The organism is Rhizobium sp. 01L419 (assembly GCF_056400025.1).
Genome location: NZ_JBFTSM010000002.1, coordinates 456,401 through 571,743, shown reverse-complemented (window position 1 = coordinate 571,743; position 115,343 = coordinate 456,401). Strand labels below are relative to the sequence as shown.

General features: G+C 60.6%; 100 protein-coding genes (2 of these 100 running past the window's edge). 48 read left to right on the top strand and 52 right to left on the bottom strand.

The genetic code is table 11. The annotated features are described in order from the left end of the window. Positions 1–2,093: the 5' portion of an FdhF/YdeP family oxidoreductase gene (locus tag AC1DUP_RS06430; protein WP_477832258.1), read on the bottom strand. 211 nt of this gene lie to the left of the window's left edge; only the first 2,093 of its 2,304 coding nucleotides appear in the window; it begins with the start codon at positions 2,091–2,093; its stop codon lies beyond the left edge, outside the window. Positions 2,094–2,342: 249 nt separating this feature from the next. Here AC1DUP_RS06430 and AC1DUP_RS06425 point away from each other — a divergent pair, with 249 nt between their 5' ends. The 8 genes from AC1DUP_RS06425 (at position 2,343) to AC1DUP_RS06390 (ending at position 16,322) form a co-directional block, all read left to right on the top strand. After that, entirely contained in the window at positions 2,343–2,930 is a 588-nt protein-coding gene (locus AC1DUP_RS06425) for an ANTAR domain-containing response regulator (RefSeq protein ID WP_007816832.1), read from the top strand. Between the two features lie 37 nt (positions 2,931–2,967). Continuing rightward, positions 2,968–4,251 (top strand): CmpA/NrtA family ABC transporter substrate-binding protein, encoded by a 1,284-nt coding sequence (locus AC1DUP_RS06420; protein ID WP_477832257.1) that lies wholly within the window; start codon positions 2,968–2,970, stop codon positions 4,249–4,251. Positions 4,252–4,704: 453 nt separating this feature from the next. Continuing rightward, entirely contained in the window at positions 4,705–5,946 is a 1,242-nt protein-coding gene (locus tag AC1DUP_RS06415; protein ID WP_113307499.1) for an MFS transporter, read from the top strand. A gap of 17 nt (positions 5,947–5,963) precedes the next feature. Then, positions 5,964–8,414, top strand: a complete 2,451-nt coding sequence (nirB, locus tag AC1DUP_RS06410) for a nitrite reductase large subunit NirB (RefSeq protein ID WP_113307498.1) — start codon at positions 5,964–5,966, stop codon at positions 8,412–8,414. Positions 8,415–8,425: 11 nt separating this feature from the next. Further along, positions 8,426–8,755 (top strand): nitrite reductase small subunit NirD, encoded by a 330-nt coding sequence (gene nirD, locus AC1DUP_RS06405; RefSeq protein ID WP_113307497.1) that lies wholly within the window; start codon positions 8,426–8,428, stop codon positions 8,753–8,755. Then, positions 8,755–11,412, top strand: a complete 2,658-nt coding sequence (locus AC1DUP_RS06400; RefSeq protein WP_113307496.1) for a nitrate reductase — start codon at positions 8,755–8,757, stop codon at positions 11,410–11,412. Before nirD ends, AC1DUP_RS06400 begins: the two co-directional genes overlap by 1 nt. Then, positions 11,384–12,859, top strand: a complete 1,476-nt coding sequence (gene cysG, locus AC1DUP_RS06395; protein ID WP_113307495.1) for a siroheme synthase CysG — start codon at positions 11,384–11,386, stop codon at positions 12,857–12,859. The genes AC1DUP_RS06400 and cysG overlap by 29 nt, the downstream gene beginning before the upstream one ends. 169 nt (positions 12,860–13,028) lie before the next feature. Next, positions 13,029–16,322: a GH36-type glycosyl hydrolase domain-containing protein gene (locus AC1DUP_RS06390; RefSeq protein ID WP_477832256.1), complete on the top strand. Its 3,294-nt coding sequence runs from the start codon at positions 13,029–13,031 to the stop codon at positions 16,320–16,322. 271 nt (positions 16,323–16,593) lie between these two features. On the opposite strand, the gene AC1DUP_RS06385 is transcribed toward AC1DUP_RS06390, so the two are convergent. The 15 genes from AC1DUP_RS06385 to AC1DUP_RS06315 all read right to left on the bottom strand — a co-directional run bounded on the left by AC1DUP_RS06385 (position 16,594) and on the right by AC1DUP_RS06315 (position 34,776). Continuing rightward, on the bottom strand, positions 16,594–17,190 hold the full coding sequence (locus AC1DUP_RS06385; protein ID WP_113307493.1) for a DsbA family protein: 597 nt from the start codon (positions 17,188–17,190) through the stop codon (positions 16,594–16,596). Between the two features lie 141 nt (positions 17,191–17,331). Continuing rightward, the gene (locus AC1DUP_RS06380) at positions 17,332–18,363 is read right to left on the bottom strand and encodes an LLM class flavin-dependent oxidoreductase (protein WP_113307492.1); all 1,032 of its coding nucleotides are present in this window, start codon (positions 18,361–18,363) and stop codon (positions 17,332–17,334) included. 11 nt (positions 18,364–18,374) lie between these two features. Continuing rightward, positions 18,375–19,313, bottom strand: coding sequence for an ABC transporter substrate-binding protein (locus AC1DUP_RS06375; protein ID WP_113307491.1), 939 nt, complete (start codon positions 19,311–19,313; stop codon positions 18,375–18,377). 75 nt (positions 19,314–19,388) lie between these two features. Then, positions 19,389–20,333 carry an ABC transporter substrate-binding protein gene (locus tag AC1DUP_RS06370; protein WP_113307490.1) on the bottom strand — a complete coding sequence of 315 codons (945 nt, stop codon included), beginning with the start codon at positions 20,331–20,333 and terminating at the stop codon, positions 19,389–19,391. 93 nt (positions 20,334–20,426) lie between these two features. Next, positions 20,427–22,208, bottom strand: a complete 1,782-nt coding sequence (locus AC1DUP_RS06365; RefSeq protein ID WP_113307489.1) for an amino acid ABC transporter permease/ATP-binding protein — start codon at positions 22,206–22,208, stop codon at positions 20,427–20,429. Between the two features lie 38 nt (positions 22,209–22,246). Next, positions 22,247–22,804, bottom strand: coding sequence for a GNAT family N-acetyltransferase (locus tag AC1DUP_RS06360; protein ID WP_113307488.1), 558 nt, complete (start codon positions 22,802–22,804; stop codon positions 22,247–22,249). Continuing rightward, positions 22,801–24,000 carry a M20 aminoacylase family protein gene (locus AC1DUP_RS06355; protein WP_113307487.1) on the bottom strand — a complete coding sequence of 400 codons (1,200 nt, stop codon included), beginning with the start codon at positions 23,998–24,000 and terminating at the stop codon, positions 22,801–22,803. The genes AC1DUP_RS06360 and AC1DUP_RS06355 overlap by 4 nt, the downstream gene beginning before the upstream one ends. 18 nt (positions 24,001–24,018) lie before the next feature. Next, the gene (locus AC1DUP_RS06350) at positions 24,019–25,368 is read right to left on the bottom strand and encodes an LLM class flavin-dependent oxidoreductase (protein ID WP_113307486.1); all 1,350 of its coding nucleotides are present in this window, start codon (positions 25,366–25,368) and stop codon (positions 24,019–24,021) included. 23 nt (positions 25,369–25,391) lie between these two features. After that, positions 25,392–26,384 (bottom strand): LLM class flavin-dependent oxidoreductase, encoded by a 993-nt coding sequence (locus tag AC1DUP_RS06345; RefSeq protein ID WP_113307485.1) that lies wholly within the window; start codon positions 26,382–26,384, stop codon positions 25,392–25,394. A 165-nt stretch (positions 26,385–26,549) separates the two neighbouring features. Then, on the bottom strand, positions 26,550–27,704 hold the full coding sequence (locus AC1DUP_RS06340; RefSeq protein ID WP_113307484.1) for a mandelate racemase/muconate lactonizing enzyme family protein: 1,155 nt from the start codon (positions 27,702–27,704) through the stop codon (positions 26,550–26,552). Positions 27,705–27,716: 12 nt separating this feature from the next. Beyond that, positions 27,717–28,925 (bottom strand): D-mannonate dehydratase ManD, encoded by a 1,209-nt coding sequence (gene manD, locus AC1DUP_RS06335; protein WP_113307483.1) that lies wholly within the window; start codon positions 28,923–28,925, stop codon positions 27,717–27,719. Positions 28,926–28,928: 3 nt separating this feature from the next. Beyond that, positions 28,929–30,629: an ABC transporter ATP-binding protein gene (locus tag AC1DUP_RS06330; protein ID WP_113307482.1), complete on the bottom strand. Its 1,701-nt coding sequence runs from the start codon at positions 30,627–30,629 to the stop codon at positions 28,929–28,931. Further along, complete coding sequence (locus tag AC1DUP_RS06325; protein ID WP_113307481.1) at positions 30,626–31,780, bottom strand: ABC transporter permease; 1,155 nt, start codon at positions 31,778–31,780, stop codon at positions 30,626–30,628. The genes AC1DUP_RS06330 and AC1DUP_RS06325 overlap by 4 nt, the downstream gene beginning before the upstream one ends. Beyond that, positions 31,777–32,763 (bottom strand): ABC transporter permease, encoded by a 987-nt coding sequence (locus tag AC1DUP_RS06320; protein WP_113307480.1) that lies wholly within the window; start codon positions 32,761–32,763, stop codon positions 31,777–31,779. Before AC1DUP_RS06320 ends, AC1DUP_RS06325 begins: the two co-directional genes overlap by 4 nt. 75 nt (positions 32,764–32,838) lie before the next feature. Then, positions 32,839–34,776, bottom strand: coding sequence for an ABC transporter substrate-binding protein (locus AC1DUP_RS06315; RefSeq protein ID WP_113307479.1), 1,938 nt, complete (start codon positions 34,774–34,776; stop codon positions 32,839–32,841). Between the two features lie 178 nt (positions 34,777–34,954). Here AC1DUP_RS06315 and AC1DUP_RS06310 point away from each other — a divergent pair, with 178 nt between their 5' ends. The 10 genes from AC1DUP_RS06310 to AC1DUP_RS06265 all read left to right on the top strand — a co-directional run bounded on the left by AC1DUP_RS06310 (position 34,955) and on the right by AC1DUP_RS06265 (position 45,728). Continuing rightward, positions 34,955–35,647 (top strand): GntR family transcriptional regulator, encoded by a 693-nt coding sequence (locus tag AC1DUP_RS06310; protein WP_113307478.1) that lies wholly within the window; start codon positions 34,955–34,957, stop codon positions 35,645–35,647. Positions 35,648–35,880: 233 nt separating this feature from the next. Further along, complete coding sequence (locus tag AC1DUP_RS06305) at positions 35,881–36,102, top strand: hypothetical protein (protein ID WP_477832280.1); 222 nt, start codon at positions 35,881–35,883, stop codon at positions 36,100–36,102. A gap of 239 nt (positions 36,103–36,341) precedes the next feature. Then, positions 36,342–37,475 (top strand): transporter substrate-binding protein, encoded by a 1,134-nt coding sequence (locus tag AC1DUP_RS06300; RefSeq protein ID WP_113307477.1) that lies wholly within the window; start codon positions 36,342–36,344, stop codon positions 37,473–37,475. Further along, positions 37,472–38,053, top strand: coding sequence for an ANTAR domain-containing protein (locus AC1DUP_RS06295; protein ID WP_113307476.1), 582 nt, complete (start codon positions 37,472–37,474; stop codon positions 38,051–38,053). The genes AC1DUP_RS06300 and AC1DUP_RS06295 overlap by 4 nt, the downstream gene beginning before the upstream one ends. Beyond that, on the top strand, positions 38,053–38,901 hold the full coding sequence (locus AC1DUP_RS06290) for an ABC transporter permease (protein ID WP_113307475.1): 849 nt from the start codon (positions 38,053–38,055) through the stop codon (positions 38,899–38,901). Before AC1DUP_RS06295 ends, AC1DUP_RS06290 begins: the two co-directional genes overlap by 1 nt. Then, a complete protein-coding gene (locus tag AC1DUP_RS06285; protein ID WP_113307474.1) occupies positions 38,901–39,821 on the top strand; it encodes an ABC transporter permease in 921 nt (306 codons plus the stop codon). The genes AC1DUP_RS06290 and AC1DUP_RS06285 overlap by 1 nt, the downstream gene beginning before the upstream one ends. 25 nt (positions 39,822–39,846) lie before the next feature. Continuing rightward, on the top strand, positions 39,847–41,466 hold the full coding sequence (locus AC1DUP_RS06280) for an ABC transporter substrate-binding protein (RefSeq protein ID WP_113307473.1): 1,620 nt from the start codon (positions 39,847–39,849) through the stop codon (positions 41,464–41,466). Between the two features lie 66 nt (positions 41,467–41,532). Beyond that, a complete protein-coding gene (locus AC1DUP_RS06275; RefSeq protein WP_113307472.1) occupies positions 41,533–42,477 on the top strand; it encodes an acetamidase/formamidase family protein in 945 nt (314 codons plus the stop codon). After that, positions 42,474–44,150 carry an ABC transporter ATP-binding protein gene (locus tag AC1DUP_RS06270; protein WP_113307471.1) on the top strand — a complete coding sequence of 559 codons (1,677 nt, stop codon included), beginning with the start codon at positions 42,474–42,476 and terminating at the stop codon, positions 44,148–44,150. The genes AC1DUP_RS06275 and AC1DUP_RS06270 overlap by 4 nt, the downstream gene beginning before the upstream one ends. A 510-nt stretch (positions 44,151–44,660) precedes the next feature. Next, positions 44,661–45,728, top strand: coding sequence for a porin (locus AC1DUP_RS06265; RefSeq protein WP_477832255.1), 1,068 nt, complete (start codon positions 44,661–44,663; stop codon positions 45,726–45,728). A gap of 269 nt (positions 45,729–45,997) precedes the next feature. Here the strand turns inward: AC1DUP_RS06265 and AC1DUP_RS06260 are convergent, their stop codons facing one another. The 5 genes from AC1DUP_RS06260 to AC1DUP_RS06240 form a co-directional block, all read right to left on the bottom strand. Continuing rightward, the gene (locus tag AC1DUP_RS06260; protein ID WP_113307469.1) at positions 45,998–46,372 is read right to left on the bottom strand and encodes a DoxX family protein; all 375 of its coding nucleotides are present in this window, start codon (positions 46,370–46,372) and stop codon (positions 45,998–46,000) included. Positions 46,373–46,910: 538 nt separating this feature from the next. Further along, positions 46,911–47,909 (bottom strand): TRAP transporter substrate-binding protein, encoded by a 999-nt coding sequence (locus AC1DUP_RS06255; RefSeq protein ID WP_113307468.1) that lies wholly within the window; start codon positions 47,907–47,909, stop codon positions 46,911–46,913. Between the two features lie 17 nt (positions 47,910–47,926). Beyond that, positions 47,927–49,756 carry a TRAP transporter large permease subunit gene (locus AC1DUP_RS06250; protein WP_113307467.1) on the bottom strand — a complete coding sequence of 610 codons (1,830 nt, stop codon included), beginning with the start codon at positions 49,754–49,756 and terminating at the stop codon, positions 47,927–47,929. A 24-nt stretch (positions 49,757–49,780) separates the two neighbouring features. Continuing rightward, the gene (locus AC1DUP_RS06245; RefSeq protein WP_113307466.1) at positions 49,781–50,911 is read right to left on the bottom strand and encodes an LLM class flavin-dependent oxidoreductase; all 1,131 of its coding nucleotides are present in this window, start codon (positions 50,909–50,911) and stop codon (positions 49,781–49,783) included. Between the two features lie 10 nt (positions 50,912–50,921). Next, the gene (locus AC1DUP_RS06240; protein WP_113307631.1) at positions 50,922–51,767 is read right to left on the bottom strand and encodes an ABC transporter substrate-binding protein; all 846 of its coding nucleotides are present in this window, start codon (positions 51,765–51,767) and stop codon (positions 50,922–50,924) included. A gap of 215 nt (positions 51,768–51,982) precedes the next feature. On the opposite strand from AC1DUP_RS06240, the gene AC1DUP_RS06235 reads away from it, so the two are divergent. After that, positions 51,983–52,348, top strand: coding sequence for a metalloregulator ArsR/SmtB family transcription factor (locus tag AC1DUP_RS06235; RefSeq protein ID WP_113307465.1), 366 nt, complete (start codon positions 51,983–51,985; stop codon positions 52,346–52,348). Positions 52,349–52,356: 8 nt separating this feature from the next. After that, positions 52,357–52,992 carry a glutathione S-transferase N-terminal domain-containing protein gene (locus AC1DUP_RS06230; protein ID WP_113307630.1) on the top strand — a complete coding sequence of 212 codons (636 nt, stop codon included), beginning with the start codon at positions 52,357–52,359 and terminating at the stop codon, positions 52,990–52,992. Between the two features lie 25 nt (positions 52,993–53,017). Here AC1DUP_RS06230 and AC1DUP_RS06225 read toward each other — a convergent pair whose 3' ends face one another. From AC1DUP_RS06225 to AC1DUP_RS06195, 7 genes are all read right to left on the bottom strand, one after another. Continuing rightward, positions 53,018–53,449 carry a hypothetical protein gene (locus AC1DUP_RS06225; RefSeq protein WP_113307464.1) on the bottom strand — a complete coding sequence of 144 codons (432 nt, stop codon included), beginning with the start codon at positions 53,447–53,449 and terminating at the stop codon, positions 53,018–53,020. Positions 53,450–53,572: 123 nt separating this feature from the next. Then, positions 53,573–55,138, bottom strand: coding sequence for a SpoVR family protein (locus AC1DUP_RS06220; RefSeq protein ID WP_113307463.1), 1,566 nt, complete (start codon positions 55,136–55,138; stop codon positions 53,573–53,575). Beyond that, entirely contained in the window at positions 55,135–56,412 is a 1,278-nt protein-coding gene (locus AC1DUP_RS06215) for a YeaH/YhbH family protein (protein WP_113307462.1), read from the bottom strand. The genes AC1DUP_RS06220 and AC1DUP_RS06215 overlap by 4 nt, the downstream gene beginning before the upstream one ends. Positions 56,413–56,449: 37 nt before the next feature. Next, the gene (locus tag AC1DUP_RS06210; protein ID WP_113307461.1) at positions 56,450–58,393 is read right to left on the bottom strand and encodes a PrkA family serine protein kinase; all 1,944 of its coding nucleotides are present in this window, start codon (positions 58,391–58,393) and stop codon (positions 56,450–56,452) included. 373 nt (positions 58,394–58,766) lie between these two features. Further along, positions 58,767–60,140, bottom strand: coding sequence for an FAD/NAD(P)-binding protein (locus AC1DUP_RS06205; protein WP_113307460.1), 1,374 nt, complete (start codon positions 60,138–60,140; stop codon positions 58,767–58,769). Between the two features lie 132 nt (positions 60,141–60,272). Further along, positions 60,273–61,640: a sigma-54-dependent transcriptional regulator gene (locus tag AC1DUP_RS06200; RefSeq protein WP_113307459.1), complete on the bottom strand. Its 1,368-nt coding sequence runs from the start codon at positions 61,638–61,640 to the stop codon at positions 60,273–60,275. After that, positions 61,637–63,514, bottom strand: coding sequence for a sensor histidine kinase (locus tag AC1DUP_RS06195; protein WP_113307458.1), 1,878 nt, complete (start codon positions 63,512–63,514; stop codon positions 61,637–61,639). Before AC1DUP_RS06195 ends, AC1DUP_RS06200 begins: the two co-directional genes overlap by 4 nt. A gap of 206 nt (positions 63,515–63,720) precedes the next feature. Here AC1DUP_RS06195 and AC1DUP_RS06190 point away from each other — a divergent pair, with 206 nt between their 5' ends. After that, on the top strand, positions 63,721–65,055 hold the full coding sequence (locus tag AC1DUP_RS06190; protein ID WP_113307457.1) for a dicarboxylate/amino acid:cation symporter: 1,335 nt from the start codon (positions 63,721–63,723) through the stop codon (positions 65,053–65,055). Positions 65,056–65,154: 99 nt separating this feature from the next. On the opposite strand, the gene AC1DUP_RS06185 is transcribed toward AC1DUP_RS06190, so the two are convergent. The 4 genes from AC1DUP_RS06185 to AC1DUP_RS06170 all read right to left on the bottom strand — a co-directional run bounded on the left by AC1DUP_RS06185 (position 65,155) and on the right by AC1DUP_RS06170 (position 69,417). After that, positions 65,155–66,228 (bottom strand): sn-glycerol-3-phosphate ABC transporter ATP-binding protein UgpC, encoded by a 1,074-nt coding sequence (locus AC1DUP_RS06185; protein ID WP_113307456.1) that lies wholly within the window; start codon positions 66,226–66,228, stop codon positions 65,155–65,157. Positions 66,229–66,251: 23 nt separating this feature from the next. Next, complete coding sequence (locus tag AC1DUP_RS06180; protein ID WP_113300341.1) at positions 66,252–67,100, bottom strand: carbohydrate ABC transporter permease; 849 nt, start codon at positions 67,098–67,100, stop codon at positions 66,252–66,254. Further along, positions 67,093–68,031, bottom strand: coding sequence for a carbohydrate ABC transporter permease (locus AC1DUP_RS06175; RefSeq protein WP_113300342.1), 939 nt, complete (start codon positions 68,029–68,031; stop codon positions 67,093–67,095). The genes AC1DUP_RS06180 and AC1DUP_RS06175 overlap by 8 nt, the downstream gene beginning before the upstream one ends. Before the next feature lie 81 nt (positions 68,032–68,112). Then, positions 68,113–69,417, bottom strand: a complete 1,305-nt coding sequence (locus tag AC1DUP_RS06170) for an extracellular solute-binding protein (RefSeq protein ID WP_113307455.1) — start codon at positions 69,415–69,417, stop codon at positions 68,113–68,115. Between the two features lie 203 nt (positions 69,418–69,620). On the opposite strand from AC1DUP_RS06170, the gene AC1DUP_RS06165 reads away from it, so the two are divergent. The 5 genes from AC1DUP_RS06165 to AC1DUP_RS06145 are packed head-to-tail and all read left to right on the top strand — an operon-like array spanning position 69,621 to position 73,245. Beyond that, positions 69,621–70,820, top strand: a complete 1,200-nt coding sequence (locus tag AC1DUP_RS06165) for an ROK family transcriptional regulator (RefSeq protein ID WP_113300422.1) — start codon at positions 69,621–69,623, stop codon at positions 70,818–70,820. A 31-nt stretch (positions 70,821–70,851) separates the two neighbouring features. Beyond that, a complete protein-coding gene (locus tag AC1DUP_RS06160; RefSeq protein WP_113300344.1) occupies positions 70,852–71,955 on the top strand; it encodes a Gfo/Idh/MocA family protein in 1,104 nt (367 codons plus the stop codon). Positions 71,956–71,971: 16 nt separating this feature from the next. After that, positions 71,972–72,613 (top strand): ThuA domain-containing protein, encoded by a 642-nt coding sequence (locus AC1DUP_RS06155; protein WP_113307454.1) that lies wholly within the window; start codon positions 71,972–71,974, stop codon positions 72,611–72,613. Positions 72,614–72,654: 41 nt separating this feature from the next. Beyond that, positions 72,655–72,897 carry a hypothetical protein gene (locus tag AC1DUP_RS06150; protein ID WP_113307453.1) on the top strand — a complete coding sequence of 81 codons (243 nt, stop codon included), beginning with the start codon at positions 72,655–72,657 and terminating at the stop codon, positions 72,895–72,897. A gap of 18 nt (positions 72,898–72,915) precedes the next feature. Then, the gene (locus AC1DUP_RS06145; RefSeq protein WP_113307452.1) at positions 72,916–73,245 is read left to right on the top strand and encodes a DUF6665 family protein; all 330 of its coding nucleotides are present in this window, start codon (positions 72,916–72,918) and stop codon (positions 73,243–73,245) included. On the opposite strand, the gene AC1DUP_RS06140 is transcribed toward AC1DUP_RS06145, so the two are convergent. After that, positions 73,235–74,149: a LysR family transcriptional regulator gene (locus AC1DUP_RS06140; protein WP_113307451.1), complete on the bottom strand. Its 915-nt coding sequence runs from the start codon at positions 74,147–74,149 to the stop codon at positions 73,235–73,237. The genes AC1DUP_RS06145 and AC1DUP_RS06140 overlap by 11 nt on opposite strands. 175 nt (positions 74,150–74,324) lie before the next feature. Between AC1DUP_RS06140 and AC1DUP_RS06135 the strand changes: the two genes are divergently transcribed. Then, positions 74,325–75,101, top strand: coding sequence for a class I SAM-dependent methyltransferase (locus AC1DUP_RS06135; RefSeq protein ID WP_113307450.1), 777 nt, complete (start codon positions 74,325–74,327; stop codon positions 75,099–75,101). Here the strand turns inward: AC1DUP_RS06135 and AC1DUP_RS06130 are convergent. Together AC1DUP_RS06130 and AC1DUP_RS06125 are read right to left on the bottom strand one after the other, a co-directional pair. Further along, complete coding sequence (locus tag AC1DUP_RS06130; RefSeq protein WP_113307449.1) at positions 75,098–76,435, bottom strand: LLM class flavin-dependent oxidoreductase; 1,338 nt, start codon at positions 76,433–76,435, stop codon at positions 75,098–75,100. The genes AC1DUP_RS06135 and AC1DUP_RS06130 overlap by 4 nt on opposite strands. Further along, on the bottom strand, positions 76,432–76,656 hold the full coding sequence (locus AC1DUP_RS06125; protein ID WP_162747224.1) for a hypothetical protein: 225 nt from the start codon (positions 76,654–76,656) through the stop codon (positions 76,432–76,434). The genes AC1DUP_RS06130 and AC1DUP_RS06125 overlap by 4 nt, the downstream gene beginning before the upstream one ends. 91 nt (positions 76,657–76,747) lie before the next feature. Here AC1DUP_RS06125 and AC1DUP_RS06120 point away from each other — a divergent pair, with 91 nt between their 5' ends. After that, positions 76,748–77,965 (top strand): SfnB family sulfur acquisition oxidoreductase, encoded by a 1,218-nt coding sequence (locus tag AC1DUP_RS06120; protein WP_113307448.1) that lies wholly within the window; start codon positions 76,748–76,750, stop codon positions 77,963–77,965. A gap of 74 nt (positions 77,966–78,039) precedes the next feature. Here AC1DUP_RS06120 and AC1DUP_RS06115 read toward each other — a convergent pair whose 3' ends face one another. Together AC1DUP_RS06115 and AC1DUP_RS06110 are read right to left on the bottom strand one after the other, a co-directional pair. Then, positions 78,040–79,248: an acyl-CoA dehydrogenase family protein gene (locus tag AC1DUP_RS06115; RefSeq protein ID WP_113307447.1), complete on the bottom strand. Its 1,209-nt coding sequence runs from the start codon at positions 79,246–79,248 to the stop codon at positions 78,040–78,042. A 76-nt stretch (positions 79,249–79,324) separates the two neighbouring features. Beyond that, positions 79,325–80,371: a substrate-binding domain-containing protein gene (locus AC1DUP_RS06110; protein WP_113307446.1), complete on the bottom strand. Its 1,047-nt coding sequence runs from the start codon at positions 80,369–80,371 to the stop codon at positions 79,325–79,327. Between the two features lie 235 nt (positions 80,372–80,606). Here AC1DUP_RS06110 and AC1DUP_RS06105 point away from each other — a divergent pair, with 235 nt between their 5' ends. From AC1DUP_RS06105 to AC1DUP_RS06045, 13 genes are all read left to right on the top strand, one after another. Next, positions 80,607–82,091 (top strand): sugar ABC transporter ATP-binding protein, encoded by a 1,485-nt coding sequence (locus AC1DUP_RS06105; protein ID WP_113307445.1) that lies wholly within the window; start codon positions 80,607–80,609, stop codon positions 82,089–82,091. Next, positions 82,088–83,146 (top strand): ABC transporter permease, encoded by a 1,059-nt coding sequence (locus tag AC1DUP_RS06100; protein WP_113307444.1) that lies wholly within the window; start codon positions 82,088–82,090, stop codon positions 83,144–83,146. The genes AC1DUP_RS06105 and AC1DUP_RS06100 overlap by 4 nt, the downstream gene beginning before the upstream one ends. Positions 83,147–83,261: 115 nt before the next feature. Next, a complete protein-coding gene (locus AC1DUP_RS06095; RefSeq protein ID WP_113307443.1) occupies positions 83,262–84,272 on the top strand; it encodes a sugar ABC transporter substrate-binding protein in 1,011 nt (336 codons plus the stop codon). Between the two features lie 58 nt (positions 84,273–84,330). After that, on the top strand, positions 84,331–85,881 hold the full coding sequence (locus AC1DUP_RS06090) for a sugar ABC transporter ATP-binding protein (protein WP_113307442.1): 1,551 nt from the start codon (positions 84,331–84,333) through the stop codon (positions 85,879–85,881). Beyond that, positions 85,871–86,890: an ABC transporter permease gene (locus AC1DUP_RS06085; protein ID WP_113307441.1), complete on the top strand. Its 1,020-nt coding sequence runs from the start codon at positions 85,871–85,873 to the stop codon at positions 86,888–86,890. The genes AC1DUP_RS06090 and AC1DUP_RS06085 overlap by 11 nt, the downstream gene beginning before the upstream one ends. Before the next feature lies 1 nt (position 86,891). Next, the gene (locus AC1DUP_RS06080) at positions 86,892–87,869 is read left to right on the top strand and encodes an ABC transporter permease (protein WP_113307440.1); all 978 of its coding nucleotides are present in this window, start codon (positions 86,892–86,894) and stop codon (positions 87,867–87,869) included. A gap of 32 nt (positions 87,870–87,901) precedes the next feature. After that, positions 87,902–89,302 (top strand): LLM class flavin-dependent oxidoreductase, encoded by a 1,401-nt coding sequence (locus AC1DUP_RS06075; RefSeq protein WP_113307439.1) that lies wholly within the window; start codon positions 87,902–87,904, stop codon positions 89,300–89,302. A 121-nt stretch (positions 89,303–89,423) separates the two neighbouring features. After that, positions 89,424–91,034, top strand: coding sequence for an ABC transporter substrate-binding protein (locus AC1DUP_RS06070; RefSeq protein ID WP_113307438.1), 1,611 nt, complete (start codon positions 89,424–89,426; stop codon positions 91,032–91,034). A gap of 40 nt (positions 91,035–91,074) precedes the next feature. Continuing rightward, positions 91,075–92,064, top strand: coding sequence for an ABC transporter permease (locus AC1DUP_RS06065; RefSeq protein WP_477832254.1), 990 nt, complete (start codon positions 91,075–91,077; stop codon positions 92,062–92,064). Further along, complete coding sequence (locus tag AC1DUP_RS06060; RefSeq protein WP_113310612.1) at positions 92,061–92,888, top strand: ABC transporter permease; 828 nt, start codon at positions 92,061–92,063, stop codon at positions 92,886–92,888. Before AC1DUP_RS06065 ends, AC1DUP_RS06060 begins: the two co-directional genes overlap by 4 nt. After that, on the top strand, positions 92,888–93,670 hold the full coding sequence (locus tag AC1DUP_RS06055) for an ABC transporter ATP-binding protein (RefSeq protein WP_113310611.1): 783 nt from the start codon (positions 92,888–92,890) through the stop codon (positions 93,668–93,670). Before AC1DUP_RS06060 ends, AC1DUP_RS06055 begins: the two co-directional genes overlap by 1 nt. Further along, entirely contained in the window at positions 93,667–94,446 is a 780-nt protein-coding gene (locus AC1DUP_RS06050) for an ABC transporter ATP-binding protein (protein WP_477832253.1), read from the top strand. The genes AC1DUP_RS06055 and AC1DUP_RS06050 overlap by 4 nt, the downstream gene beginning before the upstream one ends. Before the next feature lie 11 nt (positions 94,447–94,457). After that, complete coding sequence (locus tag AC1DUP_RS06045) at positions 94,458–95,549, top strand: pyridoxal-phosphate-dependent aminotransferase family protein (protein ID WP_477832252.1); 1,092 nt, start codon at positions 94,458–94,460, stop codon at positions 95,547–95,549. Between the two features lie 4 nt (positions 95,550–95,553). Here AC1DUP_RS06045 and AC1DUP_RS06040 read toward each other — a convergent pair whose 3' ends face one another. Then, entirely contained in the window at positions 95,554–95,721 is a 168-nt protein-coding gene (locus AC1DUP_RS06040; protein WP_162747225.1) for a hypothetical protein, read from the bottom strand. Positions 95,722–95,746: 25 nt separating this feature from the next. Here AC1DUP_RS06040 and AC1DUP_RS06035 point away from each other — a divergent pair, with 25 nt between their 5' ends. Both AC1DUP_RS06035 and AC1DUP_RS06030 read left to right on the top strand, forming a co-directional pair. Next, a complete protein-coding gene (locus AC1DUP_RS06035; RefSeq protein ID WP_162748568.1) occupies positions 95,747–95,905 on the top strand; it encodes a hypothetical protein in 159 nt (52 codons plus the stop codon). A 74-nt stretch (positions 95,906–95,979) separates the two neighbouring features. Next, a complete protein-coding gene (locus AC1DUP_RS06030; protein ID WP_477832251.1) occupies positions 95,980–96,834 on the top strand; it encodes a glycerophosphodiester phosphodiesterase in 855 nt (284 codons plus the stop codon). Here the strand turns inward: AC1DUP_RS06030 and AC1DUP_RS06025 are convergent, their stop codons facing one another. The 13 genes from AC1DUP_RS06025 to AC1DUP_RS05965 form a co-directional block, all read right to left on the bottom strand. Continuing rightward, complete coding sequence (locus AC1DUP_RS06025) at positions 96,835–97,650, bottom strand: inositol monophosphatase family protein (protein WP_113310607.1); 816 nt, start codon at positions 97,648–97,650, stop codon at positions 96,835–96,837. It abuts the gene before it with no gap. Further along, positions 97,650–98,657: a LacI family DNA-binding transcriptional regulator gene (locus AC1DUP_RS06020; protein ID WP_113310606.1), complete on the bottom strand. Its 1,008-nt coding sequence runs from the start codon at positions 98,655–98,657 to the stop codon at positions 97,650–97,652. The genes AC1DUP_RS06025 and AC1DUP_RS06020 overlap by 1 nt, the downstream gene beginning before the upstream one ends. Then, positions 98,641–99,414: a glycerophosphodiester phosphodiesterase gene (locus AC1DUP_RS06015; RefSeq protein WP_113310605.1), complete on the bottom strand. Its 774-nt coding sequence runs from the start codon at positions 99,412–99,414 to the stop codon at positions 98,641–98,643. The genes AC1DUP_RS06020 and AC1DUP_RS06015 overlap by 17 nt, the downstream gene beginning before the upstream one ends. Positions 99,415–99,417: 3 nt before the next feature. Next, the gene (locus AC1DUP_RS06010) at positions 99,418–100,467 is read right to left on the bottom strand and encodes an ABC transporter ATP-binding protein (protein ID WP_113310604.1); all 1,050 of its coding nucleotides are present in this window, start codon (positions 100,465–100,467) and stop codon (positions 99,418–99,420) included. Next, positions 100,467–101,309: a carbohydrate ABC transporter permease gene (locus AC1DUP_RS06005; protein ID WP_113300372.1), complete on the bottom strand. Its 843-nt coding sequence runs from the start codon at positions 101,307–101,309 to the stop codon at positions 100,467–100,469. Before AC1DUP_RS06005 ends, AC1DUP_RS06010 begins: the two co-directional genes overlap by 1 nt. 2 nt (positions 101,310–101,311) lie before the next feature. Next, positions 101,312–102,613 (bottom strand): carbohydrate ABC transporter permease, encoded by a 1,302-nt coding sequence (locus tag AC1DUP_RS06000; RefSeq protein ID WP_113310603.1) that lies wholly within the window; start codon positions 102,611–102,613, stop codon positions 101,312–101,314. 69 nt (positions 102,614–102,682) lie between these two features. Further along, entirely contained in the window at positions 102,683–104,029 is a 1,347-nt protein-coding gene (locus AC1DUP_RS05995) for an extracellular solute-binding protein (protein ID WP_477832250.1), read from the bottom strand. Between the two features lie 864 nt (positions 104,030–104,893). Then, the gene (locus AC1DUP_RS05990; RefSeq protein WP_477832249.1) at positions 104,894–105,724 is read right to left on the bottom strand and encodes a sugar phosphate isomerase/epimerase; all 831 of its coding nucleotides are present in this window, start codon (positions 105,722–105,724) and stop codon (positions 104,894–104,896) included. Next, positions 105,721–106,926, bottom strand: a complete 1,206-nt coding sequence (locus AC1DUP_RS05985) for an NAD(P)/FAD-dependent oxidoreductase (protein ID WP_477832248.1) — start codon at positions 106,924–106,926, stop codon at positions 105,721–105,723. Before AC1DUP_RS05985 ends, AC1DUP_RS05990 begins: the two co-directional genes overlap by 4 nt. A gap of 60 nt (positions 106,927–106,986) precedes the next feature. Then, positions 106,987–107,931 carry a substrate-binding domain-containing protein gene (locus AC1DUP_RS05980; RefSeq protein WP_113310600.1) on the bottom strand — a complete coding sequence of 315 codons (945 nt, stop codon included), beginning with the start codon at positions 107,929–107,931 and terminating at the stop codon, positions 106,987–106,989. 72 nt (positions 107,932–108,003) lie between these two features. Further along, entirely contained in the window at positions 108,004–108,315 is a 312-nt protein-coding gene (locus tag AC1DUP_RS05975) for a MocE family 2Fe-2S type ferredoxin (protein WP_113300378.1), read from the bottom strand. After that, a complete protein-coding gene (locus AC1DUP_RS05970; protein ID WP_113310599.1) occupies positions 108,312–109,346 on the bottom strand; it encodes a sterol desaturase family protein in 1,035 nt (344 codons plus the stop codon). The genes AC1DUP_RS05975 and AC1DUP_RS05970 overlap by 4 nt, the downstream gene beginning before the upstream one ends. Positions 109,347–109,518: 172 nt before the next feature. Beyond that, positions 109,519–110,520, bottom strand: a complete 1,002-nt coding sequence (locus AC1DUP_RS05965; protein ID WP_113310615.1) for a LacI family DNA-binding transcriptional regulator — start codon at positions 110,518–110,520, stop codon at positions 109,519–109,521. Between the two features lie 239 nt (positions 110,521–110,759). On the opposite strand from AC1DUP_RS05965, the gene AC1DUP_RS05960 reads away from it, so the two are divergent. Beyond that, positions 110,760–111,218, top strand: coding sequence for a YbaK/EbsC family protein (locus AC1DUP_RS05960; RefSeq protein ID WP_113310598.1), 459 nt, complete (start codon positions 110,760–110,762; stop codon positions 111,216–111,218). Between the two features lie 82 nt (positions 111,219–111,300). Next, positions 111,301–112,314, top strand: coding sequence for a Tim44 domain-containing protein (locus tag AC1DUP_RS05955; RefSeq protein ID WP_113310597.1), 1,014 nt, complete (start codon positions 111,301–111,303; stop codon positions 112,312–112,314). On the opposite strand, the gene AC1DUP_RS05950 is transcribed toward AC1DUP_RS05955, so the two are convergent. Next, a complete protein-coding gene (locus tag AC1DUP_RS05950) occupies positions 112,311–113,342 on the bottom strand; it encodes a hydroxyacid dehydrogenase (RefSeq protein WP_113310614.1) in 1,032 nt (343 codons plus the stop codon). The genes AC1DUP_RS05955 and AC1DUP_RS05950 overlap by 4 nt on opposite strands. A 341-nt stretch (positions 113,343–113,683) precedes the next feature. On the opposite strand from AC1DUP_RS05950, the gene AC1DUP_RS05945 reads away from it, so the two are divergent. From AC1DUP_RS05945 to cydD, 3 genes are all read left to right on the top strand, one after another. Then, positions 113,684–114,283 (top strand): HupE/UreJ family protein, encoded by a 600-nt coding sequence (locus AC1DUP_RS05945; protein WP_113310596.1) that lies wholly within the window; start codon positions 113,684–113,686, stop codon positions 114,281–114,283. A 250-nt stretch (positions 114,284–114,533) separates the two neighbouring features. Further along, positions 114,534–115,109, top strand: a complete 576-nt coding sequence (locus AC1DUP_RS05940) for a GbsR/MarR family transcriptional regulator (RefSeq protein ID WP_113300383.1) — start codon at positions 114,534–114,536, stop codon at positions 115,107–115,109. A 4-nt stretch (positions 115,110–115,113) separates the two neighbouring features. After that, on the top strand, positions 115,114–115,343 hold the start of the coding sequence (gene cydD, locus AC1DUP_RS05935) for a thiol reductant ABC exporter subunit CydD (RefSeq protein ID WP_113310595.1). 1,477 nt of this gene lie beyond the right edge of the window; only the first 230 of its 1,707 coding nucleotides appear in the window; the start codon lies at positions 115,114–115,116; the stop codon falls past the right edge of the window.

Sequence of the window (115,343 nt, the reverse complement as noted above, 5' to 3'; positions counted from 1 at the left end):
TCGATCCGGTCTCCGTCACGCAGGCCCCGTTCAGCAAGATCCTGACCGCTCATGAAGATGACATCACGGCGGCCGAAGATACCGCGATAGCGATCGTCGAGGCCATAGACCGTCGTGTTGTATTGGTCGTGGCTGCGCAGCGTCGTCAGCACCAGTGTCGTCGGGTCCTTCAGGCGAGGATCTTCTTCGAGACCGGGGGCGACGAGGAAGGTTGCCTTTCCGCTCGCCGTCTTCCAGACGCGGTAAGAAGCGGGAACATCGAGCCGGAAGCCGCCGCGAACGCGGACACGGCTATTGAATTCATGAAAATCCGGGAACACCAATTCTATCTTGTCGCGGATGCGGTCGTAATTGGAGATCAACCCGCTCCAATCGATGCTGTGTTTTGTGCCTAATGTGGCCATTGCAATGCCTGCGATGACGGCCGGCTCAGACTTCAATAACTCACCCGGCGGCTTCAGGAAGCCGCGCGAGGCATGCACCATCGACATGGAATCTTCGACCGTCACCGACTGCGGCCCTGATGCCTGCGTGTCAAGGTCGGTTCGTCCGAGGCAGGGAAGGATGATCGAGGTCTTTGCCGTCAAGAGATGCGAGCGGTTGAGCTTGGTCGCGATATGGACGGCAATATCGAGCTTGCGCATGGCCTTGAAGGTGACGTCAGGATCGGACATGGCGACAGCCAGATTGCCGCCGAGGCAGATCAGCGCCTTCGATTTGCCGGCAGCGATCGCCTCGATGGCCTCGACCGCATTATGGCCCTTCTCTGCAGGGGGACGGAAACCAAAGGCGCGTTCCATGCCGTCGAGCAGCGCTTTGTTCGGAATTTCGGTAATGCCGACAGTCCGGTCGCCCTGAACGTTGGAATGACCACGCAGAGGGCAGAGACCGGCGCCGGGGCGGCCGACATTGCCGCGCAGCATCAGGAAATTGGCAAGCTGCTGGACATTCGCCGTTCCGTTGGCGTGCTGGGTGATGCCCATGCCGTAACAGAGGATGACATTGCGGGCGCTGAGATAGACATCGACGGCGCTGTTCAGCGCTTCCATGGTGAGACCGGAGACACTGAGGATATCGGCCCATCGCGCGGCGGCGAGATCCTCTTTCAGGGCATCGATGCCGACAGTGTGTTCGGCGATAAAGGCCCTGTCCAGAACGCCCTCGCCACCAGCGACAAGATCGGCTTCATCGCGCTCGAAGATCAGCTTCATCAGACCCTTGAGGGCTGCGAGGTCGCCACCGGTGCGGAGCTGGTGATAGGCCGATGCGATGCGTGTCGAGGAAAAGGTCACCATCTCCACCGGATTTTGCGGCGCCGCGAAACGCTCGAGCGCCCGCTCTTTCAGCGGATTGAAGACGATGATGGGCACGCCGCGGCGCGATGCCTCATGCAAGGTCGTCATCATGCGCGGATGGTTCGTTCCGGGATTGTGGCCGAAGCTAAAGATGGCATCGGCATGATCGAAATCTTCAAGTGTCACCGTGCCCTTGCCGACACCAAGCGACAACGGCAGCCCGACGCTCGTTGCCTCATGGCACATGTTCGAACAGTCGGGGAAGTTGTTGGTGCCATAGGCGCGTACAAAAAGCTGGTAGAGGAATGCAGCTTCGTTCGAAGCACGGCCGGAAGTATAGAACTCAGCCTCGTCCGGGCTGGCGAGCTTGTTCAACTCTGCGCCGATCAAGTTGAAGGCATCATCCCATTCGATGGCTTCGTATTTATCCGTGGTACCGTTGTATTTCAGCGGGTGCGTCAGCCGACCCTGGTCTTCGAGCTTGTGATCGATCCATTCCCAAAGCTCCGAGACCGTATGTTCGGCAAAGAATTCCGGCGCGACACGGCGGGCAGTCGATTCCCATGTGATCGCCTTTGCACCGTTTTCGCAGAATTCGAAGGACGAAGTGTGCTTCGGATCAGGCCATGCGCAGCCAGGGCAGTCGAATCCGTCCGGCTGGTTTGCCTTGAGCAGGGTCGTGCTGCCCTGCGCGACGATCTGCTGATGCTTCAGCGTTTTCGCCACCGCTTTCAGAGCATCCCAGCCGCCTGCGGGATGCCCGTATTCCTCAACACCATCAGGACGTTTGTCGCTCATGTCAGCTCTCCGTCTTCGAGACAGCCGGACGATAACAGTGCGCGGCCGGGCGGTGCATTATACTCAGGCATAGGTAGCGCAGCCAACGGCAAGGCGCATGGATGCCGCGATCTCTTTCGAAGCCCCGGGGAAATCAGGCCGCTGCACATATATAAAGCAACAAGACCATTATTTAGTCATTTTTACAAAATGCCTAATAAATTGCCTTTTAAGCTTGTCCGCTTTGCTGCGTTGCGTCATAAATAGCGCATGAGCCGGCTCGACCTGACCATTCTTGTGATCGATGAAAACACCATTCGCGCTTCCATCATCGAAGAGGGGCTGCGGGAGGCCGGCCATGCGCGCGTAACGGTCATCCACGAGGTCCAAGGCGTGGCGAGAATCATCGATACGCTGCGGCCCGATGTCATCATCATTGATATCGAAAACCCCAATCGCGACATGATGGAGCATCTATTTCAGCTGACGCGCACCGTCGGCAGGCCGATCGCCATGTTTGTCGACCGTTCCGACACGGCCTCCATCGAAGCCGCGGTGGATGCAGGCGTCTCGGCTTACATCGTCGACGGGTTGAAGAAGGAGCGCGTCAAACCCATTCTTGATATGGCGGTCAGCCGCTTCAATGCCTTCAGCCGGCTACAGCGCGAACTTGCCGATGCCAAATCGGCTCTCGAAGAACGCAAAGTGGTGGAGCGCGCCAAGGGCATTTTGATGAAGATGCGCGGCCTGTCAGAGGAAGAGGCATTTGCACTGCTGCGCCAGACGGCGATGAACGAGAAAAAGAAGATGTCCGACATCGCCCAGAGCGTCGTCACCGCGGCGGGGCTTTTGATGTGATGGCGGCCTCGCGTGCTGATGTCCGGAGAAAGCCGGAGTGAATATGATGACGAAAAACCTTGATCCCGGCGCCGGTCAGCCGGCCCCTGCGCGTCTCAATGGCGAAGGCCAGAGAACACTGAGAGCCGGCTTCATTCCGCTTGTCGATGCCTCTGTGCTGATAGTTGCCGCAGAATTCGGTTTCGCGCAGCGTGAGGGCCTGACGCTCGACCTCGTCAAGGATGTCTCCTGGGCCAACGTTCGCGACCGTCTCGCCTTCCGGCAGTTCGATATCGCCCACATGCTCTCGCCGATGCCTGTCGCCTCCATGCTCGGCCTCGGCTCCAATCCATCGCCGACGATTACGCCCTTTTCTCTCGGGCGCGGCGGAAATGCGATCACGCTTTCGACCCGCCTGTTCGATAGAATGCGGGATGCCGCCGATCTTTCCGAGACCGCGAATGCACTAGAAAATGCCAGGGCGCTCGCAAAGGCGCTGGCAGAGATGAGAGCGCGCGGAGAGCCGTTGCCCACCTTCGGCGTCACCTATCCCTTTTCCTCGCATAATTACGAATTCCGCTACTGGCTCGCCGCCGGGGGCATAGATCCGGACAAGGACGTCAAACTCGTCGTCGTGCCGCCGCCGCTGACGTCCGATGCGCTGGCTGCCGGCGGTATCGACGGATTTTGCGTCGGCGCACCCTGGAACATGGTGGCGTCGGAGCGCGGTGTCGGGCGTATCGTCGCTGCCAAACAGGATATCTGGCCATCTGCACCGGAAAAGGTGATCGGCATGCGCCCGGAATGGGCGGACAGCCATCCGGAAACAGTCTCCCGGCTAATCGTTGCTCTCGACGCAGCGGCGCGCTGGTGCGACCGGCCGGAAAACCACGATGCGCTTGCCGAGGCCCTCGCGGATGCCCGCTACATCGCAGCCCCGGTTCACATCATCCGTCATGTGCTGGCCGGCGAGTTCAGCCTCGATGCAAAGGGGAACCGGCGCATCATCGATAATTACTTCATGTTCCATTCGGGCTTTGCCAATTATCCGCGCGCGAGCCAGGCACTCTGGATCTACAGTCAGATGATCCGCTGGGGTCAGGCCGAACTCGGTCTAAACCCCGCACGCGCAGCCGCCTCCGCCTATCGCCCGGACCTTTACCGCACAGCCCTTGGCGAGGGGAGCGCACCCATTGATGCCGACGTGCGTATCGAAGGCGCGGACGAAGACGACCGTTTCATGGACGGCCATATTTTCGATCCATCGAAACTGCCGGATTATATTGCGGGCTTTGCCGTGAAGAGCGCCTTGCCCTTCATTCCGCACGCTGATGAGACTTGAAAGAACTGCTGCATTGCATAAATCGCTTGCAGCAGTTCCGACCCGCGACTGAGCAATCGCACAAAAGTTTTGCAGAGCGATTTCGTGCTTCCAAAAGCAGCATCGGGTGTATGTCGAAGTAATTCCCTTTTATTTCAATGGCCTGCAGTAGCTTGAACAAACTGGCACGCTGCTTGCAAGACAAAAACTGCACTGGTCAAGGGCGATCGGGGCAGGATGTGCGCGATAGGCGCTCATCAGAGACACAGAGTTACCTCTTGAGCATCTGCATACGGATCGCTTGAGGCAGATGGGCCAGAAGGCCATGAATTCGGCGTCCAACGGCGGGCGCCACCAGCAAAGCCGCTGATCAGGATATTTCGCGCACCTCGTGCATGCGCGTCCTGACCAGCGGCTTTTTGTTTTAACCCCCAGCGATAGATCGGCACGACCTTGTCGGGCCACGGAGAAGCCATGTCTGTCATCGAGAAAGCGCAGCCCATGTCCGCCGGCGAACCAGCCAAAGCACTGTGGATCTCCACGGTCGCCTTCACTCTCTGTTTTGCCGTCTGGACGATCTTTGCGATCATCGGCATCCGCATCAAGCAGGAGCTCAACCTGAACGAAGCCGAGTTCGGATTGCTGGTCGGCACCCCAGTGCTGACCGGTTCGCTCGTGCGCATCGTCCTCGGCATCTGGACGGGACGCTACGGCGGCCGTCTTGTTTATACGCTGACGATGCTTGCCGCCGCATTGGCGACCTTTCTGCTTTCCTACGCCCACACCTACTCGCAGATGCTGATCGCCGGCCTCGGTGTCGGGCTTGCCGGCGGATCCTTCGCAGTTGGCGTCGCCTACGTCTCGCCCTTCTTCCCGGCGGAGAAGCAGGGAACGGCGCTTGGCATCTTCGGCGCGGGCAATGTCGGCGCGGCCGTGACCAAATTCGCGGCCCCGTTCGTTCTGCTCGCCTGGGGCTGGCAGGCGGTCGCAGAGATCTGGGCCGTCTGTCTGGCGTTGATGGCAATCGTCTTCTGGTTCACCACGACCGATGATCCGGCCTTCCGTCTTCGCCGCGAACGTGGCGTTGCTTCCAAGAGCCTTGCCCAGGAATTCGCGCCGCTGCAGAACGTTCAGGTCTGGCGCTTCTCGCTCTACTATTTCTTCGCCTTCGGCGGGTTCGTCGCCCTGTCCTTGTGGCTGCCGCGCTATCTGGTCGGCGTCTATGGCTTCAACCTGGAAACTGCAGGCATGGTCGCAGCCGCCTACTCCATCCCGGGCAGCATCTTCCGAGCCTTCGGCGGCGTGCTGTCGGACAAGAAGGGTGCGCGCAGCGTTATGTATGCGATGTTTGCCGTATCGGCCGTGGCCACCCTCGTTCTTTCGCTGCCGTCTGCTACCATCACGCCTGTCATTTTCATCGTCGTCATCTTCGTGCTCGGCTTCTTCATGAGCCTCGGCAAGGCTGCCGTCTACAAGCACATTCCGGCCTACTATCCCGAAAGCGTCGGAGCCGTCGGCGGCATCGTCGGGATGATGGGCGGGCTTGGCGGCTTCATCCTTCCGATCGCCTTTGGCCTCCTCAAGGACATGACCGGCCTTTGGTCGAGCTGCTTCCTGCTGCTTTTCGCGATCGTCGCGATCTCGCTGATCTGGATGCACCTGTCCGTAAAGCAATTGTCGCGCCAGGGGCACTCCGCGCCCGTGGCTGCAACCTGATCCAGGGACCTGTAAATATGACCGAAAAACTCGTCATCATCGGCAATGGCATGGCGCCCGGGCGCATGCTGGAGCACCTCTTGGAACAGGCGCCGGGCCGCTATGAAGTTACGATCTTCAACGCCGAGCCGCGCGTCAACTACGACCGCATCATGCTCTCGCCTGTCCTGTCAGGAGAAAAGGATTACGAACAGATCATCATTCACGGCGACGGCTGGTACATCAAGCACGGCATCACGCTGTACAAGGGCCACAAGATCGTCAACATCGATCGCGTCGCCAAGACCGTCACCTCCGACCACGGCGTCACCGAAAGCTACGACAAGCTGGTGATCGCAACCGGATCAGTGCCCTTCATTATCCCTGTTCCCGGCAAGGATCTGCCGGGCGTCATCACCTACCGCGATCTCGACGACGTGCAGGCCATGCTGCTGGCAGCCCAGTCGCGCGAAAAGGCAATCGTCATCGGCGGCGGTCTGCTCGGGCTCGAAGCAGCCGCCGGCCTTGCCCAGCGCGGCATGGATGTCACCGTATTGCACGTTATGCCAACGCTCATGGAGCGCCAGCTTGATCCCGCTGCCGGCTACCTGCTGCAGAAAGCCGTCGAGGAACGCGGCATCAAGGTGATCTGCAAGGCCAATACCAAGGCGATCATCGGCGACGGCAAAGTGGAGGGTATCGAACTCGACAACGGCACGATCATTCCCGCCACGCTTGTCGTCATGGCTGTCGGCATTCGACCGAATGTCAATCTTGCCAAGGACGCCGGACTTGCCGTCAACCGCGGCATCGTCGTCGATGCCGGCATGCAGACCTCGGATGGCGATATCTACGCGCTCGGAGAATGCGCCGAGGTGGGTGGCATGGTCTATGGCCTCGTCGCGCCGCTCTACGAGATGGCCCGCGTGGCCGCCGCCCATCTGTCCGACGACACGAAGCCGACCTTTAAACATTCCGACACGCCGACGAAGCTCAAGGTTACTGGCATCGAACTCTACTCGATCGGCGATTTCGCCGACGGCGACGACCGGCAGGAAATCGTACTGCGCGATGCGACTGCAGGAATCTACAAGCGCCTTGTTCTGAAGGACAACCGCATCATCGGCACGGTGCTTTATGGCGAAACCTCGGACGGCGCCTGGTTCAACGACCTCAAGAAAAAGGCCGTCGACATCTCCGAAATGCGCGACACATTGATCTTCGGCCAGGCCTATCAGGGAGGGTCCCCGCTGGACCCTATGGCGGCCGTTGCAGCCTTGCCGGATGATGCGGAAATCTGCGGCTGCAACGGCGTCTGTAAAGGCAAGATCACGTCCACGATCTCGGCCAAGGGACTGACATCGCTCGATGACGTGCGTGCTCACACGAAGGCCTCCGCCTCCTGCGGCTCCTGCACCGGCCTTGTCGAGCAGCTCATGTCCTTGACGCTGGGTGATGCCTATAATCCGCAGGCCGTGCAGCCGATGTGCAACTGCACTGAGCTCGGCCATGACGACGTGCGCCGCCTCATCAAGGCGAAGACGCTGAAGACCATTCCCGCCGTCATGCAGGAACTGGAATGGAAGACGTCGGGCGGCTGCGCCAAATGTCGCCCCGCGCTCAACTATTACCTCGTCTGTGACTGGCCGGACGAATATGCCGACGACTATCAGTCGCGCTTCATCAATGAACGCGTCCACGCCAACATCCAGAAGGATGGTACCTATTCCGTCGTGCCGCGCATGTGGGGCGGAGTAACCAATTCCGGCGAACTGCGCGCCATCGCCGACGTGGTCGACAAGTTCGCCATTCCGATGGTCAAGGTCACGGGCGGCCAGCGCATAGATCTGCTCGGCGTCGAGAAGGAAGACCTGCCCGCTGTCTGGGCAGATCTCGGCAAGGCCGGCTTCGTCTCCGGCCAAGCCTACGCCAAGGGCCTGCGCACGGTGAAGACCTGCGTCGGCTCCGACTGGTGCCGCTTCGGCACCCAGGATTCGACAGGGCTCGGCATCCGCATCGAGAAATTCATGTGGGGCTCCTGGACGCCGGCCAAGCTGAAGATGGCAGTCTCCGGATGTCCGCGAAACTGTGCGGAAGCGACCTGCAAGGATGTCGGCGTCATCTGCGTGGATTCCGGCTTCGAGATCCATTTTGCCGGCGCCGCAGGCCTGGACATCAAGGGCACCGAGATACTCGGCCTCGTCAAGACCGAGGACGAAGCGCTCGAACATATCGTGGCACTGACCCAGATGTACCGCGAGCAAGGGCGTTACCTTGAGCGCATCTACAAATGGGCCAAGCGTATCGGCCTTGACGAGATCCGCCGGCAGATCATGCAAGACCATGAAAAGCGCCAGGTCTATTACGAGCGCTTCGTCTTTTCCCAGAAATTCGCACAGGTCGATCCCTGGTCGGAGCGTGTCTCAGGCAAGGACAAGCACGAGTTCCGGCCGATGGCAACCATCGGCTTCAATCAGGCGGCCGAGTGAGGAGAACCATCATGAACTGGCACCCGATCGGCGACATTTCCGATATTCCGCTACGCGGCTCCCGCTGCGTGAAGACCCCGCAGATGAATATCGCCGTCTTTCGTACGAGCGAGCATGAGGTCTATGCGATCGAAAACCGCTGCCCGCACAAGGGCGGACCGCTTTCTGAAGGCATCGTGCACGGCAATGCCGTCACGTGCCCGCTGCACAACTGGGTGATTTCGCTGGATACCGGCAAGGCGCTCGGTGCCGATAACGGCACGGTGCGCACGATCCCGCTCAAGAACGAGGGCGGCACGCTCTATATCGCGCTCGAAAGCCTGATGATGGCGGCGGAATGATGGGAGCAGAGGTCAAGACCACCTGTCCTTATTGCGGCGTCGGCTGCGGCGTGATCGCCAAGGTGGACGATGCCGGCGCTATGACCGTGAAGGGCGACCCCGAGCATCCGGCCAATTTCGGCCGGCTCTGCTCCAAGGGTTCGGCGCTCGCCGAAACGATCGATCTGGATGGGCGTCTGCTCCATCCGGAAATCGACGGCAAGCAGGCGGAATGGGATGAGGCTCTCGATCTCGTAGCGCAGCGCTTTTCGGAAACTATCGCCGAACACGGGCCGGACTCCGTCGCCTTCTATGTGTCGGGCCAGTTGCTGACCGAGGATTATTACGTCGCCAACAAGCTGATGAAGGGTTTCATCGGCTCAGCCAATATCGATACCAATTCGCGCCTCTGCATGTCCTCGTCGGTCGCCGGCCATCGGCGCGCCTTTGGCTCGGATACCGTGCCGGGCCTCTACGAGGATCTGGAACTCGCCGATCTCGTCGTCCTGACCGGCTCGAACCTTGCCTGGTGCCATCCTGTCGTCTACCAGCGGCTGGCGGCTGCCAAGGCTGCCCGACCGGGCCTGAAGATCGTCGTCATCGATCCGCGCAGAACGATGACCTGCGATATCGCTGACCTGCATCTCGCCATCCGACCCGATGGCGATGTGGCGCTTTTCATGGGACTGCTCGCCCATCTCGCGGCAAGCCCGGCCATCGACCAGAACTACATCGGCGCTCATACGGAAGGTTTCGGCGCGACCTTTGCCGCTGCTTCCACATTGACAACTGACGATCTGCTCGATCGCACCGGCCTGCCGGCAATGCAGGTGAGAGAATTCTTCCGGTTGTTTGAAGCCACCGAAAGGGTGGTCACCTGCTACAGCCAGGGCGTCAACCAGTCGGCTTCCGGTACCGACAAGGTCAATGCCATCATCAATTGCCACCTGGCGACGGGTCGCATCGGTCGACCCGGCATGGGACCGTTTTCGCTGACCGGCCAGCCGAATGCCATGGGCGGGCGCGAAGTCGGCGGCCTCGCGAATATGCTGGCAGCCCATATGGCCATCGAAAACGCTGGGGATCACGACCGGGTGCAGCGTTTCTGGAATGCGCCTGATCTTGCCAGAAAACCCGGTCTGAAGGCCGTCGATCTGTTCCGAGCCGTCGAGGCGGGTCATGTCAAGGCGCTCTGGATCATGGCCACCAATCCCGTCGTTTCAATGCCCGATGCCGTCAGAGTCGAGGCGGCGATTGCCGCCTGCCCCTTCGTCGTCGTGTCGGACATGTTGCGCGAGACCGATACGACACGACACGCGCATGTGTTGCTCCCCTCCCTCGGCTGGGGTGAGAAGGAAGGGACTGTCACCAATTCGGAACGCCGCATATCCAGGCAGCGCCCCTTCCTGAGCGTGCCGGGGGAAGCACGCGCCGACTGGTGGCAGATGGCAGAAGTCAGCCGCAGGATGGGTTTTACCGAAGCTTTCGACTACGCATCGCCGGCCGCCATCTTCGCTGAGCATGCCGCTCTGTCCGCCTTCGAGAATGATGGCAGCCGCGACTTCGATATCGGCGCCTATGCCGAAATACAGCCGCCCACCTATGATGCGCTGAAGCCGTTCCAGTGGCCGCAACCTTCCGGAACGGAGAAAAAGGAAACGCGGTTCTTCGCCGAGGGCGGTTTCTTCCATCCCGATCGCAAGGCGCGCTTCATTGCCGTTGAAGCGCCGGCAACCAACAGGACAGATGCGGCCTATCCCTTCACGCTGAATACCGGCCGCATCCGCGACCAGTGGCACACGATGACGCGCACGGGAAAGAGCGCGCGGCTGTCATCCCATATCGCCGAGCCCTTCGCCGAGATCCACCCCCGCGACGCGATCGAGCTTGGCGTGGCTGGTGCCGCCCTCGTGCAGGTCGAAAGCGCCTACGGCAAGGCCATCATCCGCGCGCTTGTGACCGACCGGCAGGCACGCGGCAGCGTTTTCGTGCCCATGCACTGGAGCGATCAGAACTCCGCGGGGGGGCGGATCGGCGCTGTCGTCAAACCCGCGACGGATCCGGTTTCCGGCCAGCCCGCCTCGAAGAATGTCGCGGTTGCCGTCAGCCGCTATCGCGCTGCCACTTATGGTTTCGCTGTCAGCGTGACAAAGCCTGATGTGCTCGATGCGGACTATTGGGCACTTGCCAAGGCCGATGGCGGCTGGCGACTGGAGATCGCGTTCCGTGACAGCATCGCAGACTGGACGGCGTGGTGCCGAAAAAGCTTCGGTATTGCCGACCATATCGAGCCCTTGGGTTATGCCGACCAGCAATCGGGCGACCGGCGCATCGCCTTCTTCGACGGAGAAAGGCTGCTTGCCGCGCTCTTCCTTGCAAAGGAGCCGGTTGCTGTCGCACGCAACTGGGCAGTCTCGCAGCTGACTGCAGATCACAGCAATCTGCGCCGCCGGTTTGCGATCATTGCCGGCAGGCCGGGCGCTGACATGCCGGATCCAGGGGCCACCGTCTGTTCCTGCTTCAGCGTCGGCGTCAACCAGATCGTCGCCGCCGTCCGTTCCGGCTGCCGCAGTGTCGAGGCGATCGGCAGCGAACTGAAGGCCGGCACCAATTGCGGCTCCTGCCGCGCTGAAATCAGAGGGATCATCAATGCCTGTGTTGCAGACGCTGCCGAATGATGTTGCCGACCGGGCGCCGGCCCGCATGGCGCCGCTCGCCAAGCTGCCGGTCTTCTGGTCGCTTGCCGGCCAGCGGGTGATCGTCGCCGGCGGTTCGGATGCCTGCGCCTGGAAGGCGGAACTGCTGGCCGCCTGCGGGGCGAGAGTCGAGATCCATGCAGAGCAACTGAACGAGGTCTGTGCCACCCTCATTGAGCGCGGCTCCCCACATCCGGAAGGCGCGCTCATCCACCGTCCAATGGCATGGCACGAGGATGTTCTTGCAGGCGCGGCGCTTGCCATAGCGGACTGCGATGACGAGGCCGAAGCCCGGGAGTTCTTCGAGGCCGCGCGCCGAGCCGGCGTTCCCGTCAATGTGATCGACAAACCGGCTTTCTGCCAGTTCCAGTTCGGTTCCATCGTCAACCGCTCGCCCGTCGTGGTGTCGATCTCGACCGATGGCGCCGCCCCCATTCTCGCCCAGGCCATTCGCCGCCGCATCGAGACGCTGCTGCCGACATCCCTGAAATCCTGGGCGACCCTTGCCCAGTCATTGCGCGAAGAGATTGCCCTTCGTCTGAAGCCCGGCGCTGAGCGCCGCGCCTTCTGGGAGCGTTTTGTCGATCGCGCTTTCGGAGCTGAACCGACGCAGACAAGCGCCCGCGATCTGCTTGCGGAGATGAAAGGGCCGGCTCAGGCGCGCCCCGTCGGACGAGTGACGCTTGTCGGCGCCGGTCCGGGCGATGCGGAATATCTGACGCTGAAGGCCGTGCGGGCATTACAAGCCGCCGATGTCATCCTGTTCGATGATCTGGTGTCGGACGAAGTTCTGGAACTGGCGCGGCGTGAGGCCAAACGTCTATTGGTCGGCAAGCGCGGCGGGCGCACGAGCTGCAGGCAGGAAGACATCAACGAGATGATGTTGACTTTCGCCAAGGCCGGCAAGAACGTTGCCCGGCTGAAATCCGGCGATCCGATGATCTTCGGCCGCGCCGGCGAGGAGATCGCCTATCTGAAACAGCATGATATTCCGGTCGATGTCATCCCTGGCATCACGGCGGCAAGCGCTATGGCGTCACGGCTCGGCGTTTCCTTGACCCACCGCGATCATGCTCAGGCCGTCCAGTTCGTCACCGGGCATTCGCGCCATGGCGAGCTGCCTGAGACGATCGACTGGCACGCCCTTGCCGATCGGAAAAAGACGACGGTCTTCTACATGGGCGGAAGAACCGCCGGCGCCATACAGAACAGACTTATCGAAGCTGGCCTCGACACAAAGACGCCCGTTGTCATTGTCAGTTCGGTCGCCAGTGCCGACGAGCGGCGGTGGAGCGGCAATCTGGAAGATCTCGCTATCGCCATGGTCGATATGGGCTTCGACCGGCCAGTGCTGATCGGTGTCGGAGAGGTTTTTTCCGCTTGTTGTCTAGCAGCAGAAGACGATCTGCCAGCTGCGGCCAGGGCATAGCGGCGTAAGAGCCTTTTTAGCCCAAAAAAGGATGAAGAGCGGCAGTTCGGCAATCCGGACTGCGGTAAACAGTCTGCGCGACACGATCTCACCAGTGACAACAGATAATATTTCCCTCAATCATTTTGCGTCATTCTTCGATTCCCTTTTAGGCGACACGAGATCTCACATGCCCTCGAGACTGAATCGCAAATTGCAGATGCCCCGCCGCGACGACCTCGGCCTTCTGACAATCGCAAACGGCTCCGGCCTCTCCATATCCGCGCTACCGAACGGCACGCTCTTTTCCATCGATTATGCCGATAGTCTCGGATCTGTGCAGATCAACCAAATCCAGGGATCGCCGCTTTCCGGCGGCGTCGGACGTCTCTATCTGCGGCTCGGCGGCAAGGAGCCTGTCATCGCCGAGATCGTCGGACCGCGGGCAAAGAGCCGCTTCGGCCACGACCAAACGGGCTTTGCCTGGAGCGGTGAAGCCGGGGAAATCCGCTATCATGTCAGCCTCGTGCTCGCCCCGTCCGAGGCGACTTGGTTCTGGCATGTCACGCTCACCCATGCCGGCGAGGATAAGCTGCCGGCCGATCTTGTGCTGGTTCAGGATGTCGGCCTCGGCGATCGTGGTTTCCTGATGAACAGCGAGGCTTATGCCTCGCAATATGTGGATCATCACATCGCCGAGCATCCGGCTTTCGGACTGGTGGTGATGAACCGGCAGAACCTCAAGCAAGGTGGCGGACGCATTCCGTGGCTCGCACAGGGCTGCCTGGAAGGTGTGGCTGCCTATGCCACAGATGCAATCCAGCTGGTGCAATCAGCCGCCCGCAGTAACGATCTTCTCGTCGGCCCCTTCGGCAGCGACCTGCCAAGCCAGCGCCGGCAGCATGAGATGGCCTGCCCTGCCCTTCAGTCGAAGCCGCTTTCCGTTTCATCCGAGGGCGTGACGGCCAGCTTCTTCGGCCTGTTCCTCAACGATCACCAGGCAGCATCAAGCGATGCAGATCTTTCCCGCCTCGACCATCTGACCACCGCCGAGAAGAAGGCGACTGATCCGGCGGAGAAAACGCCTCCGCGCAGCATCCTGCAGAGTGCTGCGCTGTTGACGGTGGAAACGCTCGGCGACAAGGCGCTCGCCGGCCTCTATCCCGACCGCATCCTCGAAGAACGCGTCGACGGAAAGCTCCTCTCCTTCTTCGTGCCCGAGGGGGCTCTCAACCGACATATCGTGCTACGGGAGAAGGAGCTACAGGTCGCGCGGCGCCATGGAGCGATCATCCGCAGCGGCCAGAACATGCTGCTCGACGATATCACGCTGGCATCAACCTGCTGGATGCAGGGCATCTTTGCCGCGCAGCTGACGATCGGCAATACGTCCTTCCACAAGCTGTTTTCCGTCTCCCGCGACCCCTACAATTTGACGCGCACCACCGGGCTGCGCATCCTTGTCGATGTCGGCCAGGGCTGGCAGCTTCTCGCCGTACCCTCGATCTTCGAGATGGGGCTTAGCGACTGCCGCTGGATCTATCGCCTTGCCGACCGCACCATCACCGTGATGGCCACGGCCTCCGGCGAGAATCCTGCCATGCAGTGGGAGGTCTCCGTGGAAGGCAAGCCCTGCCGTTTCCTGGTTTTCGGTCACCTCGTCCTCGGCGAACGGGAATATGATACGAGCGGTCATGTCGAATTCGACGACGATGCCAAGCGCATGCTCTTTCGTCCGGACCCGCATTGGCTCTGGGGCGAACGTTTTCCCGATGCAAGCTATTGGCTGGTGAGCTCCACACCCGATGCCGTTGAGGCGATCGGCGGCGACGAGCTTCTCTATGAAGATGGCGTCGCCCGCAACGGCGCCTTCATTGCGGTGCGGTCCAAGGAAACACGATCGCTGTCCTTCACCGTCGTCGGCTCGATGACGGACAAGGCGGAGGCCAAACGTCTGGCAGATCGCTATGCAGGCGGCGTGACGCAAGAAGAGATGCTGGTACCGGCGTCACGTTTCTGGCGCGATACTATCCGCGGCCTGACGCTCGACAAGCCAAGAGCCGAAGCCGTGGCGCATGCGACGATCCTGCCCTGGCTGGCACATGATGCCATCGTGCATTTGAGTGTTCCGCACGGGCTTGAGCAATATACGGGCGCGGCCTGGGGTACACGAGATGCCTGCCAGGGGCCGATTGAATTCCTGCTCGCTTATGAGCATGATCGCGAAGCCAAAGAAGTCGTGAAGACGGTCTTCAGCGAGCAGTCCCTGGAGAAAGGCGATTGGCCGCAATGGTTCATGCTGGAGCCCTATTCCAACATCCGCTCCGGCGACAGCCACGGCGACATCGTCGTCTGGCCACTCAAGGCACTATGCGACTATATCGAAGCGACCGGCGATCTTGTCATCCTTGAGGAGAAAGTCGCCTGGCGCGACGACAAGACGATGGGCAAAGCGCCGGCTGATACGATCGCCATCCATGTCGAAAAGCTCCTCGATACGGTGCGCGAACGCTTCATCCCCGGCACGCATCTGATCCGTTATGGCGAAGGTGACTGGAACGATTCCCTGCAGCCAGCCGATCCCCATCTGCACGACTGGATGGTGAGCAGCTGGACAGTTTCCCTGCTCTACGAGCAGGTCGTGCGTTACTCCGCCATCCTGCGCCGCGTCGGCAAGGGGGATGGCGCAACAGCGCTGCGGAAGATCGCAACCGCCATGCGGCGCGACTTCAACAAGCATCTAATTCGCGACGGCGTGGTTGCCGGCTACGGCATCTTCGATCCCACCCATGACGGGGTCGAACTGCTGCTGCATCCCAACGACCAACGCACCGGGCTGCATTACTCGCTGATTTCGATGACACAGGCCATGCTCGGCAAGCTCTTCACGCCGGCGCAGCGGCAAGAGCATATGAAGCTGATCGAAAAACACCTGCTCTTCCCCGATGGCGTGCGCCTGATGGAGAAGCCTGCGACCTATGCAGGCGGCCCGGAAACGCTCTTCCGCCGCGCCGAATCCTCGTCCTTTTTCGGCCGCGAAATCGGTCTGATGTATGTGCATGCGCATCTACGCTACTGCGAAACGCTGGCCATCGCCGACGATGCAAAAGCCCTCTGGAGGGCGATCGGCCTCGTCAATCCGATCGCTGTCACGGATGCCCTGCCGCAAGCATCTCTGCGCCAGCGCAATACCTATTTCAGCAGCAGTGATGTCGCCTTCCCGGATCGCTATCAGGCCGCGAGCAACTGGCAGCAGGTCAAAAAGGGCGAGATCGCCGTCGACGGCGGCTGGCGCATCTATTCCAGCGGCCCCGGCCTCTACGCCCGCAGCTTTGTCGAAAACATACTTGGCTTCAAACGCCGCTTCGGACGGCGCAAGCGGCTGCCGCTTCTGCCATCTTCCGCTTCGGTCACGATCAAGACGGATCACGCACCGTGGCGCCGGCTGAACGCGCCGTCCAACACGCCGAAGCGCAAAGATTAAAGGACGGCTTTGCGCAGGCGACTGGAATCGGATCAGGGCTAGCGAAAAGCTGCAGCCAGGTGGAATGTGCGACGGGCTGGGCACGTCGCCTTCCAGCATGATGCGGCGGCGAATAGACTTCCGCTTGTCGCCGATCTCCACGATCCTGCGCTCGGAAAGAACGCTGCGTCCGGTGAGACGGTCAGCGGCGGCTTTAGAAGACACAATATCGATCTCACCGCCGGAGAGAGTTTCACCGGCGACGGAAGCGCGCTGTTCGAACGACGGCTTTTTACGGCCTGTCGCCGTGAAGATGGCGCTCGAGGAAGGGCAAGTTGTCCTGTCCCCAGTAGAGCTCGTCTTCATAGGCAAAGGTCGGAAAGCCGAAGACGCCTCTTTCGCGTGCGTGAATACGATCTGCCGCCCATTTCTGCTGAACATCGCCGTCGCCCTGCCGCCGCAGCAAGGCCGCTCCATCGAAACCGGCCGCATTGACGATCGCTTCGCGGATATGGGGCCTGCCGATATCCTTTGCCTCGCTCCAGAAGGCATGCTGCAAGGCACGTGTCACGCCGATCCAGTCCTGGCGGTCGAGATAGGCGGCGATGACGAAGAAGGAAGCCGGCGTTGGATCGCTGAGTTCCGGCCGGTTTTCGAGGATCAGGGTCTTGCCGCGGACACCCGCCCAACGCTTGAGATCCCGGACCCAGTAAGCTCGACGGATTTCCGGCCGGTTGCGAGAGAAAATCCCGCCGTTTTCTTCAACGACCGTCGTCAGATACGGCTTGATGCTCACATCGTTTTTTTCGGCAAGCTCGGCAAAGGCATCCAGCCCGATATACGACCAGGGTGAGCTTATGGAAATGAAATATTCGACTAATCTGGTCACGGAGAGATTCCTACAATTCCGATGTTTGTCGCACTGAGGCTGCGGTCGAATGCAGCACTCGATTCAAGGCCGATGGGGACATGTTATTGATGCACCTGCTCGTTCGGTTCTTTCAAGCGACTCGCATAGCAATATCACGCATCAGGCCACCCGAAGGACCTTTGTCTGCCAGCCGAGTTCAGGCGCGATATGCGTGACAAAGTCATGCAGGATCTGGCGATATTCGTCATGTTCGAATTCATAGGGCAATTCCAGCCGGAGCTCGCTGACATGCGGCAGGATGGGATCGGCATGGAGACGCTCGAGAATCTGCTCCGATGTGCCAACGAGATCGCTGGCAAAAAGGGTGCGCCGCTCACCTTGCGGGGAAAGCGTGCGCTCATGACGCCCGGCGGCATAATCGGCATATCGCCTGCGGGTGGCCGCATCGGCACTGTCGAAGGGCACGATGACACGGCCGAGCGCTACACGTCGATCGGCTCCGCCAGCGCCACGGTAGACGACCAGCTGACGGGACTGGGCGACAAAGAAATCGTCGGTCTCCTCGCCGGTCGTGACATTGCCGATCAGTAGGTTGAACCCGTTCTGCCCGGCCCAGGCGGCCGAGCGCAGCGAGCCGCCGCCATACCAGATGCGGTCAATCAGGCCTCTCGCATAGGGATGCAGCCTCGGGCGTTGCGGGCCGAACGGCGTCTTGATGAAGGTGTTCTCGTCGCCGAGATAGGTTCCCTTCAGATTGCCGGCGAAGCGCAGCACGCGTTCATGCGAGAAATCATGGTTCTGCCAGTCGCCGTCGAAGGCAAGCGGACCGATGAGGTCGGCATGCAGCGGACGTCCTGCGCTCAGTCCAACATTCAACCTTCCCTTTGATAGAACGTCGACCGTCGAAAGATCCTCTGCCAGCCGATACGGACTTTCGTAACCGATCGGAATGACAGCGGTGCCGAGTTCGATACGGCTGGTTCGCTGGGTGGCGGCCGCCAGAAAGGCGGTCGCCGAGGAGATTCCCGGCTCCAGATGCCGCTGGCGAGCCCAGGCACTTTCGAAACCCAGCTCTTCACCGAAACCAAGGAGCTGCAACGTCTTTTCGAGGCCGGGGAGCGGGTCGTCATCGGAATAGTTACCGGGTGTCAGAAAGCCGATATGGCTGATCGAAAGCGTATTGCCGCTCATCTTGTCCTCACTCAGAATTTCGGCAGGCCGGGCGGGTTCGTCTCGGAGGCCGGCAGCGCCTCTTCCGAGAGCTGCCAGTGCTCAAGGATTTTTGCATAGGTTCCATCCTTGATCAGGCCGTTTGTGGCGAGCGTCAGCGTATCGGCAATGCCGCTTCCCTTGCGGGTGGTGATCGCGACATCGGAGCGATCGGGCCAGCCAGCGCTCAGCGTTCCGACCCGCTTGAGGTTCTTGTCGCGGGCGGCGATGTAGACGAGCTGCGCATGCGGCTGGACGATGACGTCGGCGCGACCCGAGCGCAGCGCCAGCAGGCTTGCCGCCTCATCGTCATAATATTGCAGCTCGAGAGGCTTGAGACCGGCGGCGACATTCTCGTCGCTCCATTTCAGCAGGATGCGTTCCTGATTGGTGCCGGCACCGACGATGAAGCGCAGTCCCGCCGCATCCTTCGGCTCCTTGATCGAGCTCACCGGGCTGTCCGCCTTGACGAAGAAACCGTGAAGGCCTTTCCGGTAGGTGGAGAAATCGAACTTCTCCTTGCGCTGCTCGGTCACGCCGACATTGGAAATGACAGCATCATATTTGCCCGAGGTCAGGCCGAGCGGCCAGTCGATCCAGGCAACCGGGACGATCTCACGCTGCAGCCCGAAGCTTTCGGCGATGGCACTGGCATAATCGGGGTCTGCGCCGACGACCGTCCTGGCATCCGTCGCGTAGGTGGCGAGCGGCGGCCCGCCGGGGCTGACCGCAATCGTGAATTTGCCGGGCGATACGAACTTGAAATTCTTCGGAATGGACGCGATCGCCGCCTCGTTGCGTTGCGCGTGCACGCGGTTGGGCTGCTCGGGGCTCAGGTCGAACTCATCAGCCGTGGCAATGCCTGCATAGCAGGCTGCCAGCGAGGCAATGGTGGCAATCGATGTGATGCGCAGTCTGGAAAATATCGTCACAACAGAACTCTCCAAAATATATGAAAACGAGGACGGACCGGCGCGACCTCCAACGCCGGTCCGTCAGACCATCCTTTATGAGCCGCTCTTCGGCAGCCCCGGCGGGTTGGTCTTTGCTTCGTCGATGGCTTCTGCGTTCAGGCTCCAGTGCTTCAGCACTTCGCCGTACTTTCCGTTCTTGATGAGATCGTTGACGGCGACGGTGACGGCATCCGCAAGGCCGCCGCCCTTCTTCGTCGTGACGGCGATTTCAGCCGTCAGCGGCCAGCCGCCGGAGACGATGCCGACAAGCTTGGTGTGTCCCTTGATGGAAGAGCTGTAGGCCTGGGTCGCGTTCGGATTGAACTCGATATCGGCGCGACCGGACTGCAGCGCCAGGTCGGCTGCGGCGCGGTCGTCATAATACTGAACCTCGATCGGCTTCAGGCCGGCGGCAACATTCTGCCGATCCCATTCCAGGATGATCTTTTCCTGGTTGGTGCCAGCACCCGTAATCACCTTGAGACCGGCGACGTCCTTCGGTTCCTTGATCTCGGTGATCTTGCTGTCGGACTTCACATAAAAGCCGAGCACGTCCTTGCGATAGGTAGAGAAATCGAACTTCTCCTTGCGCTCTTCGGTGACCGTCACGTTGGAAATGACCGCATCATACTTGCCGGAGGAGACGCCGAGCGGCCAGTCAGCCCAGGCGACTGAAACGAGGTTCAGCTCAAGGCCGAAGGAATCGGCGAGCAGCTGCGCCAGATCCGGATCGGCGCCGACCACGGTCGCAGCATCCGATGCATAGGTGGCAATCGGCGGATCCCAGGCATTGACGGCAACGGTGAACTTGCCCGGTTCGACGAACTTGAAGTTCGGCGCGATGGCCTTGATGGCCGTCTCGTCCTTTTCAGCGCGTACGCGGTTGGACGTATCCGGGCTGAGATTGAACTTTTCGGCGGCCTGCGCCGTGCCGAGACCGAGTGTCGCCAAGGCGACGACACCGGCAAGCAGGTAATTGGCTCTATTTCTGAATGCCATTTTCCTTCTCCATTTCATCCTAGGGTTGTTGTTGTTTTCATGCCCTCCGGACGCCCGTCGCGGCCGGGATCTGCTGGCGCCCTGCCCTCTTATTCAGAAGACCTTGGCGAGGAATTCTCGGGTTCGGGGATGTTCCGCTTCGTTGAAGATGCGGGCCGGCGAACCGGCTTCGAGGATGTGGCCGCCGTTCATGAAGACGACGGTATCGGCCACCTCGCGGGCAAAACCGATTTCGTGGGTGACAATCACAAGCGTCGTGCCGGTACGCGCCAGCTCCTTGATGACGTCGAGGACTTCGCCCACGAGTTCCGGATCGAGCGCTGAGGTAGGCTCGTCGAACAGCAGCACCTTCGGGCGCAGTGCCAGCGCACGGGCGATGGCGACGCGCTGCTGCTGGCCACCGGAAAGCTGACGCGGATAGGCGTTGATCTTGTCGCTGAGGCCGACGCGGGCAAGCAGTTCCTGCGCAAGCTGGATGGCGTCCTCGCGGCTCAGGCCACGCACCTGGACGGGCGCTTCGATGAGGTTTTCGAGCACGGTCAGATGCGGGAAGAGATTGAAGCTCTGGAAGACCATGCCGATGTCGGCACGACGCTTCAGAATGTCTTTTTCCTTGAGTTCGTAGAGCACGTCACCCTTCTGCTCGTAGCCGACGAGATCGCCATCGACCGAGATGAAACCACTATCGACGCGCTCCAGGTGATTGATGGCGCGCAGCAGCGTGGATTTTCCGGAGCCGGAGGGGCCTAGGATGGCGGTGACGCTGCCTGCCGGCAGGGTTAGGTCGATGCCGTCGAGCACCTTTAGAGAGCCGAAGCTTTTGGAAATGCCGTGGATACGCACCGCACCGGCGGATCGCAGCACTGCCGCATCCCCGAAACCGGAGGTGCGGACTGGTACGCTCGAGGGCGTAATTGCAGGTAGCGGACGGCCGAAACGCTGGAAGAAAGCCTGGAAGGGCAATGGCTTCGGGTTGCGCAGCGCGCCTTTCGAGAAATAGCGCTCGATATAGTGCTGGGCGATCGACAGCACCGTCATGATGACGAGATACCAGACCGTCGCCACCATCAGCAGCGGAATGACCTCGAGATTCCGGCGGTAGATGACCTGTACCGTGTAGAACAGCTCCGGCAGGGCCAGCACATAGACCATCGAAGTGGCCTTGGTCAGCCCGATGATCTCGTTGAAACCAGTTGGCAGGATCGACCGCATGGCCTGCGGCAACACGATACGAAAGGCCTGTCGGCGACGAGGAAGACCGAGGGCCGAGGCGGCTTCAAGCTGCCCCTGATCGACGGACAGGATGCCACCACGGACGATCTCGGCGAAAAAAGCCGACTGATTGAGCGTGAGGCCGAGGAACGCCGCAGCAAAGGGCGTCAGCAACTGTGTCGTCGGATATTCGAAAAGGACAGTGCCGGTGAATGGTACGCCGAGGGTAATGGTCTCATAGAGATAGCCGAGATTGTTCAGCACCAGGAGCAGAACGATGACGGGGATCGACCGCAGCAGCCAGATATAACCCCATGAGAGTCCAGACAGCAGCGGCGATTTCGAGACGCGGGCAAGCGCCAGCGCGGTTCCGAGGATAGAGCCGGAAACTGTCGCAAGCAGCGTCAGAAGCAGCGTGCGCCCGAGACCGGCAAGAACCGGCGCTGCGAAAAACCATTCGGCAAAGACATCCCAGCCCCAGCGCGGATTGGTAAAGGTCGAATAGAGCACTGCGGCAATGACGACAGCGGCGAATACGCTGCCGGCAAGCCGGCCGGGATGCCGCGCCGGGACGATCCTCAATCGCGAGTAGTCCTGCTGCGCATGATCGTCTGCCCTGCTGCTGCCGGTGTCGATGCCGGCATAGTCGCTCGTCAGTGCCATCGTGTTTCCCCTTGTTGTGGAGTGTTTTTTGCTTGGACTCAGCGACCCGCTGCGGCCTGCAGCGGCGGTTGATCGGTATTGGCCGACAGCTGCGGTGCGAGGTGACGAATGTCCTTCTCGAAAGGCAGCGTCTTGTAGATTTCAGGGTCGACCTTGGGGTCGAAGAGTGCCGTGTAGCCGTAGTTAAGGTAGAGGCCGACGGCCTCCGGCTGGCGAAAGCCGGTCGTCAGGTAGACCCGCTGATAGCCTTGCCGGGCCGCCTGAACCTCCAGCTCCACAAGCACCTTGCGGGCAAGGCCTTGCCTGCGCAGATCGGAGTGCGTCCAGATGCGTTTGAATTCGGCCGTCTCCCGGTCGTAATATTTGAAAGCTCCACCACCGATCGTCTCGCCGTCGCGCACGAGCAGCAAGAAATTGCCGACAGGCGGGGCGAAAGCCTCGGGCGGATAGCGATTGAGTTCGGCCGCGGCACCCTCCTCGCTGAAATAGTTTCCGTAGCGGCTGTCATATTCGTGGATCAGTTCGTCGATCAGCGGCTTGGCGCGAGGGTCGAGAGGACTGGTGTAGAGAAACGTATCGCTCATGTCGTTCGTCACCCGTTATCGTCAGTGAGGAAGGTCTCGGCGAGCCGCACCCAATAGCGGGCGGCGGGCGCAATGATCGCATCGTTGAAATCGTAGTGGGCGCTGTGCAGCGGAGCGCTGTCGCCATTGCCGACGAAGAGGTAGCTGCCCGGCTTCTCCTGCAGCATGAAGGCGAAATCCTCGCTCGCCGTGCGCGGTCGGAACCCCGCTTCAACGCTTTCCGGCTCGAAAGAGGACAGCGCGACCTCGCGGGCAAAGGCCGTCTCGGCCCGGTGATTGATCAGCGCTGGAAAGCCGAGCCGATAGTCGACCTCGGCCGTTGCCCCGAAGCTCTCTGCCTGGGCTCGGGCAAGCGCCGGCACGCGTTCCTGGAGCTTGTCGCGCACCGCCTGGCTGAAGGCACGCATCGTCAGCTTCAGCTCGACGCTTTCCGGAATGACGTTCGACGCTGACCCGGCATGGATGGAGCCGACGGTGACAACGGCCATATCCTGCGGATCGACATTGCGCGAAACGATGCTCTGCAACGCCGTGATGAAGGAGGCCGAGGCGAGGATGGGATCAACGGCACGATGCGGCTCGGCGCCATGACCACCCTTGCCGACAATGCGGATGACTGCCTGATCGACGGATGCCATCGCGGCATCGGCGACGAAACCGAAGTGGCCTGCAGGCACGGCCGGCCAATTATGCAGACCGAAAACCGCATCAACCGGGAAGCGTTCGAACAGCCCTTCGGAAATCATCTTGCGGGCGCCAGCGCCGATCTCTTCCGCGGGCTGAAAGATCAGCCGCAAGGTGCCGCTGAAATTGCCGCTTTCCGCAAGGTAGCGTGCGGCCGCAAGCAGGATTGTCGTATGGCCATCATGACCGCAGGCGTGCATCACGCCGGGATTGCTGCTGGCATAGGAGAGGCTGGTCGCTTCTTCGATCGGCAACGCGTCCATATCGGCGCGGATGCCGATCGTCCGCTTGCCATTCCCGCGGACCAGGGTGGCGACGATGCCGGTACCGGCAATGCCCGTCGCCACCTCATAGCCCCAGGAGGAAAGATGCGAAGCCACGAGCTTGCTCGTGCGGCGTTCCTGAAAAGCAAGCTCCGGATATTGATGAAGGTCGTGGCGAAGCGCGATGAACTCGTCGAGATGAGCGGCAATTCCTACCTCGATCCGATCATGACTGCGCGAAGTCTTGGTGATGACATTCATGGAAACGTCCGCGGCGCGTTATGCGCCGACGGCCTTTCCATGTTCGATAGCCTCTTCGCCACCCGCATATCGGCTCTCGCGGAACGGCAGGCCGAGGTGGTCGCGCAATGTCTCTCCCTTCAGGACAGGGTCGAAGTAACCGCGCGCTTCGAGGATCGGCAGAACGTATTTCGCGAAATCGTCGAAGCCTTCGGCGATGACAGGGAAACCGAGGATGAAACCGTCGGCCGCCTCGCCATCAATCCAGCGGATGATCTCGTCGGCAATGTGCTCAGCTGTGCCGATGAAAGCGGTGCGCGGCGTTGCGCTGTCGAGCGCGACATCCCGGAGGGTCAGCCCCTTCTCGCGGGCCGTCTTCTTGATCCGGTCGGTCGTGGCGCGGAAATTGTTGCGGCCGATATCGCCGATGTCAGGGAACGGCTCATCGAGCGGATAAGCGCTGAAATCGTGATGGTCGAAGAAGCGGCCGAGATAGAGAAGCGCCTCTTCGATGGTGACGAGATTGCGGATCGCCTGATACTTGGCCTCCGCTTCCTCTGTCGTCGCCCCAACGATCGGGCCGATGCCAGGATAGATGCCGATCTCTGCGGCTCGGCGTCCCTGCGCGACCGCGCTCTGCTTGAGCTGCTTGTAGAAAACCTGCGCTTCCTCGATCGGCCCGCCATTGGTGAAGACCGCATCGGCATGTTTGCCGGCAAGCCGGATGCCGGAATCGGAGGCACCTGCCTGGAAGACGACCGGCTGACCCTGTTTCGACCGGCCGATATTGAGAGGCCCTTCAATGCGGAAGAAACGCCCCTTGTGGTTCAGCCGGTGCAGCTTGCTCTTGTCAGCATACACACCGCTCTCGCGATCACGCACGAAGGCATCGTCATCCCAGGAGTCCCATAGACCCTTGATGGCGTCGATATATTCCTCGGCGATCTCGTAACGCAGCTCGTGCTCGGGATGCTCGCGGCCGTAGTTGCGGCCCGACCCTTCGAGCGGCGAAGTCACGGCGTTCCAACCGGCGCGGCCGCCGCTGACGAGGTCGATGGAGGCAAACTGGCGGGCGATCGTGAAGGGATCGCTGTAGGACGTGGAAACCGTGCCAACCAGACCGATCTTAGAGGTCGAGGCCGCGAGCGCCGCAAGGATCGTCAGCGGCTCGAAACGGTTGAGGAAGTGCGGGATCGACTGTTCGTTGATGTAGAGACCATCGGCAACGAAGGCGAAGGCTATGCCGGCCTCTTCGGCCTTGCGCGCCGTTTTGACGAAAAACTCAAAATTGGTGCTGGCATCAGCCGGGCCGCTTGGATGTTTCCAGGCATTCATATGGCCGCCTGGGCCCTGCAGCATGATACCGAAAGTGATTTTCTTCTGGGCCATGGGTTCAATCCTCCTGGGGATGGTCAGGCTGCGAGGGAAAGCCGTTCCTTGGCGAGCAATTCGATTGAGGAAAGCCGCTCGGATGCAGCAAGGGCAGGCGTGTCGAGGACGAATTCCTTGACGCCGTAGCGGTGATGCAACTCGTCCAGTTCCTTGCGAATCTGGGTTGCCGTGCCATGCAGCACGCTCGGTACCTTTTCTTCGGTGCGATACTCCGTAACGCCGGCCTGGCGGGCGAATTCGGCCGCCTGTTCTTCGCTGCCGACATTCACGGTCTGGCCATTCGGCAGAAAAATCTTGACGATGCGCAGATTGCCGACGCGCTCGCGGGCCTGCTCCTCGCTATCTGCTGCGAAGGCAGCGAGCGCCAGGATCGGCTTCTTGCCACCGGAGGCGCGTTCATAGGCTTCGAAGGTCTTGCGCAGGTTTTCCGGATCGCCGTTGAGATGACCGGCGAATACCAGCTCCCAGCCCTTCTCGGCGGCCAACACTGCGCTCTCGACGCTTGCGCCAAGAAGGAAGCGCTCGGGTGCCGTCGGTGGAAAAGGTGTCGCCTGCGCGCCCTCGTAATTGGGATCGGCGGCGAGATAGGTGTTGATGTCGGAAAGCTGGACAGAGAAATCCGGCTTTCTTTCAGGATCGAAGGCTGCCTGCAGAGCCCGTGTCGACAGCGGAAAGCCGCCTGGGGCCTTGCCGACACCAAGATCGACGCGACCAGGCGCCAGCGAGGCGAGAAGATTGAAGCTCTCGGCCACCTTGTAGGCGCTATAATGCTGCAGCATCACCCCGCCCGAGCCGATGCGGATCTTCGATGTCCGCGCCAAGAGATAGGCGATCAAGGTTTCCGGCGCAGAGCTCGCCAGATTGGACATGTTGTGATGTTCGGCGACCCAGAACCTGTTATAGCCGAGTTCTTCGGCGCGGATCGCCAGCCGCACGCTCGCCTGCAAGGCTTCGGCGGCAGTTTTTCCCTGTTCAACCGGGCTCTTGTCGAGAAGGCTCAGAAGATAAGACATATGGTTTCATCCAGATCAGCTCCGCGGTTGCGTCGCATAATCTATAAAAACCATAGACAATATGAATTATAAGAAAGAGTGTTCTCTTTAAGCGTGTAGTTCAGGAAAATTCGTTGCGTGCGGACAGGTCAGGACATGCCTGCCGAAACCTGTCCGCGCGCTATATTACCAGTTCGTGACCGAGCCGTCGCGGCGTTTCAGATGCGGCGCTTCCCAATATTCGAAGCTCTGCCTGGCAATCAGTTCCTCGTTGACCTCGATGCCGAGGCCAGGAGCGTCCGAGACCGGATAAAACGCGCCTTCGAGCCGCGGCTGAACCGGGAAGAACTCGGAATTGTCGAAGCCGAGATGGGTTTCGGCCGGGCTTGCCCGGGTTTCCAGCCAGGAGAAATTGGCGACCGCCGCAGAAAAGTGGATGGTCGCGGCAGTGCAGACCGGCCCCAGCGGATTATGCGGCATCATGTCGACATAATGCGTCTCGCTCCAGCCTGCGACCTTCATCGATTCCGTCAGGCCGCCGACATTGCAAACATCGAGCCGATTGAACTGGTGAATGTCGCGCTCGATGTAGGGCAGGAACTGCCACTTCGAGGAGAACTCCTCGCCGATCGCGAAAGGAACATCGGTCATGCGCCTGAGCGCTTCATAGGCGCCCGGCGTCTCGTCGCGGATTGGTTCTTCCAGGAAGTCGAGCGTGCCCTTCGGCATCTTCTGGCAGAAGCTCGCGGCCTCAGCCACCGTCAGCCGGTGATGGTAGTCTATACCGAGCACGACGTCCTCACCGAGCTCCTCACGGGCCTTGATGCACCATTTCGCCGTCGTGGCGATGTGCTCGCGCGGCTCGTAGATATCCTTGTTCTCGTGGCCAGCGGGCGATAGGCGCATGGCCGTCCAGCCGTGCTCCACCAGCATCTTCGCCTGCTCGATCATCGCCGGTCCCGGCTCGGCGAAGGTCGTCGCAAAGGTCGGGATGCGGTCGCGCTGTTTGCCACCCAGGAGTTCATAGACAGGAACACCGAGCGCCTTGCCCTTGATGTCATGCAGCGCGATATCGATGGCGGAAATCGCCGCCTGCAGCACGCGGCCGCCCTCGAAATACTGGCTGCGATACATTTCCTGCCAGAGTGCGCCGATCTTGAACGGATCGCGGCCGCGCAGAAATTCCGCGTAATGTTCGAGAGCGCCGACCACAGCCTTTTCGCGGCCGGACAAACCGCTCTCGCCCCAGCCGAAAATGCCTTCGTCCGTTTCGACCTTCACCAGAAGCTGGTTGCGGATGCCGACCTTGACGGCATAGGTCTTTATCGCTGCAATCTTCATTTCTTTCTCCTCCTACCAATGCCACAGCGTGCCGTCTTCCAGACGGTTCACGGGCAGGTAGGCGCGCTGGTATGGATATTTCTCGGCAAGCTTCTCATCGATATCGACGCCGTGGCCGATAGCCTCACCAGGATGCAGATAGCCATCATTGAGGCTCCAGGCGCTCGGGAAGACTTCGAGGATTTCGGGCAGGTAGCCGGAATATTCCTGGATACCGAAGTTCGGAACCCAGAGATCGAGATGCAGGTTGGCGCCAAGGCAGATCGGCGACATGTCCATCGCGCCGTGGCAGGCAGTGCGGACATTATAGACGCTGGCGTAATCCATGATGCGGCGAAGTGCCGTGATGCCGCCGGCATGCACCGTCGTGGTGCGGATATAGTCGATCAGCTGCTCTTCGATCAGCAGGCGCGCATCCCAGATCGTGTTGAAGACTTCGCCAACGGCAAGCGGCGTCGTCGTGTGCTTGCGGATCAGGCGGAAACCTTCCTGGTGTTCTGCTGCAACCGTGTCCTCCAACCAGAAGAGACGGGCAAATTCCAGATCCTTGCCGAGGCGAGCCGCCTCGATCGGTGTCAGGCGATGATGGGTGTCGTGCAGCAGTTCGATATCGGGACCATGGGCTTCGCGAACGGCTTCGAACAGTTTGGGGATGTGGCGCAGATATTTCGAGGTCGACCAAACCTCTTCATGCGGCACAGCATCATCGTCTGCATTGTTGGTGACGGATTTCTTGCCCGTACCATAAACGTCAGGCAGTCCCGGAATGCCGACCTGTACGCGGATCGCCTTGTAGCCCTGCTCGATACGCTTGCCGACGGCCTCGACGGCTTCGGCAATATCGGTGCCCTGGGCATGCGTGTAGCATAGCACCTTCTCGCGGCTCGCGCCGCCAAACAGCTGGTAGAGCGGCATATTGGCGGCCTTGGCCTTGATATCCCAGAGGGCCGTATCGATACCGGCGATTGCCGCCATCGTCACTGGGCCGCGGCGCCAGTAGGCACCCTTGTAGAAATACTGCCAGATATCTTCGATGCGCGAGGGATCACGGCCGATCAGAAGCGGCGCCAGATGATCCTGCAGATAGGCGACGACGGCCTTTTCGCGGCCGTTCAACGTGGCGTCGCCGACGCCTGTCAGGCCTTCATCGGTGAAGATCTTGACGGTGACGAAGTTGCGGCCCGGCGAGCAGACAATAATTTTGACGTCGGTAATTTTCATGACTTATCCGTTGGCTGAAACTGTACGTGTGGGGTCGTAGCGGAACCGGTTGTGGATGCGCCGGTCACGCGGGTCGGGATGGGGAATGGCCGAGAGAAGCGCACGCGTGTAGTCATGCGCCGGATTGTTGACGACCTGATCGGTCTCACCGGCCTCGACGATCTTGCCGCGATACATGACCGCCACGCGGTCGCACATATAGCGGATGACCGACATGTCGTGAGAGATGAAGACATAGGAGAGGCCAAGCTCGTCCTGCAATTTCATCATCAGGTCCAGCATCTGCGAGCGCAAGGAAACGTCGAGCGCCGAGGTCGCCTCGTCGGCAATGATCAGACGTGGCTTGACGGCAATCGCCCGGGCAATACCGATGCGCTGACGCTGGCCGCCAGAAAAGGCGTGCGGATAACGCTCGCGCCAGGCGGGTTCGAGGCCGACCTGCTGCATAAGTTCGGAAACCCGGTCGTCGAGCGGCCTGCCCTTCATGCCGGCAAGCTTCAGCGGCTCGGCGATGATCTGACCGACCGTCTTGCGGGGGCTGAGCGAACCGACCGGATCCTGGAAGATCATGCGGATATCGCGCCGCACATCCTTCAGTGTTGCCTTGTCGGTGGTGCGCAGTTCCACAGTGCTGCCGTCCTTGCGGCGGTAATCCATGGCGCCGGATTGCGGATCGTAGATGCGCAGCATGCAGCGGCCCATCGTCGTCTTGCCGGAACCGGATTCGCCGACGATCCCAAGCGTTTCGCCCGGACGCACGATCAACGACACGTCATCGACAGCCTTCAGGCCGGAGGGGAAAGTCAGCGAAAGGTTCTTCACCTCCAGCAATGGTGGCGCTTCGGCCGGGATCGGCGGCCGTGACAGGCGCACTTCCGCCTTACGCTCCAGCTTGACGACGGAGCCGATCAGCCCGCGCGTGTAGTCGTCCTGCGGGGCGTGGAAGATCTGCTCGACCGGTCCCTTCTCCATCACCTTACCGCGATACATGACGAGCACCTCGTCGGCGATCTCAGCGACGACACCCATGTCATGGGTAATGAAGAGCACGGCCATGCCGTGGCTCTGCTGCAGCTTGCGGATCAGGTCGAGGATTTCGGCCTGCGTCGTCACGTCGAGCGCCGTGGTCGGCTCGTCGGCAATCAGGACCGAGGGATTACAGGCGAGCGCCATGGCGATCATCACGCGCTGGCGCATGCCGCCGGAGAATTCGAACGTGTAGCGGTCGATCGCCGTTTCCGGCCGAGGGATTTCCACCTGCCGCAGGAGTTCGAGCACACGCTCGCGCTGCTGCTGGCCGCGGATACCGAAATGGATACGCAGAGCCTCACCGATCTGCGTGCCGATGCGATGCACCGGCGAGAGCGAACTCATCGGCTCCTGGAAGATCATGGCGATCTCCTTGCCGCGCACGTTGCGGATGTCCTTGCCGCGCGGGTCGAGCTTGGCGAGATCGGTCGATGTGCCATCTTCCCGCGTCAGGACGATCGAACCGCTCTCGATCCGGCCCGGCCGGTCGACGATCTGCAGGATGGAACGCGCCGTCACCGATTTGCCGGAACCGGATTCGCCGACGACGCAGAGCGTCTTGCCGCGCTTCAGTTCGAAGGAAACACCGTCGACCGCCTTGAAGATGCCGGTACGGGTCGGGAAATAGGTCTTGAGGTCATCGACCTTGAGGATCGTATCGTCTGTCATGGTCATGAAACCGACTCGTAGGGATCTGCGGCATCGCGGAGACCGTCGCCGAGGAAGTTGAGGGAAAGCACCGAGATGACGATGGCGGCGGCAGGCGTGAACAACAGCCACGGGGCCTGCGCCACCGCACGGATGTTCTGCGCCTCCTGCAGGAGCACGCCCCAGGAAATGATCGGCGGCTGCAGGCCGATGCCGAGGAAGGAGAGCGCCGTCTCAGCAAGGATCATCGAGGGGATCGCCAGCGTCAGCGTCGCGATGATGTGACTCATGAAGGACGGCACCAGATGGTGGAAGATGATGCCGATCTCGCTCATGCCGTCGAGGCGCGCGGCGATGACGAAGTCCTCATTGCGCAGCGACAGGAACTTGCCACGCACTTCACGCGCCAGACTCGTCCAGCCTATCAGAGAAACAATCAGCGTAATGACGAAATAGGTACGCAGCGGCGGCCAGCCTACCGGAATGGCGGCGGCAAGCCCCATCCACAGCGGGATGGTCGGGATGGAGCGCAGCAGTTCGATCATGCGCTGAATGCCGAGGTCGATCCAGCCGCCGAAGAAGCCCGAGATACCGCCGATGGTGACGCCAAGAATAAGGCTCATGAAGACACCGACGAGGCCGATCGATAGCGAGATCTTGGCGCCATGCACGACACGCGAGAAGATATCGCGGCCGAGGCGATCGGCGCCAAAAATATAAAGACTGTCACCGGGCATCGGGTTCTTGAGACCAAAGAGCTTGGTCTGCATCGGGATGAAGCCGAGCAGATAATAGGGCTGCGGCGCCTTGACGAAGAAGCCGACATCAACAGGCTTTGTAGGATCGGGCGTGAATTCGCGCCGCATGGATTCCGTGTTCAGCGTCATTTTGAGCTGGCTGACATGCGGACGGAAAGAACCGTCGATGAGCAGCGAGAGCCCCTGAGGCGGCGCATAAGTGAAGCGCGCATTGGTGGCGTTCGGATCCAGCGGCGCGATGAAATCGGCGAAGGCCGCGACAAGATACATGAAGACGATGACGACGAGGCTCGCCAGTGCGATCTTGTGCTTCTTGAACTTCAGCCAGAAGAGCTGCCACTGGCCGGCAACGGCGATATCCTTGCCGCTGAGATTGATGGACGGGCCGGTATCCGGCGGGAGATGGGTGATATCTGTCATTGGAACCGGATCCGCGGGTCGGTGATGGCGAGCAGGATGTCGGAGATCAGCGTGCCGATGATCGTCAACACCGAAATCAAGAGGATGAGCGAGCCGGCGAGATACATGTCCTGGGCAAGCAGGGCGCGCAGCAGCAGCGGTCCCGTGGTCGGCAGGCTCATCACGACGGAGACGATGATCTCGCCCGAAATGACCGCCGGCAGGATCCAGCCGAGCGTCGAGATCAGCGGGTTGAGCGCAAGGCGCACCGGATAGCGGATCAGGAGTTCGAATTCGGACATGCCCTTGGCGCGGGCCGTCGTCACATAGGGCTTCGATAGTTCGTCGAGCAGGTTGGCGCGCATGATGCGGACAAGTGCCGCAAGCGAGCCGAGGCCGATGATGATGACCGGCAGCCAGACATGCTGGGCGAAATCGATGAGCCGGCCGAAGCTCCAGGGCGCATCGACATAGGCGGGCGAGAACAGGCCGCCCACGCTTTGGCCGAAATAGGCCGACATCAAATACATGGCCGAAAGCGCCATGAGGAAATCGGGCACGGCGAGAAAGAAGAAGGCAAGGAAGGTCGCCGAATAATCGGAGATCGAATATTGGCGAACCGCAGAGAGTATGCCGATCGGGATCGCCACTGCCCAGACGAAGCAGAGCGTCAGGAAGGAAAGCAGCAGCGAAAAGCCGAGACGACCCCAGATGAGCTCCGTGACCGGCTTGCCGAGCTCGAAGGAGATGCCGAAATCGCCATGCAGCAGGATGCCGGCAATCCATTTGTAATACTGGAAATACATCGGCTGATCGAGACCGTAACGCTCGCGCATGGCGGCGACGGTTCCCTCTTCCACGGCGCCACCCTGACTCGCCCAGTCGGCCATGAGGGTCGTCAGATAATCCCCCGGCGGTAGCTGGATGATGACGAAGGCGATGATGGATACGGCAAAAAGTGTCGGGATAGCGAACACCAGCCGCTTGGCGATATAACGGAGCATGATCTGTGACCGTTCGATAGGATCGAAGGGGTGGCCGGCGGAGGCATGATACCCCCACCGGCTCTGGGAGGAGCCTTAATTGGCCTTGTCGAAATACCACTGGGTCAGCGTCGGAGCCGGGTGCCAGAGGTTGCCGGTGATCGGGATACCGTTGACGACATTCTTCAGGTTCTTCGACACCATCATGTATTTCGGCATGGGGCGCGAGATACCGATGTTGAGGAAGTTGTCGGCCGAGAGATTCAGGAATTCCTTCATCTTGTTGCGACGATCATCATCGGTGACGGCGGCATTGACCTTGTCATAGGCAGCCATCAGCGCCTTGATCTGCTCCGGCGGCTCTTCGCCAGTCGCATGGTTGGAATACCACTCGCTCCAGCGCATCGCGAAGAAGATATCAGCCTTCTGGAAAGGCATGTAGCAGCGCGGATCGGTATAGACTTCCGAGAGACCGCCGACGCAGTTCCAGATATAGGCGTCCTGCTCGTTGGCAGACCACATCGTATTCAGGCGGGCACGGTCGGTGGTGCGCAGCTGAATATCGATGCCGACTTCCTTGGCATATTTCTGCACCATCTGCATGACGTCGGGGTAGGAAAGACCGAAGACGTCGGCGACCATGAAGTTGATGGTGAAGCGCTTGCCGCTCTCATCGAGGCGGAAACCTTCTGCATCCTTCTTCGGCATGATCTTGTCGAGCATCTCGTTCGAGAGCTTCGGATCGAACTCGGTGTATTGGCTCGCCTCGCGCTCGTTGAAGAGCTCGTGCTCCGGCTGCGTTGCGACCTGTGCCGGCGCGCCCTGGCCGACATAGACGAGATCGATGATCTCCTGACGGTTGATGGCGTGGCTGAGCGCGATGCGGAAGTCCTTGTTCTGGAAGAGCTTGCGCTTCACGTCATCGGTCGAGTTGAGGTTCAAGAGGATGACGGCATCATTGGCCGGCAGATCCTTGACATCGACGAAACGATAATTGCCGGTTTCCTGGCCGTCGAAAAGCACTGACTTGAAGGTCGAGTTGTTGATGTGGCGGAAGGAGAAATCGAACTCGCCCGAGGTCATCTTCAAGGCCATCAGCTGCGGATCGTCGAGCTTCGCCCAGGTGATGCCGTCGATATAGGGAAGCTGGTTACCGTCAGGATCGACCTTCCAGTAATAGGGATTGCGAGTCGCAACGACACGGTCGCTATCGGCATAGGGAACCGTCAGAACCCAGGGGTTCATGGTCGGCAATTCGAGGTTTTGCCAGAAAGGCGGCTGGAACGTCAGCGAAACCTTCGAATTGAAGAGCGCTACCCAGTCGCCGGCAGCCGGATTGGCCTTCATGAGCGCCGGGATGCCGTCCTTGTTATATTTCTCGTGGAACTGCTGCAGGTAATGCTTCGGGTAGATGACCGGCAGATGGCCCTGACCATAGGCGAGCTGCTGCAGGAAGAGGCCGTAAGGCGAATCGAATTTGAACTCGACCGTCAGGTCGTCGATCTTGCGCACTTTCACCGGCTTGCCGGCGACGGTGAATGTCGGGTTCTTGGCCGGCGAGAGCGCGTTGTTCATGAACACGTCTTCGTACCAGAACATGATGTCGTCAGCGGTAAACGGCTGGCCGTCGCTCCACTTCAGACCCTTGCGCAGCTTGAAAGTGTAGGTAGTTGCGTCTTCAGACGCGGTGAATTCTTCCGCCAGCGACGGGACGACCTTCTGCCAGGCCGGATCCCAGCGAACCAGCAGCTCGTTGGCGATGGTGCGGGTCAGATTGTACTGGTCGCCGTTGGCAAGGATCGTGGTGCGCAGCGTGCCACCATATTTGCCGACGCCATCGACCATGGTCTCGACGTAGGGATGTTCCGGAAGACGATCGGCGACGGCTGGCAGCTTGCCGCCCTTGACCTGCTCGTCGAGCATTGGCGCCTGTTTGAAATCGACCGCCCAAGCCGGGACCATCGATCCCAGGATGGCAGCACCTAACAGCCCCGTCGACACGACGAGGCCACGCAGCGTTTGCTGGTAACCCATATTTTCTCCTCCTGATAGCCGGCCCTCACCGCCGGTTTCCGTCCCTTGTTCACGACATCCGTTGCGGCCTCGTGTTGAACGATACCTTTCAGATCGTACATTCTTTGTCAATCTGAGTGTATGAACTTATTTATTTCGCTCTTGGCAAACACGGGGAAAGTGCATTAAAAGTAAACTCATGAGCACGATAACGAGCATGAGACAGCCGGCATCCGAGGGTGACGACCTCGTCGATGACAGCGGCGCTTCCATCTACGAGCGGTTGCGCGACGACATCATCCACGGCCGCCTGAAGGCCAACGAGCGCCTGAAGGTCGCCGAGCTGGCAAGCCGCATGGGGACCTCAACCAATCCGGTCCGCGAGGCGCTGCAGCAGCTGCGTGGCGAAGGCTTCGTCATCATGGAGCCAAACCGCGGGGCCCGGGTTCGCCCGATCGACGAGGAGTTTGTCCGCGACATCTGCGAGATCGAGGTTTTGATCGAGCCCGCCCTGACCCGCTGGTTCGTTGGCATCGCTACCATGAGCGACATTGACGATCTCGAGCGCGTGCAGGCGGAGATCGAGGCGCTGAACTACGCTGACGAGGAAAAACACTCTGATCTCGACCTGCAGTTCCACCGGCTGATGTACGACCGGCATTACAATCGGCATGCCGTCGATCTTTGGATTCGGCATCGCCAAATCCTGGGTGCAATCGGTCGTGGCTTTCCCACATCACTGAGCCGTCAGGCCAATGTGATCGGGGAACACCGGCAGTTGATTGCCTGCATCAAGGTGCAGGACGCCGAAGGCGCAGCGCGCGTCATCGGCCAGCATGTCGAGGGCTCCGGCCGGAGTATCATCGAGCGGCTACGGCTGAGGAAACGGTAGGCCTGATACCGTATGCCACCGGAAAATGTAGAGCGGTTTGGGGAAACGACACACAGAGGAGTTCGGTTGTGACATCTGTGAATCGAGGCCCTGATCGAGCCTGCCCTGACGTGCTGGTTCGTCGATATCGTCACCAAGGCGGACGTCGAGGAGCTGGCCCGTTCGCACTTGGAAATGCGATTCCACCGCCTGATGTATGACAAGCACCATACTGCCATGYCGTCGATCTCTGGATACGCCATCGCCAGATCCTGTGGGCAATCAGCCGACGCTTTCCGACGTCTCTCAGCCGGCAATCGAACGTGCTCGAAGAACATCGCGAGCTGATCGCCTGCATCAAGGCGCAGGCTGCGGAGGGCGCGGCCCAGACCATCGCCAAACATGTCGGCGGGTCCGGCCATCATATTATCGAGCGCATGCGCGTCTCCCGCCACGCTAAGCCCGCATCTGGCTAATACAAAGGCTGATTTACGGGGCGTGTAGTGTGCGGCTGACGATCTTGCCGCACAGCCGATAAATCACCTCAAGCGCGCTTGACAAAGCCGGAGTGCCTGTATTTTATTCATGCTTGCGGATTAGGCAGAGAGCATCTCCGCACTCTTACATGACTTCGATAGTCGCTGGGCAGTTTCGCCCCATGATGGCCCCATCGCGGATGGAACGCCCTCATGGGGTTTTTGGTTTTTGGCTACAGATGAACGATGCGTTGAAAATCGGCATTCTTTACTCCACCACCGGCCCTTACGGCTCGATGGGCCGCGACGCACGTGACGGCGCGGAATTCGCGATCGCCGAATTTGCGGCAACGAGCGGCCGGTCGGTCGAACCGGTCTTCTTCGACCCGCAGGCCGATCTTGCCGCCTATCTCGAAGGCGCGCGCAATCTGCTGCGCGCCGGCTGCCGCCATATCGTCGGCACCATTACCTCGGCTGCCCGCAAGGAGGTCATCCCGCTCATCGAAAAGCATGACGGGCTTCTCTGGTACATGTGCCCTTACGAAGGGTTCGAGGCGAACGAGAACGTCATCTATGTCGGCGGCTGCCCGAACCAGCATCTGCTGCCGCTCTTCGAACATTTGATCCCACGTTACGGCAACCGGCCCTATCTTGTCGGCGCCAACTATGTCTGGGGCTGGGAGATGAACCGGCTCGCCCGCGAACTCACCACCAATGCGGGCGGCGAGGTTCTGGGCGAGCGTTACCTGCCGCTCGAGGAAACCGCTGTCGAGCGCATCGTCGCCGATATCGAGCAGCGCTGCCCGAGCTTCATCCTCAACAATCTTATCGGCCCGTCGAGCTATGCCTTCCACGAGGCGATCCGCCGGCTTGCCGATCGCGACCCCGCCTTCCGGCCCGAGAATTGCCCTGTCGTCAGCTGCGACCTGATGGAATGTGAGCTGGACGATATTGCGCCGGGTGCGGCCATCGGCCAGCTCTGCGCCGCCTCCTATTTCGACAGTGTCGCTACTTCCGAAAATGGCGATTTCAAGCAGCGGATCGTTGCCCATTACGGCGAGCCTCGCCGCATCTCCAGCGTCTTTGCCAGTGCCTATACTGCCGTGCGTCTTTGTGTCGATGCGATCGTGGCTGCCGGCGGCGACGAGCCGGCGGCCGTGCGCCAGGAACTGTACGACAGAAGTTGGGCAACACCCTTCGGCGCGGTTTCCATCGACCGGGAGACGAACCACGCCGCGCTGCCCTTCCATCTCGGCCGCATCAATATCCACAACGGTTTCGATGTGATCGCCTCCCGTCCGCCGCTTGCGGCCGATCCCTATCTGACCGGCCGCAACAAATCGGCTTCGCCGAAACTGCGGGTGGTGTCATGAAGGAAACGCCCAATTTCACCGGCTGGCATGCCGTCGTCCTTCACCGCGAGGACGGCAACACCGAAAGGCTGATCCGCCAGCTCCGTCTGCTCGGCCTGTCCGCAACCCTGCAATGGGCGCCGCTTTCGGCCGCAAGCGTGCCAGATATGGTTATCGTCGATGCCGATCAGGGCTTTGACGATCTCCTGCCGTGGGCTGGCGCGATGCCGACATGCCCGGTCGTTGCTCTGCTCGGCTCGGAAGCACCCGGTCGCATAGCCTGGGCACTCGGCCAGGGCGCCGGTGCAATCATCGCCAAGCCGATCGCCGCCTCCGCCGTCTATCCGGCCCTCGTCATGGCCGTCTCCATTCATCAGGAGCGCAAAAATGTTGCGGAGCGGCTCCAATATCTCGAAGAGCGCGTACGCATGCGCCCGCTCGTCCATGCCGCTGTCGAAAAGCTGATGCAGGCGCATGGGGTCGATGAGGAACGCGCCTATTCGATCCTGCGCAACTGCGCCATGCGCCGCCGCCTGCCGACGGAACAGATCGCCGCCTTCATTCTCGGCGGCATAGAACCCCTGCCGGAGGCCGGTTGATGCGTGTGATCAAAGCCATGCTGCGCCAGCCGACTGCTCTCTTCGGCCTTATCGTCGTCCTCATCGTGATCGCGTTTGCGATTGCCGCACCCTGGATCGCTCCCTTCAATCCCGATGAGCAGATGTTCGACGGCCTTTCGCTGGAAGGCGCTCCGCTGGCGCCCGGCGGTCCCTATCTGCTCGGCACGGATACGCTCGGCCGCGACCTCTTCTCCCGCATGCTCTTCGGCGCCCGCACTTCTCTCGTTATCGGCCTTGTCGCCAACGGCATCGCTGTGGCGATCGGCCTGTTCATCGGCATTCTTGCCGGCTACATGCGCGGCATCGTCGGCAATATCCTGATGCGTTTCACCGACCTGATGATGGCTTTCCCGGCCCTGCTGCTGGCAATCGTGCTCGCTGCGCTGCTGCGGCCAAGCCTCTGGATCGTCGCCATGGTGATTGCCCTCGTCAACTGGGTGCAGGTCGCCCGCATCGTCTATACGGAGACGCGCGGCCTGGTGGAGCGTGATTTCATCATGGCCGAGCGCTCGCTTGGTGCCGGCCACGTGCGTATCCTCTTCCTGCATATCCTGCCGCATCTGGTACCTACGGCGATCGTCTGGGGAACACTCGGCATCGCAACGACGGTACTGCTCGAAGCGACCCTTTCTTTCCTCGGTATCGGCGTGCAGCCGCCGCAGCCCTCCTGGGGCAACATCATCTTCGAAAGCCAGAGCTACTTCCAGGCTGCCCCCTGGCTGGTCTTCTTCCCCGGCGCCATCATCCTGCTGACCGCCCTCTCCTTCAATCTCGTCGGGGATGCACTGCGCGACATTCTCGATCCCACCCAGCGCGGGAGAGGCTGATGTTCTTCCTCATCCTTCGCCGGCTGGTGCAGGCCGCCCTCATTCTTCTCGGCGTTGCCGCCATCACCTTCGTTCTGCTTTATGCGTTGCCGGCCGACCCGGCGCGCATGATTGCCGGTCGAAGCGCCACGACGCAGACGGTCGCCAGTATCCGCCACGAACTCGGCCTCGACCAGCCGCTGCTCATCCAGTTCAGCACCTATCTGAGTAATCTGCTGCACGGCAATCTCGGTCGATCCTATGCACAGAAGACCGAGGTCTGGACGCTGATCGCCGCCCGCCTGCCGGCAACACTCGTCCTCATGCTGGCCGGCATCCTGGTGGAGGTGGTGCTCGGGCTGACACTCGGTACGATCGCTGCCGTACGCCGCGGGGGCTTCATCGACCGGGTGGTGATGACGGCTTCCTTCGTCGGGGTTTCCGCGCCGCAATTCGTCGTTGCCCTCCTGCTGCTTTATGTTTTCGCCGTGACACTCGGCTGGCTGCCGATGAGCGGCTACGGAACGCTTGCCCATGTCGTGCTGCCTGCTTCCACCCTCGGCGTCCTCGGGGCCGGCTGGTATGCACGCATGGTTCGATCGGCGATGATAGACGTTCTCAATCAGGATTATGTTCGCACGGCCCGCGCCAAGGGGCTTTCCTCGCGCCGCGTCATCTTTCGCCATGCCCTGCCGAACGCCATCCTGCCGATCATCGCCATGATCGGTATCGATATCGGCCAGTTCATGGGCGGCGTGGTCGTCGTCGAGGCGGTCTATGGTTGGCCGGGCATCGGCCAGCTCGCCTGGCAGGCCATCCAGCAGGTCGACATACCGATTATTATGGGCGTCACGCTGACATCAGCACTCGCCATCGTCATCGGCAATCTGCTCGCCGATCTGGTGACACCGCTCATTGATCCACGCATCCGCACACGTTGACAGCAACCAAAGAAGGGGAACCCAAATGTTCAAACGCTGGCTTCGACACACAACCACGGCAACGATGGTGGCGATCGCTCCCTTCGCCGCAAAGGCGCAGGAAACACCAAAACAGGGCGGCGATATCGTCGTGACCTACAAGGACGACATTACCACGCTTGACCCCGCCATCGGTTACGATTGGGTCAACTGGTCGATGATCAAGAGCCTCTATTCCAGACTGATGGATTACGAGCCGGGCACGCCAAACCTCGTACCGTCACTCGCCGAGAGCTTTAGCGTCTCGCCTGATGGCCTCACCTATACGTTCAAGCTACGCAAGGGCGTGAAATTCACAAATGCTCGCGAAATCGTCGCCGCCGACGTGAAATACTCTATCGAGCGCGCGGTCAACCCCAAGACGCAGGGTCCGGGTGCAGGCTTCTTTGGAGCGATCCAGGGCTTTGACGACGAGACGGGCGGCAAGACCGAGACGCTCTCTGGCATCGAAACGCCTGACGAAGACACCGTCGTCTTCCATCTTTCGCGCCCCGACGCGACCTTCCTGCATGTGCTGGCCATCAACTTCGCCTCGGTCGTGCCGAAGGAGGCAGTCGAAGCCGCCGGCGGCGACTTCGGCAAGAAACCGGTCGGTTCCGGCACCTTCATCCTGAAGGACTGGACGATCGGCCAGCAGCTCGTTTTTGAGCGCAACAAGGACTATTTCGTCAAGGACATGCCGCATATCGATAGCTTCAAGGTTGAAGTCGGACAGGAGCCGTTGGTGGCACTACTGCGCCTGCAGAAGGGCGAAGTGGATATCGCCGGTGACGGCATTCCGCCGGCCAAGTTCCTCGAAATCAAGAACTCCGCCGACGGCCCGCAGATGATCGTCGACGGCGAGCAGCTTCACACCGGCTACGTCACGCTGAACACCAAGGTGAAGCCTTTCGACAATGTGAAGGTGCGCCAGGCCGTTAACATGGCCATTAACAAGGAGCGCGTCACCCGCATCCTGAACGGTCGCGCCACGCCTGCCAACCAGCCGTTGCCACCGCTGATGCCTGGCTATGACAAGTCTTTCCCCGGCTATACCTATGATGTCGCCAAGGCCAAGGCGCTGCTTGCCGAAGCCGGCCTTCCGGATGGCTTCGAAACAGTGCTCTACTCGACCAACACCGATCCGCAACCGCGTATCGCTCAGGCCATCCAGCAGGATCTCGCAGCTATCGGCGTCAAGGCTGAGGTCCGCGCCCTCGCGCAGGCAAACGTGATTGCCGCAGGCGGCACGGAAGGTGAAGCGCCGATGATCTGGTCTGGCGGCATGGCCTGGATTGCCGACTTCCCGGATCCGTCCAACTTCTACGGCCCGATCCTCGGTTGCGCGGGTGCTGTTCAGGGCGGCTGGAACTGGTCCTGGTATTGCAATGCCGATCTCGACAAGCGCGCGGTAGCAGCCGACTCCATGTCCGATCCGGCCAAGTCCGCCGAGCGCACTGCCGCCTGGGGCAAGATCTTCACCGATATCATGGCTGATGCGCCGTGGGTCCCCGTCATCAACGAGCGCCGTGTCGTTGCCAAGTCGCTGCGCATGGGCGGTGCCGACAACATCTACATCGACCCGACCCGAGTCATCAACTACGACGCGATCTACGTGAAGCAATAGACCCCGAATAAACAATGCCTTCCCGGTTTGGCCGGGAAGGCTCTATAAAATCGAGGGAGACACCTTATGTGCATTGCCTGCACCCACACCATTCACCGCGCCCAGCATAATTTTGGCTGGAATAAGGACTTCGCACCGGCCGTCGTCGCCAAGCCTGGCGAGACCATCCATTTCGAATGCCTGGATTCCTCGGGCGGCCAGCTCGGCAGCGATGCGACGCTGGATACGCTGAACAATCTGGATTTCGGCAAGATCAACCCGGTCTCCGGCCCGATCTACGTCGAGGGCGCCAAGCCTGGCGACGCATTGAAGGTGACACTGCGCAAGTTCATCCCCTCGGGCACCGGCTGGACGGCCAATATTCCGGGCTTCGGCCTGCTCGCCGACCAGTTCAAGGATCCGGCACTGCATGTCTGGTCCTATGACGCCAACAGCATGACGCCTGCTCTTTACGGCCCCGGCGGCCGTGTACCGCTGAAGCCCTTTGCCGGGACCATCGGCGTTGCTCCCGCCGAGCCCGGCACCCATTCCGTCGTGCCGCCACGCCGCGTCGGCGGCAATATGGATATTCGCGACCTGACCGCCGGTGTGACGCTCTATCTGCCGATCGAGGTCGAGGGCGCACTCTTCTCTATAGGCGATACGCATGCCGCACAGGGTGACGGCGAAGTCTGCGGTACCGCGATCGAAAGCCAGATGAATGTCGAGGCGACAATCGAGCTCGTCAAGGATGTGCGCCTGCAGACGCCGCGTTTCACGACGACCGAACCCGTCACTCGCCATCTCGATGGTATGGGCTATGAAGTCACCACCGGCATCGGCCCCGACCTGATGACAGGCGCGCGCGAAAGTGTGATGCGCATGATCGATCTTCTGACCGCCGAGCATGGCATGAGCGCGGTCGATGCCTATCTGCTCTGCTCGGTCTGCGGCGATCTGCGCATCAGCGAAATCGTCGATATGCCAAACTGGGTCGTCTCCTTCTACTTCCCGAGGATCGTATTCGCGTGATTGAAGCCATGCCCGCCGCGCCCATTCTCAGCGTCCGCAATCTCAGTGTCGATGCGCGAACGCCGGAGGGACGCAAACCGGTCCTGAAAGATATCAGCTTTGATCTGGCGAGCGGCGAAACGCTTTGCCTGGCCGGAGAATCCGGTTCAGGCAAATCGGTGACGTCATTGTCGATCATGGGATTGCTGCCGAAGGCCTCCCTCCAGGTCGCCTCAGGCAGCATCATGCTCGGCGAACGCGATCTGCTGAAACTTTCCGATCGGACCATGCGCGGCGTGCGCGGCGGCGATATCGCTATGGTCTTCCAGGAGCCGATGACGTCGCTCAACCCGGTCATGTCGATCGGCGCACAGCTGACGGAGGCGATCCGCGAGCATCAGGGCAGCGAGAATGCCGAGGCAATCGCGCTACAGATGCTCGATGCCGTGCAGATCACCGATCCTGCCCGGCGGCTGAAGCAATATCCACACGAACTATCGGGTGGCATGCGGCAGCGCGTGATGATCGCCATGGCGCTCTCCTGCCGTCCCAAGGTGCTGATCGCCGATGAGCCGACCACGGCGCTCGACGTGACGGTGCAGGCACAAATCCTCAAGCTCATGCGTGAGCTGAAGTCGGAATTCGGCACATCGATCATCCTCATCACCCACGACATGGGCGTTGTCGCTGAAATGGCCGACCGCGTCATCATCATGCAGAATGGCGGCGTCATCGAGCAAGGCCCGGCGGTCACCATTTTCCGCGCACCGCGCCAGACCTATACGCAGCAGCTGCTTTCGGCCGTGCCGCGCCTTGGTGCTTTTACCGGCACGGACGGTCCGACGCGCATCACGTCTCGCGGCGTCGAGACCCTGCATCCCGACCGGACCCCGGTTCTGAATGTGCGTGGCCTTAACGTCACCTATGGCGGTGCGGCAAGCCTTCTCTTCAAAGGCAAGGCACCGGCTGCAGCCGTCAGCGACGTCTCCTTCGATATCCTGCCGGGCGAAACACTCGGTCTCGTCGGAGAAAGCGGATCAGGAAAGTCGACGACGGGCAAGGCGGTGCTCGGCCTCATCCCCTTCACGGGCAATGTGTTGATCGGCGGCCGCAATATTGCTGGCCTCAGCCATCGCGAAATGCAGCCGATACGCCGCACTGCGCAGATGATCTTTCAGGACCCCTATGCCTCGCTCGACCCGCGCATGGCGGTCGGCACCGCAATCGCTGAACCACTGGTCATTCATGGCATCGCCAGCAAATCCGAGCGACGGGACAGGGTCGCAGAACTCCTGCGCCGTGTCGGCCTGACAGCGGACGCCGCCACGCGCTATCCGCATGAATTTTCCGGCGGTCAGCGCCAGCGCATTTGCATTGCCCGCGCCTTAGCGCTCGAGCCGAAGCTGATCGTTGCTGATGAAAGCGTTGCGGCACTCGACGTGTCTGTCCGCGCCCGCGTGCTTGATCTGATGCTGGAGTTGCAGGAAAGCATGGGGCTCTCTTACCTCTTCATCTCGCATGACATGGCGGTCGTCGAACGCATGTCGCATAAGGTCGCCGTCATGCGCGGCGGCAGGATCGTAGAAGCCGGCACCCGTCGCCAGATCTTTGAGCACCCGGGAGAAGACTATACGAGGGCTCTGATGGCCGCCGTTCCGATCCCCGATCCGGAAGCGCAGCGCGCACGGGTGTGAGATTCCGTGATAAGGAATAGAGCGCGTTCCCAGAAGCGGTGCGCCTCCACGGGGCTTGCCCTCGGCCTCCGTCGAACCATCGTTTGGAGCGACTCACGGCGCGATTGAATGCCGGCCGCGTCTGGCGGCTTCAATCCCTTTGTCAGCCGGATTTTCCTTCGGCGGCCTGTCCCCGATGTGCAAATACGGGCCCGGAACCCGATCGTTCTCGATAAATTCAGGATTGCGCGGCAAACCGCCGTGCCGATTTTGTCGCCACCAATTCGGCTAAGTCGTACTAATATAGCAATATTTTGCTATTCTGTTTTACCTCTTGTTAATACCCGCGCAAGGACTGTTGTACATCTGTCACACACACCATGGTTTAGTTAGAATTCTCTACAAAATGAGAGCATTCGTTGTTGAGCCCTCGCGCCTTTCAGCTATTTTAGCTCTTACCGAATTAATCGGGTTTTATCAGAGGGGACGTTCTTTCGTGGAACGCACTCGAACTTAGGAGATTGGCTTTCCATGAACATTCGTATGATGTTGCTTGGTTCTGCAGCTGCCCTCATCGCTGCACCGGCATTCGCAGCAGACGCAATCGTCGCTGCCGAGCCGGAACCGGTTGAATACGTTCGCGTCTGCGACGCCTACGGCACCGGCTACTTCTATATCCCGGGCACGGAAACCTGCCTGAAGATCGAAGGTTACATCCGTTTCCAGGTCAACGTCGGCTCGAACGTCGGCGGTGACAACGACTCTGACTGGGATGCAGTTACCCGTGGTCAGGTTCAGTTCACAGCCAAGAGCGACACCGAATACGGTCCGCTCACCGGCGTAATCGTTCTCCAGGCTAACGCTGACAACGCAACGAACCAGGACACGATCCTCGACTCCGCTTACCTGGACGTCGCTGGCTTCCGCGCTGGTCTCTTCTACTCCTGGTGGGACGATGGTCTCTCCGGCGAAACCGACGACATCGGTTCTGTCGTAACGCTGCATAACTCGCTCCGTTATCAGTACGAAACCGGTTCCTTCTACGCTGGTATCAGCGTCGACGAACTGGAAGACGGTGTCTACCAGGGCGACGTGGATCCGCTCACGGGCGACCTCGTTGCTAACGATGGTCCGAACAATGTCGGCGTTGCCTTCGGCATCGGCGGCACGGCTGGTGCCTTCAGCTACCAGGTTACCGGCGGCTGGGACTTCGACAACGAAGACGGCGCTATCCGCGCTATGGGCACGGCTGAACTCGGCCCGGGCACGCTCGGCCTCGCTGCTGTCTACTCCAGCGGCCCGAACTCCTACTACTCGACGGCTGAATGGGCAGTTGCTGCCGAATACGCCATCAAGGCAACGGACAAGCTGAAGATCACCCCTGGTGTTCAGTACTACGGCAACTACATCGGCGGTCACAGCGCGTTCGACACCGTTCCGGATGACTTCGACGGTACCGGCGATGCCTGGAAGGTTGGCCTGACGGTTGACTACCAGATCGTTGACAACTTCTACGCCAAGGCCTCGGTACAGTACCTGGATCCGGAAGATAGCGACGACTTCACGACCGGTTACTTCCGTCTGCAGCGCTCGTTCTAATCTGAACATTGAAGACCCCGGGATTGCATCTCGGGGTTTTTCATCACAGGCTTCTGCGTTGGTGACCTCCAATTCAGAAGACTGAGGTCGGTCCGGTTCCCTGCTGGATCGGCCTCACCCATCGATACAGAATTCCACTCCTGTAGATGGTATTAGCTCGCCCTCACCCGAGGGCGAGCTTTTTTATTGTGCGAGCCTGGGTAATCCGATGGACAGAGTAGAGGCCATGGCCCACCCTTTTCATATTCCAGGATGAGGCGGCCCCGCGCTCAAACCATATTCAGCGGCATCAACTGGCGCAGTCTCGGGTCGCGCAGATAAAGGCCGCCCCATGCTGCAAAGCCAAGAAATAGGCAGATGATCTGGGGAGGCGTAAAAAATTCGCCCAGGCGGAAGTGCGTGCAAATTGCGCCGCCGAGAAAGCCGGTTACGAGTATAGCGCCAAGGAAGGCTGTTTTCGGAACAGCATAAAGGACCGCGCAGACCGCGATAATAATGCCGAGCGCCGGGGCGAGATTGACGGGGAAACCGGTTGCTTCCATTTCCGCCCTTATGACCCCAGGTGCAAAGAGATTAATGCCTGCATCAGCGAGGAGCAGAATAACGACCACCGCTGACAGAATTCGCCCAATCCAGATCGACATTATCGCTGCCTCCTAATTGCCGGTCACAGTCCGGCTTATGGTGTGGCCCCGATACTGTCAATTCGCCAGAAACCTTATAGCCGGGGATTTGATTATCCGCGTCTGATGATTCTTACAGTTCAAACGGTGCGGCTGATGATTGCCGCTTTACGCAGCCAGTGCCTCCCTTGTCGGCTACTTTTCTCTCGTCGAAGGAAGACGACGCTGGCATCGCTGACGATTTCCACATGCGATATGCCGCCTTTGCAGCGGCTACGCCATCTGCCCGCGCGACCTCGGTTACGATCAGGTCGTGCTTGCTGGATTCGCCAAGCGACCGGCAGCCAGAACCGCGCGCGGCGGACACGTCGTCTCCACAACTCCTGTGAACGATCCGAGATCTTCATTCGGGGTCGGCGACGCGAAGGCGACGCGATCTAAGCGGCGGCGTGTCTATCTGATGGGCCTAGCGGTCGCCTCAGCGTATCGACAAGAGGGCTGACAGGTCAGACGGGAATAACACACGGCTGCATGTTATTCCCGTCTCCTCGGAACTTTATCAGGCGGACTGAACGGCCTTGATGCGGTCCAGTCCGCCGACGACGGGCGCGAAGTCGTCCCAGACGCCCTGGGCACCCTTCTGCCATTCCTCGAAGGCTTCCGGCTTCAACAGCTTGCCTCCGTTCTTCAGTGAGACTTCTACGGATGCCGCCTCATCGTCGACGATGAGCTGGTTGAAGTAGGCAGCGCCTTCGGTGGACGCCTGCTGGAAGACCGCCTTCTGTTCGTCGTTCAGGCCATCCCAGAAAGTCGATGAATAATAGACGATGCCCGACGCCCAGATGTGACCGGTCTCGGTCATGTAGGGCACGACCTCATAGAGCTTGAAGCCGGCATAGGCGGATTTGGTGAGGTCCATGGCGTCAGCGACGCCCGTTGCCAGCGCATTATAGGTTTCGGTGATCGGAATGCCGATCGGCGTTGTGCCGAAGGCGCTCCAGAGCCTGGTGTGCAACGGGCTCTGGATGACGCGGATGCGCTTGCCCTTGAGCTGTTCCGGGCGCGTCACCGGCTCCTTGGTCAGGAGATGGCGGGCGCCATAATTGATGAAATCACCGACGACGAAACTCTGTGCCTGCAGCTTGCCTTTCAGATCGGTGCCGACATCGCCGCTAACGGTGCGGCGGACATGATCGGCATCACGGAACAGGAAGGGAAGGTCAAGGATCTGCAGTTCCGGCGCCCAGCCGGAGAGCGAAGAGACAGTCGAAAGGCTGGCATGGATGGAGCCGAGGCGAACACCCTCTGCCACTTCCTTTTCGCCGCCAAGCGCACCGTTCTTGACGATATTGAACTTGAATTGGCCAGGCAGTTTGGCTTCGACCAGTTCGCTGATCTTCACCCAGATCTTGGTCTCCGGTTTATCGTCACCAAGCAGCGAGGCAATGGTGATCGCCGTCGTCCGCGCAGCCGCGGTGCGAACGAAGCCCGGTGCGGCAAGGGCGGTGCCCGCGATCGCTGCGGTCTTCAGGAAATTGCGTCGATTGAGGTTATCCATGGATGAGATCCTGTCGGTTAGAAGATGATCGCCCAGGCGCAAAGGATTGCGAGCGAGACGAGAAGAGCAAGCAGGTAGGGAACAACAGCCTTGAAGAGGGCGGAGGCTGGAATGCGGGTGACACCGCTGACGACGAAGATCAGCATGCCGAGTGGCGGAGTCAGGCCGTGGATCATCAGGTTGACCACGATGATGACACCGAAATGGATGGGGTCGATGCCGGCGGCGACTGCGGCCGGTAGCAGGATCGGCCCGAACAGCAGGATTGCAGCGCCGATATCGAGAACCAGCCCGACGATCAGCAGGATGATGTTCGACAGCAGGATCACCGCAAGCGCGCTGCCGCCGAGCACCGTCGTCAGATGTGAGATCAGGCCAGAGACATCGTCGACGGCCAAAAGGAAGGCAAAGGGGCCAGCCGTGCCGATCAGCAGGCCGATCGCTGCCGCCTCGACGGCAGCCTGCCGGAAAGCGGCATACAGCGAATAGATGCCAAGCCGCGCACCGATGCCAAGCAGGAAAGTATAGAAGGCGGCAAGGGCTGCAGCTTCGGTCGTCGTGACGATGCCGATACGGATACCAACCACGACGATGACGCCGAGACCGAAGGCCGGAATTGCCTGGACGGCCGATTGCCAGCGTTGCGCAGATGTGGCCCGCGGCAGTGGCGCTTGGTCGCGGACCGTCAGATGAATGGCAACCGCAAGGCAGATGGCCATTAGCCCGCCGGCGAAGAAGCCGCCGACCAGCAGTGAACCGACCGACAGATTGGTGGCGGTTGCAAGGATCAGAAAGGCGATCGATGGCGGGATGACATTGTCGAGCACCGAGGTCGCAGCGATGATCGCCGCAGCCTTTGCCGGCGGATAGCCGTGCCGGACGAGTTCCGGCTGGAAGGTGGATGCGCCGAACGCGGCATTGGCAACCGAGGAGCCGGAGGCACCGGAAAAGAGCACGCTGGTGAGCAGCGTCGTCTGCGCAAGACCGGCGCGGCGATGACCGACCATGGCAGCGGCAAAGCGCACCAGCTGGTTGGCAACGCCCGATGCCGTCAGAAGGCCGCCTGCAAGCAGGAAGAAGGGAATGGCAAGCAGCAGGAATTTTGAAATACCGGTGACCGTCGAAGAGACGATGGCCGGTTCCGGAAGGCTGCTGCCGAAGGCAATCACCACATAGGCGGCGGCCAGAAAAGCATGCGGCAGCGGTGCTGCGAGCACAAGACCAATCGCGGCGATCAGCCCGAGAAAGATGCTGGGCGGCCAGTCGAGTTCGATGGAGATCAAGGGAATGCCGGTATAGAGTGCAGCACCGATGGCGATCGAGAGGAGGACCGGCCAAGCCCTTCCTTCAGCGATGCGCTGCAGCAGAAGGACGACGAGGATCAGCGCGCCTCCGGCGCCGAGGAAACCGAAGCGGATCCATTCCGGCACGCCGAGCGTCGGGGACGTGCCGCCGAGCATGGTCATGATCTCGCTGCCGCCAAAGCTCAGGATGAGGCCAGAGAGCACGGTAAAGACATCGGCTAAGATCTGCGTTGCCGGACGCAGCCGCTCCGGCAGCATGTTGACGAAGACATCGAGACGCATGGCAAGCGCACTGTTGAGGCTGAGCGGCGCGCCGAGTGCGATCAGCAGCACATGCAGCCAGATGCCGAGATCTTCCGCACCGATGAAGCCGGCCGCGAAGAAATAGCGCATGCAGACGCTGACCAGCACCATGACAAGCAGCACGGCAAGCACTGACGCGGCGGCGACGCCAAGTACGGCTTCGATCGCCCTCAGGATGCGGGCTGCAAGCCCGTTACCCGTCGTCTCCTGTTCAGCTGGATGGAATTCGCTTGCTGCCACGGAACTTGCTTTCTTGCCGGAGGGTCAGGCGCTCTTGACGGTGGAAAGGTCGCGATCGAAGAGAGTCGACCAGGTGTAGTTGCGCGCCTTCGACACTTCCCTGCTGACATCGAGACGCGGCAGAACCTTTTCGCCGAAACGATAGGCTTCCTCAAGCAGCGGCATGCCGGAAAGAATAAAGGTTTCGACGCCGGCCTTCTGATAGGCCTCAAGCGTGCGCAGCACCGTATCCGGTGAGCCGACAATTGCCGTCCCGGGGCCGGGCCGCACGAGACCGATTCCGGCCCAGAGGTTCGGGGCGACTTCGAGATCACGCAGGTTGGCTGGCTTCAGGCCTCCATGCAGAGCCGTCATGCGCTGCTGGCCGACGGAATCGCTGCGAGCGACGAAGCGCTGGTTGGCGGCAATCGCCGCATCATCCATGCGGCCGTAAAGGTCGGCGGCAGCTTCCCACGCCTTCTCGTCCGTATCGCGCACGATCACATAAAGGCGGATGCCATATTCGAGCTCGCGTTCGTATTGGGCGGCACGCACCTTCACGGCCTCGACCTTGCCTTTGATCTGCTCAGGCGTTTCGCCCCAGGACAGGTAGGTATCGACATGTTTTGCCGCGACATCGAGCGCCTTGTCGGAGGAACCACCGAACCAGAGCGGTGGCGGGGCGATGCTTTCGCCGACGGGCAAGGCGAGCTTGGCGCCATCGGTGGAGAAATACTTGCCCTGATGGGTAACGCTTTCACCGGCAAAGAGGCGATGCCAGAGCTGCAGATATTCGTCCGCCATATCATAGCGTTCGTCATGCGGCAGCATCATGCCATAGGCGCCGAGCATCTTGGCATCGCCTGAGACGACATTGATCAGCAGGCGGTCGCGGGCAAATTCCTGGAAGGTCGCGGCCATTTTGGCAAGCAATGTCGGTGCGACGAGACCCGGATGGATGGCAACGAGGAATCGCAGCCTTTCGGTATAGGAGAGCAGCGCACTTGCCAGCACCCAGACATCGTGAGCACCGGTAGCAAACAGCGCACCGGTATAACCAAGGTGGTCATAGGCCTGGGCGAGTTGCTTGTAATAGCCGTAATCGACCTGACGGGAGCCTTCCGGCTGCCACGGATAAGCGCCGTCAGGCGCGCACATATACCAGAAGACGTTCATCCCCGGCTCCTCACTTCGTTGCTTCCAGCGGCCCGACAATGGCGACCGCGCGATCAAAATGGCCATGGCGGAAAAGCGTGTCTGCCTCTTCCTGCTGCTCGGCAAGCACTGCTGCATCGATCGGCACGACCGAGAAATCGCGCGAGCGCACCACCCGCTCCCAGGCTTCGGCATCGGTGCCGCTGCGGTCGTTTTCCGCCAGAAGATGAGCCGCCCTCACCGGGTCCGCAGTAATCTCGCGGCCAACCCGGGCAAGCTCCGAGGCGATACCGGCGACTTCGGCGGAAGAGAGCCCGGCGCGCAAAAGGCTCCAGAATAGCGACCGATTGGGAATAGTGGCGCCGCAGCGTACGATGAGACGGAGATCGGTCCGCCCGATCACCTTCTCCAGCCGCGGCGACATCGCAACCCAGGCGTCCACCCGGCCCTCCAGCAGTTCCGTCAGGGAATCTCGCGTACCGCTTTCGATGCGCTCCACGTCTCCAAGCGCAAGACCCTCGCCCTCCAGGCTGCGGGCAAGCAGATAGGTGTGAAACGAACCATCAATCAGCGAAATTCTGCGTGCGGCAAGATCGGCGACGGAGCCGATATCGCTGTCGGCGCACACGAAAATTGCGCCATTGGCGGGCCGTGGCGCGGATGCGGCAATATATTCGACGCCGAGACCACGGGCATCCGCCTCGATCGGTGGCGTCGAGCCCGTTCCGCCCGCATGGATGGCGCCGCTTTCGAGCAGCGACGCAGTATCGCGGCCCTCACTATAGGGAACAAAGATCGGATCGAGACTGGCAAGGGCACCCGGCCAGACGCTGGCGAGCCGGAGGTGGAGATTGTTGGGGTGAACGCCGATTCTCATCTTCATTCCGCTCGAGAACTACAATTGCGATCAATCTACTTTTTTATAAATTGATGACGAGAAATGGCGTCCCGGGAAGCGAAGGGAAAGCAAATCAAAAACCTATAAAATCTACAGATATTAAAATCTTCTGCCGCCATCATCACTGTCAGCGTGTCCGGCATTGAAATTCCGATGTGTTCACTTTACTTTTTTATAGAATAGAAGAGGTGGCCATGACCAAGCCGGTATCATCAAGGGTCTGCCGTAGCGTCGGCGAGGCGAGCGAACTTCTGAAGCTGGTCGCCAATGCGAACCGGCTCGCAATTGTCTGCTATCTAATGGAAACCGAAGCATCGGTCTCAGTGCTCGAGGAAGAACTCGGCATCCGCCAGCCGACGCTTTCGCAGCAACTTGCTGAATTGCGCGAGGCTGGCATCATCGAAGGGCGCCGTGAAGGCAAGGCTATCGTCTATCGCGTCGCCGACCCGAGGGTTGAGACCATCGTCCATGCGCTGCGGGACATGTTCTCCGGCCTCGACGACGTTACCGGTCGTTTCGGCATGGCAAAGCTGCCGGTCGACGAACTGATGTTCGATTGACCATCCCGATGATCGATTTTTATACCTGGATCACGCCGAACGGCATGAAGATATCGATTGCGCTCGAAGAATTCGGCCTTCCCTACAAGACCCACACGATCGATATCACCAGAGGCGATCAGTTTTCCGCCGGCTACTTGGCGATCAATCCCGGCAGCAAGATCCCAGCCATCGTCGACCACGAGACCGGCATCACGCTTGCCGAATCCGGAGCTATTCTCCTCTATCTCGCCGAAAAGACCGGCCGGTTCCTGCCGCGCGAAGGCGCTGCGCGCCATCACACCATCGAATGGCTGATGTGGCAGATGGGCGGCTTCGGCCCGACACTCGGCCATGCGCACTATTTTCTGACCTACAATGAAGGCCGCGCACCCTTCGCCGAGGCGCTTTTCCGCCGGGACACCATCAGGCTCTACGAAACGCTCGACGCCCGGCTCAAAGGCCGGGAGCACCTCGCCGGCGACTATTCCATCGCCGACATGGCCGTCTGGCCCTGGGTTTCGCGCTTTGCGCGTCACAAGATCGACCTCAGCGACTTTCCGAATGTCCGTCGCTGGTATCTTCAACTTGCCGCCCGGCCGCAGGTCAAACGCGGTTATGAAGTGCCGCATTTCACCGGCCCGGTTCCGCTGCCCGGTCTCTAAATGTAAAAATTGTTTCGCCGTCGGTCTATCGCGTGAAAAGCAGCCGCATGCGCGCCACGATGCCCTTGAAGCCGGATATAGACGTCGCTCTCAGATGGCGGGCGACGACACCCGCATCGACCTGTGCTCCGAAATGGCAGGAGCAGACGAGCCCGTGCAGCTGTCGATCGTTAAGATCGAAGAAGCTCTGGGCATCCCCATAGGTATCGCCCTCAAGACCCGCGGCACGCAGAACCGGATCGGCATAGGCTACGGATATGGGCGAGCCGGCGATCCTCATCATCATCCGCTGGTCGCGGGGCAGATATTCGGTTTCCCGAAGGGTTACGAGCGAACGCGCGGAATCGCCTTCCAGGAGCGCCGCCCACCGGTCCAAGCGCTCGGCGCGAGACAGTTGTGGAGTGGTACGGCTGACCTTGGCTATAGCCTTAAGCTGATCGACTGCGTATTGTTCCATGGCGGCCTCCTATTTGGAAAATAGACTGCACGCCCCCACTCTGAAGGTTGATACCAACTGCGCTGCCTGTCCAATCACGTTTGGAGAATCTTGCCTCCCAGACGCAGGCGAAATCACACCCATTCAGGCAAATTCGCTTTGTCTTGCAAAGGTGCGCGGATGGGCGACATGTTTCCTGACGATGTTGTCCTTGCTGTCGAGCTCCTCCAGGAGAACATCGTAGGTCCAGAGATCGGCTAGGTGTTGCAGGACGAGCTTCAGATCCTCCTCTTCCAGGAACTCGTTATTGCTGGCCCGGTGCTGCAACAGCAATCTGCGATCGCCGGCCAGATCGACGTCGACGATTTCGATAGCCGGGTCGGTGTGGCCTATGTCGTAGCCGCGGGAGAGCTGCCGGCGGATGCGTCGATAACCGCGCTCGTCATGGATCGCCGAAACCAGAATACCTTCCTGAACCTCCGGATCATCGTGGAGCTGGAACATGCGCCACCGCCGCATGAGGTTCGGGCTCAGGAACTGGCTGACGAAGCTCTCGTCGCGATAATTGGCCCAGATATCGCGCAGGACGGCCATATGATCGCCCCGCCCGGCGATATCGGGAAACCATTCGCGGTCTTCCCCGGTCGGCTCCGTCACGATGCGCTCGATATCCTGCATCATCGCAAAACCCAGCGCATAGGGATTGAAGCCCGAGAAACGCCGATCCTCGTACATCGGCTGGAAGACGACATTCGTATGCGATTTCAGAAATTCGAAATAGTTGCCGTCGCTGAGCTGCCCGCGCTCGTGCAGGCGCTGCATGATCTTGTAATGGACGTAGGTGGCGGTCCCTTCGTTCATCACCTTGGTCTGGCGCTGCGGATGGAAATACTGGGCGACGTGGCGGACGATGCGCAATATCTCGCGCTGCCAGGGATGAAGCCTGGGCGCCGACTTTTCGAGGAAGTAAAGGATATTATCCTGTGGCAAACCGAGCGCCGCACGTCTGCGCTCAAGATCGCGGTCGGATTTATTACGCTTGAGACCGATCGGCACCGTCCGCCAGAGATCGTTGAAGATCTTCTCCTCATGCGCGCGGCGCTCCTGCAACCGCTTCTCTTCCTGCCTGAGGTCAATCTGGGTCTTGCCCGCGTAGCGGTGCACGCCGTGCGACATCAACGCATGCGCGGCGTCCAGCGTGCGCTCGACGGCCACCTCCCCATATCGTTCCTCACAACGGGAGATGTAGCTTTTGGCGAAATCGAGATAATCGAGGATGCCCTCGGCATCCGTCCAGAGCTTGAACAGATAGTTGTTCTTGAAGAAGTGGTTATGGCCGAAGGCTGCATGTGCGATGACCAGCGTCTGCATGGTCGCCGTGTTCTCCTCCATGAGATAGGAGATGCAGGGCGAACTGTTGATGACGATCTCATAGGCGAGGTCGCGCATCCCGCGGCGGTAGAAGGCCTCATGATGGGCAAAGTGCTTGCCGAAGGACCAGTGGCGATAGAAGAGCGGCATGCCCGTCGAGGAATAGGCATCGAGCATCTGTTCCGATGTGATGACCTCGATCTGGTTCGGATAGACATCGAGCCCAAGCTCTCCAAGCGCGATGTTTTCACAGGCGTCATGAATGCGCTGCAGGGTCGGGAAATCCCAGTCAGCGCCTTCAAACAGCAGCTTTTCCTTGTGCCGAATGCTGGTCTTCATGGCGTAGCCCCTGCCTTGGCAGCCTTTTTCTGAAACAGGTCGTGGAAGACCGGGAAGATCTCGTTCTTGCGGCAGACCTTGCGCATGGCAAGCGGAAGACCGTCGGACCGGATCTCATTATAAAGCGCCCAGAGCGGCGATCTCGAAATTGAGGAATCGCCGCCTTCCTCACCAACCTCGATATAGGCGAAGTACTGGCAGACAGGCAGGATTTCCTGCTGCAGGAGTTGGCCGGTCAGAGCGCCGTCGGAATAGGAGTTATCGCCATCCGAGGCCTGCGCCGCATAGATATTCCACTCAGTCGGATCGAAGCGTGCGGCAACGATCGAGCGCATAACGGCAAGTGCACTGGATACCAGCGTGCCGCCTGTCGCCGGGCTGTAGAAGAAGGTTTCCTCATCGACTTCCTCGGCCTTTTCCGTATGCCGGATGAAGACGATCTCCACCTTTTCATAGCGCTGCGACAGGAAGAGATAGAGAAGCAGGTAAAAGCGCTTGGCGAGATCCTTCATATGCTCGCTCATGGAACCGGAAACGTCCATGAGGCAGAACATCACCGCCTTCACGACAGGTTTCGGCGTGTTTTCAAATCGCCGATAGCGCACGTCCAGCGGATCGATATAGGGGATGCGCTTGCTCTTGATGGTCAGCGTTTTCAGCTTCTCTTCCAGGGCAAGACGCTCCTCCGCGTCGTCGCATTCGTCGATCTGCTTCTGGAGCGCTTCTATTTCCTCTGCCTTCGGCCGGTGAAGTGCCAGGCGCCGCATCATGGCAAGGCGTGTGGTGCGCCCGACGGCTATATTGGAAGGAGAACCGGAGACGGAAAAACCGGCCCTTTGCGGCGTCACTTCCTCGGTCTCGCTCAGCCTGCGCTTGGCGAGGTCAGGCAATTCCAGATCCTCTAGGAAGATGTTGAGAAATTCCTGCCGGGTAAGCACGAAGCGGAAGCCGTCTTCGCCATCGCCTTCCCCCGCCTCTGACGAACGTCCGCCGCCTGAAGCCGGCGGACGCCTGATGAAATCGCCCTCGACGAATTTCTGGTTGCCCGGAAGGATGCGATCCTGAATTCCCCCTCCGCCCCGGTGAAGGCCCGGTTCGGCCATGCCGCCTATCGGAAGAGTGACCTCGCCGCCATCAAGCACATCGCGGATGGAGCGGTTCTGCAAAGATTGTTTTACCGCTTGCCCGACGGCGTCCTTGGCACGCCGTAGAAACCGTTGTCGATTTTCTAGACTTTTACCGCGCGGATTAAGCCGCCGGTCAATGATGTGCATGTTTGCTCCTACATGGGTACTCGCTCGGACAACCTACCTAACTCGCCTGCTTGACGCGCATGTACCACTCCACCAGCCGGCGAACCTGCCGTTCGGTATAATCCCGCGCCACCATGCGCGAGACGAATTCACTGTGTTTCTTTTCGGTTTCGCTATCCTTCTTCGACCCGAAGGAAATGACCGGCAACAGATCCTCGACCTGCGAAAACATCCGCTTTTCGATCACTTCCCGAATTTTTTCATAACTCGTCCAGGATGGGTTCCTGCCGCCATTGGCGGCGCGCGACCTGAGGCAGAACTTGACGATCTCGTTGCGGAAATCCTTTGGGTTGGCGATGCCCGCCGGCTTTTCGATCTTCGTCAATTCCTGGTTCAGAAGTTCGCGGTCGAGCATCTGCCCGGTATCCGGATCCTTGAAATCGGTGTCCTCGATCCAGGCATCGGCATAGTCGACGTAACGATCGAAGAGATTCTGACCATAGTCGGAATAGGATTCCAGATAGGCCTTCTGAATCTCGTTGCCGATGAATTCCGCATAGCGCGGTGCCAGTTCTGCCTTGATGAACTCCATGTAGCGCTTTTCCGTCTCCTCGGAAAACTGCTCGCGGCGGATAGCCTGTTCCAGGACATACATCAGATGCACCGGATCGGCACCGATATCCGTCGTGTCGTGGTTGAATGTCGACGCTAGAACCTTAAAGGCAAAACGTGTCGATATTCCGTCCATGCCCTCGTCGACGCCGGCAGCATCCCGATATTCCTGCACGCTTCTGGCGCGCGGATCGGTTTCCTTCAGGCTTTCGCCGTCATAGGCACGCATCTTCGAAAAGAGATTTGAATTCTCGTGCTTGCGAAGTCGTGACAGGACGGAGAAACGGGCAAGCATTTCCAATGTCGCCGGAGCACATGGCGCACTTGCAAGTTCCGACCCTTCGATCAGCTTCTCGTAGATCTTCTGCTCCTCCATGGCCCTGAGGCAGTAGGGAACCTTGATGACGCAAATGCGGTCGATGAAGGCTTCATTGTTCTTGTTGGCCTTGAAGCTCTGCCATTCCGCTTCGTTCGAATGGGCAAGGATGATGCCCGAGAACGGGATCGCACCAATATTCTCGGTGCCCATGTAATTGCTTTCCTGCGTCGCCGTCAGCAGCGGGTGCAGCATCTTGATCGGCGCCTTGAACATTTCGACGAATTCCAGCACGCCCTGATTGGCGCGGTTGAGACCGCCGGAATAGCTGTAGGCATCGGGGTCGTTCTGCGAATAGTGCTCAAGCTTGCGGATATCGACCTTGCCGACCAGCGATGAGACGTCCTGGTTGTTCTCATCACCCGGCTCGGTCTTGGCGATCGCGATCTGGCGAAGTCGGGACGGCTGGATTTTCACGACGCGGAAGCGTGAGATATCGCCGTCGAACTCGTCGAGGCGCTTGAGGCACCATGGGCTCATCAAGCCGCTGAGGCGGCGGGTTGGAATGCCGTATTGCTCGAGCAACAACGGCCCCATGGTCAGGGGATCGAAGAGGTTGAGGGGGCTTTCGAAGACCGGGCTCAAGTCGTCACCGGCCTTCAGCACATAGATGGGATTGATCTCCATGAGCTGCTTCAGGCGCTCGGCAAGCGAAGACTTACCGCCGCCGACAGGGCCGAGCAGATAAAGGATCTGCTTGCGCTCTTCGAGGCCCTGGGCAGCGTGGCGGAAGAAGGATACGATCCGCTCGATCGTCTCTTCCATCCCGAAGAAGCCTGCAAAGGCCGGATAGGTTCGGATGGTCCTGTTCATGAAGACCCTGCCGAGCCTCGAATCCTTTGCTGTATCGATGATTTCTGGTTCGCCAATTGCGTCGAGGAGGCGCTCGGTGGCATTGGCATAGGCCATCGGATCTTTCTTGCATAATGCCAGATAGTCCGCGATAGACATGTCCGTCTCGCGGCGAGACTCATAGTTACGCGTGAACGCATCGAATAGGGAATTGGTCAGCATAGGCCCTCCTATAAAGGTCTGCCTCAGCGATTTTCGCCTTCGCTAAGTAAGATGGTGCGCCAATGTTACGAAAGATCAAGGGCTCCCGAGACGGAAATAAGACGTGGCTGCCATTCCGGCATCGCTACACAAAAAAGTGCGGGCAGCCCGTCGATTTGATCTCTGAAAATTTACCGGCTCTATAGCTTTGAATCTGCGCCAGGAGTATTATTCGCGCGCGGTTTTGCGAGAATGCCAATCCACTGTCATTCCAATGACGTGAACACGTGACGCCCTGAATAAGCACAATCTGATTCGCCGCTGGCCTGTGCGCTTGTTGGAAGACCCTGCCGAAAAAGACAACATCAGATAGAAATCCACCCATCGGCGCAACCTATAGAATTTGCGACCGTGCCTCGTTTGAGATGGCTAACTCTGTTGCGACCTGTTCGGCTTGCGTGCGGATATCGGGCACGGCGGTGATTTCCCAGAACTGACCGGCCGTCAGAGCGCCGACGGCATAGAGGTTCGTTTGCACCACACCCTCAGAGTTCAACGCCTTCGAATTCCGGTCGACAGAGATTCCGAGGCCAAGCGGATCGGCGGCGACGAAGCCTTGCCGGCGCATCTCCTGCAATAGCGGCGAATGCGCCAGCCCGGCACGTTCCATGCCGGTGCAGTTGACGATCCAATCCACATTAAGGATATCGATCTCACTGCTTCCTCTCTTGCGATATTCGATATCAATCCTTTCGCCGGCGTCGGTGAGCGTTTTGAGATAGCCGGCGTGAAATGCGACGACGCCCTGGTGTCTCAGACGCTGAAAACTGTCGTAAATGTCCGGCGCAACGCGATGACGGTGGACATTCCACCATGGCAGGGCATGCCGCAGAAAGCGCGACCGCTCCGCGGGTGCAAGACCTTGCCAGATCGCCTGCGTTCTCGGCCGCAGCCCATCCATGACGCTTCTCCATGGAGTTCCGGATCGGACCTGCCTCCGGATCCCTCGCAGGATCTGGCTAAGCGTCGCTGTCTTTGTATCGATCTCGACGATTGCTGGCGGTTTGGGATCGCGCGCATGTCCGTGCGGCGCAAGCCCGCGTCGCGAGAGAACATGGATATGGCCGCGATGTCCGTGCGAGCGAAGCCCAAGAACCTGATCGATCATGGTAAGGCCCGAACCCAGGATACAGACGCGGTCCTGCGGACCGACCCGTGTCAGCCAGGACAGGCGCCAGGGATTGTCAATGACATGCGAACGCGTACCAAGACTGAGACCTGTAACATCGACAGGCAATTTCGCATTGCCCAATCCGAGACAGAGCACGACCTGGCGACCGGCGATTTCCCCGCCGTGTTCCAGCAGGAAGCCGAGCGCGCCAGTATAGCGTTCGACACAGCCTGTGGCCTTGGACCTGATGAAATCGACGCGGCAACGGGCTTGATGCCGCAGGAGATCTGCGAGCGTGTCCCTGACATAAAGGCCATAATCGCTGCGCGAGGCAAAATCGGCATCCCGCGACGGCCGGTTCTTGCGACCAAGCCATTCCACGAAGTCGGCTGGTCTGTCCGTAAAGAGGCTCATTCGCGCTGCCGGAACGTTCAGGCGGTGGAGATGCATTTCGGTACGATAGGCCGTGCCTCTGCCGAAGCCCGGATCGTCACCGATGACGGCGATGGACGCCGTCGACGGAAGTTTCCGGACAAGATTGCAGACGACTGCGACCGCAGAGAAGCCGGAACCGACGACAACAACATCATAAATCAAGCGTTCGTTCCATGATTGGCCGCATGAGCACTGATCAATCTAGCGCAGGACGACGAGTTGTCACGGTCCGAAGCATCGCCGCTTCAAGTGTTTATTCCGGGCCCGTTTCCGCTGCCGGCAAATGCCGGCATTTCAGCCATCCGCCTTCGAAGGGCTGAAAGCTGCCCGTTCGATACCATGGCGCTGCAGCTTGTCATAAAAGGTCTTGCGCGGGATGCCGAGTGTTTCGATGGTCCGGCGTACGTCGCCCTCATTGCGGATCAGTGTCTCGCGGATGATATCGGCCTCATAGCGATCGATCCTCGCCGGCAGAGGCAGGAAGGCCTGTTTGTCCTCTCTCCCGTTTTGCTCGGGCTCCGCCGGCGTAGTTTCAAGGCCAAGCACGAATCGCTCGGCAAAATGCGAGAGCTCGCGCACATTTCCCGGCCAATCATGCCCTTTCAGATGACGATGCAGTTCGGGCAAAGCGGGGGGCACCGGGCGCCTGAAGCGGTTGGCGGCGCGTTCGGTGAAGTGGGCAAAGAGAATCGGGATATCGTCACGCCGGTCCCGCAAGGGTGGGATGCTGATCGTCACGACATTGAGGCGATAGTAGAGATCCTCTCGAAAATCACCGCGTTCACGCGGATTGCCGAGATCGACCTTGGAGGCGGCCACGACACGCAAGTCGACGGGCCGGACCTCGTTGGTGCCAAGCGGCATGACTTCGCGCATTTCCAGCACACGCAGCATCTGCACCTGTGCGGACGCCGGCATGCTCTCAATTTCGTCGAGGAAGAGCGTCCCCCCGCTCGAATGTTCGATGCGGCCGATGCGCTTCTTCTGGGCGCCGGTGAATGCACCCGCCTCGTGGCCGAAGAGCTCGCTTTCGATCACCGTTTCCGGCAGGGCGCCGCAGTTCAGCGCCACAAAATTGCCCTTTGCCCGGCGGCTCCAGCGGTGCAGCAGGCTCGCCACCACTTCCTTGCCGCTGCCGGTTTCGCCGGTCACCAGCACGTCGACATCCGTGTCGGCGATCTGCCGGAGCGTCCGTCGCAGGCGCTCCATGGCCGGTGTCTGGCCGATCAGCGGCAGGTCTCCCTGGGCCTGTTCGGCTGCCTCGCGAAGCGAGCGATTGTCGAGCACGAGCCCGCGCTTTTCAGCCGCCCGATGCACGCTCTGCGCCAGCCGATCCGCGGCGAAGGGCTTGGTGATGAAATCATAGACGCCACCCTGGATCGCCTTTACGGCCATCGGGATATCGCCGTGCCCGGTGATCAGGATCACCGGCAGGTCTTGGTCCAGTTGCCGTATGCGGTCGAAGAGTTGCAGCCCGTCGACCTGGGGCATGCGGATATCGGACACGACGACACCGGAGAATTCCGGATTCAGCTCCTTCAATGCTTCCGTAGCGGCGGAAAAGGTCGAAACGGAGAAACCGGCAAGCTCCAGCGTCTGCTTCGTCGCCCTCAGGAGATCCTTGTCGTCATCGATAAGGAAGACCGGGATCATATCGCTCATGCCTGTGCTTTCTGCAGATGGATAGTAAAGCGTGTGCCGCACGCATTGCTTTCGACATCGATGCGGCCACCGTAGTCGGAAACGATATCCTTGGAGATGACCAGCCCGAGGCCGAGGCCCTTTTCCTTCGAGGTGTTGAAGGGCGAAAAGAGTGAGCCGAGGATGTCTTCCGATATGCCGGGGCCGTTGTCTGCGACAGTCACCGTCACCGCGCTGTCCGTCTCCTCGCAGAAGATATCGACCTTTGCTCCCTCCCTGCCGTCCAGCGCTTCCAGTGCATTCTGGAAGAGGTTGATCAGCACCTGCTCCAGACGGATGCGGTTTCCACTCACCTTCAGATCAGCCGGCGGCAGCCTGATATCAAGCGCGTCGAGCCGGCCGGCAAAACGGCTGCGTAGCAACACGAGCGCGCCTTCGATGACGGCCCGCAGTTCCACTGGCTCCGCCGCAGTCCGACCCTTGCGGGCAAAGGCTTTAAGCTCCTCGGTGATGGTTCCGATACGCTCCGTCAGGCCGGCAATCGCATCGAGATTGTCATCGGCCGAGCCCGGCTGCTGTCGTTTGAGGAAAGTGCGGGCATTGTCGGCATAGGCGCGGATGGTCGCCACCGGCTGATTGATCTCATGCGCCACGCCGGCAGCGACCTGCCCGAGAATCGCCAGGCGGTTTGCCTGCACAAGTTCCTGCTGAACCACCTGCAGCCTGGCTTCGGTCGCGCGATGATCCGATATCTCCGCCTGCAGCCGGTCGCGGGCGCGGCTGAGATCGTCCGTCCGCTCCAGCACCCGTCGCTCAAGCTCTTCGCGCGCGGCCCGCTCGGTCGCAATGCGCATGACGGCGACCTGGCGACGGCGCAGCAGGAAGGTCATGATCGCAAGCACCGGAATGAGGCCGGCCAACGTCAGCAACCGCCATTCGCGCACGGAAGAGGCGACCGGCGCTTGGGTCGGCACCAGATATTCGAGTTGCCATGAGGTCGAAGGCACGTCCGTGCGCAGCCGCAGGAACTCGCCCTCCCCGCCTCCCGGCAGGATGGCATGCACGATTGCCGCCCCGGGCCTCAGCGCCTGCCTCTCGACAATCGGCAAGGGCACCAGCGGCGCCTCGCCGAATTGCAGGCTGCTCCTGATCGCCGCGACGCTGTCCTGCGGCAGGAGTTTCGTTGTCATGAAGCGCCATGAGGGCAGACTGGTGATCAGCACGACCCCATGCTCATCGGTGACATAGGCCGGCCGGGCTGCGTCGCGCCAGTCGGATTCCAGCTGGTCGAACTCCATCTTGACGACGACGACACCGAGCGGTGCCGCCGCATCCCCCACCCGCCGGGAAATATAAAGACCGGGCTTGTTGCTGACATTGCCGAGAGCGAAATGCTCCGCCGTGCCCGTCTCCATCGCGCGGCGGAAATAATCACGGAAGGAATAGTCGTTGCCGACAAAGCTCAAGGGTTCCTGCCAGTTGCTGGAGGCAATCGCGATGCCGCTCTTGCCGGTCACATAAAGAACCGAGGCACGGGTGCCGGTAACGAGGCTCTCGAGCTTGCGGTCGAGCCCGATGACGGCGTCATTCCGTTCTGATGACAAAGCGTCACGCACCTGCTGGTCATCTGCAAGGAGGAGCGGCAGAGCCCGCGGCCCTTCGAGCACGGCGCGCAGCAACGCCACCTTGAGATTGGCATCCGTCTGCCCCTGATCCTCCAGTGCTGCAATGGCCTGCAGGCGGCCATAAATGCCGGCGCCATAAAGGGCCATTCCGATCAACACCGCAGCGAGCGCTACGAAGATCAGCCAGAAGGACCGGGAGCGCCGGCGTAGCTGTTCAGGCGTCAGGAAACGTTCGGATGCGGTCAGCTGGAGCATAGCAACATTGTGCATGTTTTCGCACGATCGGCAAATCAATTTGTGCGAAATTCCGCACCTTTGAACCGAATTCTCCATTGCGCCAATAATAATATCAAACACTTATCCCCATTTTGGAAACTGGCACGCGCGTTGCAATTGCGTACTCAGCAGTCGGGAGGCTGTTTGACCATCATGACTTGCCCGCCGCCTATTTGGCGCTCGGCATAGCGGAGGATACCATGGATATCGCAATGAATGCCGCCGAAGCGCGCGGCAAAACTCCCTTTTACCGGCACCTCTATGTACAGGTGCTTGCCGCCATCGCCGCCGGCATTCTGCTTGGCCATTTCTATCCTTCCCTCGGCGCTTCGCTGCAGCCGCTCGGAGATGCCTTCATCAAGCTCGTGCGCATGGTGATCGCGCCGGTCATTTTCCTGACTGTCACCACCGGCATTGCCGGAATGTCTGATCTCAAGAAGTTCGGCCGTGTGGTCGGCAAGGCGCTCGGTTATTTCCTCGTCTTCTCGACGCTGGCGCTTGTCGTCGGCCTCGTCGTTTCCAACGTGTTGCAGCCCGGCGCCGGCATGCATATCGATCCGGCAACGCTGGATACGAAGGCGGTCAACAATTATGCCGCCCAGGCCCATGACGCGACGATCGTCGGCTTCCTGATGAACATCATCCCGGATACGATCGTCGGCGCCTTCGCCAAAGGCGACATCCTGCAGGTGCTGTTCTTCTCGGTCGTCTTCGGCATCGCGCTCGGCTCCGTCGGCGAGCGCGGCAAACCGGTGCTCGACTTCTTCCAGGTTCTGACCGCTCCGGTCTTCCGCCTCGTCGCGATCCTGATGAAGTTCGCGCCGATCGGTGCCTTTGGCGCCATGGCCTTCACCATCGGTAAATATGGTATCGGCGCGATCGCCAACCTCGCCTTCCTGATCGGCACCTTCTATCTGACGTCGCTGCTCTTCGTGCTGGTCGTGCTCGGCGCAGTCGCCCGCTACAACGGCTTCTCCATCCTGGCGCTGCTCCGCTATATCAAGGAAGAACTGCTGCTGGTGCTCGGCACGTCGTCGTCGGAAGCCGCCCTGCCCGGTCTGATGAACAAGATGGAGCGCGCCGGCTGCAAGCGCTCGGTCGTCGGCCTCGTCATTCCGACCGGCTATTCCTTCAATCTCGATGGCACCAACATCTATATGACCCTGGCAGCGCTCTTCATCGCCCAGGCAACGGATACGCATCTGAGCTTCGGCGACCAGATCCTGCTGCTTCTGGTTGCTATGCTGAGCTCCAAGGGTGCCGCAGGTATCACCGGTGCCGGCTTCATCACGCTTGCCGCGACACTCTCGGTCGTCCCCTCGGTTCCGATCGCCGGCATGGCGCTCATCCTCGGTATCGACCGCTTCATGTCGGAATGCCGGGCACTGACGAACCTTGTCGGCAATGCGGTTGCAACCATCGTCGTCGCCCGCTGGGAAAACGAACTCGACCAGACACGTTTTGCCGCCGCGATGGCGGGCGACCTGCGGGATGAGAGCGATCTGCTTGCCCTGGTGGCACAGCCCGCCGAATAGGCACTGACAAGACAAATCCGCCGCCAATCATACGATCGGCGGCGGATTTTTTGATTTCGACGGTCCGGGACACGCCCAGCCGCCAGCAATCTCTCGGAATCAAAGCGCGAGACCGGTGCCTCGGTCGAAGATATGAACCTGTTCGCTGGCGATATTGGCCTCAAAACGGGCGCCGTACCGGGCAGCATAAGCTCCATCCACTACGGCAGTTACAGATTGGCCGGCAAGATCGAAGACGACATGCGTCTGGGCGCCGGTCGGCTCGACGAGCAGGGTCTGCCCGGTAAGCACGTTTCCCTCTTTGCCATCAGGCGTCAGATGCTCGGGGCGCAGGCCGACAGTCACCGCCTGGCCGGGACGGACCTTGCGGTCCGGACCGATGCGGATGGCAGTTCCATCCGAAAGACGCGCGGCCGGCTGACCGTTTTCCCCGTCCACCGTGCCGTCGAGCATATTCATCGCCGGCGATCCGATGAATGCGGCAACGAAGAGGTTGGCCGGTTTCCTGTAAAGCTCGAGCGGCGTACCTTGCTGCTCCACCCTACCCTGATTGAGCACGACGATACGGTCGGCAAGCGTCATCGCCTCGATCTGGTCGTGCGTGACGTAGATCGAGGTCGTCCTGACCTTCTGGTGCAACGTCTTGATTTCCGAGCGCATCTGAACACGCAGCTTGGCATCGAGGTTGGACAGCGGCTCGTCGAACAGGAAGACGGCAGGGTTTCGCACGATAGCGCGGCCCATGGCGACACGCTGGCGCTGGCCGCCGGAAAGCTGGGCCGGCTTGCGGTCGAGCAGCTGGGCGAGATCCAGCATTCGGGCGGCCTCGGCGACGCGGGCCTCGATCTGCGGTTTCCCCACACCGGCGAGCTTCAGATTGAAACCCATATTTTCCGCGACCGTCATATGCGGATAGAGCGCATAGGACTGGAAGACCATGGCGATGTTGCGTTCGCGGGGCGTCATGCCGTTGACGACAGCGCCGCCGATCGCGATCTCGCCGTCCGTGATCTCCTCCAGGCCGGCGATCATACGCAGCAGCGTCGATTTTCCACAGCCAGACGGCCCGACGAGGGCGACGAACTCCCCATCCTCGATGTCAAGCGAAATGCCGTGGATGACGTCAACGGCGCCATAGGCCTTGCGAATATCGTTCAGTGAAACAGATGCCATGATAACACCTCCAATGGCTCGGCTCAGGACTTCACGGCACCGGCAGTCAATCCGGCGATGATGTGTCTCTGGGCGACGAAAAAAACGATGATGGTCGGCAGGATGGTGAGCGTGATGAAGGCCAGCACCAGTTGCCACTCCGTGCCGTATTCGCCGCGATAGACCATGATGCCGAGCGGCCAGGGATATTTGGATTCCGAATTCAGCATGATCAGCGGCAGGATGTAGCTGTTCCAGCTGCCGACGAAGGAGATGATGCTGACGGTGGCGACGATCGGGCGGGAAAGCGGCAGCGAGATATGCCAGAAGAAGCGCAGATAACCGCAACCGTCGACAAAGGCTGCCTGGAACAATTCTTCCGGGAGATTGCGGAAATAATTGCGAAATAGCAGGATGCTCATGCCGAGACCGAAGGCCACCTGCGGCAGCACCACGCCCCAATAGGTATTCAGCAGGCCGAGATCGCGGATGCGGATGAAGAGCGGCAAGATCGCGGTCGCCGCCGGAAACATCAGCCCGAGCAGGAAATAATTGAGCAGGAAGGACGAGCCGAAGAAGCGGACATGGGCAAAGGCGAAAGCCGCCATGGACGAGACGATCAGCGTCAGAAGCACGGTGAGGGCTGCAATGACAAGCGAATTGCCGATCTGCAGCCAGTAGCGTTCGCCGAAGAGAATGTCCGTGTAGTTCGACCATTGCCATTCCATCGGCAGGCCGAACGGGTTGGTGCGCAGGTCGCCCAGCGTCTTGAAGCCGCCGAGCGCGGTCGTCAGCAGCGGCACAAGCACGATCGCCGCGATCAGGCTGAGCGATACGTAGAGATAGATGCGGGTGGACGTGCTCATGCGGATGGAAGAGCTCATATCAGTCATGGCGCATGAATATCCTTTTGTAACCGAAGGCGAGCGTCACGCAGATGACGAAGAGCACGACGCCGACGGCGCTGCCAAGGCCGACCTGCATGCGCATGACGCCATAGGTGTAGAGGAAGGTGACCATCGTCTGGGTGGAGTTGGACGGCCCGCCGCCGGTCAGCGGCATGATCATGTCGAAGAGCTGCAGCGAGCCGACGACGGCAAAGAAGATGGAGAGACGCAGGGTTGAACCGAGCAGCGGCAGCGTGACGTAGCGGAATTTCTGCCAGCCGGTGGCGCCGTCGATTTCGGCCGCCTCCAGCACGCTCTTGTCGACGGATTGCAGGCCGGCGATGAACAGCATCATGTGAAAGCCGAAATATTTCCAGACGATGACCCCGAGCACCGCATAGATCGCCACGTCCTTGTCGGCGAGCACGTAAGGGTTGGCGAAGCCGAAGAAGTTGGAAATGGCGGCAAACAGGCCGTAGTCGCCGTCATAGACGAAGCGCCAGATGAGGCCTGCGGCGACGTCCGCCAGCACATAGGGCAGGAAGAAGATCAGGCGATAGCCGACGACCCCCGGAATGCGGTGGGCAAGCATGGTGGCCAGCCAGATCGCGAGCGGCACCTGGATGCAGATCGAGATGACGATGATCAGGCCGTTATTGACCAGCGCCTGGGTGAAAGCTGCATTGCGGAATAGAACCTGGAAATTGCGGAGCGCGATGAACTCGGTCGGCGTGCCGTAGCCGTTCCACTTGTAAAGGCTGTACCAAGCCGCCTCGCCCATCGGCATGATGACGAAGAGCGTGAAGAGCAGCAGCGCCGGCGGTAGAAAGAGCAACAGCACCGTCAGCCGGTCGTGCGCGACCGAACTCCTGCTGTTTGCGGCTCGTCTTGCCGGCCTTGCGGCACTCGATGTCGGTAGGACTGAAATATTGGCCATGTTCCTGCTTTCGTATCTCGTCGGCAGCAATGCCGGCGCTCCGCTTCTGGCGAGAGCGCCGGGAAGGTCTGCGGGCGCTGGTTATTGCTCCAGTTCGAAAGCGTCCTGGATCATCTGGGCGCCGTCCTTGGAATTCATCTGTCCGGAGACGATTTCCACCGACACGTCGTTGACGACACGGCCGACGGCCGCACCGAGATCCTGGTCGAAAAAGTTCTGATGCCAGGTGGAACCCGCAAGCTGTTTTGCCGATTCGGCAAGCAGCGGGTTGGTGACGCCGTCATCGGCGCCAGCGGCAACGGGTAGAAGCATGCCCAATTTGGCCATCGCCCGCTCGTTCTCCGCATTCGTCAGGAAAGCGAGGAAATCGATCGCTTCCTTCGATGCCTTCTTGGTGACGGCCCAGCCGTTCAAGCCGCCGAGCGTATCGGTTGGCTTGCCGGCGCCGCCTTCGACCGTCGGGAAAGCGAAGCGGCCGATATTGTCGGGTGCGAGACCCTTGCCGTCGCCGGCATTCTTGCGCTGGTTGGCCTCCGTCGCTTCAAAGCCAAGGATGATTGCAGCCTTGCCGTCACCGAAAACGCCAAGCGCCTGCGGCCAGCTCGAACCGAGATAGCCGGGCTGGAAAGGTTCGAGCTTGCCGAGTTCGGCAAGATCGTCACCGGCCTTGATGATCGACGGATCGAGGAAACCTTCGCCTTCGCCGTTCTTGGCCGCTTCGAAGACCTTTTGTCCGCCTTCCCGCATGACGAGATAGCTCCAGTAAAAGTGGATAGGCCATTTCTCGCCGCCACCGCCTGCGATCGGCACGATACCGGCCGCCTTGATCTTCTTCACCGTGGCGAGAAAATCGGCCCAGTTCTTGATGTCCTCGGCTTTGACGCCGGCCTTGGCAAACAGCGCCTTGTTGTAGAAGAAGCTGACCAGCCCGACCTTGTAGGGGATCGCCCAGGTCTTGCTGTCGAAGGTCAGGCCGTCGACCGAAGCCGGGGTATAGGCATTGCGCAATTTGCCGCCATCGGCGTCGAGAGCCGTCGTCACGTCCTGGAGCGCGCCCGTCTCGGACTGCTGCTTCAAGACGCCGCCGCCCCAGCTGAAAAAGAAATCCGGCACGTCGTCAGACTGCAGCAATGTCGGAAGCTTGGCCTTGAAGGCCTCGTTTTCGAGGAACTGCATCTGGATGTCGACGTCGGGATGCTGGGCTTCGTACTTCTTGACGATCTCCTCCCAGGCCGCGACGTTTTTCGGATCGAGTTCGAGATGCAGCCACTTGACCACCGTCGTCGCGGAAGCAGCACCCGCTCCTGCCAACAACATGCCGGCCGTTACGGCCATGGATACGATCCGCCTGCCGCCGAAGGTGGCGTTCTTCAACATAAAATTCATGATTTTCCTCCCAGGGGCCATGTCCTCACAATTTTTCCCCTATGCGGATTAATTCAACGGAGCTTTTGCCCGATGTCAACCCAACTGCCGTATTTTTCGTCAAATTCGCTTGACAGTCATCCGCACTTGCCTGTTATTTATTTCGTAACCCGTTAAAAATATTGGGGCACCTGCTCCAACAAATCGATGCCTGGCTCGTTTTCATGAAGACTGCAGATCCCGAACTAATGCGTGCGATCAACCGCTTGAACGTGCTGGACACGATCCGGCGCCATGGTCCGATCTCTCGTATCCAGATCAGCGAGCGTACGGAGCTTTCGACGACGACGGTTTCCGCCATCACTGCCTCGTTGCTCGACGACGGGCTAATTCTGCCGCGTCATGAGGGCGATATCCGCAATGAAGCCGTGCGTGGAAGGCCCCGCGTGATGCTGGAGCTCAATCCGGATGCCGCCCGCGTGGTTGGAGCCAAGATCGCGGCCAGCCGCATGGTTTTCGCCGTCACCAATTTCCGTGGAGACGTGCTCTCCAAGCTGACGCTGCCGATCCGCATCGATCGTCAGCCGATCGCTGTCATTGCCGACCTGATCGAGGATGCCGTGCGGCGTTGCGTCGTGGATATCGGCCTGTCGCTCGATGATATTGACAGCATCTGTCTGGCACTTCCCGGCGTTATCGAGCACCGTACCGGCCATATTCGATCGAGCCCGATCTTCCGCGACGTGAATATTGATTTTGCTGCCGAAATGTCGGCTCGCCTGTCGACTCCGACGATCATCGAGAGCGATGCGCATGCCATCACGCTCGGCCATCACTGGTTCGGCAAGGCTCGTGATCTGGAAGACATGGTGCTGATTTCGCTGGAGCAGACGCTCGGCCTTGGCGTGCTGCACGACAACCAGCTTTTCCGCGGCGCCGGCGGCCTCAGCCACAATCTGGGCGATCTCGTTCTCGGCATGGGCCAGCAAGGTGTGGTTCGCCTTTCCAGCCAGGCCGGCGAAAGTGCAATCCTCGGCGAGCAGCAGGCCGATGGCCGGTTTGCCGAAGCGGTGCGTCTTGGCCGCGGCATGACCCATGTAAAGGCGATGATCCAGGCCGATGACGACCAGTTGATCAGCGCGGCCATGCGGGCCGGCGAAGCGGTGGGGCTGACCATCGCCAATATCGTCACCTTGTTTGCGCCGCCGCGGGTTATTCTCGTCGGCTCGTCGCTTGCTCTCGGCGAGCCTTTCCTCAACAGCCTGCGCGATGCCTATGCACTCGCCATTCCGCCCTCGCTCAAGGGCGTCAGTGAACTCGTCTTTGACGATTCGACCGACGATTTCTGGGCGCAGGGTGCCGCCGCCGTCGCCCTTTACGAACTCTATGAATCGCCCTGGAGCACCACCGGGCCGGCGCTTTAACGTCAGAAATCAATATTTACGGGAGGATATGATGGAAAAAGTCGGTATCGGCATCATTGGATGCGGCAATATTTCGGGCGCCTATCTGAAGGCAATGACAGAGGCATTCCCGATCCTCGACATCCGCGGACTGGCCGACCTCAATCCCGAACTTGCAGAGGCAAAAGCCAATGAATTCAACCTTCAGGCCAAGTCTGTTGAAAAGCTTCTGGCTGATCCGAAGGTCGAGATCATCGTCAACCTGACCATTCCGAAAGCCCACGTCGCCGTCGGCCTGCAGGCACTGGAAGCCGGCAAGCACACCTATTCGGAAAAGCCTCTCGGGATTAATTTCGTGGAAGGGAAAAAATTGGCGGATGCCGCCAAGGCCAAGGGTTTGCGCATCGGCGCAGCACCCGACACCTTCCTCGGCGGCGGTCATCAGACGGCCCGCGCCCTGATCGACGAGGGCGTCATCGGCATTCCGGTCGGCGGCACCGCGACCTTCATGTGCCCCGGCCACGAGCGCTGGCACCCCAATCCGGCCTTCTATTACGAAGTCGGCGGCGGCCCGATGCTCGACATGGGCCCCTACTACATCACCGACCTCGTCAACCTGCTGGGACCGGTCGCCAAGGTTGCCGGCTTTGCGGTCACGCCGCGCAATGAGCGCATCATCACCAGCGAGCCGCGCAACGGCGAGCGCATCCCCGTTCATATCCCGACCCATGTGGCCGGTGTCATGGCTTTCGCCAATGGCGCTGTCGTGCAGATCGGCATGAGCTTCGATGTCGCCGGCCACAAGCATGTGCCGCTCGAAGTCTACGGCACCGAAGGCACGCTGATCGTACCGGATCCGAACCGTTTTGCAGGCCCGGTCGAATATCTGAAGAAAGGCGGCCAGTTCGAAGACCAGCCCGTGACCCTGCCTTATGCCGACGGCAATTATCGCTCGCTCGGCGTCGCCGATCTTGCCCATGCCATCCGGTCGAACCGGCCGCACCGCGCAAACGGCGATCTGGCGCTGCACGTGCTTGAGGTTATGGAAGCCTTCGAGAAGGCGTCCGATGCCGGCAAGACGGTGACGCTCACCACAACAACGGAGCGCCCTGCTCCACTTTCCCAATCTCTCGTCGACGGACTGCTCGGCAAGTAACATTCAGGAGGAATACATGCGTGAAGCACTCATCGTCTGGGGCGGCTGGGCAGGCCATGAACCGGAACAATGCGCCGCAATCATCAAGGACATGCTCGAGGAAGACGGTTTCAAGGTCTATGTGGAGCACAGCACGGAGGCCTTCGCCGACCCGTCGATCCATGATCTGAGCCTGATCGTTCCCGTTATCACCATGTCGAAAATCGAGAAGGAAGAGGTGAAGAACCTCGCTGCCGCTGTCGAAAGCGGCGTCGGTATTGCCGGTTATCACGGCGGCGCCGGCGACAGCTTCCGTGAATCGACCGATTACCAGTTCATCATCGGCGGCCAGTGGGTTGCCCATCCCGGCAACATCATCAACTACACGGTCAACGTCACCCGACCAGACGACCCGCTGATGGAGGGGATCACCGATTTCCCTTATAATTCCGAGCAATATTACATGCATGTCGACCCCTCGAACGAGGTGCTGGCAACGACGACCTTCACCGGCGAGCATGCCTACTGGATCGACGGCGTGACCATGCCTGTTGTCTGGAAGCGCAAATACGGCAAGGGCCGTGTCTTCTATTCCTCGCTCGGCCATGTCGCCAAGGAATTCGACGTGCCCCAGATGAAGACTATCTTCCGCCGCGGCGCCAATTGGGCGGCGCGCTGATCGGCTGACATCAGGCTGCCGGCCTTAGGCCGGCAGCACACATGAAAAGCGTATATCTGGACGCCAACATGGGTGCCAAAAGCGCCGATATGCGTTACTGCTGCACGAAGATCAAACCGAACAGCAGGACAATGAGCGACAACGTTATCAAGTTTCGCAAGCCGAAGCCTCCGCCGAAAGCCCCCAATCCGATGCTCCGCAAGCTCCTGGTCATCGCCGCGGTGATCCTCGTGTTTGCCGCCGCCTGGGCCTATTTCCAGGTCACGGGCGCGCCGGCGTCGTAACCTGCGAAGGGACAGTCTATGAGCGTTCGCCCACCGCAATCCTTCAGGCAGTCCTTTTCGGCCGAAGGCGGGGTGAACGTGCTCGAATACGAGCTTATGTCGGAGCGCGCCAGTTCGCTCGGGCGCAACGGACTGAAAGTCGAATCGGCGCTGGCAGCCCTGAAAGCCTGGAATCCCGATCGCCACAGCGCCGAACAGCGCGAAACGCTGGTCAACGAGGCATCCGACGCCGTCTGGGCGCTGTTCGTTCAGCGTGAGATCTGCGGCCTGCGCAACAACAAGGATATTATTCAGCGCTACGGCATTCCTGGCGAAGTGCTGGCACGGGTCGGCGTCATCAGGAGATAGCGGCAGTGTGGCTCCGCGTCGATGGCGCAGGATGCGAGACGACGAATGCGCACGCCTCTTTTTCCAGCCATTCGCAGAAAAGCGAGGATTTTCGGTTTCGCCTCGCCCGGCGCAGCGCCACATATTCGTGGCCGCTTTCCAGAAAGCCGTGCGGGGCGGCCAGCCGGCCGAGGCGAACGTCGTCGGTCACATACGGCCAGGGCACGACGCAGACACCAAGCCCGGCATTGGCAGCCTCCAGCATGAAATAGAAATGCTCGTATTCGACGCGACTGCCCGCCTCGACAACAATGCCCGAGCGTGCAAGCCAGTCGCCCCAGGCCCGCAACCGGCTGCGGGTATGAAGTCTTGCTGCGCGGGTAAAGCGCTCGCCCACGCTTTCCACCAGGGAAGGGGCAAGCACCGGACCGGTCTGCTCGGGAAAAAGAGGAATGACGTCCGCCCCGGCAGGCCAGGGAGCGGTTCCGACGCGGATGGCGACATCGAAACTGTCGCGGGCAAAATCCACCGGACGCGACGAGGCGGTTAGCCGCACGTCGATATCAGGATATTCCGCCTGAAACCGGTAAAGCCGAGGGATCAGCCAGCGCATGGTAAAGGTTCCTGGGCAGGAAACGTCCAGGGCTCCGTCCTCGGTATCGGCAACGGCGCGCACGGAGCTGTCGATCTGGTCGAAGGCGGCATTCAGGCCCGACAGCAGCGTCGTACCTGCCTCGGTCAGCCGCAGCTTGTTCTTCGGCCCCTCGAATAGGGGAACGCCGAGAACATCTTCGAGATGCTGGACCTGCCGGCTGATCGCGCTGTGGGTGACATTCAGCTCGTCAGCGGCAAGCGTCATGCGCCCGAGACGGCCGGCAGCCTCGAAAGCGCGGAGAGCATTGAGCGATGGAATGCGGCGAGCCATGTGAGTTTTCCGAACAATATTTGTTCGATCATATCGGTTTTCGTCCTGCGTTACATGGTGTTTGTTGCGGCTCGTGACATGACTGAATGCCATTTCAGGAACAACAGATGCTGGAACGCAACGCGTTTCGGCAAGGGCGAAGCTTTACCGTTTAAAATAATTACGGAGACCGATCGTGAATAACAGACATGATGACGGAAGCGCAGGCGACGCAAATTACGGCGTAATCGGCACAAATTACAGCAAGTACCGCCAGCCGGATCCGCACATCGCAGAATTCATTCGTGCCGCGCTCGGCAATGCCGAAACGGTGCTGAATGTCGGCGCCGGTGCCGGCTCCTACGAGCCGGTCGACCGGAAGGTTACGCCGGTCGAACCTTCGGCTTCCATGCGCGCGCAGCGCCCGGCACATTTGCCCGAGGCAATCGATGCAACGGCCGAAAAGCTTCCCTTCGCCGATCACTCCTTCGATGCGAGCATGGCGACATTCACTGTGCATCAATGGTCCGACCTCAAGGCCGGCCTATCAGAGATGCGGCGCGTTTCACGCGGCCCCGTCCTGATCCTCAGCTGCGATCCAAATGAACTCGAGCACTCATGGCTATTCGATTATGCGCCGGAGATGATCGCCGTCGAGGCCAGCCGCTATCCGCCCTTGCAGACCATTACCGATGTTCTCGGTGGCAAGATCGACATATCGCCGGTGCCGATCCCGCTTACCTGCACCGATGGTTTCGGCGAGGCCTATTACGGCCGGCCGGAGCGCATGCTCGATCCCGGCGCCCGGCTTGCCAATTCCGCCTGGAGCTTTGTCGATCCGGTGATCGGCGAGCGTTTCACCGCCGAACTCGGCCGCGACCTCAAGGACGGCACATGGGAGGCGCGCTATGGCGAGCTTCGCACGCAGCCTTTCTTCGAGGGATCGTTGCGTCTGATCGTTGCCCGGCCCTAACGGCCCGAGCTGAAGAAGCGGTTTTCCGGACGCGGCAGGCCGAGGTGCTCACGCAGCGTGGTGCCCTCGTATTCTGTCCGGAACAGGCCGCGACGCTGCAACTCGGGAACCAGGCGTGTTGCGACGTCGTCGAGCCCCTGCGGCAGGTAGGGGAAGACGATGTTGAAGCCATCCGAACCCTCTTCGTCCAGCCAGCGTTCCATCTCGTCGGCAATGCTTGCCGGCGTGCCGACGAAGGCAAGGCCGGAATAACCGCCATAACGTTGGGCAAGCTGACGCACGGTGAGGTTGTCCTCCTGCGCCAGCCTGATAACCTGCGCGCGCCCGGTCTTGCTGGCATTGGTATCGGGAATATCACTGGGCAGCGGCGCGTCCGGATCGAAGCCCGAGGCATCGTGGCCGAGCGCGATCGACAGCGAGGCGATGGCACTGTCATAGTGAACGAGGCTGTCGAGAGCCAAACGCTTGGCGCGCGCCTCCTCGAGGCTGTCGCCGATGACAACGAAAGCAGCAGGCAGCAGTTTCAGGTGGTCGCGGTTGCGGCCGATGGCTTCCATCCGGCCTTTGATATCGGCATAGAGCGCCCTACCGCCCGAGAGGTCGCGCGGCGAACAGAAGACCACTTCCGCGGTTTCCGCCGCAAGCTGGCGGCCCGGATCCGATTGGCCGGCCTGGACTATCACGGGCCAGCCCTGCACCGGCCGGGCGATGTTCAGCGGCCCGCGCACACTCAGTTCCTCGCCCTTATGATCAAGCACATGCATCTTCTCGGGATCGAAGTAGATGCCGCTTTCGCGGTCGCGGATGAAGGCATCGTCGGCAAAACTGTCCCAGAGGCCGGTGACGACATCGTAGAATTCCCGCGCCCGCTTATAGCGCTCGCCATGTTCCACATGCTCATCGAGACCGAAATTAAGCGCGGCATCTGGATTGGAGGTCGTAACGATGTTCCAGGCAGCGCGGCCATTGCTGAGATGATCGAGCGAAGCGAAACGGCGAGCGACATGATAAGGCTCGTCGAAGGTGGTGGATGCCGTTGCCGCCAGCCCGATCCTTTCGGTGACGGCGGCCAGCGCCGAAAGCAGCGTGAAGGGCTCGAAGGAGGTCACGGTGTGACTGCGCTTCAGCGCCTCGACCGGCATGTTGAGCACAGCCAGATGATCCGCCATGAAGAAGGCGTCGAATTTCGCGGCCTCAAGCTTCTGCGCAAAGGACTTGATATGGGCAAAATTGAAGTTGGCGTCCGGATAGGAGCCCGGATAGCGCCATGCGCCGGTATGCAGGCTGACGGGACGCATGAAGGCGCCGAGGCGCAATTGCCGTGAACGGGTCATGTTTTCCTCATGGATCGGGCGAAGCGGTCGCCTGCCCTCTGCTGAACGCTGATGCCGGAACGACGCATCTGTCCGTTGGTTAGGTAAGGGTTGGCCGGTGGCAATTCGAGATCGGTGACGGCAATTTCCGGCGACAATTTCACCAGCAATCCGGTCACTTCCAGGTGAGATCGATAAAGACTGACGTTAGTAGCCAGGGCACGCCCCAGATAAGCAAGCACTTTTCATTTTCTATCGCATCTATAGAATTTATAATCTTATCTCCCGGCTCGATTTCTTTCACCGATAGCGCTGTGAGAACTGGAGAAATCGATGACCACTGTGCAGAGGCAACAAGACCAGATCCGGCCGATAGCCGCCCGCATTGAAAGCGACGACGAGGCGTTGGAAACTGCCAGAAAACTCGCCGCTCGATTTGCCGCCACAGCCGCCGCGCGCGATGCCGAACGTCGGCTGCCTTTTGCCGAACTCGATGAACTGGCCCAATCCGGCCTGCTGGCGATCGCAGTTCCCGCACAGTATGGCGGGCTCGACGTATCGAACGCGGTGTTGGCCGAGGTGACCGCGATCCTGGCGGAAGCCGACAGCTCGATCGGCCAGATTCCACAAAACCACTTCTACATTCTGGAAGCGTTGCGCACTGACGGCAGCGAGGAGCAGAAACGGTATTTCTTCGGCCGTGCGCTCGCTGGCGACCGTTTCGGCAATGCGCTCTCGGAGCGCGGCACGAAGACGGTCGGGCATTACAATACCCGTATCCGACGCGACGGCCCCGGTTACCGCGTCAGCGGCACCAAATATTACTCCACCGGCGTCCTGTTCGCCGACTGGGTGACGGTTTTCGCGCTCGACGAGGAGGATCGGCTGGTCATGGCCTTCGTGCCGAAGGGCACGGAGGGTGTGGAGATCGTCGATGACTGGGATGGCTTCGGCCAGCGCACGACGGGCAGCGGAACGACGATCCTGAACAATATCTATGTTCACGCCGATTCCGTCGTACTCCATCACAAGGGCTTCGAGCGACCGACGACGATAGGCTCCGTCGGCCAGATCATCCATGCCGGCATCGATCTCGGCATAGCCCGCGCCGCCTTCACCGAGACGCTGGATTTTGTGCGCACCAAGTCCCGCCCCTGGATGGACAGCGGCGCGGAGCGTGCTGCCGACGATCCGCTGACGATCGCCAAGGTCGGGCAGATTGCCATCCGGCTGGAGGCTGCAGCGGCTCTGGTCGAACGCGCTGGCCGCAAGGTCGACGCGGCGCAAATCGAAACGACGGAGGCAACGGTCGTCGAGGCCACGCTCGCCGTTGCTGCGGCTAAGGTGTTGACCACCGAGATCGCCATCGAAGCCACCAATACGCTCTTCGAGCTTGCCGGGACCTCCTCTGTCAAGGCCGATCTCCACCTCGACCGGCACTGGCGCAATGCACGCACCCATACGCTGCACGATCCCGTGCGTTGGAAATATCACGTCGTTGGCAATTACCACCTGAACGGCGTGATTCCGCCGAAAAACGGCGCGCTCTGATTTCTCTCCTCAACTGAAAACCCCATTTCCGATTGCGGAAATGGGGTTTCTTTTTTGAGAAAATGTACCTGACCTTAGCTGTAGAGGCTGACTTCAGGAATCTTGTCGTTCAGCACGAACTCGCCGACTTCCTTCGCCTTGTAGAACACCGGATCGTGCAGCGTGTGGGTGCGCACGTTGCGCCAGTAACGGTCGAAACGATATTTCTCCGCCGTCGAGCGTGCGCCTGTCAGTTCGAAAACCCGGGAGGTGATATCGAGCGAGACATGGGTGGCATGTACCTTGGCGGCATAGGCTTCCGCAGCCGCCTCGCCACGCTCGCGGGCCGTCACCGCCTGGCCCTTCGCAAGCCCCGCCTGAACCGCGGAAGCAGCCGCATCCGCAAGTGCTGCAGAGGCCTTGAGTGCCGCCGTAAATTCCCCGACCCGCTCAAGGATATAGGGGTCATCGGCAGCGCGCTGGACGCCTGATGTCACCCAGGGCCGTGTCGTCGTGCGCACATAATCGACCGCAGCCTTGAGCGCGCCTTCGGCGCTGCCAAGATAGAAATTGACGAAAACGAGCTGGATGAGCGGTGTATTGAAGGTCGAGAGCACCGGCGGGGCTGCATCAAGGGCAGCCGGAGCGCCGACGAAATCCTCTTCATAGACGGGGAAATCGTGGAATTCGACGCTGCCGCTGTCGGAGAGGCGCTGGCCGAAATTGTCCCAGTCATCATTTGCCTGATAGCCCGACCGGTTGGTCGGCACGGCAAAGCCAACGATCTTGTCGTCGAGGCTCGCATTGGCATTGATATAGTCGGACACATGGGCGGCGGTGGAAAACGACTTGCGCCCGTTCAGCACATAGCCGTTGCCACGACGGGTGAGCACAAGGCCCGGATCGCGTGGATTGACGGCCGCACCCCAATAGAGGTTTTTCGCAACGGTTTCAGAGCCAAGCGCATGGGCGCGAGCTTCCTCAAGCGCCCAGTAGACATATTGGCTGTTGACGTAGTGATAGCCGAGAAGCTGGCCGATCGAGCTTTCGCCGCGCGCGAGGATGCGCACCAGCCGCAAGCCATCCACCCAGTCAAGGCCACTGCCGCCGATCTTTTGATCGTGCAAGGCATTCAGCAGGCCGGCATTCTTCAGCTTGATGATTTCGCCAAGCGGTGGGCGGCCTTCACGGTCGAGTTCGGCGGCGCGGCTGGAAAGATCGGCCGAGATTTCCTCGGCGCGGGCAAAGAGGTCCTCTCGCGTCGTGCTGCGATTGGTCGCGAAGACGACATTGGACTGGCTCATGAATCGAAACTCCGGTTTTTAGAAATAGGCCCGGCGGGGGCCGCACAACCCCCGCCGGAAGATCGAGGCAGGCAGCTTAGAAAAGCTTGTCCGGGATCCAGCTCGCGGTAGCCGCGTCGCTTGTGCTGAAGGCCGGGATCTTCTGCGCCAGGTCCTCGATCGTCTTGACGCCGGCCGCACGCAGGCTTTCCTGCGTCAAGAGCGTCGGCTTGACGGTAATCTGGTGGGGAATCTCCTGCCCGGCGATCTGCAGCGCCGCGGCGCGGACGGAGACAGCGCCGACAACGGCCGGATTGGTCGCGACGGTCGCAACCCAGGGGCTGCCCTCCTCGGTGATCTCCTGGATGTCGGCGGTCGACACGTCGGCCGCATAGATCTTCAGCTTGCTTGCGATGCCGAGATCGTTGGCGGCGAGCTTCACGCCGCGCGCAAACTCGTCATAGGGCGCGAAGACGACGGTAATGTCGGGATTGGCGGTCAGTGCCGCCTTGGCCTGGTCGGCGGTCGAGGTGGCCGTGGTGTCGCTGACATTGCCGAAGCGGGCCTTTTCGACCACGCCGGAATTCTCCGACTTGAACTTATCCCAGACCTCGTTGCGGCGGTCGAGCGGCGCGAAGCCGGCGACGTAGACATAGCCGGCATTGAAGCTCTTGCCGTTGTCCTTCACCACCTGCTCAAGCCCGAGCTGAGCGAGTTCGTGGTCACTCTGCTCCACCTGCGGCACCTTGGGATTGTTGAGATTGACATCGAAGGCGACGACCTTGATGCCCTTGTCCAGTGCCTGCTGGACAACATCGCCGAGCGATTCCGGCAGTCCATGGTCAACGACGATGCCGGCGACGCCGAGATTGATCGCCTGCAGGATCTGCTCACGCTGCTCGGCGGCATCTTGCCGGCCCGGGAAGACGCGCAGGTCAATGTCGAGCGCCTTGGCCTGGGCTTCAGCGCCAGCCTGATAGGCCTGGAAGAAGTCACCGGCAGAGATATAGCTGATCAGCGCCACCTTCACGCCGCCCTTGTCGAAGGGAGCGGGAGCGCCATTGAGGCCAGCGGCAAGGGAGGGCTGGGCAAAAAGGAAAGTGATTGCGGCTGCAGAGAGCGTAAGCCGTGCGAGGGATTTCATCGTCGCGGTCCTTCTGGTCAATCGTGGGCGTCGTCTGACAGGCAGGCAGCTCCCCCGCGACGCATGAAATTATTAGATATAATCTCTATGTTTTTAGTAGATTTAATGATCCGATTTTCGCGGTTTCCGGAGATTCTTTGTTCCCGACACCACGCACGAGTGACAAAGCGTGCCTGGAGGTTCAGGCGCCTTGCAGGCCAATATCGCGGCTTGAAAGCAGACTTGGATTTGCGCGATGCCACTCCTTCACGTCGAAAATATCACCCGCAGTTTCGGGTCGACTCGCGCCCTTGCGGGCGCCCATTTCTCCATTGACCGCGGCGAGATCGTCGCGCTGATGGGCGCCAATGGCGCGGGCAAATCGACGCTGGTCAAGATATTGTCGGGCGTGTTCGCAGCCGATGGCGGCACGATCAGCCTGAGCGACCGGCCCTTCTCTCCGAGGACCCCGTCCGAAGCGGCCAAGGCCGGCGTGGTGACCGTGCACCAGTCGACCGACCTTGTCGGCGCGGCAGGTCTGACGGTGGCCGACGCCCTGCTTCTGCATCGCTTTGCCGAGCGCGGCACACCGTTTTTCGTCTCGCGCGCAAGCGTGCGCCGCCAAGCCCGCGCGATGCTCGATGCCGCCGGTTTCTCGCTGCCGCTCGACAGGGATTTCGGCGATCTGACCGCTGCCGACCGGCAACTCGTGGCAATCGCCCGGGCGCTCGCCAACAAGGCCGACCTGCTGATCCTCGACGAACCGACCGCAAGCCTTTCGGCAGACGAGAGCCGGCGCCTCTTCGACATCCTGCTCACTCTGCGTGCGCAGGGTCTTGCGATCCTCTACATCTCGCACCGGACTGCCGATCTCGAAGCGATTGCCGACAGGGCACTCGTCATGCGTGGTGGTCGCGTCGTCGGCAGCTTTACCCGCCCCATCGATTTTTCCAGTGCCATCGAGACGATGATCGGCCGCCGGCTGGAAGCGGCACGGCCGGACGCGTGCCCGGCGACCGGTCCGGCCGTTCTCGAAATGCACGATATCCGCCTTCTTCCGGCAAGCACGCCCTTCGATCTGACCCTGCACGAGGGCGAGGTCGTCGCGATCACCGGCGTGCTCGGCGCCGGCAAGAGCCGCCTGCTGTCTGCGATCTTCGGCGCAAGAGGATTCGCCGGCGGCGAGATGCGGCTCGATGGCAGGTCCTATCGGCCGAAATCGCCTGGCGACGCCATTGCGGCCGGTGTGGCAATGGCCGCGGAAGACCGCCACCGTTCCTCGCTCATGCCTGCCGCCTGGCCCGGCAATTCGCTCGCTGCAACCATCAGCCTGCCGCATCTTTCCAAATGGTATCCGCACGGCTTCCTTCTCGGGGGGCGCGAGCGGCGCGAGGCCGAGAAGGCGATTTCCCGCCTTGGCATCAAAGCCGCCGGCCCGCTGGCCTCCGTCTGGACACTGTCAGGTGGCAACCAGCAGAAGACGGTGATCGCCCGCTGGGAGGCGGAGCCCAGCCGCCTGCTGCTGCTCGATGAACCATTCCAGGGCGTCGATGTCGGCGCCCGCCACGATATCATCCAGGCGATCCGCGCGCGCACCGACCGCGCAACCCTGATCGCCACATCCGATCCCGAAGAGGCCTATGAGGTCGCTGACCGCATCCTGACCATCGACCGCCACACGCTGCGGCCAGTCGTCATAAATGCCGCCTCTTCTTCAGCCGTACAGGGACTTTCCACATGACGACCATCAACGACGAAGCGCTTCCAAAGGCTGCAGCAGGGCCGGAAAGTCGCAACCCGGCCAGTCGTCTCCTGGCGCTCGGCGGCATTCTGCGCGCCGGCGCAGTCTTCATCCTGCTCGGGCTGATGGTGATCGGCTTCACCTACGCCGAACCCGCCTTCATCAATATCGGCAACCTGATGAGCATCCTGCAGGCTGTGTCGGTCGTCGCCATCCTCGGCGCCGGTGTCACGGTAACACTGGCCGTCGGCGGATTCGACCTCTCGATCGGCGCGGTTGCCGCCTCGAGCGTCATGGCCGCTAGCTACGCAATGATCGTCTGGCATCTGAATGCCTTCGCTACCGTACCGTTGGTGCTCGCCTTCGGCGCCGCAATCGGGCTCGTCAACGCCTTCCTCATCGTGCGTCTGCGTGTGCCCGATCTGCTTGCGACGCTTGCCATGATGTTCCTGCTGTCAGGCCTGCAACTCATTCCGACGGCCGGTCGTTCGATTTCGGCCGGCCTCGTGTTGCCCGATGGCTCCAAGGCGACTGGCGCCTATGATCCGGCCTTTCTGCTGATTGGCCGCTACAGCCTGTTCGGCACCCTGCCGGTCTCCGTCGTCCTGATGGCTGTCGTTGCAATCGTCCTCTTTGTACTCACTGAACGCACGCGCATCGGCCGGCTGCTGTTTGCCACCGGCGGCAACGAGGTGGCGACGCGGCTTGCCGGGGCATCGACGACGCGGCTGAAGACGCTTGCCTATGTCATCTCGGGAACGCTGGCAGCGCTTGGCGGCATCGTGATTGCCGCTCGCGTCGGTCGCGGCGACGTCTCCTCCGGCGGCTCGCTGCTGATGGACTCCGTCGCCGCCGCGTTGATCGGCTTTGCTGTTCTCAACCTTCGCCGTCCGAACGTCCTCGGCACCATTGCCGGAGCCGTCTTCGTCGGCGTCCTGCTCAATGGCCTGACCATGATGAACGCTCCCTATTACACCCAGGATTTCGTCAAGGGCGCCGTGCTTGTCGGAGCCTTGGCTCTGACCTACGGCCTCGGCCGCAACACCGATCGCTGACAGCAGGATCCGGCCTCAGAAAATTTCCTGCGGCCGCATGCATTTGGAATAACGTACCTCTTATGCGCCTAAAATCTATATAATTTACAGACTATCAGATTGAGAGGGTATCGTTATGAATGAAGGACTTGGAGGCGGCTTCGGACGCCGCGAAATCTTGAAGCTTGCAGCAGTTGCCGGAGCGACATTTGCAGGCGCGAGCATGCTGACTGCGCCCGCCGCAAGAGCCGAAGACGAAGGCCTTTCGCTGAAGGGCAAGCGCGTCGCCATCAGCGCCACCGGCACCGACCACTATTTCGATCTTCAGGTCTACAACGCCCAGATCGAAGAGGTGAAGCGGCTCGGTGGCGAGCCGATCGCCGTTGACGCCGGCCGCAACGACGGCAAGCTGATCGCACAGCTTCAGACGCTTGTCGCCCAGAAGCCGGATGCAATCGTCCAGATCCTCGGCACGCTCAGCGTCATCGATCCCTGGCTGAAGAAGGCGCGCGATGCCGGCATTCCGGTATTGACGGTCGATGTCGGCTCGACCAATTCGATCAACAACACGACTTCGGACAATTGGGGCATCGGCAAGGACCTCGCCCTGCAGCTCGTCTCCGATATCGGCGGCGAGGGCAATATCGTCGTGTTCAACGGCTTCTATGGCGTGACACCTTGCGCGATCCGTTACGATCAGCTCGTCAACGTCATCAAGTATTTCTCAAAAGTGAAAATCATCCAGCCGGAACTGCGGGATGTCATCCCCAATACGGTCCAGGACGCCTTCACCCAGATCACTGCGATCCTCAACAAATATCCCGACAAGGGCTCGATCAAGGCCGTCTGGTCGGCCTGGGATATTCCGCAGCTCGGCGCGACGCAGGCGATCGCCGCTGCCGGCCGCAACGAGATCCGCACCTACGGCGTCGACGGCAGCCCGGAGGTTCTCCAGCTCGTCGCCGATAAGAATTCTCCGGCCGGCGCCGATGCCGCCCAACAGCCGGCAGAGATCGGCCGTGTCGCGATCCGCAACGTCGCCAAGCTGCTCACCGGTCAGACGCTGCCGCGCGAAACCTATGTTCCGGCGCTGCTCGCCAACAAGGAAAATGTCTCCGAGGTCGTCAAGAAGCTCGGTATCGGTTGATATCAAGGCGGACCTTGCGGCTGATGCCGCAGGGTCCCTCCTCCTGGAAAGCTGCATCATGACTACATCCGTCCCGAAGCAACCGGCCGAGAATGACGATGTCATCATTCGCTTCGATCGCGTCGTAAAGCGTTTTGGCGGTGCGCAGGCGCTTGCCGGCGCATCCGTCGCCATACGTCGCGGCACCGTCCACGGCCTCGTCGGGCAAAACGGCGCGGGCAAGTCGACGCTGATCAAGCTTCTCGCCGGGCTGCATAAGCCGGACGAGGGCCGGATCGAAATCGAGAACAAAGTCCATGACCGGCTGACGCCGCACCTCTGCGAAGAGCTCGGCATCCATTTCATTCACCAGGACCGGTTGCTGGTTCCGACATTCACCGTTGGGGAAGCGCTTTTTCTCGGGCGTGAGACCCGGCTTGCGGGCACGCCGTTTATCGACCGTCGGGCCATGCAGAAGCGCGCCAGCGAGCTTCTCGCCAATTATTTCGGTGTGGACCTGCCGAAAAATGCCCTGATCAGCGAACTTTCGACCGCCGAACGACAGATCGTCCAGATCACCCGGGCGCTGCTGCATCAGCCGAAGGTGCTGGTGTTCGACGAACCGACCGCGGCGCTGGTGCGACGTGAGGCCGAAATCCTCTTTCGCCTGATTCGCCGCCTGCGCGACGAAGGCGTGACCATCATCTATATCTCGCACTACCTCAACGAGATCGAGGAACTGTGCGACCACGTCACCGTGCTGCGCAACGGCCTTGATGTCGCCTCTCTTCCGATCGGCGAGACCTCTGCCAAGGCGATCGCCAGCCTGATGATCGAGCGCGACATTGCCGAGATGTTCCCCAAGCGCCAGGTGGAGCTCGGCGAAGACATCCTGAAGGTCAAAGCGCTTTCGTCGCCAAACCGTTTCGACGATATCAATTTCACTTTGCGCCGCGGCGAAGTGCTGGGCATTACCGGCCTTCTCGGCTCAGGTGCCAAGGATCTCATCCGCACGCTGTTCGGGCTGGAACAGGCCGCCAGTGGCGAGATCGAAATCGAAGGAAGACCGGCACAACCACGTAGCCCCGCAAAAGCTGTCGATCGCAGGGTCGCGTTGGTGCCTGAGGATCGCCGTGGTCACGGCGTCGGTCTTGATCTGAGCCTGTCTGAAAATATCACGCTGCCGAGCCTCGCCCGCTACACGCGCTTCGGTTTCCTCAATCTGAAGCGCGAGCGTTCCGATACCAGCGACCTGATCAAGCGACTGCAGATCAAGACGGCAGGCCGCGATGCTCTGGTTCGCACGCTCTCCGGCGGCAACCAGCAAAAGGTTGCCATCGCCAAATGGCTGAGCCGTCAGTCGGAAATCTATCTGTTGGACGAGCCGACGGTCGGCGTCGATATCGGCTCCAAGGTTGAGATCTATTCGCTGATCGGCGAGCTCGCGGCGCGCGGCGCCGGCATTATCGTCCTCTCCTCCGACCTGCCGGAGCTCGTAGGCATCACCGATCGCATTCTGGTGTTCTTCCGCTGGCAGCTGATCCGCGAGCTCGATTCCGCCAAGACCACAACGGATGAAGTGCTGTCGGTCTCGACCGGCGCTTCGGAAGGAGTACGCCATGTCGGCTGACGTTCAGTTTACCTCTCTGCCCGTCGCCTTATCCGACCACCCACCGCAGGCGAAAGGCAAAGCGGCCGTCGCGGTTCTCCGCTTCGGCTCCCTGCTCGCCTTTGCGGCGATCCTCGTGGTCTTCTCGCTGACGGCGCCTTATTTCCTGTCCGTCGGCAATATCGGCAACGTACTCGGCCAATCCACCATTTCAGGCGTTCTGGCGATCGGCCTGACGGTCGTGTTGATCGCCGGCGGTTCGAATGTCGTGACCGGTGGCATCGATCTGTCATTGGCGGCGAATATGGGCTTGAGCGCCGCCGTCTACGCCTCGCTGATCCAGCTCGGCTACAGCGATCCCATAGCAATCACAGCTGCCTTGCTGACCGGGCTTGCGATCGGCGCGGTCAATGCGGCCGCCGTCGTCCTGGCTGGCATCGTGCCGCTGCTTGCAACGCTCGCCGTCATGAACGTCGTTGCCGGCCTCGAACTGGTGCTTACGCAGAATACCGTCGTTCCCGCTTCCACCGATTTCCTGACGGCAATCTCGGCGTCCGACAGCTTCGGTATCCCGATCCTTGCCTATGTCCTGATCGGCTTTACGGCAATCGCAACCGCAATCGTGCAATATACGCCTGTCGGGCTGAGGCTCTATGCCGTCGGCGAGTTTCCGGACGCCGCGCGCGCTGCGGGCCTGCCGCTCAAGCGGCTGCTTTCGGGCGCTTTTATTGCCAGCGGTCTCTGCGGCGGTTTTGCCGGCATACTCTCGGTTTCCTATCTCAGCGGCAGTACGACGGGTTCAGGTGAGGCGCTACTGCCTGTCGTTGTCATCGCACTGCTTGGCTCGGTCTTCTCCCGTCGCCTGGTGCCGACCGTTCCGGGAACGCTGATATCGGCGCTGTTCGTCGGTTTCCTGACCAACGGCTTCCAGCTCTTGAACCTGCCGAGCACGCTCGTCAGTGGCGTGCAGGGCCTTCTCATCCTGATCGTCGTGTCGGCCACGACACTGCTGCGCAAACGGGAGATCTGACATGTCCGCTCCGACTTTTGCCGGACGCTCGGCCGCCGGCTTTGCACGATATGGACTGATCGTGGCGCTTGTCGCGGTTTTCTCCGCCTTCTCGATCCTGGCGCCCACTTTCCTGACGCCCGGCAACCTGCAGAGCATTCTCGTGAATAACTTCACGCTGCTCGCCATCGTCTCGATCGCGATGACCTTTGCCGTATCGGCCGGCGGCATCGACCTTTCCGTTGGCACGGCAGTCGATTTTGCAAGCTTCGCCTTCGTTTCCCTCGTCCTGGCAGGCCAACCGGTACCGCTGGCGCTGCTGGCCGGTCTCGCCGCAGGCGCGCTTGTCGGCGCCTTCAACGCCATTCTTGTGTCTGCGATCGGCGTCGCACCCTTTCTGGCGACGCTTGGCACATTGTTCATCGGGCGCAGTATCCAGCAGTTGCTGACCAATGGCGGCAATCCCGTCTATCTGCCGCCGTCAGGCATTCCACCCGCCTTCCGCTTCCTCGGGCACGGAACGATCGCGAATGTACCGGTGCCGCTCATCATTGCTGCCGTCATCATCGCAGGTGCTTCGGCTGCTTTTGCCTGGACGCGTTTTGGACGCGTGGTGCTTTCGATCGGCATCCAGCCGAGCGTGGTGCGCTACTCCGGCATCGGGCTTGGCGCTCACGTCGCGGCAACCTTCATTCTCGCCGGAACCATCGCCGCCGTTGCCGGCCTGATCCTGACGGCGACGGTGACGGTTTACATCCCCTCCTCCGGCAATGCCTTCCTGCTGAACGCGATCGGCGCAACCTTCATCGGCACGACGCTCTCGCCGCTCGGCCGGCCCAACATCCTCGGCACCGTGCTCGGTGTCCTGCTCCTCAGCATCGTTGCCAACGGTCTCCTGCTGACAGGCCTGAACTTCTACTGGCAGCAGGTCGGCACCGGCAGCCTCATCTTCGCCGTGCTGGCCTTCAGCTTCATCAACAGAAAAACCGTCGGCGCATAACCGCACCCGTCGACAGATGCAGGAATTTTGACATGACCCGTGAAATCAGGCTCAACGCCTTTGACATGAATTGCGTCGGACACCAGTCGCCGGGGCTGTGGCGGCATCCGCGCGACAAGTCCTGGACCTACAAGGATCTGGATTACTGGGTGCATCTGGCAAAGACGCTGGAGCGTGGCAAGTTCGACGGTCTGTTCATCGCCGATGTGCTCGGCGTCTATGACGTCATGAACGGCAATGTCGATGCAGCACTGCGCCATTCGGCGCAGGTGCCGGTCAACGATCCGCTGCAGCTCATCCCGACCATGGCCTACGAGACCGAGCATCTCGGCTTCGGCCTGACGGCCTCGCTCTCCTTCGAACATCCCTATACATTCGCCCGGCGCATCTCGACGCTCGACCACCTGACCAAGGGCCGCGTCGGCTGGAACATCGTCACCTCCTATCTCAACAGCGGCGCGCTCAATATCGGCCAGCCGGCACAGACCAATCATGACGACCGCTATGATCTCGCCGACGAATATCTCGAGGTCTGCTACAAACTCTGGGAAGGAAGCTGGGAGGACGGTGCAGTCGTCCGAGACCGCGAAACGGGCATCTTCACCCATCCGGAAAAGGTCCATCCGATCAACCATTCCGGCAAATACTTCACAGTTCCCGGCATTCATCTGAGCGAGCCCTCGCCACAGCGCACGCCGGTGCTCTACCAGGCCGGCGCTTCGAGCCGCGGCAAGGATTTTGCCGGCGCACATGCCGAGTGCATTTTCGTGGCGGCACCCTCAAAGGCGGTTCTGAAGCGCTATGTCGCCAATGTCCGCCAGGCTGCCGAACGGATCGGGCGCAACCCGCGGGAAATCCTCGCCTTCAACCTCCAGACCGTCGTGCTTGGCGAGACGGATGCCGAGGCGCAGCGCAAGTTCAACGAATATCGCGAGTACGCCTCTTTCGAAGGCGCGCTGACGCTGATTTCCGGCTGGACCGGCATCGACTTCGGCCAGTTCGGGCCGGACGAGGTGCTCCGCCACCGCTATACGAATGCCGTGCAATCGGCCGTCGAGACCTTCACGACCATCGATCCGAGCAAGGAATGGACGGTGCGCGAGATGGCGGACTGGGTGGGCGTCGGCGGCTTTGGCCCGGTCTTCGTCGGCTCTCCCTCCACGGTTGCCGACCTTATGCAGGAATGGGTCGAGGATACCGATGTCGACGGCTTCAACCTTGCCTATGCCGTGACACCGGAGAGCTTCGAGGATACCGTCGATCTGCTCGTACCGGAATTGCAGAAGCGCGGCGTCTACAAGACCGAATACCGGCAGGGCACATTGCGCGAAAAGCTTGGCGGCCAAGGGCCGAGGCTGGTTGCACCGCACCCGGGAGCGGCCTATCGCAACCTCGGAACGGAAGCGCTGCGGCTCGCTGTCGGCGGTCGCTGAAAATAATGGCTGGGTGACAAAAAATATCTCGCCCGGCCAGCCTATTCGAATTTAATTTCTGTCACACTTATCGTTTCAGTTCGAATATAGCCTATTGAATTTTTAGGGATCAGGAGGGGGCATGACTATTGCAGATATCTCGCGGCGGAGCCTGCTGAAGGGCACCGCAGTGCTGCTCGGCTCGACAGCGCTTTCGCGTATTGCTCTGGCGCAGGACGTGCCGGCCGGCGGACGCCTGATCGTCGCCGCCGACTCCGAGCCGAAGAACCTCAACCCCGCCATCGTCGCCTCGAACGGCGTCTTCTTCGTTGCAAGCAAAGTGATCGAACCGCTGGCAGAAGCCTCCTTCGAAGGTGCGGACGGTCTTTCGCCGCGGCTCGCCACGTCCTGGGAGGGCTCGCCTGACGGGCGCTCCGTGACTTTCAAGCTGCGAGAAAACGCGACCTGGCATGACGGCAAGCCGTTCACATCAGCCGACGTCGCCTTCTCGGCACTCAACGTCTGGAAGCCGCTTCAGAATCTCGGCCGCCTGGTCTTCGCCAATCTGGAGGCCGTCGACACGCCCGATGACCACACGGCGGTCTTCCGCTTCTCGAAGCCGACGCCTTTCCAGCTTATCCGCAATGCACTGCCGGCCGTCACCAGCGTCGTCGCCAAGCATATTTTCGAAGGCAGCGACATCGCCAAGAACCCGGCCAACAATACGCTTGTCGGCACCGGCCCCTTTAAATTCGCCGAATACAAGCCGGGCGAATATTACCGGCTGACTCGCAACGAGAACTATTGGCAGAAGGGCGAGCCGAAGCTCAACGAAATCGTCTACCGCGTGCTGCCCGACCGTGAATCGGCTGGTGCCGCGCTCGAAGCCGAGGAAATCCACCTCGCCGCCTTCTCGGCCGTACCTCTCGCCGATCTCGACCGCATCTCCAAGGTTGACGGCATCAAGGTCATCTCCAAGGGCTATGAGGCGCTGACCTATCAGCTCGTCATCGAGATCAACCATCGCCGCAAGGAACTGTCAGATCTGAGGGTGCGTCAGGCGATCGCCCATGCGATCGACAAAAAGTTCGTCGTCGATACGATCTTCCTCGGTTATGCGACGGAATCGACCGGTCCAGTTCCGAAGAATTCGAAGGAGTTCTACACCGCCGATGTCGCCAACTATAATTTCGACGTTCAGGCGGCGAACGACCTCCTTGATCAGGGAGGCTACACCAAAGGGCCTGACGGCAAACGTTTCCAGCTCAAGCTCCGCCCGGCGCCCTATTTCAACGAGACACGCCAGTTCGGCGATTATCTGCGTCAGGCGCTTGCTGCTGTCGGCATCGACGCCGTGATCGTCAACGCCGATGCAGCGGCCCACCAGAAGGCAGTTTACACCGATCACGACTTCGACATCGCTGTTGGCCCGCCGGTCTTCCGTGGCGATCCGGCCATTTCCACAACGATCCTTGTGCAGTCCGGAACGCCTGACGGTGTGCCCTTCTCCAACCAAGGCGGCTATGTCAGCGCCGAACTCGACAAGATCATAGAGCAGGCCTCCGAAACCGTGGATACTGCGGCGCGTACCGACCTGTACTACAAGTTCCAGCAGCTCGCGGTGGCGGAACTGCCGTTGATCAATGTTGCCGAATGGGGCTTCATCACTGTGGCGCGCGATACGGTATTGAACGTATCGGACAATCCGCGCTGGGTAGTTTCGAACTGGGGCGATACAGCGCTGCAATCATGATAGGGTCGAAGGCTGATTTCCTTCAGAGGCCTCGTCCGGCGTGAAACGTGCACTCATCCTCCTGAGACGCAGGGTCATCAGCAGCATTCCAGTGCTGCTGATCGTCGTGATCTTCAGCTTCTTCCTGCTCGAATCCGCTTCCGGCGACGCCGTCGATGCCTATCTCGGCTCGATCGGCGGCGGTGATGCGACGCTGATCAAATCGTTGCGGGAAAGCTACGGGCTCGATCAATCGGTCTTCGCCCGCCTCTGGCTCTATCTTTCGTCGCTCGTCCGTCTCGACCTCGGCTGGTCTGTAGCCTTCAACCGGCCGGTACGCGACCTCATTGCCGAACGGCTGCCGAACACACTGCTCCTGATGGGAAGTGCCACGGGGCTTTCTTTCGGACTCGGCTCGGCGCTCGGCATCCTGGCCGGAGCAAGGCCGGGCAGTCTGCGTGATCGCGCCCTGTCGATCGGTTCTCTGATCATTTATGCCATTCCAAGCTTCTGGCTGGGATTGGTGCTCAGCATCCTCTTTTCGGTCAAGCTGCGCTGGCTGCCGATCGCCGGTATCGAGACTATCGCCTCCGGCAAGGCCGGCCCTTCCCGTGCGCTTGATATCGCAGAACATCTTGCCCTGCCAGTCGGGGCTCTAGCCTGCATCTATCTTGCGATTTTTCTGCGCGTCATGCGTTCAGGCATGGCAGAAGCCTGGAAGCTCGATTTCGTGTTGTTTGCCCGCGCAAAGGGACTGTCGCGCAGCCGCATCGTGCTTCGCCATGTGGCGCGCAATGCGCTGCTACCACTCGTCACCATGCTCGGGCTGCAGTCTGCCGCCATGCTCGGTGGCAGCGTGGTGATCGAGAGCGTCTTTGCCATTCCAGGCTTCGGCAGGCTGGCGCAGGAGGCGGTCAACGGCCGTGACGCGCCGCTGCTGATGGGCATCATCGTCACCAGCGCCGTTCTGGTGATCTGCGTCAATTTCATCGTCGATCTCGCCTATGCCGCCCTCGATCCGCGCATCGGCGCATCGGAGGGTCGGGCATGACACTGCTGCGCCGTCTCCTTCAGACTCCGGAAGGAGCGATCGGGTTTGCGATCCTGGCGGCCTTGCTGATTGCTGGTCTGCTGGCCCCGGTCATATCGCCAGGAGATCCGCTGCGGATCGCCGGCCGGGCGCTGCTTGCGCCCTTCACCGACTCGAACCTACCGCTCGGCACCGATAGGCTGGGGCGCGATGTGCTCGCCGGCCTGCTCTACGGCGCGCGGACTTCGCTGGCCGTAGGAATTGCCGCAGCCCTTTCCGCCATGGTGCTCGGGCTTTTCGTGGGCATGACTGCCGGCTTTGCCGGAGGTGTCATCGACGAGGCATTGATGCGCGTCGTCGATGCCTTCCAGATCGTTCCGGGCTTCCTGCTGGCGCTCGCCTTCGTCAGCATCATCGGCGTGTCGACACCGGTCGTCGTCTTTGCGATTGCACTCGGGACCTGGGCCGATCCCGCACGGCTGACGCGAGCGCAAGTGCTATCCATCCGCGAGCGGGATTATGTGGCTGCCGCACGCGTGATCGGCATGCATCCGGCCGAGATCGCCTTTAAGGAAATCCTGCCGAACGCCCTGCCGCCGGTTCTGGCCCTGTCTGCCACCATCGTGGCCGGCGCGATCCTGACCGAAGCCGCCCTCTCCTTTCTTGGTCTCGGTAATCCCAATCTCGCCACCTGGGGCTCGATGATTGCCGAAGGCCGCAGCGTATTGCGCTCGGCAGCCTATCTTTCGGTTCTGCCCGGTCTGGCGCTGGCCATCACCGTGCTCGGCGTTCATCTCTTTAGCGAGGGTTTGACCCGGGCGCTCGACACTGGCGGAGCCCGGTAATGATTGCTCCCTTCTGCAGTGTGAAAGGACTTTCGGTCCGCTACGGCCAAGAGGTGGCGTTGAGTTATGTCGATCTCGATATCGTAAAAGGCGAGAGGCTGGCGATCGTAGGCGAAAGCGGCTCCGGGAAGAGCACGCTTGCCCGTGCGCTTGCCGGGCTCCTGCCGAAACGGGTCAAAATCGAAGGCGAAATAACATGGCCGGCTCTCGGTCATGCTCCGCTCCCCGGCCGCGATTTCGGTTTCGTCTTTCAGGATCCCGGCACCAGTCTAAATCCGGTGCTGACCATTGGCGAGCAGGTTGCGGAAGCCGCTCGACAGCACTTGAGGTTGGACTGGCGGCAGGCCTATGCCCGTGCTGAAGAGCTTCTGGAACGGGTGCGCATACCGCAGTCCGCAAGCGTCATGCGCGCTTTCCCGCATCAACTTTCAGGAGGCCAAAGGCAGCGCGTGGTGATTGCCGCGGCAATCGCGGCCAAACCCGCCTTGCTGATCGCCGATGAGGCGACCAGTGCGCTCGACGTGGTAGTCCAGGCAGAGATCGTCCGTCTTCTCGACGGGCTAGTGCGTGAGGAAGGCATGACGCTGCTTTTCATTACTCATGATATCGCGCTCGCCTCCGGCTTCGTCGACCGCGTCGCCGTCTTCCGCGATGGAGAATTGTTGGAAGCTGGTCCCGTTCGATCGGTGTTATCGTCGCCATCTCACAGCTATACCGCCGCCCTGATCTCCAGCCATCGCGATCTCTCCACACAGCCCCTGATTACAGAGGCGGTATCATGAATGGGCTTCTGACCGTAGCTGCATTGTCCAAGGCCTATTCCGGTTCCGGTCGCCAGGTAGCGGCGCTTGACGCAGTTTCCCTGGCAATCGCGGCCGGCGAAACCCTGGGCTTGGTCGGAGCTTCCGGCAGCGGAAAATCGACACTGGCGCGTGTCCTTCTACGCCTGTTGGAGCCTGATGCCGGTTCCATCCGGTTCGAAGGAGAGGATTGGCTCGCACTTCGCGGCGCCGACCTGCGACGCCGACGCGCGCATATGCAGATGGTGTTTCAGGACCCACTCGCTGCCTTCAATCCGCTGGCATCGGTCGCCACGGTTCTCGACGATCCGCTAAGAATTCACGGCATTGCGGACAGGGCGCGGCGGCTGGGCGAAATCGCTGCCCTGCTCGAGCGCGTCGGTCTGCCCGCCGCCTTTGCCTCCCGCCCAGTCCGCACGCTGTCGGGCGGACAACGACAGCGCGTCGCCATTGCCCGCGCCATCTCGACGCGGCCCTCCCTACTGGTTCTGGATGAGGCCGTTTCCGCACTCGATGTGACCGTTCGCGGCCGCATCCTTGAATTGCTGGTCGAGCTACAGCGCGAGCGCGGCCTTGCCTATCTCTTCATATCCCATGACCTCGCGGTGGTGCGGGCGATCTCGCATCGCATCGCCGTCATGGACGCCGGCCGTATCGTCGAGGAAGGACCGGCGAGAGATGTCGTTACCGCCCCACGATCCGACGCGGCGCGCCAGCTCGTTGCGGCCGTGCCGCACCTCGTGACCGAACCCGCTTGAAGGAGCTGCTCATGACCGAAGCCTGGAACCCGCTTTACGGCGCGCCGGTCTATCCGGCAGAACGTTACGCCACTCTTGCCCGCCGCATCGGCGTATTGCTGAAGACTGATAACGACGTGCTGCTGGTGCAGGCCGAGGCCGTGGTGGCGCTTGAAGCCGTCGCGACCAGCCTTGCAAAGCCCGGCCTTTCGGCGTTCAACATCGTAACCAGTCCGTATGGCGGCTGGTTCGGGCAGTGGCTGCGCCGCGGCGGCGCTACCGTCATCGACATCGTCGCCCGACCCGGCAGACCCATCGAGGTCGAAGCGATTACTGCGGCGCTGGATGCCAATCCCGGTGTCCGTGTGCTGGCGCTCGTTCACGCGGAATCGGCAAGCGGCATCCTCAATCCGCTGCCTGAAATCGCCGCGTTGGCGCGGGCACGAGGCATCGTAACGGTGGTCGATGCGGTAGCATCTGTCGGCGGTCACGCGCTCGATGTCACCGGATCGGGCATCGATATTGCCGTGATCGGCCCGCAGAAGGCGCTTGGCGGACCTGCCGGCGTTTCCGCCCTGTCGGTCAGCCCGCGAGCTTGGGAGCTGATCCTGCGTGACGATGCGCCACGTGATTCCATCCTGTCGCTGGTCGATCTGAAGGCCTGGGTCGATGCCGGCGGCGGAGCGTTGCCGGGAACGCCGGCGCCACTGGAATTCTTTGCATTGGAGGCCTCGCTTGACCAGGTCGAGGCGGAGGGCATCGAGCAGATCGTCGCACGCCATGAGAGAGCCGCTTCGGCAAGTCGAGCAGGCCTTGCAGCGTTGGGCGCCAGCCTTTGGGTGCCAGCCGAACAGGCATCAAACCTCGTGACAACGGTCTCCGTGCCATCAGGAGTTGAATCCAGTTCTGTCATCGGTTTTTCGGCAGGGTTGGGTGTCGAATTGACGCCAGGTGTCGGAGCGGGCTCGTCCCACTTGATACGCTTCAACCATACAGGTCCACGGGCAACGTTCCAGACGGTGCTTGCAAATGTCGTGGCTTATGGCGCGGCGCTTCGGCGGGCTGGTTTCCCCGCTAATATCGCAGCCGCATCGGAAGCGGTGACGAAGACCTACAGCGGCTGATCGCTCAATACCAGGAGTTCGGAGTCGGCTGCCAGAAGAACAATTCCTCTTCACGCAGGCTATGCAGGCGGCTTTCGGAATCCTGTTCGGTCGCTCGGGCAGGCATTTCGAAGACCCTTTGCTCACGGCCCCAGAAAAGCTTCGCAAGGAAAGTTTTGAATGCCGCAAACATACGTCACCTCCGGGAAAACCAAGCGATGATTTTCGCACGGATCGCGCTGCCGGGAAATATTGTCTACAAAATTTGTATTCTAATTTATTCTGTTGCGCCGCACGCTGATACCACAGGAAGAATGGCGCACGCGAAAAAGGCTTTGCTCGGTGAAAAGAAGCCGCTGCCGGGATATCAGGCCTAATCTGCCACCGCCTCTTGAGAATCGAGCTGTTCCGATGCACGAAGAGCTGAAACCAACATGCCAAGGATCTCGGAATGACGGACGCAAGTGGGCTTCAGATAAAGTTCGAGGGCCATCAGACCCTGCTGAAATGGCATCGCCTGCGCCGGCGCATGACCGACCCGCTGTTTTCGGCGGAGGTCATGGCTGAAGGCTTCAAGGCCGGCGCCTCGATGGAGCTCGACCTGCGGGTGCGCGCCGATGGCGGTTTCGTCGTGCTGCATGATAGGCAGCTGGAAGGCGAGACGTCTGGGCACGGCATCATTGCCGAGAAGAGCCTTGCGGATCTGCGCGACCTGCGCATGAAGGACGGCAATCGTCCGCTCCTCTACAGCGAGGATCTGGCAGCCATGCTGCAATCGGCCCATCCGGACGCGTTGCTGCAGTTCGACATGAAGGATGATTACGAGGTCATCGGCGAAAAGGGGATCGCCCATCTGGCCGAACACCTGCAGAAGATTTCCGCCTCCGTCATCGTTAGCGCCGGAAGTCTGGAGCTGATTCTGGCCGTCAAGGAGAAGCTGCCGCATCTGCGCCGCGGCATCGACCCCAGCGACAAGCTCGGCGACATATACAGGACCGAAGGATGGAAAGCGGTTGAAAAGGAACTGCTTGCCGATCTGCGCGGCCCGACGGAGCCGGAAACAATCTATCTCTACTGGCCGATGCTGCTCGATGCGGCAAAAGCAGGCCTCGATATGATCGCGCTTTGCCATAACGAGGGTAAGCTGGTCGATGCCTGGACCTTCACACTGAAGTATCCCAACGGTGGCTTCAGCGATACGGAGTGGACGAATTTCTCGGCACTGGTCGCCTTGAAGCCGGATCAGATCACCACGGACGAAGCTCTGGCGACCGAGCGGGCATGGCTGAAACGCATGGCAGGCTGATCACCCCGCCAATCCCTCGAACTCGGCGAGGAAAGCGAATTCTTCTGCCAATCCAGGCGAATGGGCGATGACAGGGCCGCCATGCTGCAGCAGTCTGTCGACTGGTGGAATGGCAACTTTCGCGCCAGCCTCGGCAGCGATCAGCGCACCGGCAAGCATATCCCAGGCATTCAGATGCCGTTCGTAAAAGAGATCCGAAACTCCTTCCGCCACACGCACGAGATCGACTGCGGCTGCCCCCATGCGGCGATAATCCATGCCACGTTCGTAGAGCCGCTTGGAGAGTGCCGCATAGTCGTCAAAGCTCGTCTTGCGCGAATGACCGAGCACAACGATCGCATTGGCGGGATCGGTGGTCGGGGCGGCATGGATCGGCTGGCCCTCCTTGAAGGCGCCGCGGCCGCGGATGGCGGAAAAGACCTGGTCATTGGCCGCATCATAGACCACGCCGATCTCCACCTTGCCATCGGCGACGAAGGCGATGGAAACACCCCAGTGGCGAAAACCACGGATGTAATTGGTCGTCCCGTCGATGGGATCGACGACCCAGGTGCCGGCCGAGCCTGACTCACCGCCGGTTTCCTCACCCATGAACGTATCCTCAGGGAAGTGCGCCAGCAGTCCCTCGCGGATCGCCTGCTCTGCCTGCCTGTCTGCGATGGTGACGAAATCCTGCAATCCCTTATTCTCGACGTTGAGCGCGCCCGGCTTTCCTTCACGCCTGAAGCGCGCAGCCTCGCGTCCAGCGTTGCGGGCCACGTCGATTGCGACCTCCGCCCGCGCGGTCAGAGCTGAGGCATCGAATGCGGAATTCATCAAGCAGTCCTTCTTTTGATCAGCGTCACGGGGGTAAATTCGACGCGGGCGGTCATATCCGGTTCAGCCATCCTGGACATCAGCAGATTGACCGTTTGTTCAGCCTGGAAATCGCACGGCTGGCGGATGGTCGTGAGGTCGTAGGCCGCCCAGCTTGCCTGAGGGATGTCATCATGGCCGATGATGCGGATCGGCGGCTGCTCCTCGCGGCCGTGCTCCCTCATCATCCGGTCGACCACGCCGCAAGCCATGTAGTCATTGGCGCAGAACAGGCCGTCGATGCCGAGCGAGGCAAGACCGGCGGCTGCGTCATAACCGTTCCGATAGTCGTTAACCTTCAGTTCCACCATTCGGGGCTCAAGGCCGCGTTGACGGCAGGTCATCATGAAGGCTTCGCTGCGTCGCCTTGCCGTATAGGAGATGGCAGGCGCGGCCATGACCGCCGGCGCCTTGACGCCGCTTTCGATGAGATGCGAGGCGGCAAGATGCCCGGCCATGCGATCGTCGGAGATGATGCGATCGACGAAGGGAATATCATCGCCCTTGTTGATCAGCACAATCGGTACGCCTTCGGCGGCGCACTGCTCGCAGATCTCCGTCGGCGGTGCATCCGACGTGACGATGACGCCCGAGACGGCATAGTGCAGCAACTGGCCGATGACGGTCGAGGTGTCGGCCTCCTTTGAGGTCGGCAGCAGGATCGGACGAAAGTTGCGGGCGAGCAGGACACGAGCCAGATGCTCGATCTGCAGTGTACGGAACGGATTGTCGAGCCCGGCGGCGACAACGCCGACGAGATCGGAGCGCTTGTTGGTCAGGCTGCGGGCGAGATAGTTCACCCGATAGCCGAGATCCTTCGCCGCCTGATAGACCTTTTCGCGCGTCTTCGGCGAAACGCTGGCATCCGGCGTGAAGGCGCGCGAGACGGCGGCACGCGAGACGCCTGCCACACGCGCCACGTCGAAGGACGTGACCTTTCTCGGCCCCTTGTTATCCTTGTCTGCCATGTCTTTCACCCCCAGCGGCCGGGCGCATCAGATCGGGCAGGTCCGTACAGATGCCGAGCACCGGAAGCTTCATGATGTCGGAAAGAATGGTCGGCCGCTCCTCATGCCACAGCACGATCTCACGGCCCTCGCCGAAAGCCCGCTGCATAAGCTCTTCGCCCACGAGATCCTGCGGCCGTTCGCCGGCCCGTTCCCAGCAGAGATGCAGGATATCGGCACCGGCCTCGTCACCCGCCGCATGCGGATCGTGGCCGACGCGGATCAACACCGAGAGCGGATAGTCGCAACCGGCATCGCGAAGCTCGCGCACCTGTGCCGTATCGAAGGAGCCGAGGCAGGCGAAGCGCTGGTTCTTTTCGTTAAGGTGCTTCCAGCAAAGAAGCCCCGTGCCCGGCGCCTTGAGCTCGATGTAGAGGCCCGTATTGGTTAGCCGTCCAAGGGCGGCGACCGCCTCGAAGGTCGGAATATTGACGCCTTCGAGGGCCGCAAGTTCGGCCGCCGTCATCTCGGAAATGCGACTGTCGATGCCGAAGACACGCTCGAGGTGATCGTCGTGGGAGACCACCACCACGCCGTCCTTGGTGAGCTGTGTGTCGAGCTCCCACATTTCCGCACCAAGTTCGGCGGCGCGCTGAAAGGCTTCGAGCGTATTTTCCCGCTCATGACCGCTCGCGCCGCGATGGCCGATGCAGAAAGGCAGATATCCCTTGTTCGAGGGCCAGCCGTAGCGTTCGAAGAAAGTCGAGAAGTCACGCATCGCTCAGAGCCTCCGCCCTTCGTCGTCGAATACGAACACACCCTTGCTATCAATCGCCCACCTCACCTCGTCGCCGACGGTGATGTCATTGCGGACCGGCTGGATCGAGCGTAGCAGCGAGCCGCCGGCGAGCCGTACGTCGTAGAGGTTCTCGCGGCCTTGCGTTTCGGCGAAAGTGACTTTACCGGAAACGACGATATCGCCGGCCGGATTGAAATGTTCAGGGCGCACGCCGAGCGTCAGCTTGCTGCCCTCGGCAGCCTGGACCGAAACCGGCACGCGGATCTCGCTTTCAGGCATCGCAAAGGTGCCATCCTTCATCACGCCGCGCAGGAAAGTGATCGGCGGGTTGCCGAGGAAACCGGCGACGAAGGCGGTGCGTGGATCACTATACATTTCGGCCGGCGTGGCGATCTGCACGATCTCGCCTTCCTTCATAATGGCGATGCGGTCGCACATGCTCATCGCTTCCACCTGATCATGGGTGACGAGGATCGCAGTGATGCCCGTCTCGCGCTGGATGCGGCGGATTTCCGAACGCATTTCAAGGCGGAGCTTGGCATCCAGGTTGGCGAGCGGCTCGTCGAGCAGCAGCACATCCGGCTTGCGGATCAGCGCGCGGGCAAGCGCCACGCGTTGCTGCTGGCCGCCGGAAAGCTGGGCTGGCCGGCGCTCCATGAGATTGCCGATCTGCACGAGGCGGGAAATGCGCTCGACCTCCTTGCGGGTATCGGCCGCATTGACGCCCTTTACCTTCAGCGGAAAGCCAATGTTTTCGGCAACCGTCATATGCGGGTAAAGCGCATAGGACTGGAAGACGACGCCGACATTGCGCATCTGGCTCGGCAGGTCGGTCACATCACGATCGCCAAAGAGGATACGTCCGCCGGTGGGCCGGTGGATGCCGCAGACGGCAAACAGCGTCGTCGATTTGCCGCAGCCCGAGGGGCCGAGCAGCGCCAGCATCTCGCCACTGCCGACTTCAAGTTTCATGTTCTCGATGACCTTGGTGGAGCCGAAGCTCTTCGAGAAATTGTCGAGGAGGATGCGCATCAGCCTTTGCTCCCGCCGCCGTAGATGTTCATGAGGTATTTGTTGAAGAGTGCGTAGGCGATCAGCACCGGAATGAGGTAGAAGAGGCCGACCGCCTTGAACATGTTGAAATCGTAATTGTTGTCGTCGGCAAGGAAGCCGGCGAGATAGACCGACAGCACCTGCACCTGATTGCCCGGTGCCAGCACCTGCGGCAGGATGAACTCGCCCCAGCCGGAGAGGAAGGAAAACAGGCCGAGCGCCATGATGCCGGGCTTGACCTGTGGTAGCACCAGGCTGCGCCAGACGCGGAAACGTGAGGCGCCGTCGACGACGCCCGCCATTTCGATTTCCCAAGGCACCGTGTCGTAGAAGCCCTTCATCAGCCAGATGCCGAGCGGCAGGTCGATCGCCGCCTTCACCAGGATCACGCCGATCAGCGAATTGTAGAGGCCGATCATCTGCAGCACGATGAAGATGGCGATGATCAGCGTCACCGACGGAAAGGCATGCAGCACCATGACGCCGGCAAGGAAGAAGCCGCGTGCCGGCACGTTCAGCCGTGACAGCACATAGCCCGCCATCGACGAGACGATCAGCACCAGGCTGGTGGTGCAGGCCGAGAACAGCAGCGTATTCAGGGTCACGTGCCAGATGTTCGCCTTGCCCGCCGTCGTCTCCCACAGGAAGCGCCAGTGATTGAGCGTCAAGCCGGAGGGCAGCAAGGCATCCGGCTGCTTTACCGTCACCGTGTCGAGGAAGAGATAGACATACATCAGGAGCAGCGGCAGGCTGACGATGGTCAGTGCCGTTATGACAGGCCAGTTGCGGTAATTTGCCGAGGGCTGCGAGCGTTCGGCCATGGTCAATCCTCGATCAGGGGCTTGGCGACAAGCGTGCCGTAGTTGAAGACGCGCAGATAAAGAAGCGACAGCGTCACGCCGATGACGACGAGCACCAGCGCCATGGCGGCACCCAGCCCGTATTCGAGATTGCCGGCATAGTTCCTGAGCGCGGTGTGATAGGCGGAGAGCGCCCAGACCTCGGTCGCGTTGCCCGGCCCGCCATTGGTGGCGAGCAGGATTTCGTTGAAGGAAGCAAGCAGCGACAGGGTCTGATAGCAGGTGACGAAGAGGATCGGCCAGCGCATCTGCGGCAGGATGATGTAACGGATCTGCTGCCAGCGCGAGGCGCCGTCGACCTCGCTCGCATAGAACTGACTCTTCGGAATGGCCTTCATCGCCGACGAGAACACCAGCATGCCCATCGAGGCGCCGATAAATCCGTTGATCAGCACGACGAAGAACCAAGCATTATAAGCTGTATCGAGCAGGTAGTTCTTCGGGGGGTAGCCGAACTTGCCCATCAGGATCGAAATGAAGCCGCTGTCCCAGGCGAGCCACTTCCACAGCATGACGTAGATGACGACAGGTGTGATGCGCGGCAGGAGCCAGATGCCGCGAAAGATCGAAGCCGGCGTCGGCGGCATGTAATGCGTCCAGATGGCGAGCAGCAGCGCATAACCGACGTTGAAAAGCACCAGCACCAGCGCAACATAAAGCACGGTATTGAAAAGCACACGCGCCATGTCGGGCGAGGTGGCCATGCGTGAGAAATTGTCGGTCGTCCAGGTCCAGCCGGTATAGGTGGTCTTGGCGACGGTTTCCTTCTGCTCCGGCGTCAGCTTGAAACCCAGCGTATCGAGAGCGGAGAAGAGCTGGTCCTTGCTGTCGAAGCGGGTGTTGAGGACGGAGCGGTTGAACTGTTCGGAGATCTGCTTGACCTCGCGTGTCGAAGGTCGCTCGGCGAGATCCTTGATCATGCGCTCGACGTCGCGGCGTGCCGGGAAGACCTCGCCTATATGTTTGGCGCGCAATTCCGCAGCAATCCCCGGCGCCATCCCGAGGCGTTCGACGGCCGTGAGGCCTGCCTCGTCGATCGTGTAGCGCGGTTCGGCCATCTCGGCGGCGATGTCGGGCATCGCCGATTTCAGCGCGATCAGGGAGTTCGGCGCGATCTGGTAGACACCGCCTGATATGCCGGTCGCGGTCGTCATGTTGGTCATCGAAAAGACGGCCGTCAGAACGACCGGCAGAAGGAAGAACAGGATGATCATGATCGCCGCAGGCGCGATCATCACCAGCCCAAGCGTTCTGGACGATTTCATGGGAAGTCCCTCACGGACGACGCTCCGAAAGGCGGCTTTTGTGCCGCCTTTCGGCTGAGTGCGTCGATCTTAGCGGATGACGATCTTATCGCCGAGCGTGCTCTTCAGCTCGCTCTCGGCATCGTTGACGGCGGCGTCAACAGTCTTGGCACCGGTCCAGGATGCTTCAAGGTTCTTCCACATGATGTTCCAATATTTGCCGAAATCGGAATTGTTCGGCATCGCATTGGCATGCGGCAGCAGGCGCTCGGTGGCTTCGCGGGTCCAGCGGTCGGCCGCGTAGAAGTCGACGGTGGATTCCGACTTGGAGATGCCGAGGTGAGCCGACTTGACCGCATGCAGGGCGTTGGTGCGCGGCTCGGAGGCGATCTTGACCAGCTGGGCGGCGATCTCAGTGTCTTCCTGGTCGTGACCTGCGGTCAGCAGATAGACGAGCGGGTGGGTCAGCGTGTTGGCCTTGCCGCCTTCGCCGGCGGGAATCAGCGTGAAGACCACGTTGCCGAAGAAGTCCTTGAGGCCTTCCTGATTGACGAGGCGGGCATAGTGCCAGGTGCCGCCATCCCAAATGCCGGCCTTGCCGGTGGCCACTTCCTTCCACCACTGATCGCCCGGCATGCCGATATGGTTCTTCTTGGTGACGCCGGTTTTAACGGCGTCGGCGAAGAACTGATAGGTGCGGGTCATCGCCGCCTTGTCGAAGACGAGCTTGCCACCCTCTTCCATCGCGCCGCCGAAGCTGGTGTAGAACTGCCAGTAGTCAGGGCCGTTGCTGGTACGCGGATAGAAGCCGTAGCCGGGCTGGACGAGGCCCTTGTCCTGCATCTTCTTGGCGTCTTCGAGCAGGTTCTTCATCGTGTACTTGCCGTCCTGGACACTCTGCGGCAAGGCATCGAGATCGGCATCGCTGTAACCGATCGCCTTCATGTAGGGCTTCCAGAAGAACATCGGCCGGGATTCAGCATCCTGCGGAATGCCGTAGACGGTGCCGTTATAGGAGGCAATCTGCAACAGATTTTCATAGATGTCGCTGAGCGGCCAGGAGTCGAGATCGACATAGTCCTCGATCGGAACGATGAGACCGGCCTGCGACCAGGGCGCGATGTCTTCATGGCCGCTGACGACGATGTTCGGAGCTGTCTTGGCTTCTGCGGCAAGGGTCAGCGCCTGCTTGAAATCTTCCCAGGCAGAATAGGGCTTCTTCTCGACGGTGATTTTCAGGTCTTCGCCCTTGAGGGCGGCTTCGCGCTGCAGCTGCTGGGCTGCGATCTCGATGGCGTCGAGGCGATAGACGTCGTTCGGGCCGGTACCGCCGGCCCAGACGCTGATGTGAACGTCCTTGGCAAGTGCAAATGCAGAAGTCGAAGCCAGGATTGCAGCGGCGACGGCAAGGGATTTCAGTGTCGRCAAAAGAGTCATCTTCTTCATCTCCCCAGAAGAGCAGTGTGAGGCCTCTTGACGGGTCATCACTGGTGTTGATGGCCGTTCCGATAACCCCACGAAAACGTGGCGTATCCCGCTCTAGGGGGCGAACGTAACGACCGAATGACAAAATTGAGCACGTGTGCAAAATTATTATGACGATGTTCTCGGCGCGGTCAATTCCCTATCAAAAGGCGAGGCCAAATGCCGATGAAAATCGGCATCGAAGAGTTCTGAGGCGACGTCGAGAGCCGCAACATGGCCCCGCCGCCATCACGCCATCTCCTCTTCGAAGAGTTCGAAATCGCGCTCTTGCCTGTATTTTCGCAATCGGCTAATAATTGCGGCGGAGCCGTTCAACAATGGAGGCGTGCAATGACAGATATTTCTTCATCCAACGCCTCTTTGGCATAGGCCTTCGAAGCTCCAACCCTCGATCATATCCGAGATCTTTCAAGCTTCACCATCCAGAGATGGCATTCGTTTCGCACGCAGCGTCTGGGCGGTGATGTCCGCGCTATGTCTCTGCGCAGATTCAGCTTGAAAGAAGGGCGGCTCAGAATTCTGACCGCTGGTGATCATGACCAATCAACATGCCGGCGAAAGCCTGACGGCATCTATGAGCGAGCTTTGCTCGCGATTTAGTTTCAAGGAAATTCTCATCGCAGCCATCGTTGCCCGGTGGAGACGTCGTCGCATTGTAAACAGCTTCGATACCTTCCCATCCTGGCTGTGCCGTGACCTCGCTTTGTCCGATGAATAGATCGGCCCCCTCGCTGATGTTGCCGAGGGAATACCCGGCAGGAGTGGTTTCGAGACGAGATCATCCCTGCCGGCTTGCGGCCAATGCGATCATAACAATCAAATGCCGGCCCAGAGATCGCGAAGCATCTGCCGAAGCAGTAGCGCCTCCGCCCACCGATCGGTGGTGTCGTTACCGTCTCGCCCGGTGATCGCATAGGGCTTCGGCCCCAGCTCGCAGATGAAGACCAGCTCGGCATTCGAAGCCGCGCGACTGCGCCAATCGCGCATGCCGTGGTCCCACCATTGAAGGAAGAGGTCGACCCAGGGCCGATGGTGAGGAAACGAAATTTCGATCTGCACCTGTTCACACGATGCGACCCTGCCATGGAAGGCCTGGGTATTGCGCAGGATGCGATGGATCATGGCATGGGTTTCGTCATCGACCGGAAACGCGAATTCGCGTGCGACCGTAAAGTGCGAGAGGTCTGCGACCAGCGGCAGATCCGGCCTCTTCTCCAACAGGTCGAGTGTAAACAACAGATCCGTCGTCATCCGGTTGCGGTGGGTTTCGATGAAGACGGGAACTCCGGCATCCTCGGCAAGCTGCATCCAGCCGTCCAGGATCGGCAGGCACTCCTCGACGCGGCGCAGTCGGACATCAGGCTGCACGTTGATATGGCTGACCGGGAATTCCACGGCAAGCTCGAGCGGCAGGCGCAAATCTTCGACGTTGCGGGGAAAACAGACGCCTTCGATCTTCAATCGGGCGCCCCGAATAGCGTCATTCAACCTGAGAACGTCGGCGCGGTTCGTATAGTGGGCGCTGATGCCGTCGAAGCCGGCCTCCGAGATCATCGCGATGTTCTCATCGAGGTTGCGCTCATGGCCATCCGTATGTCGGCGTTCCATGGCCCAGAGCGACTGGAAGATCAGCAGCCTCTGCATCATGCCACCCTTGCGCTTTTCAGGAGCACCTTGAGGTTCAGGTTCGGATCGGCGAGAGCGGCGGGATCAGGATGCACTCCGGCTGCGATCAGCATTTCGGCAAGTTTGATATCCTTGGCGAGACCATTGCCGACGCCAAGCCCTGCTGCGGCGACGAGACGCCCGCCGTCCAGATAGAATTCAAGCTCATCTTCGCCACGCGAGCGGACCACACTTTGATGGGCCGGTTGCGGCAGCCCGACTACCTGGAGGCCGAGATCGTATTGATCGGACCAGAACCAGGGGATGGCGACGAAAGCTTCGACTGAAGCGACCATATTGCGAGCGGCAAGCTCGGCCTGGGCTCTGGCATTTCGCCAGCTTTCGAAGCGAATATGACCCCCGCCGGGCTGGCTCATTGCTGCGCAGTCGCCCGCCGCAAAGATATCAGGCGCGCTGGTGCGAAGATGGGTATCCGTCAGGATGCCGTTGCCTGTCGCCAATCCAGCCTGCTGCGCCAGCGTGATCTCCGGCATTACACCGATGGCGCTGACGACAAGTTCGGCTTGCACCGTACTGCCGTCCGTCAGAGTGACGCCGGTATCGGTGATTGCCGCAACGCCCCGGTCGAAATGGAAATCGACGCCTTCCGCCACGTGCCTGGCATGCAGCTTTTCGGCAAAGCGCGAGGGGACGGCGCGCCCCAGAATCTTGGGTGCTGCTTCAATGACGCTGACCGCAATGCTCTTGCCGCGAAGCACGGACGCAAGCTCCATCCCGATCAAACCGCCGCCGATGACAGCAACGTTCCGACCTGTTCTCATATTGGAGAATATCGCTTCGGCATCGGCATGGGTGCGGAAGTCGAGCGCGTGTTCGGCACCGGGAGATGCAAGCCGTCTTGGACGCGCGCCCGTGGCAAGCAACAGCTTTTCATAGGCCAGCCCGCATCCGTCGCTTAAAGCGACCGTGCGGGCGTCGGTATCCAGCTTCGAGGCCGACACGCCCTTGAGATAGTTGATGCCGGCGGAGGCCAGAGCATCCTGCGCGCAGATCAGTTTCATCTGCACGGCGCCACTCATCGGCTTCGACAGCGGCGGCCGTTCGTAGGGCAGATGTGGCTCCGCTCCGACCAGCGTGATGGACCCGGAATATCCCGCCTCCCGCAAAGCAAATGCAGCACGCGTTCCGCATTCCCCTGCACCGATGATGACAATGCCGCTCATAAAGCTCTCCATAAAAAAAAGAGGCCGGCGCTCGTGAGGGGAGACACCGGCCAGGGAGGATCAGTTCTGGTGGGCGTACTCTGCCATGTTCGTCGGCGTGACCAGTTCGAACAGCACCATGACCTGCTTGTCGACGCTGTGGCCGCGAGCGAGGGCAACAGCCGCATCCATCGCACCGGCAGACTGCCCCTTGGCATTCTGGAACACAGTCACATCAAGATCGCCGTTCGTCATCGCAGCCAGGGCATCCTGCGTCGCGTCGATGCCGACAACGACGACGCTGTCCATCGACACGCCGGCAGCTTTCAGCGCCTGGATCGCACCGATCGCCATTTCGTCATTATTGGCGAAGACCGCGTCGATCGGACGACCGGCTGTGATCCAGTTTGTCGTCAGGTCCATGGCATTGGTGCGCGTCCAGGCGGCCGATTGCTCGTCGGCGATGGTCACGCCCTTGCAATCGCCGGCCGCGAGCGTTTCCTTGACCGATGAGGTTCGATCGCGCGAGGCCTGATGCGCAAGGTCTCCCATCAGGATATAGGCCTGCGCATCGCCGGCCTTTCCATTCTTCTTGAGGATTTCGCAGGCAGCTTCCGCCCCCAGCCGTCCGGAATCGGTTTCCTTCGAGCCGACATAGGCCTGGTTCTTGGGAAGCTTGTCGACATTATCAGGCTGGAGATTGACATAGACGAGCGGAATGCCGGCCTTCTCGGCTGCCGCGCTGATACCGGGCGCGGCTGATGTATCAGCCAGCGTCACGATGATCGCATCCACTCCCGCGGCGATGAAATTATTCACCTGATTGAGCTGCTTGGAGACATCGGTCTGAGCATCCTCGATCTGCAGAGTTATCCCGCCCACCTGAGAGGCTCTGGTGCTCAGGCCTTCACGCAGCAGCGTCTGGAAATTGTTGTCGAAGCTCTGCATCGAGACGCCGATGGTCTCGGCCGAGGCAGCACTGGCCGTCAGGGCGGCCAGGACGGCCGCCACACAAAATGACTTCATGATTTCCTCCCATTGGATGCCGGGCCACCCGAAGCATTCCGGAGGCCGTTCAGGCCTGCTGATGTCGCAGGCTCAGGCGAGAGCCACGCGAACTTCCCCATCGATCACCTCGGCGGGATAAGTTTTCAGATTTTCGCAGGCGGGAAGCCTGAGCGCTTCGCCAGTGCGGTAGTCAAAGGCGCCGGAATGCTTGGGACATTCCACTTCGAAATCCATGACCAGTCCGTCCGCGAGGTGGATTGCCTCGTGGGTGCAGAGCCCGGTGGTGCAATAGACGCTATCGTCAGGTCCGCGATAAATGGCATAGGTGCGGCTGCCGTGATCGAAACGGATGGCGCCTTCCTGTTCGATGTCCTCAAGTTTGCAGGCAGTGATCCAGCTCATTCGGCCGCTCCCTTGACTTCCATGCCGGCCTTGCGGGCTGCGAGTTTTTCTTTGCGCCGGCGATAGCGCTCCTGCATGCGGGCTTCGCCTTCGGGCGAGCCGTCGTGCCAGGTGCCGAACCACTTATCGAGCGGGATCAGGGCATCGCCGTAATTCACCTCGAAATATTTGTGGTGCAGGTAATGCGCATAGGCATGGCTATCGACCAGCTTGTCCTCGCCGACCTCCACCTTGTCGAAGCCCACGTGACCCGGAATGGCGCCGAAGCCCGCATAGTGAAGCTGATAGAGCATGAGGATCGGATTGGACGGCAGGATCAGGTGATAGAAGGCCGTTCCGAGGTAGAGCAGATGCTCGACCGGATGCATCGACAGCGACGACCAGGGCGACGGGTTGACCGAGTTATGGTGGACCGAGTGCACCCACTTGTAGAGGATGGGTGTGTGGATGAGCCGATGAATGCAAAAGAAGTGGAACTCATGAATGATCGGCACGGCCAGCGCGACGATGGCAAGCGTCCAGGGGTTCTCCGCAAAGCTCAGCCAAGGCGCGTAACCATTGGCATAGGCCCATAACATGGCAGCCTCGATCGCCGTCCAGATCGTCACGCCCGACAGGAAGGTGCGCAGCATGTTGTCGACGTTCTGGCGTTCGAACCAGAAGGCCTTGCTCTTCTGATCGGCTGGAAATTTTCCATTGTACTTGAAGCGGTTTTGCTGACGTTTCAGCACATAGAGATGCACCTCGAAGGCGCCGTAGAAAAACAGGACGCAGATTGCATTCACGACATAAAGCCAAGCAATCCAGCCGAAACCGATCGTTCGCATCGTCTCTATCGGCGGAATGACCATGGCCCAGTAAGCGACCGCGGACGCTGCAAAAATCGCATTCCAGGGAAAGAAATAATGCGGCAGCCATTTCAAAACGGCCATGAGCCGTGGCGGAAAGTCAAATAGCGGCGCGGTCTCGACGGGCTTGTTGGGCACCCAGTCGCCGCGCTTGTTACGCGTGCCGAATTTCAGATCGTTCATTTCACTCTCCTCCGGGCGAAGCGGAAATCTCCCCTCCGCACAAGTCCTTTTGAAAGAGAGCGCCTGGTGCGCCTGATCCGGTGTCGCTCCTCTCGACGCTCCGGCTCTCCTTCCTGCCTTGAAATTAGCAGGAGACCGTCGCGGCGCCGAAGCCATTCTTGATCAAATCAGATCAAAGCCCTTCCTTGGTAATGGTGATGAAACGGATAGGCGCCCGATCGGGCTCGATATCGGTCAGGCCGATGCGGCGCAGGACGAGATCGAGCGATCGCCGGGCCTGGGCTTCCGGCGCCTGGTCCAGCACCACATCCATGACATCATCCTGCAAGGCTTTGCGGGTGTAGTCAGTCAGTTCATGGCCGACGAAGAAGATATTGCGCCCACGCGCATGACGGCGCAGCACGTCGATCAGCGCAGAGTTGGCGCCTCCGGCATTATAGAGGCCGGCAAGGTCCGGATAGATTTTCAGGGCAGAAAGCAGAAGCTCGGCACTGAAGTGCTCTTCATCAAGGCCGAAGCCCAGCCATTGAAAGCTGGTGGCGCCGGGATGCTCCAGAAAATAGTCGGAAAATCCGCGGATGCGATCGCGGTGCACCTGGTAGATCGGGTGGCAGATTGCGACAACAGGTCCTTGCCGGCGGGCCATACGGCTGATGAAAAGCGCAGCTGTCCGTCCGGCGGCATAGTTGTCGATGCCGACGAATTCGCCTGAGCGTTCGGACGCGCGGGTGACGACGTGGACGACCGGCAATCCCTGGGCGATGACGTTTTCGACAGCAGCCTGGATCACCGGGCTGCGGGGCACTGCAAGAATGAGGCCCGCGCGCGGCAGGTCGGTCGACAGGATGCGACGAGCAATCTCCTCCGGCTTCATCTCCTCAGTGAAGCTGCGATGCACGACGACCAGTGGGTCGAGGGTTGCGGCAATTCGCTCGAATGCCTTGGAAAGCCGCTGATAAAAGGTCGTCTCCGGACGAACCATTAGCACTTCGATGCGCAACAGGCCGCGATGGGTATCGGGAAGCGTGCGCGGGTAATCCAAGCTGCGCGCAGCGACGATCACCTTTTCGACCAGTTCGGGACGAACCCCGCCCCGGCCGTTCAGCACCCGTTCGACGGTGGCGGTTCCCACACCTGCCTGGCGGGCGATATCCCGATAGTTCGGCTTGCTCACTGCTCTGTCCCCAATCGCCGAAGGCTGCATCGTCAAAGACGCTTTTCCAGCAATATCCATGACTTAGGAATCGGGAGCAATCCAGATCGCGTTTCGAGACGCACAGAAATGCTTTCTCAGAAACTACGCGATTGAATTTTCTGAGATGTAAATATTAAGTTGGACCGCAAATACGTGAATCCCACGTCGCATTCTCATGCGGCTCCAGATTGGCTGTTCATCCAAAAGTATCCCATCCCATGAGCCTTGAATCCGTCCGCGCCTTCTTCGCCGCCAATGCCCCAGACGTTGCCATCATCGAAACGGCCGGAAGCTCTTCGACCGTCATCCTCGCAGCCGAGGCGCATGGCGTCGAGCCGGCGCAGATCGCCAAGACAATCTGCCTGCGCGTCGGCGACCGCATCATGCTGATTGTGGCGAGCGGCACTTCGCGTCTCGACAACAGGAAATTCAAGGATGCCTTCGGCGGCAAGGGGCGCATGCTCGACGCCGAAGAGGTGCTGGCAGTGACAAGCCATCCGGTCGGCGGTGTCTGCCCCTTCGGCCTGCCCGTGCAACTGCCTGTCTATTGCGACGTGTCGCTGAAGCAGTTCGACGAAGTCGTGCCAGCCGCCGGTTCGACCAATTCTGCGGTGCGTATTTCGACGGGCCGGCTGGCGGAAATCACCGGAGCCGAATGGGTCGACGTCTGCCAGTAGCACCGCACAGCTTCACAGAGCAGAAAGAATACCTATATTAACTCCTGACATGCCGTTGAGCGCATGACAGGAGGTTTGAGAAATGCCCAGTGCCGTTTCGCGTTTTGCCAGGATCGCAGCGATTGCTATTCTTGCGAGCGCTACCGTCTTTGCTTCGATCGGTGATGCCGATGCGCGCCGCGCCGGTGGATTCGGCGGATTCGGAAGTCGCGGCACGCGCACCTTCAGCGCGCCTCCTGCCACCAGTACCGCCCCAGCCCCGGCTGCCCCCATCGAACGTTCGATGACGCCGCGCCCGCAGACGAACGCGCCTTATAATACGCCGCAGCCGGGTTATGCCCAGCAGCGCCCCGGGTTCTTCGGCGGCTTCGGCCGTTCGATGATCGGCGGCCTGATTGCCGGTGGCCTTCTCGGCATGCTGCTCGGCCACGGCTTCGGCGGCGGCTTCGGTTTCCTCGGCATGCTGTTGCAGATCGCGCTGATCTTCGGTGCGATCACGCTTGCCATGCGCTTTTTCGCCAATCGCCGCCAGCCGTCCTATGGCACTGGCGGCCAGAGCTTTGGCGGTTTGCAGTCTTCCAACATGTCGCCGGCAAACGGTGGTTCGTCCTTCCGTATTCCGGCGATCGGTTCTGGCTCCGGCTCGCAGCAGCAACGCAATGCGCGTCCCAGTGACGAAATCGGCCTTGCCCAGGCCGATCTCGACCAGTTCGAAGAACTGCTGACGAAGGTTCAGACGGCCTACGGCGCGGAAGACTACGGTTCATTGCGCCGACTGACGACGCCGGAGGCCATGTCCTACCTTGCGGAAGAACTCGGCGAGAACGCCACCAACGGCGTTCGCAACCAGGTTACCGACGTCAAGCTGCTGCAGGGCGATATCGCCGAAGCCTGGCGTGAAGACGGTATGGAATATGCAACGCTTGCGATGCGCTACTCCTCGATCGATGCCATGGTCGAGCGCAACAGTGGTCGCCTCGTGTCGGGCGATGACCGCCGCCCGAGCGAAAGCACGGAGGTCTGGACCTTCGTGCGCAAGTCCGGGGCCGACTGGAAGCTTGCCGCCATCCAGGGCACCGGCCAGCGCGCTGCCTAATTGACTGAAACGGGTTTGGAGCGCATGCGGGAAACCGTCTCGCGCTCCGCCCGTTTACAGCGCATCGGCGGCAGGCCGCGATCCATTAGATCCATATCCTCGAGCACCATATCGCCCATCTTCTTGAAGGCGCTGTCGAGCGCGCCGGCGCGATGGGCCGAGCGGATAAAACCCTCGAGGCCGCGCACCGGATGGTCCGACGGCAGCGGCTCCTGCGGATAGACATCACTCGCCGCAACGATATGGCCGCAAGCGACGGCCGCCATCAACGCTTCGAAGTCCACGACATCTGCGCGGCTGAGCAAGATGAAGGCTGCGCCCTTGCGCATGCTGGCAAATGCATCCGCGCCGAGGAAGCCTCTGTTCTCGCTGGTGACGGAGGCGACGACGAAAACAAAGTCGCTCAGCGTCAGCACTTCGTTCAGGCTTGCGGGCTCCACGCCGTTTTCCTCCAGGATCGAGCGGGGCATCCATGGATCGAAAACCCTGATTTTCGCACGAAAGCCCGACAAGACCCGTCGCAGCGCTTTACCGAGATCGCCAAAGCCGATGATGCCGATTTCGGAGCCCGATAGCAGCCGCGAGCTTGCATTCCCCTCGCCGCCCCATAGTTCATGCCCCTCCCGGAAAGCTACATCGGCATCGACGATGCCGCGCGCGAGGCTGAGCGCGAAGCCAAGGCCGATCTCAGCGACCGGCTCGGCAAACACCTGCCCGGTCGTCACGACATGGATACCGCGCTGGAACAGGATTTCATAAGGCATGTTGTTGAGCAGGTTGCTCTCGACATTAAGGATCGAGCGGAGCTTCGGCATACGCGCGAGCGTATCCGCGGAGAGCGGCGGCTGGCCGATGATGTAGCGCGCCTTGCCAAGAATATCATCGCCAAGACCGGCAATGTTTTCGGGATCGGCCTCGACGATCTCGTATTTGGCGTTGAGTTCGGCGTGTGCCTCGTCACTGAAGATCAGATCGAGCGTGCGTGGCTCGGGCGCGCTGATTGCTATCGGCCTTTCGGTATTCGTCATGGGATCCTCCTCGAGATGCGGCAACTCTCACCTCCGCAACACGATTGATAATCCGGTTGAGAGCCTCTTGGGAAGCCGCCTTTCAAAAAGGCAATTGCCTACGATACAAGCACTTGAAATTTCTATCTATTCCATGCTTTCCGTTGACGGCTGAATATAGCTGGACTAGCTTGATGACGCGACTTGAAACCGTGCCTGAGGAGTCGGCGGCCGCAGGCGCCAGAGCATTCCAGCAAAGTGCGCAGCAGTTTTGCGTCCGGAATTGCGTAAATCAAAAAGACAGAGCATTTCCGCGCCTTGACGAAAGCGGAGATGCTCTCAAGATCAGAGGGAATTCCAAAATGAAATCAATCTTCAAGGGCGGCCTTCTCGCGCTTGCCACCGCAGCACTTCCGGCAGTCGCCTATGCTCATACCGGCGTTGGCGAAACAGCCGGCCTTGTCCACGGTTTCAGCCATCCGATTTCCGGCCTCGATCACATCCTTGCGATGGTCATGGTCGGCGTCTTCGCCTTCCAGCTCGGCGGCCGTGCCGTCTGGGCCGTACCGGCAACCTTCGTGCTCATCATGGCCTTCGGCGGGGCGCTGGGCATTGCCGGTGTCAATCTGCCTTTCGTTGAAACAGGCATCGCGCTTTCCGTCGTCGTACTTGGCGCGGTCGTTGCCCTGAATGTGCGTGCCTCGACAGCTGTCGCAATGGGTATCGTCGGTCTGTTTGCAATCTTCCATGGGCATGCGCACGGCGCCGAAATGCCTGAAAATGCCGGGGGTGCTGCCTATGCCGCTGGTTTCATGATCGCAACCGCCCTGCTGCATGCAGTTGGTCTCGCTACCGGTTTCCTGATTGCCCGTGTCGGCGAGCGCCAGGGCGCCTTCGTCGTGCGCACCGCAGGCGGCCTTGCTGCCGTTGCCGGCGTCGGCATCCTGACCGGCCTGATCTGAGGCCCGCGCCTCTCCCGGTTAATTTATCCGGCTTTTAGCGCCCGGCGGACAAAGGTCCGCCGGGCGTTTTATGTTTGCGGGATTTGACTCAAGTCAATTCCAGGCGCGCAATACCGGTCTATCAAGAGGCAGATCATCGAGGCGTGCATCCAAATTGACGCAGGTCAGCCTGGGCAATTGCGGCAGAAGAGCGAAAGCCGGTATAGTAATTTCAGAAGTTTCTGAAATCACAGACGTAACGGAAATGACAATGAACCTTCCGCCTCTCGTTCAGTCCTTTGTCCTGCACTTCGGTGAAATGGGTTCCCGCTGGGGAATCAACCGCACGGTCGGCCAGATTTACGCGCTGCTCTTCGTCTCGCCCTCGCCGCTCTGCGCCGAGGAAATCGTCGATGCGCTCGGTATCTCGCGCTCGAACGTCTCCATGAGCCTTCGTGAACTGCAGGCCTGGAACCTGGTGCTGCTGCGCCATAAGCCGGATGACCGGCGCGACTTCTTCACGACACCTGACGATGTCTGGGTGATTCTCAGAACACTCGCCGAAGAGCGTAAGAAACGCGAGGTCGATCCCACGCTTTCGATGCTGCGCGAAATCCTCATGCAGCGCCCGGCAAGCGAGGTTGAACGCCATGCGCAGGAGCGCATGGGCGAGATGCACACGCTCATCGAGCAGCTGACGCATTGGTATGATGACGTAAAACAACTCGAAACAGAAAGGCTTGCAACGTTACTCTCGTTAGGCGCGAAGGTGACGAAGCTCCTGGAGGCCAAGGACAGGGTCGTTTCGCTTGGCCGTCGTCGTCCCAATCCTGCGAACAAGAGTTAGCGTCGTGAACAGTGCTTTCTTCGACGCAAGAGACCCGCAAGAGGCAAGGACGCTCCAAGGCGATGCCGTGACGCATAGGCCGGCAAAGACCAAAAGCCGGCTGCGCAGCGCAGCCATGCTGCAGGCCTTCGCAGCCGTGCTTTGGATTCCGCAGGCGGGCCTGCTTGCCTATTCCGTCGGACGGCTGGCCGATGGTGGCGGCCTCGCCGATATCCTCTGGCCGGCCCTCTTCAT

Coding starts and splice junctions, on each gene's coding strand:
- AC1DUP_RS06425 (WP_007816832.1), top strand. CDS start 2,343: ATGAGCCGGCTCGACCTGACCATTCTTGTGATCGATGAAAACACCATT.
- AC1DUP_RS06415 (WP_113307499.1), top strand. CDS start 4,705: ATGTCTGTCATCGAGAAAGCGCAGCCCATGTCCGCCGGCGAACCAGCC.
- nirB (WP_113307498.1), top strand. CDS start 5,964: ATGACCGAAAAACTCGTCATCATCGGCAATGGCATGGCGCCCGGGCGC.
- nirD (WP_113307497.1), top strand. CDS start 8,426: ATGAACTGGCACCCGATCGGCGACATTTCCGATATTCCGCTACGCGGC.
- AC1DUP_RS06400 (WP_113307496.1), top strand. CDS start 8,755: ATGGGAGCAGAGGTCAAGACCACCTGTCCTTATTGCGGCGTCGGCTGC.
- cysG (WP_113307495.1), top strand. CDS start 11,384: ATGCCTGTGTTGCAGACGCTGCCGAATGATGTTGCCGACCGGGCGCCG.
- AC1DUP_RS06390 (WP_477832256.1), top strand. CDS start 13,029: ATGCCCTCGAGACTGAATCGCAAATTGCAGATGCCCCGCCGCGACGAC.
- AC1DUP_RS06380 (WP_113307492.1), bottom strand. CDS start 18,363: ATGAGCGGCAATACGCTTTCGATCAGCCATATCGGCTTTCTGACACCC.
- AC1DUP_RS06370 (WP_113307490.1), bottom strand. CDS start 20,333: ATGGCATTCAGAAATAGAGCCAATTACCTGCTTGCCGGTGTCGTCGCC.
- AC1DUP_RS06365 (WP_113307489.1), bottom strand. CDS start 22,208: ATGGCACTGACGAGCGACTATGCCGGCATCGACACCGGCAGCAGCAGG.
- AC1DUP_RS06355 (WP_113307487.1), bottom strand. CDS start 24,000: ATGAATGTCATCACCAAGACTTCGCGCAGTCATGATCGGATCGAGGTA.
- AC1DUP_RS06350 (WP_113307486.1), bottom strand. CDS start 25,368: ATGGCCCAGAAGAAAATCACTTTCGGTATCATGCTGCAGGGCCCAGGC.
- AC1DUP_RS06345 (WP_113307485.1), bottom strand. CDS start 26,384: ATGTCTTATCTTCTGAGCCTTCTCGACAAGAGCCCGGTTGAACAGGGA.
- AC1DUP_RS06340 (WP_113307484.1), bottom strand. CDS start 27,704: ATGAAGATTGCAGCGATAAAGACCTATGCCGTCAAGGTCGGCATCCGC.
- manD (WP_113307483.1), bottom strand. CDS start 28,925: ATGAAAATTACCGACGTCAAAATTATTGTCTGCTCGCCGGGCCGCAAC.
- AC1DUP_RS06330 (WP_113307482.1), bottom strand. CDS start 30,629: ATGACCATGACAGACGATACGATCCTCAAGGTCGATGACCTCAAGACC.
- AC1DUP_RS06325 (WP_113307481.1), bottom strand. CDS start 31,780: ATGACAGATATCACCCATCTCCCGCCGGATACCGGCCCGTCCATCAAT.
- AC1DUP_RS06320 (WP_113307480.1), bottom strand. CDS start 32,763: ATGCTCCGTTATATCGCCAAGCGGCTGGTGTTCGCTATCCCGACACTT.
- AC1DUP_RS06315 (WP_113307479.1), bottom strand. CDS start 34,776: ATGGGTTACCAGCAAACGCTGCGTGGCCTCGTCGTGTCGACGGGGCTG.
- AC1DUP_RS06310 (WP_113307478.1), top strand. CDS start 34,955: ATGAGCACGATAACGAGCATGAGACAGCCGGCATCCGAGGGTGACGAC.
- AC1DUP_RS06300 (WP_113307477.1), top strand. CDS start 36,342: ATGAACGATGCGTTGAAAATCGGCATTCTTTACTCCACCACCGGCCCT.
- AC1DUP_RS06295 (WP_113307476.1), top strand. CDS start 37,472: ATGAAGGAAACGCCCAATTTCACCGGCTGGCATGCCGTCGTCCTTCAC.
- AC1DUP_RS06290 (WP_113307475.1), top strand. CDS start 38,053: ATGCGTGTGATCAAAGCCATGCTGCGCCAGCCGACTGCTCTCTTCGGC.
- AC1DUP_RS06285 (WP_113307474.1), top strand. CDS start 38,901: ATGTTCTTCCTCATCCTTCGCCGGCTGGTGCAGGCCGCCCTCATTCTT.
- AC1DUP_RS06280 (WP_113307473.1), top strand. CDS start 39,847: ATGTTCAAACGCTGGCTTCGACACACAACCACGGCAACGATGGTGGCG.
- AC1DUP_RS06275 (WP_113307472.1), top strand. CDS start 41,533: ATGTGCATTGCCTGCACCCACACCATTCACCGCGCCCAGCATAATTTT.
- AC1DUP_RS06265 (WP_477832255.1), top strand. CDS start 44,661: ATGAACATTCGTATGATGTTGCTTGGTTCTGCAGCTGCCCTCATCGCT.
- AC1DUP_RS06260 (WP_113307469.1), bottom strand. CDS start 46,372: ATGTCGATCTGGATTGGGCGAATTCTGTCAGCGGTGGTCGTTATTCTG.
- AC1DUP_RS06255 (WP_113307468.1), bottom strand. CDS start 47,909: ATGGATAACCTCAATCGACGCAATTTCCTGAAGACCGCAGCGATCGCG.
- AC1DUP_RS06245 (WP_113307466.1), bottom strand. CDS start 50,911: ATGAACGTCTTCTGGTATATGTGCGCGCCTGACGGCGCTTATCCGTGG.
- AC1DUP_RS06240 (WP_113307631.1), bottom strand. CDS start 51,767: ATGAGAATCGGCGTTCACCCCAACAATCTCCACCTCCGGCTCGCCAGC.
- AC1DUP_RS06235 (WP_113307465.1), top strand. CDS start 51,983: ATGACCAAGCCGGTATCATCAAGGGTCTGCCGTAGCGTCGGCGAGGCG.
- AC1DUP_RS06230 (WP_113307630.1), top strand. CDS start 52,357: ATGATCGATTTTTATACCTGGATCACGCCGAACGGCATGAAGATATCG.
- AC1DUP_RS06225 (WP_113307464.1), bottom strand. CDS start 53,449: ATGGAACAATACGCAGTCGATCAGCTTAAGGCTATAGCCAAGGTCAGC.
- AC1DUP_RS06220 (WP_113307463.1), bottom strand. CDS start 55,138: ATGAAGACCAGCATTCGGCACAAGGAAAAGCTGCTGTTTGAAGGCGCT.
- AC1DUP_RS06215 (WP_113307462.1), bottom strand. CDS start 56,412: ATGCACATCATTGACCGGCGGCTTAATCCGCGCGGTAAAAGTCTAGAA.
- AC1DUP_RS06210 (WP_113307461.1), bottom strand. CDS start 58,393: ATGCTGACCAATTCCCTATTCGATGCGTTCACGCGTAACTATGAGTCT.
- AC1DUP_RS06200 (WP_113307459.1), bottom strand. CDS start 61,640: ATGAGCGATATGATCCCGGTCTTCCTTATCGATGACGACAAGGATCTC.
- AC1DUP_RS06195 (WP_113307458.1), bottom strand. CDS start 63,514: ATGCACAATGTTGCTATGCTCCAGCTGACCGCATCCGAACGTTTCCTG.
- AC1DUP_RS06190 (WP_113307457.1), top strand. CDS start 63,721: ATGGATATCGCAATGAATGCCGCCGAAGCGCGCGGCAAAACTCCCTTT.
- AC1DUP_RS06185 (WP_113307456.1), bottom strand. CDS start 66,228: ATGGCATCTGTTTCACTGAACGATATTCGCAAGGCCTATGGCGCCGTT.
- AC1DUP_RS06180 (WP_113300341.1), bottom strand. CDS start 67,100: ATGACTGATATGAGCTCTTCCATCCGCATGAGCACGTCCACCCGCATC.
- AC1DUP_RS06175 (WP_113300342.1), bottom strand. CDS start 68,031: ATGGCCAATATTTCAGTCCTACCGACATCGAGTGCCGCAAGGCCGGCA.
- AC1DUP_RS06170 (WP_113307455.1), bottom strand. CDS start 69,417: ATGAATTTTATGTTGAAGAACGCCACCTTCGGCGGCAGGCGGATCGTA.
- AC1DUP_RS06165 (WP_113300422.1), top strand. CDS start 69,621: ATGAAGACTGCAGATCCCGAACTAATGCGTGCGATCAACCGCTTGAAC.
- AC1DUP_RS06160 (WP_113300344.1), top strand. CDS start 70,852: ATGGAAAAAGTCGGTATCGGCATCATTGGATGCGGCAATATTTCGGGC.
- AC1DUP_RS06155 (WP_113307454.1), top strand. CDS start 71,972: ATGCGTGAAGCACTCATCGTCTGGGGCGGCTGGGCAGGCCATGAACCG.
- AC1DUP_RS06150 (WP_113307453.1), top strand. CDS start 72,655: ATGAAAAGCGTATATCTGGACGCCAACATGGGTGCCAAAAGCGCCGAT.
- AC1DUP_RS06145 (WP_113307452.1), top strand. CDS start 72,916: ATGAGCGTTCGCCCACCGCAATCCTTCAGGCAGTCCTTTTCGGCCGAA.
- AC1DUP_RS06140 (WP_113307451.1), bottom strand. CDS start 74,149: ATGGCTCGCCGCATTCCATCGCTCAATGCTCTCCGCGCTTTCGAGGCT.
- AC1DUP_RS06130 (WP_113307449.1), bottom strand. CDS start 76,435: ATGACCCGTTCACGGCAATTGCGCCTCGGCGCCTTCATGCGTCCCGTC.
- AC1DUP_RS06120 (WP_113307448.1), top strand. CDS start 76,748: ATGACCACTGTGCAGAGGCAACAAGACCAGATCCGGCCGATAGCCGCC.
- AC1DUP_RS06115 (WP_113307447.1), bottom strand. CDS start 79,248: ATGAGCCAGTCCAATGTCGTCTTCGCGACCAATCGCAGCACGACGCGA.
- AC1DUP_RS06110 (WP_113307446.1), bottom strand. CDS start 80,371: ATGAAATCCCTCGCACGGCTTACGCTCTCTGCAGCCGCAATCACTTTC.
- AC1DUP_RS06105 (WP_113307445.1), top strand. CDS start 80,607: ATGCCACTCCTTCACGTCGAAAATATCACCCGCAGTTTCGGGTCGACT.
- AC1DUP_RS06100 (WP_113307444.1), top strand. CDS start 82,088: ATGACGACCATCAACGACGAAGCGCTTCCAAAGGCTGCAGCAGGGCCG.
- AC1DUP_RS06095 (WP_113307443.1), top strand. CDS start 83,262: ATGAATGAAGGACTTGGAGGCGGCTTCGGACGCCGCGAAATCTTGAAG.
- AC1DUP_RS06090 (WP_113307442.1), top strand. CDS start 84,331: ATGACTACATCCGTCCCGAAGCAACCGGCCGAGAATGACGATGTCATC.
- AC1DUP_RS06085 (WP_113307441.1), top strand. CDS start 85,871: ATGTCGGCTGACGTTCAGTTTACCTCTCTGCCCGTCGCCTTATCCGAC.
- AC1DUP_RS06080 (WP_113307440.1), top strand. CDS start 86,892: ATGTCCGCTCCGACTTTTGCCGGACGCTCGGCCGCCGGCTTTGCACGA.
- AC1DUP_RS06075 (WP_113307439.1), top strand. CDS start 87,902: ATGACCCGTGAAATCAGGCTCAACGCCTTTGACATGAATTGCGTCGGA.
- AC1DUP_RS06070 (WP_113307438.1), top strand. CDS start 89,424: ATGACTATTGCAGATATCTCGCGGCGGAGCCTGCTGAAGGGCACCGCA.
- AC1DUP_RS06060 (WP_113310612.1), top strand. CDS start 92,061: ATGACACTGCTGCGCCGTCTCCTTCAGACTCCGGAAGGAGCGATCGGG.
- AC1DUP_RS06055 (WP_113310611.1), top strand. CDS start 92,888: ATGATTGCTCCCTTCTGCAGTGTGAAAGGACTTTCGGTCCGCTACGGC.
- AC1DUP_RS06050 (WP_477832253.1), top strand. CDS start 93,667: ATGAATGGGCTTCTGACCGTAGCTGCATTGTCCAAGGCCTATTCCGGT.
- AC1DUP_RS06045 (WP_477832252.1), top strand. CDS start 94,458: ATGACCGAAGCCTGGAACCCGCTTTACGGCGCGCCGGTCTATCCGGCA.
- AC1DUP_RS06040 (WP_162747225.1), bottom strand. CDS start 95,721: ATGTTTGCGGCATTCAAAACTTTCCTTGCGAAGCTTTTCTGGGGCCGT.
- AC1DUP_RS06035 (WP_162748568.1), top strand. CDS start 95,747: ATGATTTTCGCACGGATCGCGCTGCCGGGAAATATTGTCTACAAAATT.
- AC1DUP_RS06030 (WP_477832251.1), top strand. CDS start 95,980: ATGACGGACGCAAGTGGGCTTCAGATAAAGTTCGAGGGCCATCAGACC.
- AC1DUP_RS06025 (WP_113310607.1), bottom strand. CDS start 97,650: ATGAATTCCGCATTCGATGCCTCAGCTCTGACCGCGCGGGCGGAGGTC.
- AC1DUP_RS06020 (WP_113310606.1), bottom strand. CDS start 98,657: ATGGCAGACAAGGATAACAAGGGGCCGAGAAAGGTCACGTCCTTCGAC.
- AC1DUP_RS06015 (WP_113310605.1), bottom strand. CDS start 99,414: ATGCGTGACTTCTCGACTTTCTTCGAACGCTACGGCTGGCCCTCGAAC.
- AC1DUP_RS06010 (WP_113310604.1), bottom strand. CDS start 100,467: ATGCGCATCCTCCTCGACAATTTCTCGAAGAGCTTCGGCTCCACCAAG.
- AC1DUP_RS06005 (WP_113300372.1), bottom strand. CDS start 101,309: ATGGCCGAACGCTCGCAGCCCTCGGCAAATTACCGCAACTGGCCTGTC.
- AC1DUP_RS06000 (WP_113310603.1), bottom strand. CDS start 102,613: ATGAAATCGTCCAGAACGCTTGGGCTGGTGATGATCGCGCCTGCGGCG.
- AC1DUP_RS05990 (WP_477832249.1), bottom strand. CDS start 105,724: ATGATGCAGAGGCTGCTGATCTTCCAGTCGCTCTGGGCCATGGAACGC.
- AC1DUP_RS05985 (WP_477832248.1), bottom strand. CDS start 106,926: ATGAGCGGCATTGTCATCATCGGTGCAGGGGAATGCGGAACGCGTGCT.
- AC1DUP_RS05980 (WP_113310600.1), bottom strand. CDS start 107,931: ATGAAGTCATTTTGTGTGGCGGCCGTCCTGGCCGCCCTGACGGCCAGT.
- AC1DUP_RS05975 (WP_113300378.1), bottom strand. CDS start 108,315: ATGAGCTGGATCACTGCCTGCAAACTTGAGGACATCGAACAGGAAGGC.
- AC1DUP_RS05970 (WP_113310599.1), bottom strand. CDS start 109,346: ATGAACGATCTGAAATTCGGCACGCGTAACAAGCGCGGCGACTGGGTG.
- AC1DUP_RS05960 (WP_113310598.1), top strand. CDS start 110,760: ATGAGCCTTGAATCCGTCCGCGCCTTCTTCGCCGCCAATGCCCCAGAC.
- AC1DUP_RS05955 (WP_113310597.1), top strand. CDS start 111,301: ATGCCCAGTGCCGTTTCGCGTTTTGCCAGGATCGCAGCGATTGCTATT.
- AC1DUP_RS05950 (WP_113310614.1), bottom strand. CDS start 113,342: ATGACGAATACCGAAAGGCCGATAGCAATCAGCGCGCCCGAGCCACGC.
- AC1DUP_RS05945 (WP_113310596.1), top strand. CDS start 113,684: ATGAAATCAATCTTCAAGGGCGGCCTTCTCGCGCTTGCCACCGCAGCA.
- AC1DUP_RS05940 (WP_113300383.1), top strand. CDS start 114,534: ATGAACCTTCCGCCTCTCGTTCAGTCCTTTGTCCTGCACTTCGGTGAA.